This window comes from Sphingopyxis sp., from assembly GCF_036261875.1.
Classification (GTDB): domain Bacteria; phylum Pseudomonadota; class Alphaproteobacteria; order Sphingomonadales; family Sphingomonadaceae; genus Sphingopyxis.
In genome coordinates, this window is record NZ_DATAJZ010000013.1 from 1 (window position 1) to 115,343 (window position 115,343).

General features: G+C 67.1%; 98 protein-coding genes, 1 tRNA gene and 1 pseudogene (1 of these 100 running past the window's edge). 43 read left to right on the forward strand and 57 right to left on the reverse strand.

Going from position 1 to position 115,343, the window contains the following annotated elements; genetic code table 11:
* Positions 1–286 precede the first annotated feature (286 nt).
* Positions 287–1,606 (forward strand): NupC/NupG family nucleoside CNT transporter, encoded by a 1,320-nt coding sequence (locus VHO04_RS06965; protein WP_329627642.1) that lies wholly within the window; start codon positions 287–289, stop codon positions 1,604–1,606.
* Here VHO04_RS06965 and VHO04_RS06970 read toward each other — a convergent pair.
* The 8 genes from VHO04_RS06970 to gluQRS all read right to left on the reverse strand — a co-directional run bounded on the left by VHO04_RS06970 (position 1,601) and on the right by gluQRS (position 8,614).
* Positions 1,601–2,743 carry an epoxide hydrolase family protein gene (locus tag VHO04_RS06970; protein WP_329627643.1) on the reverse strand — a complete coding sequence of 381 codons (1,143 nt, stop codon included), beginning with the start codon at positions 2,741–2,743 and terminating at the stop codon, positions 1,601–1,603. The two genes, VHO04_RS06965 and VHO04_RS06970, sit on opposite strands and share 6 nt — an antisense overlap.
* A gap of 14 nt (positions 2,744–2,757) precedes the next feature.
* Entirely contained in the window at positions 2,758–3,246 is a 489-nt protein-coding gene (locus VHO04_RS06975; protein WP_329627644.1) for a hypothetical protein, read from the reverse strand.
* Between the two features lie 93 nt (positions 3,247–3,339).
* A complete protein-coding gene (locus VHO04_RS06980) occupies positions 3,340–4,206 on the reverse strand; it encodes a 3-hydroxyacyl-CoA dehydrogenase NAD-binding domain-containing protein (protein ID WP_329627645.1) in 867 nt (288 codons plus the stop codon).
* 69 nt (positions 4,207–4,275) lie between these two features.
* A complete protein-coding gene (gene egtD, locus VHO04_RS06985) occupies positions 4,276–5,262 on the reverse strand; it encodes an L-histidine N(alpha)-methyltransferase (RefSeq protein WP_329627646.1) in 987 nt (328 codons plus the stop codon).
* Between the two features lie 2 nt (positions 5,263–5,264).
* Positions 5,265–6,569, reverse strand: coding sequence for an ergothioneine biosynthesis protein EgtB (egtB, locus tag VHO04_RS06990; protein ID WP_329627647.1), 1,305 nt, complete (start codon positions 6,567–6,569; stop codon positions 5,265–5,267).
* Positions 6,570–6,797: 228 nt separating this feature from the next.
* Positions 6,798–7,379: a cob(I)yrinic acid a,c-diamide adenosyltransferase gene (locus VHO04_RS06995; protein WP_329627648.1), complete on the reverse strand. Its 582-nt coding sequence runs from the start codon at positions 7,377–7,379 to the stop codon at positions 6,798–6,800.
* Positions 7,380–7,515: 136 nt separating this feature from the next.
* Positions 7,516–7,740, reverse strand: a complete 225-nt coding sequence (locus tag VHO04_RS07000) for an HIG1 domain-containing protein (protein ID WP_297664209.1) — start codon at positions 7,738–7,740, stop codon at positions 7,516–7,518.
* Between the two features lie 10 nt (positions 7,741–7,750).
* On the reverse strand, positions 7,751–8,614 hold the full coding sequence (gene gluQRS, locus VHO04_RS07005) for a tRNA glutamyl-Q(34) synthetase GluQRS (protein ID WP_329627649.1): 864 nt from the start codon (positions 8,612–8,614) through the stop codon (positions 7,751–7,753).
* A 170-nt stretch (positions 8,615–8,784) separates the two neighbouring features.
* Between gluQRS and VHO04_RS07010 the strand changes: the two genes are divergently transcribed.
* Positions 8,785–9,351, forward strand: coding sequence for an HNH endonuclease (locus VHO04_RS07010; RefSeq protein ID WP_257545671.1), 567 nt, complete (start codon positions 8,785–8,787; stop codon positions 9,349–9,351).
* 150 nt (positions 9,352–9,501) lie between these two features.
* Here the strand turns inward: VHO04_RS07010 and VHO04_RS07015 are convergent, their stop codons facing one another.
* Together VHO04_RS07015 and purD are read right to left on the reverse strand one after the other, a co-directional pair.
* The gene (locus VHO04_RS07015; protein ID WP_329627650.1) at positions 9,502–10,122 is read right to left on the reverse strand and encodes a hypothetical protein; all 621 of its coding nucleotides are present in this window, start codon (positions 10,120–10,122) and stop codon (positions 9,502–9,504) included.
* A gap of 63 nt (positions 10,123–10,185) precedes the next feature.
* On the reverse strand, positions 10,186–11,463 hold the full coding sequence (purD, locus tag VHO04_RS07020) for a phosphoribosylamine--glycine ligase (RefSeq protein WP_329627651.1): 1,278 nt from the start codon (positions 11,461–11,463) through the stop codon (positions 10,186–10,188).
* Here purD and xseA point away from each other — a divergent pair.
* The 4 genes from xseA (at position 11,462) to VHO04_RS07040 (ending at position 17,720) form a co-directional block, all read left to right on the forward strand.
* Positions 11,462–12,865: an exodeoxyribonuclease VII large subunit gene (xseA, locus tag VHO04_RS07025; RefSeq protein ID WP_329627652.1), complete on the forward strand. Its 1,404-nt coding sequence runs from the start codon at positions 11,462–11,464 to the stop codon at positions 12,863–12,865. The genes purD and xseA overlap by 2 nt on opposite strands.
* A gap of 373 nt (positions 12,866–13,238) precedes the next feature.
* A complete protein-coding gene (locus tag VHO04_RS07030) occupies positions 13,239–13,445 on the forward strand; it encodes a DUF2093 domain-containing protein (protein ID WP_105998869.1) in 207 nt (68 codons plus the stop codon).
* Positions 13,442–14,377: a M23 family metallopeptidase gene (locus tag VHO04_RS07035; RefSeq protein WP_329627653.1), complete on the forward strand. Its 936-nt coding sequence runs from the start codon at positions 13,442–13,444 to the stop codon at positions 14,375–14,377. Before VHO04_RS07030 ends, VHO04_RS07035 begins: the two co-directional genes overlap by 4 nt.
* Before the next feature lie 271 nt (positions 14,378–14,648).
* Positions 14,649–17,720 (forward strand): TonB-dependent receptor domain-containing protein, encoded by a 3,072-nt coding sequence (locus tag VHO04_RS07040; RefSeq protein WP_329627654.1) that lies wholly within the window; start codon positions 14,649–14,651, stop codon positions 17,718–17,720.
* 627 nt (positions 17,721–18,347) lie between these two features.
* On the opposite strand, the gene VHO04_RS07045 is transcribed toward VHO04_RS07040, so the two are convergent.
* Complete coding sequence (locus VHO04_RS07045) at positions 18,348–19,355, reverse strand: hypothetical protein (RefSeq protein WP_329627655.1); 1,008 nt, start codon at positions 19,353–19,355, stop codon at positions 18,348–18,350.
* Positions 19,356–19,417: 62 nt separating this feature from the next.
* Here VHO04_RS07045 and VHO04_RS07050 point away from each other — a divergent pair, with 62 nt between their 5' ends.
* Positions 19,418–20,602, forward strand: coding sequence for an aspartyl/asparaginyl beta-hydroxylase domain-containing protein (locus tag VHO04_RS07050; protein ID WP_329627656.1), 1,185 nt, complete (start codon positions 19,418–19,420; stop codon positions 20,600–20,602).
* Between the two features lie 118 nt (positions 20,603–20,720).
* Positions 20,721–21,056: a hypothetical protein gene (locus tag VHO04_RS07055; protein ID WP_329627657.1), complete on the forward strand. Its 336-nt coding sequence runs from the start codon at positions 20,721–20,723 to the stop codon at positions 21,054–21,056.
* 63 nt (positions 21,057–21,119) lie between these two features.
* Here the strand turns inward: VHO04_RS07055 and clpB are convergent, their stop codons facing one another.
* The gene (gene clpB, locus VHO04_RS07060; protein WP_329627658.1) at positions 21,120–23,699 is read right to left on the reverse strand and encodes an ATP-dependent chaperone ClpB; all 2,580 of its coding nucleotides are present in this window, start codon (positions 23,697–23,699) and stop codon (positions 21,120–21,122) included.
* 495 nt (positions 23,700–24,194) lie between these two features.
* On the opposite strand from clpB, the gene VHO04_RS07065 reads away from it, so the two are divergent.
* The 4 genes from VHO04_RS07065 to VHO04_RS07080 all read left to right on the forward strand — a co-directional run bounded on the left by VHO04_RS07065 (position 24,195) and on the right by VHO04_RS07080 (position 31,239).
* Positions 24,195–26,351 (forward strand): acylase, encoded by a 2,157-nt coding sequence (locus VHO04_RS07065; RefSeq protein ID WP_329627659.1) that lies wholly within the window; start codon positions 24,195–24,197, stop codon positions 26,349–26,351.
* A gap of 99 nt (positions 26,352–26,450) precedes the next feature.
* Positions 26,451–29,333, forward strand: a complete 2,883-nt coding sequence (locus VHO04_RS07070) for a pitrilysin family protein (protein ID WP_329627660.1) — start codon at positions 26,451–26,453, stop codon at positions 29,331–29,333.
* Positions 29,334–29,357: 24 nt separating this feature from the next.
* Entirely contained in the window at positions 29,358–29,660 is a 303-nt protein-coding gene (locus tag VHO04_RS07075; protein WP_257545602.1) for a hypothetical protein, read from the forward strand.
* A gap of 367 nt (positions 29,661–30,027) precedes the next feature.
* A complete protein-coding gene (locus VHO04_RS07080; RefSeq protein ID WP_257545600.1) occupies positions 30,028–31,239 on the forward strand; it encodes a multidrug effflux MFS transporter in 1,212 nt (403 codons plus the stop codon).
* A gap of 428 nt (positions 31,240–31,667) precedes the next feature.
* On the opposite strand, the gene VHO04_RS07085 is transcribed toward VHO04_RS07080, so the two are convergent.
* The 5 genes from VHO04_RS07085 to VHO04_RS07105 all read right to left on the reverse strand — a co-directional run bounded on the left by VHO04_RS07085 (position 31,668) and on the right by VHO04_RS07105 (position 42,491).
* A complete protein-coding gene (locus VHO04_RS07085) occupies positions 31,668–33,299 on the reverse strand; it encodes an amino acid permease (protein WP_329627661.1) in 1,632 nt (543 codons plus the stop codon).
* A gap of 102 nt (positions 33,300–33,401) precedes the next feature.
* Positions 33,402–35,531, reverse strand: a complete 2,130-nt coding sequence (pbpC, locus tag VHO04_RS07090) for a penicillin-binding protein 1C (protein WP_329627662.1) — start codon at positions 35,529–35,531, stop codon at positions 33,402–33,404.
* Positions 35,532–35,676: 145 nt separating this feature from the next.
* Complete coding sequence (locus VHO04_RS07095; RefSeq protein WP_329627663.1) at positions 35,677–41,514, reverse strand: alpha-2-macroglobulin family protein; 5,838 nt, start codon at positions 41,512–41,514, stop codon at positions 35,677–35,679.
* Positions 41,515–41,771: 257 nt separating this feature from the next.
* Entirely contained in the window at positions 41,772–42,149 is a 378-nt protein-coding gene (locus VHO04_RS07100) for a histidine triad nucleotide-binding protein (protein ID WP_329627664.1), read from the reverse strand.
* A gap of 9 nt (positions 42,150–42,158) precedes the next feature.
* On the reverse strand, positions 42,159–42,491 hold the full coding sequence (locus VHO04_RS07105; protein WP_329627665.1) for a phosphoribosyl-ATP diphosphatase: 333 nt from the start codon (positions 42,489–42,491) through the stop codon (positions 42,159–42,161).
* A gap of 238 nt (positions 42,492–42,729) precedes the next feature.
* Between VHO04_RS07105 and ung the strand changes: the two genes are divergently transcribed.
* The 3 genes from ung to VHO04_RS07120 are packed head-to-tail and all read left to right on the forward strand — an operon-like array spanning position 42,730 to position 44,653.
* Entirely contained in the window at positions 42,730–43,443 is a 714-nt protein-coding gene (gene ung / locus VHO04_RS07110) for a uracil-DNA glycosylase (RefSeq protein WP_329627666.1), read from the forward strand.
* Positions 43,440–44,198, forward strand: coding sequence for a sulfite exporter TauE/SafE family protein (locus VHO04_RS07115; RefSeq protein ID WP_329627667.1), 759 nt, complete (start codon positions 43,440–43,442; stop codon positions 44,196–44,198). The genes ung and VHO04_RS07115 overlap by 4 nt, the downstream gene beginning before the upstream one ends.
* A complete protein-coding gene (locus VHO04_RS07120; protein WP_329627668.1) occupies positions 44,195–44,653 on the forward strand; it encodes a YaiI/YqxD family protein in 459 nt (152 codons plus the stop codon). The genes VHO04_RS07115 and VHO04_RS07120 overlap by 4 nt, the downstream gene beginning before the upstream one ends.
* A 454-nt stretch (positions 44,654–45,107) precedes the next feature.
* On the opposite strand, the gene VHO04_RS07125 is transcribed toward VHO04_RS07120, so the two are convergent.
* The 4 genes from VHO04_RS07125 to secB form a co-directional block, all read right to left on the reverse strand.
* Positions 45,108–45,794 (reverse strand): DUF4136 domain-containing protein, encoded by a 687-nt coding sequence (locus VHO04_RS07125; protein ID WP_329627669.1) that lies wholly within the window; start codon positions 45,792–45,794, stop codon positions 45,108–45,110.
* A gap of 169 nt (positions 45,795–45,963) precedes the next feature.
* Entirely contained in the window at positions 45,964–46,971 is a 1,008-nt protein-coding gene (gene trpS, locus VHO04_RS07130; RefSeq protein ID WP_329627670.1) for a tryptophan--tRNA ligase, read from the reverse strand.
* Positions 46,972–46,974: 3 nt separating this feature from the next.
* Positions 46,975–48,570: a murein biosynthesis integral membrane protein MurJ gene (gene murJ, locus VHO04_RS07135; RefSeq protein WP_329627671.1), complete on the reverse strand. Its 1,596-nt coding sequence runs from the start codon at positions 48,568–48,570 to the stop codon at positions 46,975–46,977.
* Positions 48,571–48,726: 156 nt separating this feature from the next.
* Entirely contained in the window at positions 48,727–49,236 is a 510-nt protein-coding gene (gene secB, locus VHO04_RS07140) for a protein-export chaperone SecB (RefSeq protein ID WP_257549104.1), read from the reverse strand.
* Between the two features lie 250 nt (positions 49,237–49,486).
* Here secB and VHO04_RS07145 point away from each other — a divergent pair, with 250 nt between their 5' ends.
* From VHO04_RS07145 to VHO04_RS07155, 3 genes are read left to right on the forward strand one after another with little or no spacing between them, the layout of a single operon-like run.
* Entirely contained in the window at positions 49,487–50,161 is a 675-nt protein-coding gene (locus tag VHO04_RS07145; RefSeq protein WP_329627672.1) for a Tim44/TimA family putative adaptor protein, read from the forward strand.
* A gap of 5 nt (positions 50,162–50,166) precedes the next feature.
* Entirely contained in the window at positions 50,167–51,495 is a 1,329-nt protein-coding gene (locus VHO04_RS07150) for a murein transglycosylase A (RefSeq protein WP_329627673.1), read from the forward strand.
* Between the two features lie 7 nt (positions 51,496–51,502).
* Positions 51,503–52,075: a Smr/MutS family protein gene (locus tag VHO04_RS07155; protein WP_329627674.1), complete on the forward strand. Its 573-nt coding sequence runs from the start codon at positions 51,503–51,505 to the stop codon at positions 52,073–52,075.
* A 214-nt stretch (positions 52,076–52,289) separates the two neighbouring features.
* Here VHO04_RS07155 and dapE read toward each other — a convergent pair whose 3' ends face one another.
* Positions 52,290–53,426, reverse strand: coding sequence for a succinyl-diaminopimelate desuccinylase (dapE, locus tag VHO04_RS07160; protein WP_329627675.1), 1,137 nt, complete (start codon positions 53,424–53,426; stop codon positions 52,290–52,292).
* Positions 53,427–53,521: 95 nt separating this feature from the next.
* Here dapE and VHO04_RS07165 point away from each other — a divergent pair, with 95 nt between their 5' ends.
* Positions 53,522–53,989: a cupin domain-containing protein gene (locus VHO04_RS07165; protein WP_329627676.1), complete on the forward strand. Its 468-nt coding sequence runs from the start codon at positions 53,522–53,524 to the stop codon at positions 53,987–53,989.
* 193 nt (positions 53,990–54,182) lie between these two features.
* Here VHO04_RS07165 and VHO04_RS07170 read toward each other — a convergent pair whose 3' ends face one another.
* From VHO04_RS07170 to VHO04_RS07285, 24 genes and pseudogenes are all read right to left on the reverse strand, one after another.
* Entirely contained in the window at positions 54,183–54,854 is a 672-nt protein-coding gene (locus VHO04_RS07170; RefSeq protein WP_329627677.1) for a glutathione S-transferase family protein, read from the reverse strand.
* A 174-nt stretch (positions 54,855–55,028) separates the two neighbouring features.
* Entirely contained in the window at positions 55,029–55,679 is a 651-nt protein-coding gene (gene yihA / locus VHO04_RS07175; protein ID WP_329627678.1) for a ribosome biogenesis GTP-binding protein YihA/YsxC, read from the reverse strand.
* Between the two features lie 106 nt (positions 55,680–55,785).
* On the reverse strand, positions 55,786–57,525 hold the full coding sequence (gene yidC / locus VHO04_RS07180) for a membrane protein insertase YidC (RefSeq protein ID WP_329627679.1): 1,740 nt from the start codon (positions 57,523–57,525) through the stop codon (positions 55,786–55,788).
* A 44-nt stretch (positions 57,526–57,569) separates the two neighbouring features.
* Positions 57,570–57,782 (reverse strand): membrane protein insertion efficiency factor YidD, encoded by a 213-nt coding sequence (gene yidD, locus VHO04_RS07185; protein WP_067180668.1) that lies wholly within the window; start codon positions 57,780–57,782, stop codon positions 57,570–57,572.
* A gap of 111 nt (positions 57,783–57,893) precedes the next feature.
* Complete coding sequence (rnpA, locus tag VHO04_RS07190; protein WP_329627680.1) at positions 57,894–58,232, reverse strand: ribonuclease P protein component; 339 nt, start codon at positions 58,230–58,232, stop codon at positions 57,894–57,896.
* Between the two features lie 41 nt (positions 58,233–58,273).
* A complete protein-coding gene (gene rpmH / locus VHO04_RS07195; protein WP_054586364.1) occupies positions 58,274–58,408 on the reverse strand; it encodes a 50S ribosomal protein L34 in 135 nt (44 codons plus the stop codon).
* Between the two features lie 101 nt (positions 58,409–58,509).
* The gene (locus VHO04_RS07200) at positions 58,510–58,821 is read right to left on the reverse strand and encodes a PGPGW domain-containing protein (RefSeq protein WP_329627681.1); all 312 of its coding nucleotides are present in this window, start codon (positions 58,819–58,821) and stop codon (positions 58,510–58,512) included.
* Between the two features lie 75 nt (positions 58,822–58,896).
* A complete protein-coding gene (locus VHO04_RS07205) occupies positions 58,897–59,682 on the reverse strand; it encodes an alpha/beta hydrolase (RefSeq protein ID WP_329627682.1) in 786 nt (261 codons plus the stop codon).
* Between the two features lie 181 nt (positions 59,683–59,863).
* Positions 59,864–60,325: an SRPBCC domain-containing protein gene (locus VHO04_RS07210; protein WP_329627683.1), complete on the reverse strand. Its 462-nt coding sequence runs from the start codon at positions 60,323–60,325 to the stop codon at positions 59,864–59,866.
* Between the two features lie 17 nt (positions 60,326–60,342).
* Complete coding sequence (locus VHO04_RS07215; protein ID WP_329627684.1) at positions 60,343–61,023, reverse strand: glutathione S-transferase family protein; 681 nt, start codon at positions 61,021–61,023, stop codon at positions 60,343–60,345.
* The gene (locus tag VHO04_RS07220; RefSeq protein WP_329627685.1) at positions 60,999–61,445 is read right to left on the reverse strand and encodes a hypothetical protein; all 447 of its coding nucleotides are present in this window, start codon (positions 61,443–61,445) and stop codon (positions 60,999–61,001) included. The genes VHO04_RS07215 and VHO04_RS07220 overlap by 25 nt, the downstream gene beginning before the upstream one ends.
* Positions 61,432–61,956: a VOC family protein gene (locus VHO04_RS07225; RefSeq protein WP_329627686.1), complete on the reverse strand. Its 525-nt coding sequence runs from the start codon at positions 61,954–61,956 to the stop codon at positions 61,432–61,434. Before VHO04_RS07225 ends, VHO04_RS07220 begins: the two co-directional genes overlap by 14 nt.
* Positions 61,956–62,369, reverse strand: a complete 414-nt coding sequence (locus tag VHO04_RS07230) for a VOC family protein (RefSeq protein ID WP_329627687.1) — start codon at positions 62,367–62,369, stop codon at positions 61,956–61,958. The genes VHO04_RS07225 and VHO04_RS07230 overlap by 1 nt, the downstream gene beginning before the upstream one ends.
* Positions 62,370–62,394: 25 nt before the next feature.
* The gene (locus VHO04_RS07235; RefSeq protein WP_329627688.1) at positions 62,395–63,105 is read right to left on the reverse strand and encodes a DUF899 family protein; all 711 of its coding nucleotides are present in this window, start codon (positions 63,103–63,105) and stop codon (positions 62,395–62,397) included.
* Between the two features lie 37 nt (positions 63,106–63,142).
* Positions 63,143–63,937 carry a VOC family protein gene (locus tag VHO04_RS07240; RefSeq protein WP_329627689.1) on the reverse strand — a complete coding sequence of 265 codons (795 nt, stop codon included), beginning with the start codon at positions 63,935–63,937 and terminating at the stop codon, positions 63,143–63,145.
* Positions 63,934–64,659, reverse strand: a complete 726-nt coding sequence (locus VHO04_RS07245) for a DUF899 family protein (RefSeq protein WP_329627690.1) — start codon at positions 64,657–64,659, stop codon at positions 63,934–63,936. Before VHO04_RS07245 ends, VHO04_RS07240 begins: the two co-directional genes overlap by 4 nt.
* Positions 64,660–64,811: 152 nt before the next feature.
* Positions 64,812–65,165, reverse strand: a complete 354-nt coding sequence (locus VHO04_RS07250) for a DUF1428 domain-containing protein (RefSeq protein WP_329627769.1) — start codon at positions 65,163–65,165, stop codon at positions 64,812–64,814.
* Positions 65,166–65,198: 33 nt separating this feature from the next.
* Positions 65,199–65,531, reverse strand: a pseudogene (locus VHO04_RS07255) (DUF1428 domain-containing protein); the annotation flags it as partial.
* Positions 65,532–65,562: 31 nt separating this feature from the next.
* Entirely contained in the window at positions 65,563–66,237 is a 675-nt protein-coding gene (locus VHO04_RS07260; RefSeq protein ID WP_329627691.1) for a glutathione S-transferase family protein, read from the reverse strand.
* Between the two features lie 21 nt (positions 66,238–66,258).
* Positions 66,259–66,921 carry a glutathione S-transferase family protein gene (locus VHO04_RS07265; RefSeq protein WP_329627692.1) on the reverse strand — a complete coding sequence of 221 codons (663 nt, stop codon included), beginning with the start codon at positions 66,919–66,921 and terminating at the stop codon, positions 66,259–66,261.
* 123 nt (positions 66,922–67,044) lie between these two features.
* Positions 67,045–67,476 carry a DoxX family protein gene (locus tag VHO04_RS07270; protein WP_329627693.1) on the reverse strand — a complete coding sequence of 144 codons (432 nt, stop codon included), beginning with the start codon at positions 67,474–67,476 and terminating at the stop codon, positions 67,045–67,047.
* A 25-nt stretch (positions 67,477–67,501) separates the two neighbouring features.
* Positions 67,502–67,936, reverse strand: coding sequence for a VOC family protein (locus VHO04_RS07275; protein WP_329627694.1), 435 nt, complete (start codon positions 67,934–67,936; stop codon positions 67,502–67,504).
* A gap of 29 nt (positions 67,937–67,965) precedes the next feature.
* Positions 67,966–68,406, reverse strand: a complete 441-nt coding sequence (locus VHO04_RS07280) for a VOC family protein (RefSeq protein ID WP_329627695.1) — start codon at positions 68,404–68,406, stop codon at positions 67,966–67,968.
* Between the two features lie 37 nt (positions 68,407–68,443).
* Positions 68,444–69,076 (reverse strand): TetR/AcrR family transcriptional regulator, encoded by a 633-nt coding sequence (locus VHO04_RS07285; RefSeq protein ID WP_329627696.1) that lies wholly within the window; start codon positions 69,074–69,076, stop codon positions 68,444–68,446.
* A gap of 125 nt (positions 69,077–69,201) precedes the next feature.
* Between VHO04_RS07285 and VHO04_RS07290 the strand changes: the two genes are divergently transcribed.
* The 5 genes from VHO04_RS07290 to VHO04_RS07310 all read left to right on the forward strand — a co-directional run bounded on the left by VHO04_RS07290 (position 69,202) and on the right by VHO04_RS07310 (position 74,302).
* Complete coding sequence (locus tag VHO04_RS07290) at positions 69,202–70,710, forward strand: YifB family Mg chelatase-like AAA ATPase (RefSeq protein WP_329627697.1); 1,509 nt, start codon at positions 69,202–69,204, stop codon at positions 70,708–70,710.
* Positions 70,711–70,720: 10 nt separating this feature from the next.
* On the forward strand, positions 70,721–71,338 hold the full coding sequence (locus tag VHO04_RS07295) for an alpha/beta fold hydrolase (protein WP_329627698.1): 618 nt from the start codon (positions 70,721–70,723) through the stop codon (positions 71,336–71,338).
* A 73-nt stretch (positions 71,339–71,411) separates the two neighbouring features.
* On the forward strand, positions 71,412–71,852 hold the full coding sequence (locus VHO04_RS07300) for a GFA family protein (protein ID WP_329627699.1): 441 nt from the start codon (positions 71,412–71,414) through the stop codon (positions 71,850–71,852).
* Between the two features lie 246 nt (positions 71,853–72,098).
* Positions 72,099–73,862, forward strand: a complete 1,764-nt coding sequence (locus VHO04_RS07305; protein WP_329627700.1) for a GGDEF domain-containing protein — start codon at positions 72,099–72,101, stop codon at positions 73,860–73,862.
* A 68-nt stretch (positions 73,863–73,930) separates the two neighbouring features.
* Positions 73,931–74,302, forward strand: a complete 372-nt coding sequence (locus VHO04_RS07310) for an STAS/SEC14 domain-containing protein (protein WP_329627701.1) — start codon at positions 73,931–73,933, stop codon at positions 74,300–74,302.
* 13 nt (positions 74,303–74,315) lie between these two features.
* Here VHO04_RS07310 and VHO04_RS07315 read toward each other — a convergent pair whose 3' ends face one another.
* Positions 74,316–74,711 carry a bactofilin family protein gene (locus tag VHO04_RS07315; protein ID WP_297662543.1) on the reverse strand — a complete coding sequence of 132 codons (396 nt, stop codon included), beginning with the start codon at positions 74,709–74,711 and terminating at the stop codon, positions 74,316–74,318.
* Between the two features lies 1 nt (position 74,712).
* Positions 74,713–75,927 carry a M23 family metallopeptidase gene (locus VHO04_RS07320; RefSeq protein ID WP_329627702.1) on the reverse strand — a complete coding sequence of 405 codons (1,215 nt, stop codon included), beginning with the start codon at positions 75,925–75,927 and terminating at the stop codon, positions 74,713–74,715.
* Positions 75,928–76,250: 323 nt separating this feature from the next.
* Here VHO04_RS07320 and VHO04_RS07325 point away from each other — a divergent pair, with 323 nt between their 5' ends.
* On the forward strand, positions 76,251–77,663 hold the full coding sequence (locus VHO04_RS07325; RefSeq protein WP_414713092.1) for a methyltransferase family protein: 1,413 nt from the start codon (positions 76,251–76,253) through the stop codon (positions 77,661–77,663).
* A gap of 42 nt (positions 77,664–77,705) precedes the next feature.
* Here VHO04_RS07325 and VHO04_RS07330 read toward each other — a convergent pair whose 3' ends face one another.
* Complete coding sequence (locus VHO04_RS07330; RefSeq protein WP_329627704.1) at positions 77,706–79,079, reverse strand: glutamate--cysteine ligase; 1,374 nt, start codon at positions 79,077–79,079, stop codon at positions 77,706–77,708.
* 49 nt (positions 79,080–79,128) lie between these two features.
* Positions 79,129–79,887, reverse strand: a complete 759-nt coding sequence (locus VHO04_RS07335) for a 16S rRNA (uracil(1498)-N(3))-methyltransferase (protein ID WP_329627705.1) — start codon at positions 79,885–79,887, stop codon at positions 79,129–79,131.
* A gap of 383 nt (positions 79,888–80,270) precedes the next feature.
* Here VHO04_RS07335 and VHO04_RS07340 point away from each other — a divergent pair, with 383 nt between their 5' ends.
* The 4 genes from VHO04_RS07340 (at position 80,271) to ubiA (ending at position 84,642) form a co-directional block, all read left to right on the forward strand.
* Complete coding sequence (locus VHO04_RS07340) at positions 80,271–80,942, forward strand: TadE/TadG family type IV pilus assembly protein (protein WP_329627706.1); 672 nt, start codon at positions 80,271–80,273, stop codon at positions 80,940–80,942.
* Positions 80,915–81,610, forward strand: a complete 696-nt coding sequence (locus VHO04_RS07345) for a TadE/TadG family type IV pilus assembly protein (RefSeq protein ID WP_329627707.1) — start codon at positions 80,915–80,917, stop codon at positions 81,608–81,610. Before VHO04_RS07340 ends, VHO04_RS07345 begins: the two co-directional genes overlap by 28 nt.
* An 11-nt stretch (positions 81,611–81,621) precedes the next feature.
* Positions 81,622–83,604: a pilus assembly protein TadG-related protein gene (locus VHO04_RS07350; RefSeq protein WP_329627708.1), complete on the forward strand. Its 1,983-nt coding sequence runs from the start codon at positions 81,622–81,624 to the stop codon at positions 83,602–83,604.
* 126 nt (positions 83,605–83,730) lie between these two features.
* Positions 83,731–84,642, forward strand: a complete 912-nt coding sequence (gene ubiA / locus VHO04_RS07355; RefSeq protein ID WP_329627709.1) for a 4-hydroxybenzoate octaprenyltransferase — start codon at positions 83,731–83,733, stop codon at positions 84,640–84,642.
* A 124-nt stretch (positions 84,643–84,766) separates the two neighbouring features.
* Here the strand turns inward: ubiA and smc are convergent, their stop codons facing one another.
* The 4 genes from smc to VHO04_RS07375 all read right to left on the reverse strand — a co-directional run bounded on the left by smc (position 84,767) and on the right by VHO04_RS07375 (position 90,583).
* Positions 84,767–88,210: a chromosome segregation protein SMC gene (smc, locus tag VHO04_RS07360; protein WP_329627710.1), complete on the reverse strand. Its 3,444-nt coding sequence runs from the start codon at positions 88,208–88,210 to the stop codon at positions 84,767–84,769.
* 290 nt (positions 88,211–88,500) lie between these two features.
* Positions 88,501–89,247, reverse strand: coding sequence for a thioredoxin domain-containing protein (locus VHO04_RS07365; RefSeq protein ID WP_329627711.1), 747 nt, complete (start codon positions 89,245–89,247; stop codon positions 88,501–88,503).
* Between the two features lie 48 nt (positions 89,248–89,295).
* Positions 89,296–90,015, reverse strand: coding sequence for a thioredoxin domain-containing protein (locus tag VHO04_RS07370; RefSeq protein ID WP_329627712.1), 720 nt, complete (start codon positions 90,013–90,015; stop codon positions 89,296–89,298).
* Between the two features lie 10 nt (positions 90,016–90,025).
* A complete protein-coding gene (locus VHO04_RS07375) occupies positions 90,026–90,583 on the reverse strand; it encodes a DUF721 domain-containing protein (RefSeq protein ID WP_329627713.1) in 558 nt (185 codons plus the stop codon).
* A 26-nt stretch (positions 90,584–90,609) separates the two neighbouring features.
* Here VHO04_RS07375 and VHO04_RS07380 point away from each other — a divergent pair, with 26 nt between their 5' ends.
* The 4 genes from VHO04_RS07380 to VHO04_RS07395 are packed head-to-tail and all read left to right on the forward strand — an operon-like array spanning position 90,610 to position 94,008.
* Complete coding sequence (locus tag VHO04_RS07380) at positions 90,610–91,629, forward strand: A/G-specific adenine glycosylase (RefSeq protein WP_329627714.1); 1,020 nt, start codon at positions 90,610–90,612, stop codon at positions 91,627–91,629.
* Positions 91,626–92,912 carry a serine hydrolase domain-containing protein gene (locus VHO04_RS07385; RefSeq protein WP_329627715.1) on the forward strand — a complete coding sequence of 429 codons (1,287 nt, stop codon included), beginning with the start codon at positions 91,626–91,628 and terminating at the stop codon, positions 92,910–92,912. Before VHO04_RS07380 ends, VHO04_RS07385 begins: the two co-directional genes overlap by 4 nt.
* Entirely contained in the window at positions 92,912–93,781 is an 870-nt protein-coding gene (nudC, locus tag VHO04_RS07390) for an NAD(+) diphosphatase (RefSeq protein WP_329627716.1), read from the forward strand. Before VHO04_RS07385 ends, nudC begins: the two co-directional genes overlap by 1 nt.
* Positions 93,782–93,828: 47 nt before the next feature.
* The gene (locus VHO04_RS07395; protein ID WP_329627717.1) at positions 93,829–94,008 is read left to right on the forward strand and encodes a hypothetical protein; all 180 of its coding nucleotides are present in this window, start codon (positions 93,829–93,831) and stop codon (positions 94,006–94,008) included.
* Positions 94,009–94,024: 16 nt separating this feature from the next.
* On the opposite strand, the gene VHO04_RS07400 is transcribed toward VHO04_RS07395, so the two are convergent.
* The 3 genes from VHO04_RS07400 to VHO04_RS07410 form a co-directional block, all read right to left on the reverse strand.
* Positions 94,025–94,417 (reverse strand): DUF2497 domain-containing protein, encoded by a 393-nt coding sequence (locus VHO04_RS07400; RefSeq protein WP_329627718.1) that lies wholly within the window; start codon positions 94,415–94,417, stop codon positions 94,025–94,027.
* Between the two features lie 157 nt (positions 94,418–94,574).
* Positions 94,575–96,068: a TolC family outer membrane protein gene (locus VHO04_RS07405; protein WP_329627719.1), complete on the reverse strand. Its 1,494-nt coding sequence runs from the start codon at positions 96,066–96,068 to the stop codon at positions 94,575–94,577.
* A gap of 48 nt (positions 96,069–96,116) precedes the next feature.
* Entirely contained in the window at positions 96,117–96,779 is a 663-nt protein-coding gene (locus VHO04_RS07410; RefSeq protein WP_329627720.1) for a protein-L-isoaspartate O-methyltransferase, read from the reverse strand.
* Between the two features lie 243 nt (positions 96,780–97,022).
* Between VHO04_RS07410 and VHO04_RS07415 the strand changes: the two genes are divergently transcribed.
* The 10 genes from VHO04_RS07415 to VHO04_RS07460 form a co-directional block, all read left to right on the forward strand.
* Positions 97,023–97,096 (forward strand) — tRNA-Cys (locus VHO04_RS07415).
* A 223-nt stretch (positions 97,097–97,319) separates the two neighbouring features.
* Positions 97,320–98,648, forward strand: a complete 1,329-nt coding sequence (locus VHO04_RS07420; RefSeq protein ID WP_329627721.1) for an alpha/beta fold hydrolase — start codon at positions 97,320–97,322, stop codon at positions 98,646–98,648.
* A gap of 167 nt (positions 98,649–98,815) precedes the next feature.
* A complete protein-coding gene (locus tag VHO04_RS07425) occupies positions 98,816–99,922 on the forward strand; it encodes a helix-turn-helix transcriptional regulator (protein WP_329627722.1) in 1,107 nt (368 codons plus the stop codon).
* Positions 99,923–100,100: 178 nt separating this feature from the next.
* Positions 100,101–106,577 (forward strand): autotransporter domain-containing protein, encoded by a 6,477-nt coding sequence (locus VHO04_RS07430; protein WP_329627723.1) that lies wholly within the window; start codon positions 100,101–100,103, stop codon positions 106,575–106,577.
* 519 nt (positions 106,578–107,096) lie between these two features.
* Positions 107,097–110,108, forward strand: a complete 3,012-nt coding sequence (locus VHO04_RS07435; protein WP_414713090.1) for a TonB-dependent receptor — start codon at positions 107,097–107,099, stop codon at positions 110,106–110,108.
* A gap of 152 nt (positions 110,109–110,260) precedes the next feature.
* Positions 110,261–110,980: a SapC family protein gene (locus VHO04_RS07440; RefSeq protein ID WP_329627724.1), complete on the forward strand. Its 720-nt coding sequence runs from the start codon at positions 110,261–110,263 to the stop codon at positions 110,978–110,980.
* On the forward strand, positions 110,973–112,001 hold the full coding sequence (locus VHO04_RS07445; RefSeq protein WP_329627725.1) for a cupin-like domain-containing protein: 1,029 nt from the start codon (positions 110,973–110,975) through the stop codon (positions 111,999–112,001). The genes VHO04_RS07440 and VHO04_RS07445 overlap by 8 nt, the downstream gene beginning before the upstream one ends.
* Positions 111,998–113,497, forward strand: coding sequence for a tryptophan halogenase family protein (locus tag VHO04_RS07450; RefSeq protein WP_329627726.1), 1,500 nt, complete (start codon positions 111,998–112,000; stop codon positions 113,495–113,497). The genes VHO04_RS07445 and VHO04_RS07450 overlap by 4 nt, the downstream gene beginning before the upstream one ends.
* Before the next feature lie 94 nt (positions 113,498–113,591).
* Complete coding sequence (locus tag VHO04_RS07455) at positions 113,592–114,644, forward strand: LacI family DNA-binding transcriptional regulator (protein ID WP_329627727.1); 1,053 nt, start codon at positions 113,592–113,594, stop codon at positions 114,642–114,644.
* On the forward strand, positions 114,637–115,343 hold the 5' portion of the coding sequence (locus tag VHO04_RS07460) for an MFS transporter (protein ID WP_329627728.1). 505 nt of this gene lie beyond the right edge of the window; the window shows 707 of its 1,212 coding nt (coding positions 1–707); its start codon is at positions 114,637–114,639; the stop codon falls past the right edge of the window. The genes VHO04_RS07455 and VHO04_RS07460 overlap by 8 nt, the downstream gene beginning before the upstream one ends.

Here is a 115,343-nt window from a genome sequence, read left to right on the forward strand (position 1 = left end):
CACGGGGAGGGGGACCACCGAAGGTGGTGGAGGGGCAGGTGCGTCATGGCGCGCCTTTTCTGGATCGAAGCGTAAACCGAGGGTGCCCCTCCACCATGCTTCGCATGGTCCCCCTCCCCGTGCCGGGGAGGATATCTTGTCCGCTTGCGGTCGAAAACGGCCGTTCCCAATCTTCGCCTTTCCTGGCGCCATCCCGAACCGGCACCGCGCCATGCCGCACACTCTTGCCCCGCCGCCAAAGCCCGCTAGACAGGACGCAACAATCTTGCGGGGGACGCATTTTTTCATGGAACGCCTGATCGGTCTGCTCGGCATCGTCGCATTGCTTGCGATCGCCCTGCTCTTTTCCTCCAATCGCCGCTGGATCCGCCTCCGCGTCGTCATTCCCGCCTTCCTGCTGCAAGCCGGTTTCGCGCTGCTCGTGCTCGGCACCCCCTGGGGGCGCAGCATCATCCAGGCGATGTCGGGCGGTGTCTCCAACCTGCTCGGCTATGCCAAGGCGGGGACCGATTTCATCTTCGGCCCGCTCGCCGGGCCCGAGATGGGCGGGCACAGCTTCGCGATCGCGGCGCTGCCCGTGATCATCTTCTTCGCCTCGATGATCTCGATCCTCTATTATCTCGGCATCATGCAACTCGTGATCAAATGGGTCGGCGGCGCGATCCAGAAGATCACCGGCATCACCAAGGTCGAAAGCCTGGGCGCCGCGGCGAACATCTTCGTCGGGCAGAGCGAAAGCCCGCTCGTCATCCGCCCTTATCTCGCCAGCCTGACACCGTCGCAGCTCTTCACCGTGATGACCGTCGGCATGGCGGGGGTCGCGGGGACGATCCTCGGCGCCTATGCCAGCATGATCGGCGAGCAATTGCTGCCCTATCTGCTCGCCGCCAGCTTCATGTCGGCGCCCGGCGGCATATTGATGGCAAAGATCATGATGCCCGACGATCCCAAGGGTCTGGGCATCGAACCCGTGATCATGCCCGAAGCGAGCCACGACGAGGAAAAGCCCGCGAACATCATCATGGCGGCAGCACAAGGAGCGCAGACCGGCGTCCGGCTGGCGGTCGCGGTCGGCGCGATGGTGCTCGCCTTCGTCGCGCTCGTCGCGCTCGCCAACGGGCTGCTCGCCGGGATCGGCGGCTGGTTCGGATACCCCGACCTGTCGTTTCAGGCGATCATCGGCACGATCTTTCGCCCCGTGATGTGGCTGATGGGGGTGCCGTGGGATGAAAGCGGCGCGGTCGGCGGATTGTTCGGCACCAAGATCGTGCTCAACGAATTCGTCGCCTTCATCGACCTCGGCAAGATGCAGGCGGGCCTGTCGCCCGCGTCGATCGCGATCGCGACCTTTGCCCTCTGCGGCTTCGCCAATTTCAGCTCGATCGCGATCCAGATGGCGGTGACGGGCGGCCTCGCGCCGGGCCAGCGGCCGATGATCGCGAAGCTGGGCCTGAAGGCGCTGCTCGCGGGCAGCCTGTCGAACCTGATGTCGGCGGCACTCGCGGGACTGATGCTGGGCATCGCGCCGCCTGCCGCGCCGCCGCCAGCCACCGCGGCGGCGGCTATCGCGGCTCCGGCCCCGGCCGCCCCTGCAAAGCCACTATAGCGCCATTTTCGCCAGCGCCGTCCGCACCTCTTCCACGAACAGATCAGGCTGCTCCCAGGCGGCGAAATGACCGCCGCGGGGCAGTTCGTTCCAATGGACGATATTTTTGTAGCGCCGGTCGGCCCAGCGGCGCGACAGGCGCATGATTTCGTTCGGGAACAGGCTGCATCCGGTCGGGACGTGGATTTCGCCCGCCGCGAAGCTGCGGAAGCTGTGCCAATAGAGCCGCGCCGACGACGCCGCGCTGTTGGTCAGCCAATATAGGCTGACATCGTCGAGCATCGCGTCGCGCGACAATGATTTTTCGGGGTGCCCGCCGATCGACTGCCCGCCGGGCTCGTGTCCGCAATCGGTCCAGCCGTGGAATTTCTCGACGATCCAGCACATCTGCCCGACCGGCGAATCGGCAAGGCCGTAACCGAGGGTCTGCGGCCTCGTCGCCTGCTGCGTCGAATAGCCGCTGTCCTTCGCCTGATACCATTGGAAGCGGACGAGGCAGGCTTTTTCGGCGTCGGTCAGGTCGTCCATCAGATCGGGTGGCGGCGCGCCGACGACCATATTGACGTGGATGCCCGCGCAATGGTCGGCGTGATTCATGCCGATCGCACAGGTCACCGCGCTGCCCCAGTCGCCGCCCTGCGCGAAATAGCGCGGATAGCCGAGCGCGCGCATCAGCGCGTCCCACGCCGCCGCGATATGCTCGACGTTCCATTTGGCCTCGCTCGGCTTGCCCGAAAAGCCGTAGCCCGGCAGCGACGGGATCACGAGATGATAGTCGGCCGACAGCGGCTCGATCACGTCGAGGAATTCGAGCACCGACCCCGGCCAGCCGTGGGTCAGCACGAGCGGCCGCGCCGCGGGATTGGCGGAGCGGACGTGCAGGAAATGGATGTCGAGCCCGTCGATCGTCGCGAGATAATTGGGCAGCGCATTGAGGCGCGCCTCGACCTTGCGCCAGTCGTAACCCTGTTGCCAGTAAGCCGCGAGTTCCTGCGCATAAGCGAGTGGGACGCCCTGATCCCAGTCGCCGACTGTCTCCTTCTCCGGCCAGCGCGTGTTCGCGATCCGCGCCGCAAGGTCGTCGAGCGCCGCCTGCGGCACGTCGATGGTGAAGGGACGAATGTCGGCGACCTGCATGAATCTCTCCCCGCTCAGGGCCGCGCCGGGGCCTTGCAGCCGCGTTCGAGCCCGACGCCCTTCAAAAAGCCGCGCCGCACCGTTCCGGCATAGACCGCCTCGGCATAGCGGCGGCGTTCGGCATTGGCGCCGGTGACTTCGCCGATCAGCCCGCGCAAGGGAATGACCGACCCCGCGACGCTGCCCGCGACGCGGCCGGCGGTTTCCTCGCGCTTCTGCGCCCGGCTCTTGTCGACCGTCTCGTTGACGTCGGGGCCGAGCACGGCGTCGAGTTCGGTGATCTCGCGGATGATGGCCGCGCATTTGCCAAGCCCGGCGAGCGAATAGGGCGCATCCTGGATCGCCTGCAGCTTGGGCGGCACTTCCTTGCCGTCGAAGGGTTCGGTGACGCTGTTCGCGGTGTCCTTCACCGTCGAATCCCTGGGCGCGCCTTCCTGGGCATGGAGCGGCGCAAGCGCCGCAAGAGCGAGAAGGGACAGGCTGGCGGTAAAACTGCGAAACATGGCGAATCTCCCGTTGCGCCCCTCGCGTTATGCCATGGTGTGCAAGGAGACGGCACGCGTCCAGCCCAAATCGCGCGGCGCCGCGATTTCGCCTTAGCGCGTCGGCACCGGTTCGGGGCCGGTCCAGTCGTAGAAGCCGCGCCCCGCCTTCTTGCCGACCCAGCCCGCCTCGACATATTGGACGAGCAGCGGGGCGGGGCGGAATTTCGGGTCGCCGGTCCCCGATTGCAGCACGCGGATGATCTCGAGACAGGTGTCGAGGCCGATGAAGTCGGCGAGGGTGATCGGCCCCATCGGATGGTTGAGGCCGAGGCGGCAGCCGGTGTCGATGTCCTGCATCGTCGCGACGCCCTCGCCGAGCGCGAAGATCGCTTCGTTGATCAGCGGCATCAGCACGCGGTTGACGATGAAGCCCGGCGCGTCGTTGGCATGGACGATCTCCTTGCCGAGACCGCGGCCATAGGCCTCGACCGCCGCGAGCGTTGCGTCGCTGGTGGCGAGGCCGCGGATCAGCTCGATCAGGCCCATCACCGGCACCGGGTTGAAGAAATGAACGCCGATGAAGCGCGTCGGATCGGGCGCCGCCTGTGCGAGGCGGGTGATCGGGATCGAGCTGGTGTTGCTGGCGAGGATCGCGGTGTCCGAAAGATGCTGGCCGACGCTGGCGAAGATCGCGCGCTTGATCTCCTCGCGCTCGGTCGCGGCCTCGACGACGAGGTCGGCGGGGGCGAAAGCGGCATGGTCGGCGACCGGCGTGATGCGGCCGAGCAACGCGTCGGCGTCGGCCTCGGTCATCTTTTCCTTCGCCACCAGCCGGCCGAGCGCCTTGGCGATGCCGGCCTTGCCCGCTTCGGCGCGGGCGATGTCGATATCGGCGAGCAGCACGTCGTGACCGGCACCTGCCGACACCTGCGCGATGCCTGCGCCCATTTGCCCTGCCCCGATGACGCCGACGATCATATTCTGCCCTTTCGCTGGAAACCGTGGCGTTCCCCTACGACCTCGCCGCGCCCGGTCAAGAGGCGCGCGTCAGGGCGCGGAGCGGAACTCGGTCGCTTCGGCCAGGATCAGCGCGAAGGCGGGGTCGATATCGTCCCAGGTCCGCACCGGGGTCCAGCCGCCCGCGCGGAGCAGCAGGTTCGCGTCGCGCGGCCCATATTTATGGCTGTTCTCGCTGTGGATCGTTTCGCCCTTCGCCATCGCATAGGTGCGTCCGTCGACGATGAACTCCATATCGCACGCGGCGACGAGATGCATTTCGATCCGCGCGTGCACATCGTTCCAGCTCGCCCGATGCATGAAATTATCAACCGGGATCGTTCCGTCCAGCTCGCGATTGATGCGTTCGAGCAGGTTGATGTTGAACGCAGCGGTGACTCCCGCAGGATCGTCATAGGCCCGTTCGAGCGTCGCGACATCCTTGATCCGGTCGATTCCGATCAAGAGCAGCGAGCCGTCGCCGAGCGTGGTGCGCCAGCCGCGCAAGAGGTCGATCGCGGTGCGTGCGACCATGTTGCCGATCGTCGAGCCGGGAAAAAAGCCGAGCTTGGGCAGCGCCGCGATCTCGCGCGGCAAATCGACCTTGTGGGTGAAATCGGCCTCGACCGGATAGACCGGAAGCCCCGGAAAGCGCGCCGCGAGCGCTGTCGCGCTGTCGCGCAGGAAATCGCCCGAAATGTCGACGGGGACATAGGCCGCGGGCCCGATCGCCTGAAGCAGCAAGGGCGTCTTGGTCGAGCTGCCCGAGCCGAGTTCGACGACCGCGCGGCCCGGCCCGATCGCGGCCGCCATGTCGGCGGCGTGGCGCGTCAGCAGATCGGTCTCGCTGCGCGTCGGATAATATTCGGGCAGCGCGGTGATATCCTCGAACAGCGCCGAACCGGTCGCATCGTAGAACCAGCGCGCGGGAATCGCCTTCTGCCGCTGCGACAGCCCGGCATGGACGTCGGCGCGGAAAGCGGGGTCGACGCCGCTGTCGTCGGCGGAAATCTGCCGAAGTTGACGCACGATACCCATGATCAGAGGTCTTTCGCGAGCCGAACGCCGGTGAATTGCCAGCGCTGGTGAGGATAGAAGAAATTGCGGTAGCTGGCGCGCATATGGCCGCGCGGCGTCGCGCAACTGCCGCCGCGCAGCACGAACTGCCCGCTCATGAACTTGCCATTATATTCGCCGACCGCGCCCGGGGCAGCGCGGAAGCCGGGATAGGGGCGATAGGCGCTGCCGGTCCATTCCCACACGCTGCCGAACATCTGTTGCAAGCCTGTGTCGGCGGACGCGGCCGCGGGCTGCACCGGACCGGCCGCGTCGAACTGCTGGCCGCGCCGCGGGTCGCAGGCGGCCGCCGCCGCCTCCCACTCCTGTTCGGTCGGCAGGCGCGCGCCGGCCCAGGCCGCGAAGGCGTCGGCCTCGTAGAGGCTGATATGGGTCACCGGTGCCGCCGGGTCGATCGCCTGCCAGCCGGAGAGGGTGAAATAATGCCCCTCGCGCCAATAAGCGGGCGCTTCGACATCCTCCGCCTGCACCCACGCCCAGCCGTCGCTGAGCCACAGCGACGGGGTATGATAGCCGCCGTCGGCGACGAATTCCTGCCATTCGCCGTTCGTCACCGGGCGGCTGGCGAGCGCGTGTGGGGTCAGCAGCGCCGAAAAGCGCGGGCGTTCGCAGTCGAAGGCGAAGCCGTCGCCGTCGTGGCCGACCGTCACCACGCCTTCCGCGCCGCGGACCCACTGGAGCGCGCCCGCGCTTTTGGCTGCGGGCATGAGAGGCGCAGAAAAGTGCGCAACTTCACTCGCGATTGCGGTTTCGCGCGGCCACATGGCCGGGCCGAGCGGATTCTGGGCGAAGAGATGCTTGATATCGGTGAGCAGCAATTCCTGATGTTGCTGCTCATGATGAATGCCGAGCTCGACCAGCGCGAGCGCGGCCGGGGGCAGATCGGGAAGCGCGCTCTGCACCGCGGCGTCGACATGCGCGCGCCAGATGCAGACCTCGTCCAGCGACGGCCGCGTCAGCAGGCCGCGGCGCGGGCGCGCATGGCGCGGCCCCTCGGCCTCATAATAGCTGTTGAAGAGATAAGCGTAGCGATCGTCGAACGCGCGATAGCCGGGCAGATGATCGCGCAGTACGAACGTCTCGAAGAACCAGCTCGTGTGCGCGAGGTGCCATTTCGCGGGCGAGGCGTCGGGCATCGACTGCGCGCTCGCATCGGCATCGGAGAGCGGCGCCACGAGGTCGAGCGACAGCCGCCGGGTCGCGGCGAAGCGCCGGGCCAGGTCATCGAGCGGGTCGATATGGGTCGATGCGTCGGTGCGGCTGGCCATGATGAGACAATCCCCCGGAAGGTGATTCGGTTTCGCTGCGGGGGCGAATATGGTTACGGCACGGAGGAATGTCTAGAACATTTAGGGAACGAAGTGGAGTGCTCAAACGCGCCATACCTCCCCGTCACCCCGGACTTGATCCGGGGTCCCGCTTGTCACCGTCATCGAGCGGGACCCCGGATCAAGTCCGGGGTGACGAAGAAAGTAAAGGACGCCCTTACGCTTCGGTCAGCGCGTCGCGCCAGGTTTCCAGAGAATGTCGCCGCCCGCGGCGGCGTTGATGTGCCGCGTCAGCACGAAGAGATGGTCCGACAGGCGGTTGAGATAGGCGAGCGCCAGCGGGTTGAGGTCGCGCTCCGCGCCGGCGGCGACCGCGGCGCGTTCGGCGCGGCGGGTCACCGCGCGGGCGAGGTGGAGCCGCGCGGCGGCTTCGGTGCCGCCGGGGAGAATGAAGCTGCGAAGCGATTCGAGCGCCGCGTTCATGCCGTCGATCTCTTCCTCCAGCCGCGCGATCTGGCCGGGGACGATGCGCAGCGCCATGTCGTGCGGGCCGAAGCCGCGTTCGCCGTCGGGCGGCGTCGCAAGGTCGGCGCCGAGGTCGAACAATTCGTTCTGGATGCGCGATAGCATCGCCGCTTCGTCGCTCGCCGGGGCGAGCGCTGCGGCGGCGAGGCCGATCGCGCTGTTCGCTTCGTCGACGTCGCCGACCGCCGCCATCAGCGGTGCCGACTTGGCGATGCGCGAGCCGTCGACGAGGCCGGTGGTGCCGCCGTCGCCGGTGCGGGTGTAGATCTTGTTGAGTTTGACCATGTCGGACAGTCCGGAAGTTTAGACGATCATCCCACTCCGTTCGCATCGAGCGAAGTCGAGATGCCCCTCGGGCCGGCGCAAGGTCGATGGGTGTCTCGACTTCGCTCGACACGAACGGGAAAAGGAAGCGCCTCGATCAGCTGCCGGCAGCGGTCACGCCGATGATGATGAGCAGGATGATGGTGATCGCCTGCCACTTCACGCGGGCCATCATCATCCGGTTCTGCATCACCTGATTTTCGTGGATCGTGCCGTCGAGCGCGGCCTGATGCCCCTTGGCAAAATAGATGAGCCCGCGCGCAAGCGAGAAGAGGACGAGGCCGGCCGCCACGACGACCGCAAGGACGAGCAAAATCTGCATGAGATCCTATTTAGGGAGTTTGCAGCGAATATCCAGCGGGAAGCCGATCGCGAACCAAATTGGCCGCGAGTGCAGGTCCATCGACCCCGGCCTCGCGCAATGCGGCGAGCGAGGCGGCAGCGTCGCGCTTCGCGAGCCGCCGTCCGTCGGGGCCGCAGACGAGGGCGTGATGGCGATAGACGGGGGTCGCGAGGCCCAGCAGCGCCTGGAGCAGACGGTGGACGTCGGTCGAGGCGATCAGGTCGGCGCCGCGGATCACATGCGTCACCCCCATCGCGGCGTCGTCGATCGTGCTCGCGAGATGATAGCTGGCGGGGGCGTCCTTGCGCGCGAGGACGACATCGCCGTGCGCGACCGGATCGGCGGCGCGCATCCCCTGTCCCGCCTCTTCCCAGTCGAGGTCGCCCGCGAGCGCGGCGGCGCGCGCCATGTCGAGCCGCCAGCAATGCGGATCATCGGTGAGGCGGCGCTCGCGCTCGGCCGCCGGCAAGTGGCGGCAGGTGCCGGGATAAACGGCGCCGCCCGAAGCATTGGGCGGCCCATGCGGCGCGGCGAGGCTTTGGGCGATGTCGGCGCGGGTGCAGAAACAGGGATAGACGAGGCCGCGCGCGCGCAAATGATCGAGCGCCGCGGCATAGTCGCCGAGATGGCGCGACTGGCGCACCGGATCGCCGTCCCAGTCGAGCCCCAGCCATGCGAGGTCGGCGAGCGCGGCGACGACATGTTCCTCGCGCGAGCGGCTGCCGTCGATATCGTCGATGCGGATATGGAAATGCCCGCCCGCCTCGCGCGCCGCAGCGTGGGCGAGCGCCGCGCTATAGGCGTGGCCGAGGTGCAGTTCCCCCGTCGGACTGGGCGCGAAACGGGTCAGCATGGGCGGACAGGCGAATCCATATGCTGTGCCGTGCTCGCGCTACTCATTCCATATCTTGCGGCAGATGCCCCCTTGACGTCAGAATCATATGCGTGATGTAATGACGCTGTCACTTGGGAACGGCAGTGGCGCGCCATCCCGCGCAGCAAAGGGGGCAGCGTCGTAAAGCCATGTTCCATCCCGATCTCGCCCGGCATCCCGATTCATGTCCCGCGCTGGTGCTCAACGCCGATTATACGCCGCTCAGCTACTATCCCTTGAGCCTGTGGCCGTGGCAGACTGCGGTCAAGGCGGTTTTCCTCGACCGCGTCACCATCGTCGAGAATTACGAGCGCGAAATCCATTCGCCGACGCGGACGATGCCGATCCCCAGCGTGATCGCGCTCCGCCAATATGTGAAGCCGTCGCAGCACCCGGCCTTCACCCGCTTCAACCTGTTCCTGCGCGACCGTTTCGCGTGCCAATATTGCGGGTCGGGCAAGGACCTGACCTTTGACCATGTCGTGCCGCGCCGGCTCGGCGGGCGGACGACGTGGGAGAATGTCGCGACCGCCTGCGCGCCGTGCAACCTCAAAAAGGGCGGGCGCACGCCGCAACAGGCGCATATGCCGCTCTATCGCCAGCCGTGGCGGCCGACGAGTTGGCAGCTTCAGGACAATGGCCGCGCCTTTCCGCCGAACTATCTGCACGAAAGCTGGATCGACTGGCTTTACTGGGATGTCGAACTGGAAGGCTGACGCCAACCCGGGCGTCGCGGGTGCGGCGATCGAGCCGGCCGTATCGGTGCCTAGAGTGCTGGTTTTGATTGAATCAAAACCAGCACGCTAGATTCTTGTTTTACCGTGTTTTCCGAGTCGCCAGGTGATTCCACCTGACTTGAAAACACTCTAAAGCTCTCCGCCAAGGGCGCCATATTTCGCTTCGAAGCCGGCCTTGTCGCTGCGGGCGAGATAGGCGGCCTGATCGACGATATTGTCACGCGCGATGCGGCCCTGGAAAGCGCCGAGCTGCGGATCGATCGCCGCGATGTCGGCCTCGGTCCAGTCGGCGATCTGCTGGAAGCTGGTGACGCCGAGGCCGTTCAGGAGACCGGCGAGCTTGGGGCCGATGCCTTTCAGGAGCTGGAGATTGTCGGTCTTCGCCGCGGGAGTTGGTGCAAGCGCGGGAGGTGGCGCTTCAGCGGCCGGTTCCGGCGCGAGTTCGGCAGGGACGGTGGGCTTTTCGGGACTCTCCGCTGCCGGTGCGGCGGGCGGGGCTTCGGCGGCGGGCGCCGGTGCAGGCGGCCGTGTGGCTGGCGCAGGCGCCGGTTCCTTCGGCTTGAAGCGCGCGGGTTCGGCGGCGACGATCTCGGGCTTTACCGCTTCGAGCGGCTTCTTCGGTTCGGCGGGCGGCGCGACGGGGGGCGCGATCTCCTCGGGCCGGTTGCGGCCGAACAGCCACCACAGAAGCACGACCGCGACGACGAGGCCGACGACCGCGATAATCCAATTTTCCTGAAGCCATGCCATGACGCTCTCCCTGATTTCGCATCAGCTTATTCGTGGGTTTTGTCGGCGTCTACCCAAACGGTTCTACTCCGCTTCGCGCGCGACCTCTCGCCAGCCGATGTCGCGGCGGCAGAAGCCGCTGGGGAAGTCGAGCTTGTCGACCGCGGCATAGGCGCGCGCCTGCGCCTCGGCGACGCTCTTGCCCGTCGCGGTGACGTTGAGGACGCGGCCGCCCGCCGCGACCAGCGTGCGGTCGTCGCGCGCGGTGCCGGCGTGGAAGACGCGCACGCCGCCCGCCTCGGCGTCGGCGATACGGCGGATCGCGCCGCCCTTTTCGGGGGTGCCGGGATAGCCCTTGGCCGCCATCACGACGGTCAGCGCATAGTCGTGCGAAAAGACCGGCGGTTCTGCATCGGCGAGCGCGCCGGTCGCGGCGGCGTGGAGCAGCGCGGCGAAATCGCCCTTGAGGCGCATCATCAGCACCTGGCATTCGGGGTCGCCGAAGCGGCAATTATATTCGATCAGCTTCGGCCCCCGATCGGTGAGCATCAGCCCGGCGAAGAGGACGCCGACATAGGGCGTGCCCTCGGCGGCGAGCGCCGCCACGGTCGGGCGGACGATGCGGTCCATCACCTCTGCCTCGAGCGCGGCGGTCAGCACCGGCGCCGGGCTGTAGGCGCCCATGCCGCCGGTGTTGGGGCCGGTGTCGCCGTCGCCGATGCGCTTGTGGTCCTGCGCGCTGCCGAAGGCGAGGACGTTCGTGCCGTCGGAGAGCGCGAAGAAGCTCGCTTCCTCGCCGGTCATATACTCCTCGATCACCACCTCGGCGCCCGCGCCGCCGAAGGCGCCCGCGAACATCTCCTCGACCGCCGCTTCGGCGTCTTCGCGCGTTTCGGCGATGATCACGCCCTTGCCCGCGGCGAGGCCGTCGGCCTTGATGACGACGGGGATCGAAAAGCCGTCGAGCAGCGCGAGCGCCTCCTCGGCGGAGGTCGCGCGGGCATAGGCGGCGGTCGGGATGCCGGCGCGCGCGCAGAGATCTTTCGTGAAGCCCTTCGACCCTTCGAGCCGCGCGGCGGCGGCGCCCGGCCCGAAGACCGGCACGCCGATTTCGCGCAGGCGGTCGGCGAGCCCGGCGACGAGCGGCGCCTCGGGCCCGACGACGACGAAATCGATCGCATGGGCGCGGACGAAGCCGATCAGGCCGTCCAGATCGTCGGCGGGAATCGGCACGCACTCGGCGTGGAGTTCGATCCCCGGGTTGCCCGGGGCGGCATAGAGCTTGGCGCAGCTTGGCGATTGTGCCAGTTGCCAGCTCAGCGCATGTTCGCGGCCCCCCGACCCGATGAGCAGGATATTCATGGCAGTCCCTTTTCCCGATATGGCGTCCGGCGACGAGAGTGAAGCGCGGCTGTTAGCCGAGGCGGCACCCGGCGACAATGCGCCAGCCTTGTCTGTCAGCCAATTATCGGCGGCGATCAAGCGAACGGTCGAAGATGGCTTTTCGCGGGTTCGCGTGCGCGGCGAGCTGTCGGGCGCGAAGCGCGCGGCGTCGGGGCATTTCTATGCGGCACTCAAGGACGATAATGCCCTGATCGACATGGTGATGTGGAAGGGGCAGGCGGGCCGCCTCGCCTTCCGGCCCGAGGACGGGATCGAAGTGATCGCGACCGGGAAGCTCACCACCTATCCGGGGCGCTCCAAATATCAGCTCGTCGTCGACAGTCTGGAGGTCGCGGGCGAGGGCGCGCTGATGCTGCTCTTCGAGAAATTGAAGGCGCGGCTCGGCGGCGAAGGCCTGTTCGACCGCGAGCGCAAGCAGCCGTTGCCGCGCCTGCCGCGGATCATCGGCGTCGTCACCTCGCCGACCGGGGCGGTGATCCGCGACATTCTCCACCGCCTCGCCGATCGCTTTCCGACGCATGTGATCGTCTGGCCGGTGCTGGTGCAGGGCGAAGGCGCGGCGGCGCAGGTCGCCAGGGCGGTGCGCGGCTTCGACGCGCTTGCGCCCGGCGGGCCGGTGCCGCGTCCTGATCTGGTCATCGTCGCGCGCGGCGGCGGGTCGATCGAGGATCTGTGGGCGTTCAACGAGGAAGTGGTGGTGCGCGCGATCGCCGATTGCCGCATTCCGACGATCAGCGCGGTGGGGCACGAGACTGACGTCACGCTCGCCGACTATGTCGCCGACGTGCGCGCGCCGACCCCGACCGCCGCCGCCGAGCTGGCGGTGCCGGTGCGCGCCGAACTGGCCGCCGAACTCGCGGCGCGCGGCGGGCGGATGATCGGTGCGGCGGGCCGTCACACGGCGCTGGCGCGCGAGCGGCTGGTCGCGCTGGCGCGGCACCTGCCGAAGCGCGAGGCGCTCTATGCACCGCAGCGCCAGCGGCTCGACGACGCGCAGGGCCGGATCGACCGCGCGCAGCGGCACGGGCTCGCGGTGATCGCCGAACGGCTGGCGTCGCGGTCGGGGGCGCTGCGGCCGTCGCTGCTCGAACGGCGGCTCGACCGCGACCGCGCGCGGCTGGAGGGGCTGGAGCGGCTGTTCGCCTCGCTCGACCCGCGTGCGCTCTTGTCGCGCGGCTATGCGATGGTGCGCGATGCCGGGGGGGCGATCGTGACGAGCGCGGCCAAGGCGCGCGCCGCGGGGCATCTGCGGCTGATATTCGCCGACGGTGATGTGCCCACCGCGGTGACCGACGGCACGGCGCCCAAGCCGACGCGCAAGCCCCCGGCGTCCGGCAAGGGACAGGGCGAGCTTTTCTGACGGATTCGCGTGCGCTTCCGCTACGAGCCCATGGACAGGCTTGTTTCAGCATCCATGGCCTGACCTGTCCTTCGGGTGCGGCGTTTTTTATTTCGCACGAAGACGCAAAGACACGAAGAGGAAGGTTCGGGCCGACAGGCCCTATACTATATTGACGACGCGACTGGCCGCTCCGGTGAAAGAGGAAACCGCTTCGCGGCAAATGCGACATCTTCGTGTCTTTGCGTCTTCGTGCGAAATAAGCTGGCGCCATCTTCGCCCGCCGGCGCTGGGCTATGGATGCAGAAATGAGGTCGGCGGAGACGGCTTTGACGGGCGCGCTGCGAAGCTGTTATAGCCATCGGCAACGACCTTTCTCCCATTGGATACCATCATGCTGATCGCCAGCCGCAACCGCCTCGCCCGCCTCCACTATGGCCCCAACGGCTTTCGCGTGCTGTCGCCGGGCGACCATGTGCTGTGCGCGGTGACCGGGGTGCCGATCGGGCTCGACGAGCTTCGCTATTGGTCGGTCGCGCGGCAGGAGCCCTATGCGACCGCCGCGCTTTCGGTGCAGGCCGCGCTCGACAGCAAGGCATGACGCATTCGATGCGGGCGCCGCACCTGCTCGCCGCGCTGGCGCTGCTGACGGTTGCGGCCGGATGCGTGCCGGCTTCGGACGCGCCGGCGAAGCCCGCGCCGTCACCCGTGCCTTCGCCCTTCACCGACCCCGGGCCGCCGTTGCCGCCGCCGGCCGCGCCGCCGGTGCGCGCCGATTTCCTGCTGCATGGGGTCCCCGAGCAGGGTGCGGTGATGCTGGGACAGGCGCCGGGCGGGACGCGGACGCTGACGCTCGACGGCCAGCCGGTGCCGCTGGCGGGCGACGAGAGCTTCCTGATCGCCTTCGACCGCGACGCCGGCCCTTCGGCGCTGCTCGTCGCGACGCTCGCGTCGGGGCAGCGGGTCGAGCGGGTGCTGACGGTCGCCGCCGGAAGCTGGCGGATCGAGCATATCAATGCACCTTATAGAGGCGGCGCGTCGAGCGACGCCGAGTTCGCGCGGCGGCGGCCAGCCGAGCTCGCCCAGATTGCCGCGGCGCGCGCGACGCCGGTCGAATCGGACGGCTGGCGGCAGAGATTCCGCTGGCCGGTGACCGGGCGCTTCTCGGGCTTCTTCGGCTCGCAGCGCGTCTATCAGGGCAAGCCCGGCAGCTATCATAGCGGCACCGATGTCGCGGTGCCCGCGGGAACGCCTTTCTTCGCGCCCGCCGACGGGGTGGTGACGCTCGCGGCGGCGGCGCCCTTCACGCTCGAGGGCAATCTGCTGATCGTCGACCACGGCATGGGGCTGTCGAGCGCTTTCCTCCATTGCCAGCGGCTCGACGTGAAGGTCGGCGACCGGGTGACGCAGGGCCAGCAACTCGGACTCGTCGGACGGACGGGGCGAGCGACGGGACCGCATCTTCATTGGGGACTCAAGTGGCGCGACGCGCGGCTCGACCCCGGCAAGCTGGCGGGACCGATGGGCGGCTGACGCCGCGCCGCCCGTCTCGCCGGATAATTTCATCGGATATTATATTTCAGGATCGGTCCGGCCCGGACACCTTCTGTGTCGTCGCGATTCCGGTCTGTTGCAAATACGTCACAATCCGGCCTGAAACGCCCGCGAGCGGGGCAAATTTCCTTTACTCTACATGAATGAAAGACCATCCCGCACGCTATCGGGGTGTTTCGTGCGTGTGCCGGGGAAGGCGCGTGCGTGGGGGCCCGGGTATATTAATCCATCAGTAGCAAGGGACTGCACTGTGAAGAAAACCCAATATTCGAAGCTGAAATTGGGCGCCGCACCGCTGGTGCTGGGCGTCGCCCTGATTTCTGCCCCTGCCTATGCGCAGGATGCGGCCGATGAAGGCGCGACCGCCAACACGTCGGAGATCGTCGTCACCGGCTCGCTGATCCGCAACCCCAACCTCGAACAGTCCACGCCGGTCAACGTCACGACCTCGGACGTGATCGAGCTCAAGCAGTCGAACGTCGCTGAAGAAGTGCTGCGCGAAATGCCCGGCGTGGTCGCGAACATCGGTTCGGCGGTCAACAACGGCAACGGCGGCGCTTCCTACGTCGACCTTCGCGGTCTCGGTTCGACCCGCAACATCGTGCTGCTGAACGGCAACCGTGTCGCGCCTTCGGACGTCAACGGCCGCGTCGACCTCAACAACATCCCGCTCGCGCTGATCGAGCGCGTCGACGCGCTGACCGGCGCGGCGGTGACCACCTATGGCGCCGACGCGATCACCGGTGTCGTCAACTTCATCACCAAGCGCGACTTCGCTGGCCTCGAGGTTCAGGCTTCGGAGCAGCTCACCGAGCATGGTGACGGCAACGTCTTCCGCGTCGATGCCACCATCGGCGCCAACTTCGACGATGGCCGCGGCAATGCCGTGCTGAGCATCGGCTATCAGCAGGCCGATCCGGTCTACCAGGGCCAGCGTTCCTACTCGCTCGACACGCTCGACAGCTATTCGAACACCTATCAGGGTTCGGGCACGGGCGTTCCGTCGCGCTTCTCGGGCACGCGTCCGCTCGACGCCAACGGCATGCCGATCACGGACCCCGACGTCAGCAACAACGGTACGTTCCAGATCGACCCGGCCACCGGCACGGCGGTCCCGACCTTCGCGACCTACAATTTCAACCCGTTCAACATCTATCAGACGCCATTCGAGCGCTTCAACATTTACGGCCAGGCCAATTACGAGATTTCGGACGCGGTGGAGATCTACACGCGCGGCATGTTCTCGAAGAACACCGTGTCGACGATCATCGCTCCGTCGGGTTCGTTCGGCAACAGCGTGACGATCAACCTGAACAACCCGTTCCTGCCGGAAAATCTGCGGAACCAGTTCTGCGGCTTCAACACGACGCAGGCCGACGGGATCTACACTCCGCTCTACACTCCGGCGGAATGCGCCGCGGCCGCTGCCGCTCCTGGGCGGACCAATGCCGACGGGACGACGAACACGGACTATCGTGAAGTTACCGTCGCGCTGAATCGTCGTACGCCGGAAGTGGGGCCGCGCATCAGCGACTATCAGACGACCTTCTTCGATTATCGTCTGGGCCTGCGCGGCGGCATCACCGACTCGATCGACTGGAGCGTCGAGGGCGCCTATGGCGAATCCGAAAATATCCAGACGATCAAGGGCTACACGCTGCAGTCGCGGTTCCGCGAGGCGTCGCTGTCGGATGACGGCGTGACCTGCCAGAGCGGCAATTCGGACTGTGTGCCCGTCGATCTCTTCGGCCCCGAAGGCTCGATCACGCCGGCGATGGCGAAATATCTCCAGGCAAACAGCACCTCGACCAACCGCACCTCGCTGGCGCAGGCTCGGGCCATCATCTCGGGCGACCTCGGCTTTTCCTCGCCGGGCGCGACGCAGCCGATCGGTTTCGCCATCGGTGGCGAATATCGCAAGTATAAGGCGCAGCAGTCGTCCGATCTGCTGGCGAAGACGGCAGGTGAACTCGGCGGCGCCGGTGGCGCGGCTCCGGACATCGACGGCGGCTATGACGTCTACGAAGCCTATGCCGAAGTCGTTGCGCCGCTGATCGAGGACAAGCCCTTCTTCGAGAGCCTGACCGTCGAGGCCGGCATCCGCTATTCGGATTACAGCATCCAGGGCGCCGGTGGTTACAACACCACGACCTGGAAGGCTGGCGGTAGCTGGGCTCCGGGCGCGGGCGTCAAGTTCCGCGGTAACTACAGCCGTGCGGTTCGCGCGCCGAACATCGGCGAGCTGTTCACGCCGGCGACGGTTGGCCTGACCAATCTCGGCATCGACCCCTGCGCGGGCGCGGCGCCGACGACCAATGCTGACCTGCGTGCGGTTTGTATCGCGCAGGGCGCTCCGGCCGGCACGATCGGGACCATCACCAACCCGAGCGCGGCGCAGGCCAACATCACCGCGGGCGGCAACCTGAACCTGCAGCCCGAAAAGGCCGATACCTGGACGCTCGGTGTGGTCTTCCAGCCCGACTTCCTGCCGCGCTTCAACCTGTCGCTCGACTATTACAACATCAAGGTCAACGACGTGCTTGGCACGCCGCTGCCGGGCGACATCATCGGTGCCTGCTTCAACGGCCTGTCGGCGGCGAGTGCGACCGATCCGGCTTGTACGTCGATCCGTCGTAACCCGATCACCGGCGGTCTCGACGGCGATGCATCGACCACGCCTGGTCTGTTCGGTCTGACGAACAACCTGGGCCGGTTGTACACCGACGGCTTCGACCTGCTGATGAACTGGAACACCGACCTCGGCTTCGCCAATCTGAGCTGGTCGTTCGTCGGCAACTGGACGCGTCATTCGAAGTTCAACGCGAACGTGGCCGATCCCGACTCGCTGAACCGCGAATGCGTCGGCTACTACAGCGTGAACTGCTCGTTCACGGGTTCGATCCAGCCCGAGTTCCAGTTCTCGAACCGCTTCACGCTCGGCTTCGACAAGGTCGATCTGTCGCTGCTGTGGCGTTGGCAGGACGGCGTGTCGTTCGAACCTGCGCAGTTGCAGGCCGATATCGACGCGGCTCTGGGTGCCCCCGCCGATTGCCCCGATCCGACGGGCACCGATCCGGGCGGTTGCGTCGTCGATCCGCAGTTCCGCCACATCAAGGCGAAGAACTATTTCGACCTGACCGCGCGCTTCAACGTGAGCGAGAATCTGACCTTCACCGCGACGGTCCAGAACATGCTCAACCAGAAGCCGCCGATCGTCGGCAACACGATCGGTTCGACCACCTACAACAGCGGCAACACCTTCCCGTCGACCTACGACGCGCTGGGCCGCCGTTATGCGATCTCGGCGAAGCTGAAGTTCTAATCCTTCACGCTTCGGCAGGAATTGGGGGCGGGCAGCAATGTCCGCCCCTTTTTCTATGGGGATGACGAGGCCGACCTAACGACTGCTTTGGGCTGGGAAGGGGGGATAAAAACTGTCGCTCATCTGCCGCCTATAAACTTTCGTCATTCCAGACTTGATCCGGCGCTGAGAGAATGGATCCCGGATCAAGTCCGGGATGACGATGCAGGATAGGTCCGCCTCCGGTCGAAATCTGGTATGTTGAGAAATTCGCGCAGAGGCGCGGAGATCGCAGAGGCGGACGTTTCGCACAGCGAGTTTCGCGCGGGCCCGACAGGTTCGGATTTTTTGTTTCGCACAAAGACACAAAGCCACGAAGATGTCGCGATTGCCGCGAAGCGGCTTCTTTCTTTTGCGCAGCGCGAAATCGCAATGATGGATCAAAAGACGGTCTTGCGACCGCGAACTGGCTTCTTCGTGGCTTTGTGTCTTTGTGCGAAACAAATCTGACCGACATTCGCGATATGGAACTCACGTCTCCGCGTCTTCCGTGCGAACCTCTCTTCTTTTCGGGCATTCAGCCTGACGGTCCCGACCGGTCCGCAAGCGACCGAAGGGGTGGGAACGGGAACGCCAAGCCGCGGGCGTTCAGGCCGTGTGCAGTGCCCCCGGCAGCGTCAGCGGAATATTCGCCTGCTCGGCGACGGCGGCGGCCCAGGTGACGACCTGATCGATCTCCTCACCATAGGCCGTCTCGGCGGCGGCCAGATCGCGTTGCCGTTCGCCGGGCGCGAAGGCCGCGCCCGATTTGCTGTTGCGGCCGATCGCGGGATGGCCGGCAAGCGCGGTGCGGTCGCCGGCAAGGCCGAAATGGTCCATGGCGGCGGCGATTGCCGCTGCGGGGGCATCGGTAAGCCGGTCGCTGGCGAGCGTCGCGATCCGGCTGGGCATCGCCTGGGCCAGCGCCGCGAAATCCTGCTGCTGCGCCAGCCATCCGACCGCGGCCACCTGCAAATCCGACTGGCGGAAATAATCGCGCGGCTCGAAGCCGAGCTTCACGAAGCCGTCGGCCAGATAATTTTCCAGCAGTTCGCGGCACCACAGGCGGCACCACATGCCCTTGCGCGCGACCGACAGCAGGAAGTCGCGAAGCGGCGCATGAAGCAGGATCGCGCGAGCGTGCGGACGCAGCATCAACGCCCCGCGCGCGAGCGGATTGAAGACGTTCGACGGCTTGACGATCACCGCTTCGCCGGAAAGGAAGCTGCGCCCCAGCATCGCCAGCGCCTCGTCCATGACGCGGCCATGTTCGCGCGGGTCGGCGCCGCGGCGGCGCCAGCCGACCATGTCGTTCAGCAGCACCGGTTCGGACAGGCTGGTCGCGACCCCCGGCTGGTCGAACGCCTGCGCGAGCATCGTCGAGGCGCAATAGGCCGAATGAAAGAGAAAATGGATCGGCGCCTGGGCCGTGCCGATCGCGTCCCGGCAATCGGTTCGGCGCAAAATGACAGGCGCAGCCTCGGTGCCGAGGTGCTGATCGGTCAGGAAGGGAACCGCGCCGCGCGCCGCGCGTGCGACCCGGCGGAAATGGAAGGCATCGTGGCCGGGATCATAGCGATGCGCGAGCCATTCGGCGTCTGCGACGATGGCGGTCACGGAAGGCGCGGCTTGCATTGATCGACCTTGCCGATTGTCCCTGCCGATGGCAAGCATCGGCCATGACCAGCCCGTCGCCGCCGCCCGCCGCCGCCGCCGCCAATCGCCTCGGTATTGCCGCCCTGCAGGCTGGGGATGCGGCGGCTGCGTCGCGGCATTTCGCAGCGGCCGTCGCGGACGATCCCCATTCGGGCGCGCTGCAGCGCAATCTCGCATCGGCCTGGCGGGCGCTGGGCGACGATGCGCGCGAGCTTGCCGCACTCGATGCGGCCCTCGCGATCGACCAGCGCGACCTGATGGCCTGGCTTCGCAAGGCCGAACGGCATGAAGCGCGCGATGAAAAGGGGGCTGCGCTCGCGGCATGGAGCGCGGCGGTCAGCCTGGGCGCCCAGCTCCAGCCCGTGCCCGAGCCGCTTGCGCCCTTGCTCGCGCACGGGTCGGCGTTCATCGCGGGCGCGACGGGGGCGATGTTCGATGCCGCGACCGCCGCCATCGCGCCGATGCGCGATGGTCTGTCGGAGACCGAGATCCGGCGCGGCGATGCTTTCGTTGCCGCTGCGCTCGGCCGCCGCCGCATTTATCAGAATCAGTGCGCGGGCGTGCAATATCCGTTTCTGCCCGCCGACGAGTTTTTCGACCGGGGCCATTTCCCCTGGCTGACGGCGATCGAGGCGCAGAGCGATGCGATCCGGGCCGAGCTGACCGCCTTGCTCGACGATCCGGGCGAAGCGCTCCGCCCCTATGTCCGCATGGATGCCGGAACGCCCGATTCCCTCTGGTCGTCGCTCGACAATAAGCTCGATTGGGGGGCTTGCTTCCTGTGGGAATATGGCGAACCCAACCAGCCGGTCCTCGACCGCTGCCCGGTGACGGCGGCCGCGCTTGCCGCGATTCCGGGCGAGCCTATTCCCGGCCGAACGCCGAGCGCCTTTTTCTCGATGCTTCGTCCGCATACGCGCATCCCTCCGCATACCGGGGTCACCAACACCCGCGCCATCGTCCACCTGCCGTTGATCGTTCCGCCGGGCTGCGGCTTTCGGGTCGGCGGCGAAACGAGGGTCTGGGAGGAAGGGCGCGCCTTCGTGTTCGACGACACGATCGAGCATGAAGCGTGGAACGACAGCGACGCGCTTCGCGCCGTGCTGATCTTCGACGTCTGGAACCCGCATCTTTCGAACGGCGAGCGCGAGCTTTTGCGCCGCTATTTCGCGGCGGCCGACGCGTCGGGGTTCGCGATTCCGCGTTGAGCGGGGCCCGTTCGGTTCGCGCCTGTCACCGGGCGAAATTCAGCTTTGCGAAAGCCCCCGCCGCCCATATGATATCACCCAGAGGCTGCGGGTTTATGCCCGTGGTAGGAGGATTTGCATGACCAAGATTTTGCCCGCGATCATCGCCGTGGCCCTGCTGGCTGCGCCTGCCGCGTTCGCGGCGGAACCCGTCGCGCCGGATGACCGTGCGCCGCCGGCCAAGACGCCCTCGCTGATGACGCCGACCGAGATCAAGGCGTATAACGAGGGACTGGCGATGACCCATCCCTATTATATCAAGTGCCGCAAGACGCTCGAGATCGGCTCGCTGGTGAAGAAGAACCGCGTCTGCCACACCAACGCGGAATGGAAGGTGGTGCTCGAGAAAGGCGCGACCGACGCCCGCGAAACGGCCGAGGCGATGCAGAGCAAGGCGGGCAACACCAGCAACTGATCGCGATCCGGCCGGATCGAGTGAAAATGGGCGGCGTTTCCGCCGCCCTTTTTGCGCGTCTGTTTATGCCGGCGTCAGCGTCAACGCGCCGTCGCCTTCGTCGACCCGGATCGTCGATCCGTCCTTGACCTCGCCCTTCAGGATCAGGTCGGCGAGCGGGTCCTGCAGATATTTCTGCACCGCGCGCTTGAGCGGCCGCGCGCCATAGACGGGATCATAGCCGACGCGGCCGAGCCACGCGCGCGCGGCGTCGGTGAGGTCGAGCGTCACCTTGCGGTCGGCGAGCAGCTTCTGGACGCGCGCCACCTGGATATCGACGATGCCGCCCATATGCTGCTGCGCGAGGCGGTGGAAAAGCACGATCTCGTCGAGCCGGTTCAGGAACTCTGGCCGGAAATGCGCGCGCACGACCTCCATGACGGCGGGTTCGGCCTGTTCGACCGGCGCGTCGTCGGGAAGCGCGGCGATCGCCTGGCTGCCGAGGTTCGAGGTCAGGATGATCAGCGTGTTGGTGAAGTCGACCGTGCGGCCCTGCCCGTCGGTCAGCCGCCCGTCGTCGAGCACCTGGAGCAGGATGTTGAACACGTCGCCATGCGCTTTCTCGACCTCGTCGAAGAGGACGACCTGATAGGGCCGGCGGCGCACCGCTTCGGTGAGCACGCCGCCTTCCTCATAGCCGACATAGCCCGGAGGCGCGCCGATCAGCCGCGACACGGCGTGCTTCTCCATGAACTCCGACATGTCGATGCGGACCATCGCATTGTCGTCGTCGAACAGGAAGCGCGCGAGCGCTTTGGTGAGTTCGGTCTTGCCGACGCCCGTCGGGCCGAGGAAGAGGAACGAACCCAAGGGCCGGTTTGGATCCTGTAGCCCGGCGCGCGCGCGGCGGACCGCGGTCGAGACGGCGCGTACCGCTTCGTCCTGGCCGATGACGCGCTGGCCCAGCGTATCTTCCATGCCGAGCAGTTTCTCACGCTCGCCCTCCATCATCCGGTCGACCGGGATGCCGGTCCAGCGGCTGACCACGGCGGCGATGTCGTCGGCGGTGACCTCCTCGCGCAGCATCGCATTGCCCGAAGCGGCCTCAGCCTCCTCGAGCTGCTTTTCGAGGCTCGGGATGGTGCCGTAGCTGAGCTCGCCCGCCTTGCCGAGGTCGCCTGCGCGCTGCGCCTGGTCGAGCTGGCTGCGCGCGGCGTCGAGCTGTTCCTTGATCTTCGCCTCGGCGTGGATCTTGTCCTTTTCGGCCTGCCACTTCTGCGTGAGCTCGCTCGACTGCTGTTCGAGGTTCGCGAGCTCGGCACGCAGCTTGTCGAGCCGGTCCTTCGATGCGGCGTCGGTCTCCTTGGTCAGCGCCGCTTCCTCGATCTTCATCTGGATGATGCGGCGGTCGAGATTCTCGATCTCTTCGGGCTTCGATTCGACCTCCATGCGGATGCGGCTCGCGGCCTCGTCCATCAGGTCGATCGCCTTGTCGGGCAGGAAGCGGTCGGAGATGTAGCGGTTCGACAGCGTTGCGGCGGCGACGATCGCGCCGTCGGTGATCCTGACGCCGTGGTGCAGCTCATATTTCTCCTTGAGCCCGCGCAGGATCGAGATCGAATCCTCGACGGTCGGTTCGCCGACGAAGACGGGCTGGAAGCGCCGCTGGAGCGCGGGGTCCTTTTCGACATATTTGCGATATTCGTCGAGCGTCGTCGCGCCGATGCAGTGGAGTTCGCCGCGCGCGAGCGCGGGCTTGAGCAGGTTCGAGGCGTCCATCGCGCCGTCGCCCTTGCCCGCGCCGACCAGCGTGTGCATCTCGTCGATGAAGAGGATGATTTCGCCCTCGGCCGATTTCACTTCGTCGAGCACGCCCTTCAGCCGCTCCTCGAACTCGCCGCGATATTTGGCGCCCGCGATCAGCGCGCCCATGTCGAGCGCGAGCAGGCGGCGGTCCTTGAGGCTGTCGGGCACGTCGCCATTGGCGATTCGGAGGGCAAGGCCCTCGGCGATCGCGGTCTTGCCGACGCCGGGTTCGCCGATGAGGACCGGGTTGTTCTTGGTGCGGCGCGCGAGGATCTGCACGGTGCGGCGGATTTCCTCGTCGCGGCCGATGACCGGGTCGAGCTTGCCTTCGCGCGCGACTTCGGTGAGGTCGCGGGCATATTTGTTGAGCGCTTCGAAACTATCCTCGGCGCCCGCCGTATCGGCGGTGCGGCCACGGCGCAGTTCGTTGATGACATTATTCAGCGCGTCGGCCTTTAGCCCCGCATCGGCGAAGGCCTTGCCGACCGGGGTGTTCGTCGCCAGCACCATCGCGAGCAGCAGCCGTTCGACGGTGACGAAACCGTCGCCGGCCTTCTCGGCGAGCTGTTCGGCCTGGTCGAGCAGGCGCACCGCATCATTGTCGAGGCCGGGCGTCGCCTGCGCGCCCGATCCCGACACCGCGGGAACCTTGGCGAGCAGCGCGTCGATGGCCGAGGTGGCGCGCGCGGCATCGCCGCCAGCGCGCTGGATCAGCCCCGCGGCCATGCCTTCCTTGTCCTCGAGCAGCGCTTTCGCGATATGCTCGGGGCTGATCCGCTGATGGTTCATGCGGATCGCAATCGTCTGCGCCGACTGGAGGAATCCCTTGGCGCGGTCGGTAAATTTTTCGAGGTTCATGTAAGTAAGCCCCTTTCTCGCCGTCAGAGATAGTGTTGCCGTTTTGCAACACAAGGGTGTGGTTGGAGATTCACGCGGAGGTGCTGATGCGGTTTATACAGCCTCCTCTCCAATGCTGAACCCTTCGACAGGCTCAGGACAGGCTTGTTTCAGCCATGACCTGTGCTTTCGTCAGGCGCTGCGCTTTTTGTTTCGCACGAAGACACAAAGCCACGAAGATGTCTCGCTTGCCGCAAAGCGGCTTCCTCTCTCGACATCGCGGTAGGACGCGCCGTTACAAAGAATATGAGGCCTGTCGGCCCAAGCCGTCTTCTTCGTGGCTTTGTGTCTTTGTGCGAAACATAGCTGGCGCGGCTCTATCAGACGAGCGCCGGGCCATGGATGCTGAAACTAGGTCCGCATGACGAAGGTGGAGCAACGGCTTGCCATCGCACCATTCGCCCGCCACACATCGCAGCCGACAACAGGGCAGCCGAAGACAGGAAGGAAGACGATATGCTGCGACGGGCTTTGCTGGGACTGGTCCTGTTGCTCGCGGCGGTGCTGGCCGGGCTTGCGGTGTGGGAGCCGCTGACCGCCGAGGCGCCCGCCGCGCCCGCTTTCAAGCCGACCGACGTGCAGATCGCGCGCGACAAATTCGGGGTGCCGCATATCTTTGGGCGCACCGACGCCGACGTTGCCTATGGCGTCGCTTACGCTCATGCCGAGGATGATTTTTCGACCTTGCAGGAAGTGCTGGCGATGACGCGCGGGCGCGCGGGGGCGATGCTCGGCGCGGACGGCGCGAAGGTCGATTATGCCGAAGCGCTGCTCGGCGTTCGCGCGACGACCGCGCGCGACTGGCCGCAGCTTCCCGAGGATGTGCGAAAACTCTTCACCGCCTATGCCGCGGGGCTCAACCATTATGCCGACAAGCATCCGGACGAAGTGCGATTGTCGGGGCTGTTCCCGGTGGCCGGGGAGGACGTCGTCGCGGGCTTCGTGCTGCGCTCGCCCTTCTTCTTCGGGCTTGATTCGGTGCTCGGCGGGCTGACCGAGGACAAGGTGCTGGGGCGTGAGGGCGGGCCATCGCTCGACGCCAAAGGCAAGCTGGTGCCGCGCGAGCTGACCCCGGTCGGGCGCGATCCCGAAGCGAACGGGTCGAACGGTTTCGCGGTCGCGCCGTCGCGTTCGACCGACGGCGCGACGCGGCTCGTCTCCAACTCGCATCAGCCGTGGACCGGCGGCGTCGCGTGGTACGAGTTGGTCGTGCATTCGGGCGAGGGATGGGATTTCGCGGGCGCGAATTTCCCCGGCTCGCCGTATCCTTTCCTCGGCCACAATAAATATCTCGGCTGGACCAACACGGTGAACCGACCCGACCTGATCGACATCTACAAGCTGGTGCTCGACGAGAGCGGCAAGAACTACCGTTTTGACGGCAAATGGCGGCCGCTCGAAGAAAAGCGCATCTGGCTGCGCGTCAAATATGGGCCGTTCGTGATCCCGGTGCCGCGCACCATCTATCGCTCGGTGCAGGGGCCGGTGATCGTGAACGCCAAGGGTGCCTTCGCGATCCGCTATGCCGGGATGGATCAGGCGAAGATGGTCACCCAATATTATCGGCTCAACAAGGCGCGCAATTTCGCCGAATGGCGCGCGGCGATGGCCGGGCAGGGGGTGCCCGCGACGAATTTCATCTATGCCGATGCCAAGGGCAATATCGGGATGTTCTACAACGCGATGTTTCCCGACCGGCCCGCGGGCTTCAACTGGCGCGGCGTCCTGCCGGGCGATACCTCGGCCGATGTGTGGACGAAGACGCTGCCGTTCGACCGCGTGCCGGCGCTGGTCAATCCGCGCTCGGGCTATGTGATGAACGCGAACAACACGCCATGGGTCGCGGCGGGGCCGGGCGACGAGCTCGACCCGGCGGCCTTTTCGCCGCTGCTCGGCATCGAGGACGACATGACCAACCGCGCGACGCGGCTGATCGCGCTGTTCGAGGCGTCGGGACAGATCGACGAGGCGCGGCTGAAGGCGATCAAATACGACACCGCCTATGCGAAGACCGGCTATGCCAAGGCGTGGATCGACCGGCTGCTCGCGCTCGATACCAAGGGCGACCCGGCGCTGGCCGAGGCGCAGGATCTGCTGCGCAAATGGGACTGGACTCTCGACGGCAAGGGCAAGGGCGATGCGCTCGCGCTGATGGTGCTGCGCCCGGCGAACGGCAGCCATTATCAGCGCAAGGCCGACCCCGACCCGCGCCAGGTGCTGAGCGAGACGGTCGCGCACCTGCAGGAGCATTTCGCGGGGCTCGACCCCAAGCTCGGCACCGTGCTGCGGCTGCGTCACGGCGAGGGCGCCCACCGCGTCGACCTGCCGCTCGACGGCGGCAATGACACGGTGCGCGCTTCGACCCTGTGGGATGTCGAGCCCGACGGGCGGCTCAAGGTGCGCCACGGCGACAGCTTCATCATGTTCGTGACCTGGGACAAGGCGGGGCAGGTGCATTCGGAATCGATCCAGCCCTTCGGCGCCGCGACGACGCGGCCCGACAGCCCGCATTACAACGATCAGGCGCCTCTGTTCGTCGCGCACCGGTTGAAGCCGGTGTTGTTCGATCCGGCGGCGCTGAGGGCCAGCGGAGCGCGCTTCTATCGGCCTTGAATGCGGCGGAGGACTGTCCTAAACCGCTGATACAGTGCCGTTCGGCACGGGTCGTTAGCAAGCCGTCCGCGCCTGCGCTCGCCATCCGAGAGGAAGTTCATGCCCCGTTTTCATCGATTCGCCATCGCCCTTGCCCTGTCGACCTCGCTCGTCGCCGCCGGTCCGGCGCTCGCCAAGGCAAAGGAGGCGAAGCCCGCCCCGATCGCCGAACTCGTGAAGGCGGTCGACATCCCCTATCAGAGCTTCACGCTCGACAACGGCCTGCGCGTCATCGTCCACGAGGATCACAAGGCGCCGGTCGTCGCGGTGTCGGTCTGGTACCGCGTCGGGTCGAAGAACGAGCCCGCGGGCAAGACGGGCTTCGCGCACCTGTTCGAACATCTGATGTTCAACGGGTCCGAAAATGCGCCCGGCGATTTCTTCGAGCCGCTGCAACAGGTCGGCGCGACCGATTTCAACGGCACGACCAACGTCGACCGCACCAATTATTTCGAGACGGTGCCGACCGGCGCGCTCGACCGCGCGCTGTTCCTCGAAAGCGATCGCATGGGGCATCTGCTCGGCGGCATCACGCAGGAGAAGCTCGATAACCAGCGCGGCGTCGTCCAGAATGAAAAGCGCCAGGGCGACAATAATCCCTATGGGCTGCTGCGCTACGAGATTTTCGAGAATCTGTTCCCCAAGGGCCATCCCTATCATCACAGCACGATCGGTTCGATGACCGACCTCAATACGGCGAGCCTCGCCGACGTGAAGAAGTGGTTCACCGACAATTACGGCCCGAACAACGCCGTTCTCGTGCTCGCCGGCGATGTCGACCTGGCGACCGCCAAGGCGAAGGTGACCGAATGGTTCGGCGACATTCCGCGCGGGCCGCAGGTGAAGGCGCCTGAAACCTCGGTCCCGACGCTGCCCGCGCCGCTCGCGAAAGAGGTCAAGGACCTGATCCCGACCACGCGCATCTATCGCATGTGGGCGATCCCGGGGCTCAACGACGCCGACGCGGTGGCGCTGCAGATGGCGACCACGGTGCTCGGCGGGCTGTCCTCGTCGCGGCTCGACAATGCGATGGTGCGCAAGGACCCGGTCGCGGTCAGCGTCGCCGCGGGCACGCAGACGCTGGAGGATGCGGGATTCCTGATCGTCCAGGCCGATGTGAAGCCGGGGGTCGATCCGAAGGTCGTCGCCGACAAGCTCGATGCCCAGATCGCGGACTTTCTCGCGACCGGCCCGACCGCCGACGAATTGCAGCGCGCGGCGGCGAGCTATCTCGGCGGCACGATCGCGGGGCTCGAATCGGTCGGGGGCTTCGGCGGCAAGGCGGTGACGCTGGCCGAGGGCGCGCTCTATTCGAACGATCCCGCCTATTACAAGACCGAGCTCGACCGGCTCGCCAAGGCGACGCCCGAGCAGGTGAAGGCGGTCGCGAACAAATGGATGTCGCGCCCGGTCTTTTCGCTGACCTACACGCCGGGCGAGCGCACCGAGGGCGGTGAGAACCGCGGCGGCGCGGTGACCGATGCGAAGGCTATCGGCGTCGCGCCCGACCGGTACTGGAACGCGGCGCTCGGCGATGTCGGCCCCGACAGCAGCGCCGTGGGCGCGACCTCGATCGCCGACCGGTCGCAGATGCCGGCGGTCGCCGATCTGAAGGCGCTCGATTTCCCGGCGATCGAGCGGGCGAAGCTCAAGAACGGCATCGAAGTCGTCTTCGCGCGTCGCACGACGGTGCCGACGGTGCAGGTCGCGGTCAGCTTCGACGCGGGATATGCTGCCGATCCGCACGATGCGCTCGGCACTCAGTCGCTGATGCTCAGCCTGATGGACGAGGGCACGACGAGCAAGGATTCGATCGCCTTCGCCGAAGCCAAGGAGCGCCTCGGCGCGCAGATCGACGGGTCGGCGAGCGCCGATGATACGGTGTTCAGCCTGTTCGCGCTGAAGCCGAATCTGACGCCGTCGCTCGGCCTGCTCGCCGATTATATCCGCAACCCCGCCTTCGACGCGAAGGAACTCGAGCGCGTGCGCGCGCAGCAGCTCAACCGGCTGAAGGCCGAACTCAACAACCCCAATGCGATCGCCGGCCGCGTGCTGATGCCCGCGCTCTATGGCGCCGATCATCCCTATGGCATCCCGCCGTCGGGCCTGGGCGACGCGGCGGCGGTGACCGCGGCGACGCGCGATCAACTCGCGGCGTTCCACGACGCATGGGTCCGCCCCGACAATGCGCGCATCTTCGTCGTCGGCGACACGACGCTGAAGGAGATCACCAAGGCGCTCGATGCCGCCTTTGGCGACTGGAAGGCGCCCGCCGGCGCCAAGCCCGAAAAGCATTTCGAGATCGCGATCCCGAAGCCGCAGCCGCGCATCCTGCTCGTCGACCGGCCGAAATCGCCGCAGTCGGTGATCCTCGCCGGCAAGGTGCTGGACGCGAAGGGCGGCGACAAGCTGGAGGTGTTGCGGTCGGCGAACGACATCTTCGGCGGCGACTTCCTGTCGCGTTTCAACATGGACCTGCGCGAGACCAAGGGCTGGTCCTATGGCGTGCGCTCGCGCATCACCTCCGACCAGGACCGGGTGAGCTGGATCGTCTCGGCGCCGGTGCAGGCCGACCGCACCGGCGATTCGATCAAGGCGTTCCAGACGGATCTTACGGAATTCCTCGGCGACAAGGGCGTCACCAAGGAAGAGCTGGAGCGGACGGTGAACGGCAGCGTCCGCGAACTGCCGGGCAGCTTCGAAACGTCGGGCGACGTCCTCGGTGGGATGCGCCAGATCGTGAAATTCGGCCGCCCCGACAATTATTACGAGACGCTGCCCGCGACCTATGAGGCGATGACGACCGCCGAGGTCGATGCCGCGGCGCGGAAGGCGCTCAGCACAGGCGATCTCGTCTATGTCGTGGTCGGCGACGCTGCGGTGGTGAAACCGCAGCTTGACGGACTGGGCCTGCCGGTGGAAATAGCGAAACCCGCTAACTAACATTGGTTTCAGTAGGAGAGGTTTATGTCTGGAGTCGACGGCAATTATGATTGCGTCACCAAGTCGCCGATGGGCGACCAGAAATCGGTCTTCACGGTGAAGAGCGACGGCGACAGCTTCACCGGCCAGAACGCTGGGGCGATGGGGTCGCTTGACGTCGAGAATGGCAAGGTCGACGGCAATAAGCTGACCTGGACCATGAACATGAAGGTGCCGATGCCGATGACGCTGGAGGCCGAAGCGACGATCGACGGCGACACGCTGACCGGCACGATCAAGGCCGGCCCGTTCGGCTCGATGGCGATGACCGGCACGCGCCAGGCCTGATTTTATCAGGGTTAGGAATGGAAAGGGCCGCTCCCGGTTGGGGGCGGCCCTTTTTCGTGGGCGCATGTCGCGCGGGTTTCGCTGACGGTTGGGGGGGGGGCGGACATTGCCCAACCACTCTCGTCACCCCGGACTTGATCCGGGATCCATTCATCCGGCGCTGAGAGAATGGATCCCGGATCAAGTCCGGGATGACGATGAAGAATAGGTCGCCTTCCGGTCAAAACCTGCCGGTCGCTATCGTGAAAACACCCTATCCCTCTCGCTTGCATAGCTTTTCGCCCCTCGGGGGCTATCCAAAGCGGGCGTGGTGGCGCATAGGGCCGCCACAATGCACAAAATGACCGAATCCCCCCAGCGGTCCCGCATGCCCGGCGGCCGCGAAATGGTGTTCATGATGGCGATGGTCATGGCGCTGAACGCGCTCGCCATCGATTCGATGCTGCCCGCGTTGCCCGCGATCGGCGACGGGCTGGGGGTCACGGTCGCCAACGACCGGCAATATGTCATCTCGACCTATCTCTTCGGCATCGGCGCCGGGTCGCTCTTCTATGGTCCGCTCTCCGACCGCTTCGGGCGCAAGGGCGTGCTGGTGCCGGCGCTGTTCGCCTATGTCGCTTTCTCGATCGGCTGCGGGCTGGCGACGAGCTTTCCGATGCTGCTCGCGCTGCGCTTCGGGCACGGGCTGATCAGCGCCGCGCTCGGCGTGATCGTCGTCGCGGTGATCCGCGACCTGTTCTCGGGCGACGCGATGGCGAAGCGGCTGTCGATGATCTTCCTCGTCTTCATGATCGTCCCCGCGATCGCGCCCACCATGGGCGCGGGGATCACCGCCTTCGCGAACTGGCGCGCGATCTTCATCGTCCTCGCGGTGATGGGCTGCGTCATGCTGCTATGGCTGCGCCGCCTGCCCGAGACACTGGCGCGCGAGGACATCCGCCCGCTCGACGCGCGGACGATGATCGCGGGCTGGGCGACGGTGACGCGGCATCGCCGCGCCGCGGGCTATATGATCGCCTCGGCGATGATGCAGGGCGCGCTCTACGGCTATCTCAACAGCAGCGAGCAGATCATCGCCGAGGTGTTCGGGGCGCAAAGCTGGTTCCCGCTGGTCTTTGCCTGCGTCGCGGCGGGGATCGCGATCGCCAATTTCTCGAACGCTGCGATCGTCGAGCGTTTCGGCGCGCGGCGCGTGTCGCAGAGCGCGACCTTTGCCTTCATGGCGACGTCGATCGCGCAGATCGCCGTTGCGATGAGCGGCGCCGAGACCTTGTGGATGTTCACCTTGCTGATGATGGTCAACGTCGGGCTGATCGGCTTCATCGGCAGCAATTTCGGCTCGATCGCGATGGAGGATTTCGGCCATATGGCCGGGGTCGCCTCCTCCTATCAGAGCTTTTGCAAGACCTTGCTCGCCGCCGCGATGGGCGCGGCGATCGGCCAGCTCTATGACGGATCGACGTTGCCGCTCGCCTACGCCTTTCTGATTTCGGGAGTGGTCGGGCTGGCGCTGGTCTTCTGGGCCGAGCGCGGCAAGCTGTTCACCCGCCCCGGCACCGCGCCGCGCACGCCCTATTGAGGACACGGACTCCGGTTCGACTCTTGTTCACCCTGAACCCTTCGACAGGCCTGTTTCAGGGGCCATGGTCTGGTGTTGTCCTTCAACGCCGCGCTTTTTAGTTTCGCACAAAGCCACAAAGCCACGAAGAAGAAGGCTCGGGCCGACAGGCCCGTTCCTCCCTCCACGGCGCGGCTGGTCGCGCGGTCGCAAAGGAAAACCGCTTCGCGGCTGGCGCGACATCTTCGTGGCTTTGTGGCTTTGTGCGAAAAACAACTGGCGCCGCGCCAGCCGGAAAAGGCCGGGCCATGGACCTGAAACAAGCCGGTCCCGAGCCTTCCGCATGACGAAGCTTGAGATCGCATCTCGTTCACGATCGCAAATCCGATAACCCGCCAAAAGAAAGGGGGCCGAAGCCCCCTTTCCCCCCTTTTTGATGGTCCCGGCCGTCAGTCGAACGACGGCGTCGGGGGCACTGCCGGCGGCGGCGCGTCGGAGTCGAGTTCGTGCACCTCCACGAGCCCGCGGCCGACGTGGCTGCGCGAGCGGCTGTAGCCGAAATAGATGAGCAGGCCGATGGCGCCCCAGATCGGCAGCACCAGCTTCGCGGTCAGCGGCAACGACAGATAGAGCACGACGCAGCCGAGGATCGCCAGCGGCGCGACGACGAAGACCAGCGGCGTGCGGAACGGCCGATGGCGATGCGGGTCGGTGCGGCGCAGCACCATCACCGAAATCGCGACCATGAAGAAGGCGAACAAGGTGCCCGCGTTCGAATAGTCGGCGAGCTTGCCGACCGGCAGCACCGCCGCCGCGAAGGCGGCGCAGACGCCGGTGACGACGGTGACTACGTGCGGGGTGCGATATTTGCTGTGCACCGAGGCCAGCTTTTCGGGCAGCAGGCCGTCGCGCGCCATGGTGAAGAAGATGCGGGTCTGGCCGAACATCATCATCAGCACGACCGACGGCAGCGCGAGCACGGCGGCAAGGCCGACGAGCCGGCCGACGAACGGCCAGTCGATCGCTTCGAGGACATGGACCAGCGCTTCCTTCGAGCAGACGAGCGGCTCGACGAACCCGCCGGCGACCAGCGTCGCGCAGCGGCCGGCGAGTTCCGGCGAACCCGGCGACAATATCTGGCCGGTGGCGTTGGCGACCGGCTGCGCGCCGATCGCGCCGATCGCCCCCGATGCGACGAGCAGATAGAAGATGGTGCAGATTACCAGCGAGCCGATCAGACCGATCGGGACGTTGCGCTGCGGATTCTTGGTTTCCTCGGCGGCGGTCGAAACGGCGTCGAAGCCGACATAGGCGAAGAAGATCGAGGCCGCGGCGCCAAGCACGCCGAGCCCCGAGGAACTGAGCGGATTGCCGATTCCGGTCGGCATGAACGGGTTGAAATTGTCCGAATTGAGGACCGGCAGCGTCAACGCGATGAAGGCGGTCAGCGCGGCGATCTTGATCAGCACGAGGACGGCGTTGACGCGCGCGCTTTCGGTCGTGCCGATCACCAGCAGCCAGGTCACGAAGCCGATCACGATGATCGCGGGAACGTTGATCCAGCCGCCGACCGCGAGCGCCTTGTCGAGATCCTCGCTGGGCGCGGCGCCGATCGCGAGCTGCATATGCGCCATCAGCGCATCGGCGTTGCTGATCGCCGCGGGTATGTGCCATCCTAGCGAATTCAACAGCCCGACCGCGTGGTTGGACCAGCCGACAGCGACCGCGCTCGCACCCACCGCATATTCGAGGATCAGCGCCCAGCCGACCATCCAGGCGAGGATTTCGCCGACCACGGCATAGCTGTAGGTATAGGCGGAGCCCGAAACGGGCACCATCGACGCCAATTCGGAATAGCAGAGCGCCGCGACCGCGCAGACGAAGCCCGCGACGACGAAGCTCAACAGCATCGCTGGGCCCGCCTTTTGCGCGGCTTCGGACGTCAGCACGAAGATGCCGGTGCCGATGACGGCGCCGATGCCGAGCATGGTGAGCTGGAAGGCGCCGAGCGTGCGATGGAGCCCCTTTTTCTCGGCTGTAGCCAGGATGGCGTCGAGCGGTTTGACGCGGCCAAATATCATCAAATATCCCCTTTGGGGCGCCCGAACGGCCCCCTCTCCTGGCGGCGCAGACTAACCGCTCCGCGCGTCAGCGCAACTTAATTTCACGCGCGTTACAGCGGTTCACCGCACCGTGAATCGCACCCGGTCGATCATCCGCCCGCCGGGATCGACGAGCGCGAGCATATGGATGCCGGGGCGCGGCAGGATCTGCGGACCCGCATCGGCGTCGCCGAGCGGTTTCTTGTCGAGGATCAGGCGAAAACCCGTCACGTCGCCGCTGACCAGCACCGCGAGGCTCTGGCGGTCGATCGGGATATCGGGGTCGAGCGCATAGACGCTGCCGCTGACCGGGCTGGTGATGCGCGGGCGGCGTGCGGCCTGCGGCGCGGCGGCGATTTCGCTCTGTGCGGTGCCGCGGAGGAAATATTCGCGGCGCGGCGGCTCGCGGGTGCCGGGAAGCGCGACCTGCCGCGCCTCGACGCCCTCGGGCATCTTCGGCGGCTTGCCGGGGCTGCCGGCGTGGAGCGTCATCATCACGTCGCGCCACACCGGCGCGGCGCCCGAGGTGCCCGAGACGGCGCGCATCGAATCGCCCTCGAGATTCCCCACCCAGACCGCGACGGTGTAGCGATCGGACCAGCCGACGCACCAATTGTCGCGCATCCCTTTCGAGGTGCCCGTCTTGGCCGCGGCCCAGAAGGGGAGGCGGAGCGCGCTGTCGGCGCCGAAGGCGTCGGCGCGGGCCGAGGCGTCGGCGAGGATGTCGCCGACGATGAAGGCGGCGCCGGGGTTGACGATCTGGCGCGGCGCTTCGGCTGTCTCGCCCATGCGATAATGCACCGGCGACCAGCGGCCCTGGTTGGCGAGGGTGCGGAAGGCATTGGCCTGTTCGACGAGGCTGACCTCGGCTGAGCCGAGCGCGAGGCTGAAACCATAATATTCGCCGTCCTCGACCAGGCCGTGATAGCCGAGCGTCCAGAGGCGGTCGCGGAAGAGCTGGACGTCGTCGATGACGAGCGTGCGCACCGCGGGGACGTTGAGCGAACTGGCGAGCGCGTGGCGGACGCTGACCGGGCCCTGGAAATTATGGTCGTAATTCTTGGGCACATAGAGGCCTGAGGCGGTGTCGAGCTGAACCGGGCTGTCGTCGAGGATCGAGGCGGCGGTGAGCCAGCCATGCTCGATCACCTGCGCATAGAGGTGCGGTTTCAGCGTCGAGCCCGCCTGCCGTCGCGCATTGGCGCCGTCGACCTGCGCGGCGGTCGATTTGAGGCCCACGCCGCCAACATAGGCGAGGACGTCGCCGGTCGCGTTGTCGAGCACGACGACGGCGCCGTCGCGCACGCGGTCCGAGCCGAGGCCCGCAAGCTGGCGACGCAGCGCGATGATCGCGGCGGTCTGGATGCGGCGGTCGATGGTGGTCGTGACGCGCTTGCCGGGCTTGTCGAGCAGGCGCGTCGCGAGGTGCGGCGCGAGCGCGGGGTCGAAGCGCGCCGCCTGCTCGCCCGAGACGAGCGTCGCGGCGGCGGCATCGATGGCCGAGCAATCGGCAGCTTTCGCAATCCGGCAGGCGCGGCGGCCTAGCACATCGGCCTTCGCGCCGGGATTGGGGAGGAGGCCTGCGAACAGCGCGGCGTCGGTGCGGTTCATCTCGGCGGGTTTCTTGCCGAACAGGCTCTGCGCGCCGGCGCCGATCCCCTGCGCTTCGCCGCGCAAGGGCAAGAGGTTGAAATAGGCCTCGAGCACCTGCGCATGCGTCCAGTTCGACGCCAATTCCTGTGCCGCGCGCATCTGGCGGATCTTGGCGAACCAGCCGCGCTGGCCCGGCTGCGCGAGGTCGGGCGCGAGGAAGGCGGCGAGCTGCATCGGCAGCGTCGAGGCGCCGCGCGAGCGACCGCCGGTCCAGCGGGTGCGGATCGCGCTGGCGATCGCAAGCCAGTCGACCCCGCCGTGCGACCAGAAACGATGATCTTCGGCCGCGACGACGGTGTCGCGCACGACGGGGCTGATGTCTTTCAGCGGCACCCAGGCGAGGCGGCGGCGCTCGAAATTGACGCGCTCGCTGTCGAGCAGGCGGCCGTCGCGGTCGTAGAGCCACGCCTCGCTGGGTTTCCAGTCGGCGCGGACCGCGGCGTAATCGGGCATCGCGGGCGGGCGGGTGAGGAGATGCGCGGCGGTGACGAGGACGAGCGCGGCGAGGGCGGTCCACGCCAGCACGTCGAACCAGCGGCGGTTGCGGATTGTCGTCATCGATCGCTCTAGCCGATGAGACGCTGCGGCACCCTCTCCATTCCCGTTCGCATCGAGCGAAGTCGAGATGCCCATCGGTCGTGCACGCCTTTGGGGTGTCTCGACTTCGCTCGACACGAACGGAGAAAGAGAGGGCGGATAGCCATCACCGCGCCGCCGCTGCCACCGTCACCGGCGCATTGGGCCACTGGCCGCGGATCGCGGGCGAGTACATCGCCTCGACGCGCGTCGGGGGCAGGGTGAAGCGGCCCGAGCCGTTCAACCGCACGACATATTCGACCGCGTGGGTGCCCGCGGGCATCCAGCCGTAATAGCCGCGCCAGCTATCCTTGCCGCGCTCGACATAGCTTGGTTGCCAGTTCGATCCGCTTGCCTGCTCGGCCAGCATTTCCGACTGGCCGCCGAGGTTGCCGACGATCGTCGCGCCCGGCGGGATCGGGTCGTTGACGATGACCCAGGTGCGGCCCGCGGCGGCGGTGACTTCGATCCGCACCTTGATCACGTCGCCGCGCGTCAGGTGGGCCGGGTCGGCCGCCTTGACGATGCTGACCAAGCGCTTGATGCGATAGCCCGCGTTGAGGGGTTCCTTGAGCGGCACCGCTGCCTTCACGCTGACCGTCGCCCATGGGGCGCCGCTGCCTTCGTGGCTGAGGCTCATCGTCGCCGCGGTGAGCGCGACGCGCAGCGGCGAGGGCGTTTCGGCCGGGAGCGGCCAGCTTTGCGAGGCGGTGGCGCCCGCGAGGCTGATGTTGGTGACGCCGGTGATCGCACTCGCCGGATAAAGTTCGGCGAAGCGGCGGACGGTGACCGCGCCCCACGCATTGGCCGGGGTGGTGTCCCAATGGCCCTTGCGCTGGCGCTGCGCGACGCCGACCATCAGCTTGCCGGCGTCATCCTCCCAGCCCTTGCGGCCGAGCACGGCTTCGAGCGCCTTGATCGCCATTTCGTCGCCGCTGGTCATCATCCACCACGGCGCCTTGGCATCGTCGACGAGGTCGAGGCGCGTGCCTTCGTAGACGAGGCGCTTGCGCAGCTCGGCCTCGGCCGCGGTGCGCAGCGCGACGGCGTTGCGGACGCCGGGGGTGCGCTCGATCGCGACGAGCCAGTCGGCGAGGGTGCCGGTCGCCATATCGACCGGCACCATGTCGATCGCCGCGACGAGCTGCGGGCTCGCCGCATTGTTGCGCGCAAGCGCCGCGAGCGCCGCGATGCGGACCGGGCGGATGTCGTAGGGACCGTATCCCTTGCGGGTCAGCCGTCCCTCGATCACCGCCTGCAGCGCCTTGACCATCTTCGCCTTGGGCGCCTCGGGGATCGCGAAGCCGTTCGCCGCGGTGATCGCGAGGACATAGGCGGTGAGCTCGGGCGAGCCCTCCATCCGGTCGTTCGGCCAGTAACGGAGCAGCCCGTCGTCATCGAGATAGGTCGGCATCGCCCCGACGAGCGCCTGCCATCGCCCGACATCGCCAAGCGCGACGGCGCGCGAGGTCGACTGCTCGAAGCAGTTATAGGGATAGATCGCCATATAGTCGCGCACCCCGGCCAGCGGCGGCGCGAGCGTACCCGCGAGCGCGACGTCGACATAGCCGCCGGGCAGCGCGCCCGCCGGGATGGCGATCGGCAGCGTGGCGTTGGGGCCGACGCGGAACAGGCTCGCGGCCCAAGTCTCGACCGGCACGGCGGGCTCGACGCTCTGGTCGAAGGTCAGGCGGTCGCGCGCCTTGCCGTCCTTCGACGCCGCGTCGACGGTCCACTGGATCGGGCCGGTGGCCTCGGGCGCGATCATCTGCCAGCTGATCGGCACCGCGCCGCCCGCCGGGATCGTCACGGTGAGCGGCGGCGCGGTCGCGACCGCGGGCGACAGCGTTGCCGTCGCGGTCACCGTCATCTCCTTGTCGGTGCCGTTGCGGAGCGTGAAGCGCGCGTCATAGGCGTCGCCGGTGCGGACGAGATCGGGGAGGCTCGCGAAGACGCCGAGATCCTGCACGGTGCGCACGCTCGTCTCGCCGGTCCCGAAATATTGCGATCCGTCGGTTGCGATCGCGACGAGGCGGAAGGCGGAGAGATTGTCGCTGAGCGGGACGTCGACCGTCGCGCGACCCTTGGAGTCGAGCGGGACGCGGCCTTGCCACAGCAGCACAGGCTTGAAATCCTCGCGCGTCAGGCCCGAAAGGTCGCCGCCGCCCCCGCCGCCGGGTTCGAGCGCCTTGCGGCCGTAATGCCGCTTGCCGACGACCTGCATCTGCGCGGTCGAGGTGAGGACGTCGAGCGTGCGCTCGCCCATCATCGCGTCGATCAGCTTCCAGCTTTCGTTGGGCGCGAGCTGAAGCAGCGCCTCATCGACCGCGACGAAGGCGACGTCGGCGTTTGCCGGGGCCTTGCCGCCGGGGGTCTTGACCTCGATGCCGACTTTGGCGGTCTCGCGGATCGCATATTTCTCCCTGTCGGCCTTGACCTTGACGCCGAGCTGATGGCCTTCCCAGCCGACCTTGATCCGCGCGATGCCGAGACGGTAGCTCGGCTTGGCGAGGTCGACGAGCGCGGTCGGGGGCGCCCCTTCGCTGTTCTCGATCTGGAAGCCGACTGCGCGCTTCATCTTGCGGAACCAGCTTTCCTCGCCGGTCACGCGGCCGCGCACCGCCATCACCGAGACATAGACGTCGGGGGCGTAAGTGGCGGGCAGCTTGACCTTGACGACCGGGTCGGTGCCCTTCAGCGGCACGACGAAGCTGGAGAGCACGCCCTCGCGCTCGATGGTGACGAGCGCGGTCGCTTCGCGGAAGGGCATACGGACCTGGAAGCTCGCGATGTCGCCTGCCTTGTAGCGCGGCTGTTCGGGGATGACGTCCATGCGGTCGCCATTGTCGCCGCCGAACCACCAGTCGTTGTCGCCCGCGAGCCAGACCGAGCGCACCGCGCGCGCCTCGTTGCCGTCCTCGTCCTGCGTGGTCGCGACGACGGTCACCTCGCCCGATACGCCGGGCGCCATCGCGCAGCTTGCGCGGCCGAGCTTGTCGGTCGTCGCGCTGCACGTCGTCGCGAGCCGGGTCGTGCGCATCTGATTGTCATAGGCGTAGAAACCGCCGATCAGGCGCCGCCGCGCGGTGATGATCTCGCGGTTGTAGAGCGCGACCTGGACGCGCTGGCCGCTGATCGGCTTGCCGTTCAGATCGAGCGCGACGAATTTGAGGCGCAGGTCGTTGTCGCGCATCAGCCAGCCGTCGGTCTTGAGCCCGAGACGGACCGCGGAAGGGTAAAGGGTGATGCGGCGGCTGGAAGTCAAAGTCTCGCCGTTCGCATCTTCATAATCCATTTCGACCGCCATCTGGGTCGGCTCGACGATCGGCTGGTCGACGACGATATGGGTCGTCGCGGTGCCGTCGGCGCCGAGAGTGAGCGGCACCGAGCGCGCGAGCGGCATGTCGGCCTCGGGCTCCTCGCCGCTGTCGTCGAGCTGGATCACGCCTTCCTTGACCGGCTGGCCGTCGAAATCCCAGTCGCGATAATCTTGCGGAGCGGTCCATGCGGCGCGGAAGGTCGAGCGGAGCTCGACCGGCAGGTTCGGCGCCGGGCCACCCGACAGATAGCCGACGAACAGCGAAAGCGGCACCTGCGCCGGGCGGACGAGCGATTCCTTCGGGCCGGTGACGGTCGCCTTCATCGTCGGCAGGCGATATTCGTCGACGCGCACCGACTGGTTCGACCAGATGTTCTTGTCCTTGCCGTCCTTGTCTTTCGTGACGAACACCAACTCATAGTCGCCCATGGGGGCCGAGGCGGGGACGTTCCATGTCGTCTCGCCGCTGCCGCCCGCGTCGATGCTGAACGGCATTTCGAACTCGGTGTCCGATCCACGGTGGACGAGGCGGAGCTTGCCCGCCATCGGCTGGGGCGTCGTGAAGCCGGTGCCGACGGGACGGCGCAGGATATGCTTCATATGGACCGTCTCGCCCGCCTTGACGAGCGCGCGGTCGAACAGCGTGTGGAGGATGTCGGTGCGCTCCGACCAACCGTAAGGAAGGTCGAAGTCATAGGGGCGGATGCCGTCGCCCCAGTCGGTCAGCGTGAAGCTGAAATCGTCGCCCGAGCGCGCGCTGACCATCAGCGCATGGCCCTCGCTGTTCGCGGGGTCGGGGTCGTCCTCGCAGCTCGCATAGGTCTCGGGCTGCGGCAGGCCGCTGGGGAAGGCGAGGCGGCCGGCCTTGTCGGCGGTGCCGCGCGCGAGCAGGCGGCCGGTGCAGCTGTCGGTGACGCGGACCTCGGCGCCCGCGACGGGAAGCCCGGTGTCGAGCGACGTCACCCAGGCGAGCGAGCTTTCGCGGCCCCATTTGAAATGCACCGCCATATTGGTGACGAGCGCGGCGGTCGCGACATAGCGCGTCGCCTTGCGGCCGAGCAATTTGGCGCCGAGTTCGGGGCTGGCGATCTCAACGACGTGGAAGCCCTTTTCGGCGAGCGGAATGCCGACGACCTCGAATTCCTTGCCGCCGGCGGGCGGGGCAAGCGTCAGATTGCGGCGTTCGCCGCCGGCGGGGGCATCCTCGAACACCGATTTCGTGCCGGTGTAGTTGACGGTGACGTCCTTGCCACTGCGGTCCTTTTCCTCGCGATAGTCGGTGTCGTCGGCATCGGCGACGCGCTTCAGCCAGCGCGCGATCGCGGCATCGTCGTCGCCGACGCGGAGCGCGGTCGCGGGCATCTTGAGGTTCGCCTGCACCAGCGACGCCTCGACCCCGCGCACGGTGACGGGCAGGACGCCGCCCTCCGACGCTTCGAGAATGCCGAATTCGGCGGCGAATTTGACGATCGGCGGGGCGCTGTCGATGTGGAATTTCAGCGGGAAGTTCGACTGGTTCTGCAAGCGGCGGCCGCTCTGGTCGCTGATGTCTGCGGGGAGGATCAGCGTCGCGTCGACATTCTGCGGCAGCGGGCCGTCGAAATGGACGCGTTCGAGGAAGGCGTCGTTCTTGTCGTCGTCGTCGATCTTCGCGGCGATGGTCTTGCCGTCGGCGGTGCGCAGCGTCGCCGCGAGCGCGACATCGCGCGCGACCGGCGCGGCGAAGCTGAGGTTGACGGGTTTCAGCGGGTTGCAGCCCGCCTGCGGATTGACGCGGCTGCACGACATTTTCGCGGTGAAGGCCGGGCGGACGTCATAGTCGAAACGCTGGTCGCGGCCCGCGGTGCGGCCCGGCACCCCGGCCTGCGAAATGCGCGCGTCCCAGACGAGCGCCATCTCGCGTCCGGGGGGCAGCGGGCGGCGGCACTTGACCGGGACGACGCGCGCCAGCGCCGCATCGCGGTCGGCGCCCGCGGCGGGCAGGCGCAGCGGCAGGCCGGCGTCCTGGGTGAAGCTTTGCGCCGACCATTGGTCGCCGATGCCGTCGAGGATCGTCGCGGCGGTTTCGGGTTTCAGCACATCGACGGGAATCTTCTCGCCGATGCCGTCGACCGCGCAATAGGCGAAGCGGCCGACCGAGGCGCGGTCGGCGGCGACGTTGGTGGCGACGAGGAAGACCTGCTCCTCCTCGATGTCGCCATAGCCATTGCCCGCGAGCACCGCGCGCGCCGAGGGGCCGCCGGTGTCGATCTCGAACCGGCTGTTGCCGACGACGTTCACGCCGCGCGCGGTGGTGAGGCCGTCGCGCAAGTCGACGTGGCAGCTCATGCCGCCGGGGAGCGATTTTTCGAATTCGAGCACCCAGGTGCGCGTGTCGACCCAGCGGCCGTCGGCGGGCACCTTGCAGTCGTGGGTCGCGGGGGCCTTGGCGCGGGGATCGCCGAGCGGCACCATGTCCTCCGAAAAGCGCAGCGTGAAGCGGCTGATCGTGCCGTCGCCGGTGCCCGCTGAGCCGGGAGTCGCGAGCGTGACTTGCGGGACGGTGTCGCCGCCGGCCGCGACAAGCGCGGCAGCGAGCGGAATCATCAGCGCGAGTCGCGCCTTGCCGGCAAAAGCCTTCGCCAGCGCCTGCCATCCCGTTGCCATTGCGTCGTCTCCCCGGTGAGCCCAGACCTATCCTGCTGGAAACAGGGACCTCTGTCCACCCGTCGCCGCACGGTGCACACGGTTAACCGCAACCGGCGAAAAGGCTGTGACGGGGATCATAGACAGATCGGGAATCATCTTGCGGCGCTATATCCACCTCATCACCCCGGACTTGATCCGGGGTCCCGCTCAGCGACGGTGAAAGCGGGACCCCGGATCAAGTCCGGGGTGACGAAAGAGGGGATGTTACCGTCAGCTTATTTGACGAGCATCGGTCCCAGCGGCTGCCCCGCGAAGATATGGACATGAAGGTGGGGGACTTCCTGGTGGCTGTCGGGGCCGACGTTGGCGAGCAGGCGATAGCCCGGCACGACGAGGCCCTGGTCGCGCGCGACCTTGCCGACCGCGCGGACGAAGCCCGCGATCTCGGCATCGCTGCCGCGCTCCGAAAAATCGTCCCAGCTCACATAGGGGCCTTTGGGGATCACGAGGATATGCAGCGGCGCCTGCGGATTGATGTCGTGGAAGGCGAGGGCATAGTCGTCCTCATAGACGGTCTTCGACGGCAGCTCGCCGCGCAGGATGCGTGCGAAGATGTTGCTATCGTCATAGGGAAGCGTCGCGTCGATCGGCATGGGTGGCTCCTATTGGGTGCGGCTGGCTTTTTCGGCGTGGCCCGAGGTGCCGTGGCGGCGGGCGAGTTCGGCGGCGACGGTGTCCCAGCCGAGGCCGCGCTCGGCGAGCAGCACGGTGAGGTGAAAGACGAGGTCGGCCGCCTCGCCGGTCAGCGCGGCATCGTCCTCGGTCAGCGCGGCGATGATCGTCTCGGTCGCTTCCTCGCCGAGCTTCTGCGCGATCTTGCCGCGGCCTTTCGCGGCGAGGCTAGCGACATAGGAGGTCGCGCCGTCACCTGCGGCGAGGCGGTCGTTCACCACCGCTTCGAGTGCGGTCAGCGTTTCGCCGATGTCACCTGCCATCACCTGTCCTTTCATGGAGCATTGCCCTGAATCCCCCATCTTCCCGTTCGTGTCGAGCGAAGTCGAGACACCCATCGACCTTGCGCTACGCCGATGGGTGTCTCGACTTCGCTCGACACGAACGGAAGGGAGACGATGTCGATTTGACCCATGGCGTCACGATTCCCGGCCTAGCGGCGGGAAAGGCGCTGGACAAGATGGCTGGACAAGGGTGGGCGGCTCCGGTCAAAGGGCGCGCATGGCCGAGGTCAAATTGCATCCCGACTGGCTCGCGCACATCGGCGGCGAGTTCGAGCAGCCCTATATGGCGGCGCTCAAGACCTTCCTTGCCGGCGAGCGCGCGAAAGGAAAGGCGATCTATCCGCGCCCGCGCGACTGGTTCGCGGCGCTCGACGCGACGCCGCCGCAGGACGTGCGCGTCGTCATATTGGGGCAGGACCCCTATCACGGGCCGGGGCAGGCGCACGGGCTCTGCTTCTCGGTCCAGCCGGGGGTGCGGACGCCGCCGAGCCTCGTCAACATCTACAAGGAGATGCAGAGCGACCTCGGCATCCCGCCCGCGCGGCACGGGTTTTTGAAGCATTGGGCCGAACAGGGCGTGCTGCTGCTCAACAATTGCCTGACGGTCGAGGCGGGAATGGCGGCGTCGCATCAGGGCAAGGGGTGGGAGAAATTCACCGACGCCGCGGTCGCGGCGGTCGCGGCCGATCCCGCGCCCAAGGTCTTCATCCTGTGGGGCAGCCATGCGCAGCGCAAGGCGGCGAACGTGCCGGGACTGGGACCGGGCAGCCCGCATCTGATCCTGCGCGCGCCGCACCCCTCGCCACTGTCGGCGCATAACGGTTTTTTCGGATCGAAGCCGTTCAGCCAGGCGAATGCCTTTCTGGAGGCGCATGGCCGCGGGACGATCGACTGGCGATTGCCTGAGACGCCCGACATCGCCGCGGCATGAGCCTGCTGTCCGACCCGCTGACGCTGGCGGTGCTGATCGTCGCGGTGATCCTGCTCGGCATGGCGAAGGGCGGGCTCGCCGGGGTCGGTTCGCTCGCGACGCCGCTCGCCGCGTTGGTGCTGCCGCCCGCGACCGCCGCGGCGCTGCTGCTGCCGGTCCTGATCGTGCAGGACGTGATCAGCGTCTGGTCGTTCCGCCATACATGGGACGGCTGGATCATCGGCTGGATGCTTCCCGGCGCCGCGATCGGCGTCGCGGCGGGATGGTTTTATGCCGAGCGCGTGGACGAGGCGCAGTTGATGGCGGCGCTCGGCGCGATTACGCTGGCGTTCGGCCTTTATCGCCTGTGGGTCGAGCGTGGCGGGCGCGTCGTCGCCGCCTCGACCTCGCCGGGGTGGGTCGGCACGATCTTCGGCGGCGTCATGGGCTTCACCAGCCAGATCGCGCACGCGGGCGGGCCGCCGTTCCAGATGTGGGTGACGCCGCGCAAGCTGCCGCATCTGAGCTTCATCGGGACGAGCGCGATCCTGTTCGGACTTGTCAACTGGATGAAGGTGCCCGCCTATCTCGCGCTCGGCGCCTTTCCGCATGAGGTGGTGGTCGCGGCGCTGCTGCTGATGCCGCTGGCGATCGTTTCGACCCTGATCACGGTGCGCTGGCTGAAGCGGATGGACCCGGCGCGTTTCTATGTCATCGTCTATGTCCTGATGGTGCTGCTCGGCGCCAAGCTGCTCTGGGACGGGGTGCGCGGATGAACGTCGCGATTCTGGTCGATGCCGATGCCTGTCCGGTGAAGGACGAGGTCTATCGCGTCGCGTGGCGGCACGCGGTGCCGGTGAAGATCGTCAGCAACAGCCGGCTGCGCGTTCCCGATCATCCCTTGATCGAGCGTATTCTGGTGTCGGACGGCTTCGACGCCGCCGACGACTGGATCGCCGAGGCGGCGAATGCGCACAGCGTCGTGGTCACGGCCGACATATTGCTCGCCGACCGCGCGCTGAAGGCGGGCGCGACGGTGCTCGCGCCGACGGGCAAGCCCTTCACCGCGGCGTCGATCGGCCCCGCGATCGCGACGCGCGCGATCATGGCCGATTTGCGCGCGGGGATGAGCGACGGAATCGGCGGGCCGCCGCCCTTTTCCAAGGCCGACCGGTCGCAATTCCTGCAGGCGCTCGATGCGGCGCTGGTGCGGCTGAAGCGCGAGGCCTGAAAATATCGCGCCAGTGACACGGATCACGGCGCCACGGGTAGCGGCGGCTTAGGGAAGGTGTCGAAGACGAACCGTTCCGCGCCGGCCCACCACGCCAGTGCGGAGCCAGCCCTCCCGCCTGACGCGACCCCGGCGGGAGGGCACTAATTGCGGGTGTTGGCGACACGTCGGTTTTGGGGTGGGGAGGGGGCGCAGCCTCCTCTCCCCTTGAGGGAGAGGATAGCGCAGCTTGCTCCCTTGGGAGCTAGCGAAGCTTGGAGAGGGGGCGACGCCAGCGGACGCAAAACCCCCTCTCAACTTCGGCTAGGCAGCAAGCTACCAAGCCTTCGTATCTCTCCCTCAAGGGGAGAGAGTAGGATCCTTACCTATGCCCGCTTTCGCCCGAAAGCCGCCATCGCCTCCCAAAAAAAGACCCGCCCTCTTTCGAAGGGCGGGTCCTGCGTTGGACGTCGGATCAGCCCTTTTCGGGCGGCGCCACGGTGATGCGGACGCGTTCGCCCGAATTGCCGGGGAAGCCGGTGAACATCGCCTCGACGAGGTTCGGGACCAGCGCCTGCAGATTATTGTCGCGCGACTGCGCCTCGGCATGGCCCTCGAACAGGCGATAGCCGTCGGAAGCGCGGCTGATCTGCAGATTGAGGCCGCTCGTATAGACGGTGTAGCTCGACACGTCGTTATAGCCCCAGCCGGGACCGAAGCCGCCCCACAGGAAGGGATCGCGCCAGCCGTAGACATAACGGCGCCCGCGCGGCCCGCGGACGATCACCGGGCGGTAATAGGAGGGGCCGAAACCGCCGTACCAGGGATCGCCGAAGCCAGGCGACGACACGACGCGCTCACGCCCCTTGTCGACGCCATAGTCCATGCGGACGACCATGTCGGGATGCTCGCCATTGGCGGCGGGGCGATAGCCGTAGCGGGTGAGTTCGCCCGCGACGAGATTGGCATATTGGCCGAACTCGATGCCGCCCTGCAGCGCAGGGTTGCTCGCCTCGATCGCGAAGCTCTGGCCCTGCGGCGCCGGAAGCTGCGTCTGGAAGCGCGCGACATCGGCTTTGAAGGGGGTCGCGCAGCCGGCCAGCGCCAGCGCCGCGCCCGCGATGGCGGCCAGACCGAGCCGCCGGGAAATCATCTTGCTCATGCTCTTGCTCCGTGATTCGGACGGGCGCGCATAATGCGCCGTTTATAACATGACTACGCCGATGCGACTTAACCTTGGTTGAACTCGCTTCGCCGCACGACGGCACCTCGCCCCAATATGGGGAAGCGCCGCCGATAAACAAGAATTTCCTTTGGCAAAAGCGGCTTGCTTAGCGGCAGAGCCCCAGCGCGGCATAAGCGGCATCGAGCGTCGGCTTCGCGAGGACGCGCGCCTTTTCCGCGCCCTTCTCGAGAATGGCGTCGAGCGCCGCGGTGTCGTCCTTCAGCGCGACGAAGCGCGCGTTGATCGGACCGAGCGTTTCGATCAGCAGCGCGCCGAGCGCGGGCTTGAACGCGCCGAACCCCTGCCCCGCATGGTCGCGCAGCACCGCATCGACGCTGGTGTCGGCGAGCGCGGCATAGATGCCGACGAGATTGCGCGCCTCGGGGCGGCTCTCCAGCCCGGCGGCCTCGGACGGCAGCACTTCGGGATCGGTCTTCGCCTTCTTGACCTTCTGCATCATCGTGTCGGCGTCGTCGGTCAGGTTGATGCGGCTCATGTCCGACGGATCGGACTTGGACATTTTCGCCGTGCCGTCGCGCAGGCTCATGATCCGCGCCATACCGGCCGGGATGATCGGTTCGGGCAGCGTAAAGACCGGCTTGTCCTCGCTGGCATAGTCGTTGTTGAACTTCTGCGCGACGTCGCGCGCGAGTTCGAGATGCTGCTTCTGGTCCTCGCCCACCGGGACGTGCGTCGTCTGATAGAGCAGCACGTCGGCTGCCTGCAGCACCGGGTAAGTGTAGAGTGCCGCCGAGGCGCTTTCGCGATTCTTGCCCGACTTGTCCTTGAACTGCGTCATCCGGTTGAGCCAGCCGAGCCGCGCGGTGCCGTTGAGGAGCCATTGCAGTTCGGCGTGCGCGGGGACGCGCGCCTGATTGAAGAGCAGCGAGCGGTCGGTGTCGATCCCGCAGGCGACGAGCGCGGCGGTCATCGCGCGGGTGTTGGCGGTCAGCTCGGCCGGAACGTGCGGCATCGAAATCGCGTGGAGGTCGGCGAGGAAATAGAGCTTGTCGCCCTCCATCTCGTCCTGCATCCGCACCCAGTTGCGGATCGCGCCCAGATAATTGCCGAGGTGCAAATTTCCGGTGGGCTGGATGCCCGATAGCGTCCGCATGTCTTACTCCTGAACTTTTGCCGCACCGTTGCGGCGGCGCCGCGTCAGCATGGCGAGCAGATCCTTGTCAAGCGCGCCGGTGACGAAGGCCGCGGCAAAGAAGACCGCGCCTCCCGCGCCGCACAGCGCGGCGAGCGCGCCGACGCGCTGCACGACATTGCCGCCGTACCAAGGCTGCATCAGCGGCATCATCCACCACAGCAGCGCTGCCATCGCGGCGACCGCGACGAGCTGGCGCGCGATCCGTCCCGCGAGCTTCGCGGTGAAATGAAACCAGCCGCGGCGGTGCAATATGCCATAGAGCAGCAGGCAGTTGAGGCTCGCCGAGACCGCGGTCGCGCCCGCGAGCCCGACGATCCCGAAGCGTTCGACGACATAGAGGTTGATCGCGATATTGACGATCAGCGACGCGAGCGCCGTCCACACCGGGGTCCGCGTATCCTCGCGCGCGAAGAAGCCGGGGTTCAAGATCTTGACGATGACATAGGCGGGCAGCCCCGCGACGAGCGCGACGACGATATGCGCCATCGTCGCGCCGTCGGCGCCGGTGAACTTGCCGCCGACGAAGAAGGCGGTGACGAAGGCGGGCGCGCAGATGGCGAGCGCGGCGGCGGCGGGCAGCGTCAGCAGCGTCGCCATCTCGAACGCGTTGGCCTGCAGCCGCTGCGCCTCGGCGGCGTCGCCGCCGTGGATATGGCGCGACAGCATCGGCAGGATCGCGGTGCCGAGCGCGATGCCGACGATGCCGAGCGGAAGCTGGTTCAGCCGGTCGGCGAGCTTGAGCAGAGTCAGCGATCCCTGCGGCAGCGAGGTCGCGAAGAAGGTGTCGACGAACTGGCTGACCTGATAGATGCCGGCGCCGAAGGTCGCGGGCAGGATCAGCATCCCCAGCCGTTTCACCTCGGGGGTGAATTTGGGGAAGCGGAAGCGCAAGGCCAGTCCGGCCCGGCGCACCGACCACCAGAGATAGGCGAGCTGGGCGATTCCGGCGAGGCTGACCGAAACGGCGAGCGCTTCGGCGACGATCCGGTCGTCGCCGCCGGGCCCGCGCAGCCACCAGCCGGTGATGATGCCGCCGATCAGCAGGATGTTGAGCAGCACCGGCGCGAACGCCCCGGGTGCGAAGCGCGAGCGCGCGTTGAGCAGCCCCGACAGCATCGCGACGAGGCTGATCAGCGCGAGATAGGGGAAGGTCACCCGGCTCAGGAACACCGCGAAGTCGAACTTGCCCGGCACGTTCTGGAAATCGCGCGCGAGAATCCAGACGATCCCCGGCATCGCGATCATCATCACCGCCGAAAAGGCGAGCAGGACCCAGAGGAAGACCGAGAGCACGTCGTCGGCGAATCGCGCCGCGGCTTCCTCATCCCCTTCGCCATGCAGCGCGCGGCTGTACATCGGCACGAAGGCGACCGAGAAGGCGCCCTCTGCGAACAGGCGGCGGAAGGTGTTGGGCAGGGTGAAGGCGAGCTGGAAAGCGTCGGCCGCGAGCCCGGCGCCGAGCACGCGGGCGAGCAGCATGTCGCGCACGAAACCGAACAGGCGGCTGACCATCGTCAGCCCGCCGATCGTCCCGACGCTCTTGACGAGGCTGGTCATCTCTTAAGCGCCTCCCCTTTAGGAGAGGGGTGGGGGCCAGCGGCGTAGCGCGAGGCTCGAAGACCCCACTCGCGGCGACCAGGCAGCAAGCTGCCAAGTCTCGCTGCCCTCCCCTGAGGAGGAGGGGATTGAAGCATGATCGCCCGAATGATCAGATCAGGCCTGGCCGACCGGCGCCATCTCGCCAACGTCGCCCTGCGCTTGCGCCTGCTGCATGAACAGACCGTGGAAATCGATCGGTTCGAGGAGCAGCGGCGGGAAGCCGCCGTCGCGGACGACGTCGGCGACGACACGGCGCGCGAAGGGGAAGAGGATGCGCGGCGCTTCGGCGAGGAAGAAGGGCTGAAGCTGGTCGTCGGGGACGTTGCGGACCCCGAACAGCCCGGCATATTTCAGGTCGACGACGAACATCGTGCCCTCGTCGGACTTCGAGCTGATGTCGATCTTCAGCGATACTTCATAGAGATTCTCGCCGACATTGTCGGCGCCGATGTTGAACTGGACGTCGATCTGTGGCGCCGATTGCCACTGGTAGGCGGCGGGGGCGTTCGGATTCTCGAACGACAGGTCCTTCACATATTGCGAGATCAGGCCGATCGCGGGCGCGGTGTCTTCGCCATTCGCCTGCGGGGCGGGATTGATGTCGGTGCCGGTCTCGTCAGCCATGATCGTAACGCTTTCGTTGGAAATACAAGGACAGGGTCCGCCCGGGGACGGCCCAGAGACGGAAGGTTGCGGCGGCGCTTAGCAGCGGCGGCGGAACAGCACAATGGGCGCCGCGCGCCGCCCGGGACGCCCGGAATCGTTGACCATCGTTGACCCGCCGCGCCGCCGGGGCCATGGTGGTTTGAAACATGGCCATGGATCGCCTATATATCGGCCGGATAGACTTTCCCGTAATAATCGGATTCTGCCTGTGACTGCTTTTTCGATCGTCCTGCTCGCCATGATCGCTGCCTTTCTGGGTATGCGGCTCTATTCGGTGCTCGGCAAGCGGACCGGGCACGAGCAGGAACCCGTTCTGCCGCGGCGTGACGAACGCGCGGCGGCCTCGCCCGCTCCGGTTCGCCTCGACGAGGGCGAGGCGCCCGCGGCGCTTCCCGCCGCCGGTGCCAGCGGTGCCGGGCTCGTCTATGAACCCGCGGCCGAGGCCGGCCTTCGCCAGTTGCTCGCCGCCGACCGCCATTTCGACGCCGGCCGCTTCATGGAGGGCGCCGAGGCGGCGTATCGCATGATCCTGGAGGCCTTCTGGGCGGGCGACCGCGAGACGCTGCGCGACCTCTGCGACGACGACAGCTACGAAGGTTTCGTCGAAGCGATCGAGGCGCGCGACGCGCGCGGCGAAAAGCTCGACAACCGCCTGGTCGGCATCGATTCGGCGAAGATCACCGCGGTCGAGCTCAGCCGCCGCGAGGCGCGGATCACGGTGCGCTATCAGGCCGACATCAGCGCGGTGACCCGCGATGCCGAGGGCAAGATGATCGCGGGCTCGATGAGCGACGCGGCGCAGGCCGACGATCTCTGGACCTTCCGCCGCCAGATCGGCAGCAGCGATCCCAACTGGTTGCTCGACGAAGTCGAAGCCGCCTGACCTCCATGCGGGGGGTCGCGACGGCGGGCGCGCCGCGGGCTCGGGCTTGCGGATTCGCGATTTTTGCCATCCTGCCGTTATTGTCGGGCTGTGCCTCGGTAATTCCCGAGGCGGGAAGCCGTCCTGTCACGACCCGACCTGCGCCGGCCCCCACGCCGTCGTCGGGCACGCCCTCCTATACGCCGCGCCCATCGGCGCCCACGAGCGCGGCGGCGAAGCCGATTCCGGCGACCCCCAATCCGCCGCTGCCGGCGCCCGCGCCGCCCGCCACCGCGACCACCGCCGCCGAGGCCGGGGTCCTTGCCGGTCCCGAGTATAACGAACTCGGCGTCGCGGCCGACCAAGCGACCGCCGCGCTCAAGGCGTTCCGGCTGAGCTGCCCGTCGTTGCTCCGCCGCACCGATGCGAGCGGCCTCACCCGGAACGGCGAATGGGCCGAAAGCTGCAGCGCTGCGCCGGGCTGGGCCGATCGCGACGCGAGCAATTTCTTCAGCCGTTATTTCGGGACGGTGCAGGTCGGCGCGGGCACGGCGTTCGTCACCGGATATTACGAGCCCGAGATCGCGGCTTCGCGCGACAAGCGCCCGGGCTATGACGTCCCCATTTATCGCCGGCCCGCCGATTTGGTCGACGTCGACCTCCGGCTGTTCTCGAAGGAATTGCAGGGCAAGAAGATCCGCGGCCGCGTCGACGGCAGCAATTTCGTGCCCTATTACGACCGCGCGACGATCGAGAGCGGCGCGCTCGCGGGGCGCGGACTCGAAATCGCCTGGGCGGCCGACGCGGCCGAATTCTTCTTTCTTCAGGTGCAGGGCTCGGGACGGCTTCGCCTGCCCGACGGCAGCGTCATGCGTATCGGCTATGACACGCAGAACGGCCGCGATTATGTCGGCATCGGCAAGCTGCTGCTCGATCGCGGCGAACTTCAGCCGGGGCAGGCGTCGATGCAGGGCATCCTCGACTATCTGCGCGCCGACCCCGTGCGCGGCGCGGCGGTGATGAACGAAAATCCGAGCTGGGTCTTCTTCCGCGAACTGACCGGCCCCGGTCCGCTCGGCGCGCTGGGCGTTCCCGTCACCGGCCGCGCGAGCGTCGCCGCCGATCCCAAATATGTGCCGCTCGGCGCGCCGGTCTTCCTCTCGCTCGACCGCGCCGAGCCGAACGGCCTCTGGATCGCGCAGGACACCGGCGGCGCGATCAAGGGTGCGAACCGCTTCGACAGCTTCTGGGGCGCAGGCGAGGCCGCGCGCGCCATCGCCGGCGGCATGGCGGCGCGCGGCTCGGCGCTGCTGCTGCTGCCGCGCGCAAGCGTCGCGCGGCTCACGGCGCGCTGAGGCCCACGTGCCGCGGCGACTCGATCCCGACGAAGCCGCGCTGTGGAAGAAGGTCGCGGCAACCGTCGCTCCGCTGGCGAAGCGACCGGCGCCGCTCGACCCCAAGGCGCCGCCGACGATCAAGCCGCCCAAGACGGTCGTGCGCGCGGCCGCACCTGCCGCCGCGCCGCGTCCTTCGTCACCGCTGCCGCCGCCGCGCCGGACCTGGGCGAGCAGCACGCTCGACGGTCATTGGGACCGGCGGCTGCGCAAGGGACTCGTGCGCCCTGACATGAGCATCGATCTTCACGGCCATACGCTGGCGTCGGCGCAGGCGCTGCTCGACGAGGCGATCGGCCGCGCGCTGCTGCGCGGTGCGCGGGTGCTGCTGGTGGTCGCGGGACGGCTGCGGCCGGGCGCCGACCGCCTGCCGCAGATGCATGGCGACCCCCGCCCGCGCGGCGCGATCCGCGCCTCGCTGCCCGACTGGCTGTCGATATCGCCCCATGCCGACCGGATCGTCGCGCTGCGCCCGGCGCATATCAGTCATGGCGGCGGCGGCGCGGTCTATGTCATCCTGCGCCGGGCGCGCGAGGAATAATCTCACGCAAAGGCGCAAAGGCGCGAAGAAGAAAGACTCACACAAAGACACAAAGAGGTTGCGCTAACCATAGGCAGCGGTTTGTCGCCGCAGGCCACAATAAAGAAGGCGCTTCGCGCAATCCCAATAACAACGGCACTTGCATGGGCTGCCCTCTTTGTGTCTTTGTGTGAGATATCTCCCTTTCTTCTTCGCGCCTTTGCGTGAGATAAATTCAATCGAGCAACGCGCGCATCAATATTCCGCGATAGATGGCGGTCAGCTTGTGCAGGTCGTCGACCGCGACCGCCTCGTCGAGCTTGTGCATCGTCGCATTGGGCAGCCCGAACTCGACCACCGGGCAGAGCGCGTGGAGGAAACGCGCGTCGGAGGTGCCGCCGGTCGTCGACAATTCGGGGCGAAGGTCGGTTTCGGCGTGGATCGCCTCGGCGACCAGCTCCGACAGGTCGCCCGGCGGGGTGAGGAAGGCTTCGCCTGAAATCTTGCCGAGCACCTTCGCTTCGGGCTCGACGTCACGCGCCAGCCGCTCGACCATCGCGACGAGGTCGGCGCCGCGATGCTGGTCGCTGAAGCGGATCGACAGCCGCGCGCGCGCCGAGGCGGGGATGACGTTGGTCGCGCCGTTGCCGACCTCGATATCGGTGAATTCGATGTTCGACGGCTGGAACCAGTCGGTCCCGGCGTCGAGGCTGACCGCGTCGATCGCGGCCAATATCTTCACCAGCTTGGGGATCGGATTGTCGGCAAGGTGCGGATAGGCGACGTGGCCCTGCGTCCCCGGCACGTCGATCCAGATGTTGACCGACCCGCGCCGTCCGATCTTCACCATGTCGCCGAGCCTGTTCGCCGACGTTGGTTCGCCGACGAGGATCATGTCGGGCTTCACCCCGCGCGCGTCCATATGCTCCATGAGCGCGCGGGTGCCGAAGATCGCGGGGCCTTCCTCGTCGCCGGTGACGATCAGGCTGATCGTTCCCGCTTCGGGCGGCGTCGCGGCGGCGGCCGCGACGAAAGCGGCGATCGCGCCCTTCATGTCGACCGCGCCGCGGCCGTAGAGCAGCTCGCCGCGAACCTCGGGCGCGAAGGCGTCGCTCGTCCAGCCGACGCCCGGCGGCACGACGTCGAGATGCCCGGCAAAGCCGAAATGCACTGGCCCCTTGCCCATCCGCACCGCGAGCAAGTTCTCGACCGGCCCGTCGGGCTCGATCCCGTCGATGAAGCGCTCGACCGTGAAGCCGAGCGGGATCAGCGCCGCCTCCAGCACGTCGAACACGGCGCCGGTGGCGGGCGAGATGCTCGGCGCGGCGATCAGCGCCTGAGCGAGGGCGACGGGGTCGACAGCATGGGTCATGCCGCTCCCTTACCCCGTCGCGCGCGCTCAAGTCGAGGCTTTGCATCGCGGCGATAGTGTGCGAAACAAAGGAAGAACAAAGAAGGGATTGCCCGATGCCCAAGCTCGACCTCGACGCCATTCCGCAGACCAACGCCACCGGCTATCCCGCGCCCTATGACGCGCCCGTGCAGGGGCGCTGGTATCGCCGCCTCGCGCCGCCCGCGGGCCTCGGCGATTTCGCGGCGAGCCACGTCGTGCTGAAACCCGGCGCCTGGTCGTCGCAGCGCCACTGGCACGACGGCGAGGACGAGATGCTGGTGATGATCGCGGGCGAAGCGGTGCTGATCGAGGATGACGGGCGCTGGCCGATGCGCCCCGGCGATATCGCGGTGTGGCCGAAGGGGAGCACCAACGGCCATCATCTGGTCAACGAATCGGATGCCGACTGCGTGTTCGTGGCGCTGGGCGGCGGCAAGAAATACGACACCGGCGGCGGCTATTCGGACATCGACATGCTGTTCACGCCCGACGGCTATTTTCACAAGGACGGCACGCCTTATCCGACGACGCGGCTTCCGTAGGCCGGTGCGAGGATGTGGCGGCTTTGGAGCGGAAGTCTTTCGCCGCGCCATCCCACTTCCGTCATCCCGGGCCTGACCCGGGATCCCGCTTCTTTGAAGGCACCGGCCCGCTTCTCCAAATAGCGGGACCCCGGATCAAGTCCGGGGTGACGATGCTGCTCAGTCCGCAACCGGTCTGCCGCCGCCGTCCGGCTCAACCCTCGGCCGGGCCCTCGAACGCTTCGATCACCCACTCCTCGGCCTGCGCGCCGCCGATCCATTCCTGCATGTGCGGGTGGCTGACCACCGCCTGGCAATAGGGAATGGCGAAGCGGGGGAGCGGGATCGAGTAGGTGATGAAGCGGGTGACGACGGGCGCGAACATCATGTCGGCCGCCGACCAGTCGCCGAACAGATAATCGCCCTCGCCGCCGAAGCGCGCGCGCGCCTCGGCCCAGATCTGCATGATGCGGATGACGTCGGCCTGGACATCGGGCGCGAGCTCGGCGGCGGGATAGATGCGGCGGATGTTCATGCTGCAATCGCGGCGGAGCGCGGCGAAGCTCGAATGCATTTCGGCCGCCATCGAGCGCGCCATCGCCCGCGCCGCCATATCCTCGGGCCAATAGCCGCGGGTGCCGCCGGTCTTTTCGTTGAGATAGTCGACGATCGCCAGGCTGTCCCAGACGACGGTGTCGGCGCCGTCCCACAGGATCGGCACCTTGCCGCCCGACGGCGCGAACTCGTCGCCCTCGCGGCGGTTCGACCAGTCCTCGTCATAGAGCGGGACGGCGACTTCCTCGAAGGGCAGGGCGCTGTGCCGGGCCGCGAGCCAGCCGCGCAGGCTCCAGCTCGAATAGGCCTTGTTGCCGATGAACAGTTTCATGCGCTCTCCGGTTTTCCCTCCCGCTTGCGGGAGGGGCGAGGGGAGGGCCTGTTTCGGCCCGGAATCCCCTTAACATGCCCTCCCAGTCGCGGGTTGGCCAGCCCCCGGCTGGCCAAGAATGTGCTGCGGGCACATTCGACCCGCAACTCCCCTCCCGCAAGCGGGAGGGGGGAATTACGACTCAACCGCCTCCAGCACCGCGGCGCGCAGCTCGGCGATTCCGAGGCCTTTTTCGCTGCTCGTCGCGATCACCTCGGGGTGCGCGGCGGGGTGCTTGCGCGCCTCGGCCTCGGTCGCGGCCTGGACGGCGGCGAGGTCGCTTGCCTTGATCTTGTCGGCCTTGGTGAGCACGAGGCGATAGCTGACCGCCGCGGTGTCGAGCATTTCGAGCACCTCGCGGTCGACGTCCTTGATGCCGTGGCGGCCGTCGATCAGCACCAGCGTGCGCTTGAGCACCTGCCGGCCGCGCAGATAGTCGTTCACCAGGAAGCGCCATTTCTTGACGACGTCCTTCGGCGCCTTGGCGAAGCCATAGCCGGGCATGTCGACGAGCCGGAACACCAGGGGCGCGCCGACGTCGAAATAGTTGAGCTCCTGCGTCCGCCCCGGCGTGACCGAGGTGCGCGCGAGCCCGTTCCGGTTCGTCAGCGCGTTGAGCAGCGACGATTTGCCGACGTTCGAACGGCCCGCGAAGGCGATCTCGGGCACTGAAGGCGCGGGCAGGTGCTGGAGCGCGGGGGCCGATTTCAGGAAGACGATCGGGCCCGCGAACAGCTTGCGCGCGCGTTCGGGGAGCGTGGGGTCGGTTTCGAGCGATTCAGTCATGGCGCGTGCCCCTGCGAAGGCAGGGGCCCATCTCCTGTTGTCTAAGTCCGAAGCCACCGGAGATGGGCCCCCGCCTTCGCGGGGACACACGCCGATGACGACGGCTCTATTTTACCGGCGCCGCGCGAAGCTGCGGGAACTTGCGGTACATGAACTGCTGCTGCGCGATCGACAGGCAGTTGTTCGTGATCCAGTAGAGCAGCAGGCCCGCCGCGAAGGGCGCCATGATGAACATGAACAGCCACGGCATGATCTTGAACACCTGCTGCTGCACCGGGTCGGTCGCCTGCGGATTGAGGCGGAACTGCAGGAACATGGTGACGCCGAGGATCAGCGCGAGCGGCCCGAGGGCGAGCAGCGACGGCGGCGTGAAGTTCAGGAGGCCGAACAGGTTGAGGAAATGCGCCGGGTCGGGCGCCGACAAATCCCTGATCCACAGCGCGAAGGGCTGGTGGCGCATTTCGATCGTCAGCATCAGCACCTTGTAGAGCGCATAAAAGATCGGAATCTGGAGGACGATCGGCAGGCAACCCGCGAGCGGATTGATCTTCTCGTCCTTGTAGAGCTTCATGAGCTCCTGTTGCTGGCGCTGCTTGTCGTCCTTGTAGCGTTCCTGCAGCGCCTTCATCTTGGGCTGGACGAGGCGCATCTGCGCCATCGAATGGAACTGGCGCTGCGCGACCGGGAACATCAGCGCGCGGATGATCACCGTCAGCAGCATGATCGCGACGCCGAAATTGCCGACCTGCTGGAACAGCCAGTCGAGCAGCTTGAAGATCGGCTTTTCGAAGAATTCGAACCAGCCCCAGTCGATCGCGTTCGACAGGCGCGGGATGCCCGCGTCCTGATAGGCCGACAGGGTGCTGACCTCCTTCGCGCCGGCGAAGATGCGGCTGGTCGTCGTGACCTGCTTGCCCGGCGCGACCGCCGCGAAGGGGCGCGCGAAGAGCGTCTGGTACGTGTCCGCCGCAGGCGCGGTGATCGACGCGGTGACGCGCTCGTCCTTAGCCGGGATGACGGCGGCGAGCCAATATTTGTCGGTGAAGCCAAGCCAGCCCGCCGCGCCATATTTGAACGCTTCGCCCTTATCGAGGTGCTTGTAGTCGACGTCGAACACCGACTTGCCGTCGAGGTAGCCGGTCGGGCCGATGTGATTCGTCCAACTGCTCTGCTCGTGCGGGTCGGTCGGCTTGCCGAGGCGGTCGATCAGCGCGAAGCTGCTCGCGTTGACCGGCGCGGCGCCGGTGTTGGCGATCGTCTGCTTCGCGGTGATCAGATAATCGGCATCGATGCTGTAATCGATGCGAAAGCTCTGGCCGGTGCCGTTCGCCCAGCTCAGCGTCACCGGAGTCGTCGGAGTGAGCTTCGCGCTGCTCGCGGTCCAGACGGTTGCGGGGCCCGGAACCTCGACGCCCTGCTGCGCGGCCCAGCCGACGCTCGCATAATAAGCGGCCTTGGTGTTGCCGGGGGCGAAGAGCCGGACGGGGGGCGAATCCTTCTTGATCGTCTGGCGATATTTGGTGAGCGTGATGTCGTCGATGCGTGCGCCGACAAGATTGATCGAGCCCGACAGCGCCGGGGTTTCGATCGCGATGCGATTGCCCGCGGCGAGCGCGGTTTCGAGCGGCACGACCGTCGGGGTGGCCGGGGCGGCGGCGTGCGGTGCCGCCGGGGTGCCGGGTTGCGCGGGCGCCGCCGGGGTCGCTGCCCCGTCCGCGCCTGCGACGGTTTTCATCACATCGGGCTTCGGCGGGGTGGGCAAGAATTTCTGCGAGACGAAGTTCCAGCCGAGCAGGATGGCCGCCGACAGCAAGATTGCCGTGATCCAGTTACGCTTGTCGTCCACGCTGTTCGGTCTCTCTTCGTCTCAAAATGTCGGGAAAGGACGCCTTACGGCACCGGGTCGTAACCATGGCCCCCCCAAGGGTGGCAGCGCAATAGCCGCTTTGTCGCCAGCCAGCCACCCTTGATCGCACCATGGCGTTTCAGCGCGATGATCGCATATTCGCTGCACGACGGCGCGTAGCGGCATGTCGGCGGCAATATCCGCGACGGGCCGAGTTGCCAGCCGCGCGCGATCAGGATGAGCAGGCGGGCGATCATACGAAAGTCGCGCAAAACAGCGCAACTTCACTCGCAATGCGCATGTTCGACACGAGCGGGAACGGGCTCATGCCAAAATCCTATGCCAGTGAAGCAATGTAGGACAGCCGGTCATTTCGCGAGCTTCTTCGCCGCGCGCTTCAGCGCCGATTCGAGATGGCCGGCCAGTTCGGCAAAGGCGATGGCGTTCCCGCCCGGTCGGCCGATCAGCACATGATCGGCGCCAGCGATTCCCGATTCGGGCAGCGCGGCGCGCGCCAGCTCGCGGAAGCGCCGCTTCATCCGGTTGCGGGTGACGGCGCCTCCGACCTTTTTGCTGACGGTAAAGCCGATGCCCGGCACAGCGTCATCGTCGCCGCGCGGGCGGACGAGCAGGACGAAGCCGGGCATGGGAAAGCGAAGGCCGCGGTTCGCGGCCAGAAATTCGCTGCGTTTGGAAAGTGTTCGCACCAGCCCAGATCCTTCCAGGCTCGGCGGCGAAGCGTCGGCGCTTAGGCCGACAGCTTCTTGCGGCCCTGCGCGCGGCGGTTGGCCAGAACCTTGCGGCCGCCGACGGTCGCCTTGCGGGCGCGGAAGCCGTGACGGCGCTTGCGCACGAGGCGGCTCGGTTGATAGGTGCGCTTCATCGCGGTTTTCCCTAGATCTCGTCAAATGCTGCAACAGAAAAGGGCCGCCAAGCGTGGGCGGCCACTGTCGGGGGCGCGGATAAGCGGGATTCGGGACAAAGTCAATCGTCATCGAGGATATCCCCGATCCGGTCGCGGGCGCGGCGGCGGGCGGCGCTGACGCGGCGCATCACCCGGTCGGTCCAGTCGCCGTAGCGCGGATGGCGCCGCTTGAAGCGGACATAGCGGCGTTTCGCCCAGGCGCTGTTCTGCAAGGCCAGCATCAGCCCGAGCGGGGACAGGATGATGAAGCCGGGGCCGGGCAGCGGGGCGATGATTACCCCGGCGACGATCAGCAGCACCCCGGCGCAGAACAGCATGGTGCGGACCTGCGCGTTCGATCGCAATCGCTGGTAGAGGCTGCGCCCTGTCATGGCAGGCGATGTGGGAAAGGCCGGGGTGAGTTGCAACCCTAAAACACGTCGCCTTTCGCAGGGGAATGGCGACGATCAGTTCAGCGTCACGAAGCGGGCCATGTCGGCGCGGGTCAGATAGCGGACATTGTCGAACGGCGTCGCGTTGGTGAGCGCGTAGAAGGCGCGGGCCTTCGCATCGTCCATGCCCATTTCGCGGTAATAGCCCAGATATTCGGCGTGGACCGGATCGTCGGCGGGATAGTCGTTCGCTTCGCGGCCGGTTTCGTCGGCCCAGCTATGGACGCCGAATTCGGCGTCGGGCGCGGCGCGGCGGACGGCGCCCGCGAGCCAGAGCTCGACCGCGCCCGACCGCACCGAGCCGCCGCTCGGAACGATCGTTTCGAGCCCGGCGCGGCGGACCGCGCGGGCGAGGATCAGATTGGCCTCCTCGTCGAGGCTGCCGGGGCAGTCGATCATCTCGAGCCGCTTGAGGCCGGGAAAGGCCGCGAGCATCGCCGCGAACTGGCGCGGGGTCGCCGAGGTGACGTCGCCCGCCATGCGGACCGTCGTGCCGTCGACGACCGCGAAGGGACCGAAGCGGGCCTTCGCCTGGCCGAGCGTCGCGAGGGTGGCCGAGGGGGCGTAGCGTCGCGTCGCGCCGAGATCGGCGTCTTCGGCGAGCCCCTCGTCGGCGAGCAGTGCGGCGCTTTCGTCGATGACGTCGCCATCGTCCGCGTCGGCGCTGTCGTCGCCCGTGTCATAAGTCCACGTCACCGTGGTGGTGACCACGACCTGCTGGGCGCTGGCCGGGGCGAACGCCAACAGCGCCACGAAAGCTGCGATGATAAGGGTACGGACGAGGGCGGCCGGTGAAACCATGGGCCCGCCTTCGCGCGCGCGCGGTTTCCAAAGGACGAAGCGGCAGCGTCAGTGCGGCGTTAACCGCGATATGGGACGGCGTTTATAATATCCTCGCCATCCCGGCGAAGGCCGGGATCTCACCGGAGCGTTATTCCGATAGGGCGAGATCCCGGCCTTCGCCGGGATGACGGATGGGCATTCAATCGGCCTCGCAGAGCGCCTTCAACTGCTCGGCCACCGCGCTCCAGCCGGGGGTGAAGCCCATCTCCTCGTGGCTTTTCACCGCCTCGTCGGTCCAGTGGCGCGCCCAGCCGGTGAAGCGGGTGCCGCCCGCTTCGGGCTCGATCTCCCAGCCGCCGATCATGAAGGGACCGGCGGGGGTGAGGCGGCCGCTCGCGTCGCGGACGACCGCGTCGGTGGTGACGAATCGCCGGCCCGGCACGACTTCGAGGAACATCCCGTCACTGGGCATCGTCTCGCCCTCGGGCCCGTGCATCGTCATCGCGCAGCGGCCGCCGGTACGAAGGTCGATCGCGTCGAGCGTGACGGTCCAGGGCTTCGGGCACCACCATTCGGCTATGCGGTCGGTCATCACCTGCCACACCTTGCCCGGCGGCGCGGCGATGAAGGTCGATACCGAGAGTTCGCGGGGTTCGCTCATGGCTTCTTCTCCTGGGGTCAGTCGCGGTCGGGGGCGCCGAGCGGGAAATAGGCGCGGTAGGGGCGCGCGTCCTCGACGCAGCGGGCGACCGACGGATGCGCGAGCAGGCGGGCGCGATAGGCGCTCAAATTCGCGTGGGTTTCGGCGATCGGATGAACCCAGTCGGCGTAGAAGAGCGACGGGGCCGCGGCGCAATCGGCGAGGCTGAAGCCGCCCGGCGCCGCCCAGCCGCCCGCCGCCAGTTCCCTGTCGAGCCAGCCGTAGATGGTCTCGAGCTTTGCCTTTGCCTGCTCGACGATCATCGGCAGGTGATTTTCGGGGCCGCGCAGCGCGTCGTTCACCACCTCCTGCATCGGGGTCATGACATGATTGTCGAAGACGCGGTCGAGCAGGCGGACCTGCAGCGCCGCCTCGAAATCCTGCGGGATCAGCCGCGGTTCGGGCGCCAGATGGTCGAGATATTCGATGATGATCGACGCCTCGAACCACACGCGGCCGTCGTCGCCGACGAGCAGCGGGAACTTGCCGATCGGCCAGTGCGATTTGAGTTCCTCGCCATGCTGCGGCCATTCGGCCTCGAGGATGCGATAGTCGAAGGCGATGTCCTTTTCATAGAGCGCGATCAGCGCCTTCCAGGTGTAGCTCGAAAAGGGGTGACCATAGAGGATCGGCATCAGGCGGCCTTTCGCGTCAGCCATGCCAGCGGCAGGCCGATGAAGAAGATATGGGGAAAGAGCGCGACCGCGCCCTTGACGAGGTCGGCGGGCGGGAAGGGCGCGCCGAAGCGGAGCGGCAGGACGAGCGCATTCATCACCAGATAGAGGATGACGCCATAGAGGGTGCCGGTGAGCCACCATGGTTCGCGCAGCGCCGGGGCGCGGCGGACGGCTGCGAACCAGAAGGCGACCATCGCGCCCATGATCGCATAATGGGTGCCAAGCCCCGCGAGCGCGCCGCCGAGGCCCCAGCCGGCGGCGCCGTCGCCGAACGGCCCTTTGGCGACGCCGCGCAGCATCGTGCCGGGATCGCTCCCCGCCAGCACGCTCCACACCGAGGCATAGAGGATGTCGAGCGTGCCGCAGAGCGCCCAGGCGAAGAGCAGGGGGTTACGCCGGGTCAACGGCTTCGCCCCTCACCGCGGCCTCGATCGCCGCGATGTCGATCTTCTTCATCGTCATCATCGCGTCGAAGGCGCGCTTCGCGACCGCGGGGTCGCCGCCCATCGTTGCGTCGGTCAGGGCGCGCGGGGTGATCTGCCAGTTGAGGCCCCATTTGTCCTTGCACCAGCCGCAGGCGCTTTCCTGCCCGCCGTTACCGACGATCGCGTTCCAGTAACGGTCGGTTTCCTCCTGCGTGTCGGTGTGAACCTGGAAGGAAAAGGCCTCGCTGTGCGGAAAAATCGGTCCGCCGTTGAGGCCGACGCAGGGAATGCCGAGGACGGTGAAGTCGACCGTCAGCGCATCGCCCTGCTTGCCGCCGGGAAAGTCGCCCGGCGCGCGGTGGACGGCCCCGACCCGGCTGCCCGGAAAGGTCGCGGCATAGAAATTGGCGGCTTCCTCGGCATCCTTGTCGTACCAGAGGCAAAGGCTGACCGGCTGGGCTGTGGGTTGTGTCGTGGGCTGGTTGGGCATCATTTCTCTCCTTTGACGGGGGTTCCGATCGACCATGTATGGCCGAACGGGTCGGTGACCTGTGCGTAGCGGTCGCCCCAGAACATATCCTCGGGCGGCATGCGCGGGGTCGCCCCGGCCGCGATCGCGCGGTTGTACCAGGCGTCGGTATCATCGACCTGCAGATGCAGCGTGACGCCCGACGGCGGCACCATCGCGCCGCCGGTATATTCGGGAAAATCGTCGTGCATCATCAGCGACGCGCCGTTGACGATCAGGTGCGCGTGCATCAGCCGCACGCCGTCGTCGGCGAGCATGCGCGCCTGTTCGGTCGCGCCGAACGCCTTTCCATAAAAGTCGATGGCCTCGGCGCCGCGCTTGTCGGGAATCGCCAGATGCGGGGTCAGGCCGGTTGTCGGTCCCTGGTTTTCCATGATGCTTCTCCTCTTCCTTTATAGTTCAGTCGTCGTAGCGCAGGCTGGGATACCAGTCTGTGCCGCGCCCCTCGGGGGTCAGGTCGAGCAGGTTCCACAGCGAATTGGGATCGGGGGCGCCGTGCGGGTCCTGCCCCGGATCGGCGATTTCCGGTCCGCCCTCGACGCTCCAGAAATGGCGGATCTTTCCGTCCCGGCGCGTGAAGACGCTATAGCCTGCCGTGTCCTCGTCGGGCGTCTCGCCGATATAGTCCTGCCAGAAATCGCCGGTCGGGTCCGAATAGAGCTTGAGGTGATTCCAACCCTGTTCGCGCGCGAAGGCGGCGATACGGGGATAGGGCGAGCGCGCGACGATCGCGAAGCCAAGGCGCCGTTCGAGATGCGGAACCTCCGGGTCCCAATTCGCGACCGTCGCGGTGCACATCGGGCACGCCTGCTTGCGTTCGAGGCCGTACATCATGCCATAGACGAACAGCGTGTCATGGCCGCCGAACAGATCGGCGAAGCCGACCTCGCCCGCCGCGCCGATGAAGCGATAGTCCCGCGTCACCTCGCCGCCGGGCGGAAGCGCGCGCCGCTGCGCCGCGACGGCCGCGAGGTGGCGGCGCAACTTGATCTCCTCGACCAGCAGCGCGTCGCGCGCGGCGCGATAGTCGGCGCTCTCGTTCGGCAGCAGCCGGCGTTTGCTGTTTCGCACCAGCTCTTCGGCGGGGACCAGTTTGCGGTCATCGGTCATGTCGCTTTCCTTTCCTGCCCCCGATTGCCTCGTTCGCCTATTGGCGCGGGCCGACGAGTCCAAAGGCAGCGCCCTGTGGATCGACGCCGTTCATCGCGAACTCGCCGCCGGGAATCTCCATCGGCTCGCTGGTGATGGTGCCGCCGTTCGCGGTCACCGCGGCATGGGCGCGGCCGATGTCGTCGACGCCGATATAGAAGCTCCACATCGGGGCGGGCATGCCGGGCATCAGCGGCATCACGGCGCCGATGCCGACCTCGCCGCGCTGGAGGAAGCGATAGGCGCCCATGTCGCCCATATCCATCGCGCCGTCCTGCCCCCAGCCGAAATGCCGGGTGTAGAAGGCGATGGCGGCGTCGGGATCGCTCGTCGACAGCTCGTTCCAGCGGATGCGCTGCGGCTGGTCGACCGAGAAGACGTCGCTCTCCATTTCCTCCATGCCGGGGGGCGGAACCGGGTCCATGATATAGAAGGCGGCGCCTTGCGGGTCGGACACCATCGCGATGCGCCCGACGGGCAGGTCGGTGGCGGGCATATGCACCGCGCCGCCGTCGGCCTTGATCGCGGCGATCGCGGCATCGACGTCGGGGGTGTGGATATAGCCGAGCCACGCCGGCTGCGCCCCGCCCGCGAGCATGTCGGCATTCAGCGCGAGGATGCCGCCGGCATTGCCGCCGTCGCTGCGGCCGATCATGCGATAATCGACGTCGCCCGCGGCGGGATCGCGTGTCGCGGCGATCGTCCAGCCGACGACGGCGCCATAGAAGCGCGCGGCGCCCGCCGGGTCGGGGGTCATCAGTTCGTACCAGATGAAGTTGGCGGCGTCGGTCATCGCTTGGTTCCTTCCACGGTCGGGAAATAGTCCCCGCGGCCCGCGGGGGTCATGTCGAGCAGGCCCCACAGCGAATCGACGAGATCGCCGGCGCGGTGGTGCTGGCCGGGGTCCGACGGTGCGAACGCCATTTCGCTGCCCCAGTGATGGCGGACGGTATCGCCGTCCTTGCAGAAGACGTTGAAGATCGTCTCGTCCCACTCCTCGCCATCGTCCAGATTGCGCTCGGCGCGCATCGCGGGGGGAAATTTGCGCGTGTCGCCGAAATAATCGGCCGAATAGCGGGTGGTGACGTCCGACAGGAACGTCAGATGATGCCAGCCGCGCAGCCGCGCCCATTCGACGAGCCGCGCGATCGGCGATTTGGCGACGATATAGAGCGGCGCGCGGTCGTCGATATAGCGCGCGCCGCCGTCGACCGAATCGAGCATGTGCGTGCAGCCGGGGCAGGGAACATCGCGGTCGGGACCAAACATGAAGCTGTAGAGGATGATGCTTGGCCTTTCGCCGAACAGTTCGGACAGCGTCACCGTCTCGGGGCGCTGGTGCGCACCGATGCGCTCGAAGACATAATCCTCGGCGATCTCGCCGCCGGGGGGCAGGGCGCGGCGCTGCGCGGCGACCACCTCGATCCGGCGGCGGAGCGCGATCTCTTCGTCCAGAAGCGCGTTGCGCGCGGCACGATAGGCGGCGCTTTCGTTGGGATAGGCGATATGGTCCATGGTTTTTTCTCCTGATCCTCCCTGCCGCGCAGCGGTGGGGAGGGGGACCGCCGCGAAGCGGTGGTGGAGGGGTCGCGACGTCGCGCCAGTGCCCCTCCGTCAGCCCTTGCGGGCTGCCACCTCCCCATGGCTTCGCCACAGGGAGGATTAGTTCACGCCTCGACGATCGGCGCGAAGCCGCCGTAGATCATGCGCTTGCCGTCGAAGGTCTGGTCGTTCGGATCATGCTGCATCCGCTCGTCCTTCATCACCTTGTCCCAGCCGGCCATGCGCGTGTCCTTGTCGGGCCATTCGACCCAACTGAAGACGACGGTTTCGCCGTCCTGCCGGTGCGCGGCGCGGTGGTAATCGGTCACCTTGCCGTCGGGGACGTCGTCGCCCCACGCTTCGACGACGCGCGTCGCGCCATGGTCGCGGAAGACTTCGGAGGCCTTGGCGGCCATCGCGCGATAAGCGTCCTTGTTGCCGTCGGGGACGGGGACGAGATAGCCGTCGACATAGCCCATGGTGCCCGCAGCCCGGTCGTCGATCATCGAATCGAAACCCGCGAAGATCATCCGCATTCCGTCGAAGGGCATGTTCGCGCCCATCGCCTCCATGCGCGGATCGCTCATTATCTTCTCGTTCGCGGCGTCGCGGGTCGCCTTGTCGGGATATTCGAACCAGCTGAAGACGACGGTTTCGTCGGGCTTCGCCTGCACCGCGCTCTTGAAATCGTTGACCTTGCCGTCGGGGACGTCGTCGCCCCAGGTCTCGACCATCCGGGCTGCGCCATACTCCTTGAACAGCGGGGCCGCGTCGGCGGCGTGCTTGCGATAAGCTTCCTTGTTGGCGGTCGGCACCGCGAGCACGAATCCTTCTACATAGGTCATCTTGTCTCTCCTCGGGGGCAGGCGTTCGGGATCAGGCGGCGGGCGGTCCCGCTTCTTCGCTGAAGGCGGCAAGCTGCGCGGCAAGCGCGCGCTGGAAGGCGGGGCGGGCGAGGCAGCGGTCCAAATAGGCCTGCAGCCGCGGCTGCTCGGCGACCAGGCCGGCCTCGACGGCTTCGCGGAGCACGGTCGCCATTGCGATGTCGGCGACGGTGAAGTCGCCCGCCAGATAGGGTTTGTCGCCGATGGCGTCGTTCAGACGGCCGAGCCGGCCCTGAATGAACTCGATCAGGCTTGGGCGGCGGAGCTTCGCCCATTCCTCGTCCTTCGCGAACAGGTCGACATTGCCGAGCTCGAACAGCATCGGCTCGACGCTGTTATAGGCAGCGAACAGCCAGGCGAACGTGTTGGCGCGTTGCTGCGGGTCGCGGGGCAGCAGCCGCGCGTCCTTTTCGGCGAGGTGGAGCAGGATCGCGCCGCTTTCGAACAGGCGGACGCCGCCGTCGTCGAGCACCGGCACCTGACCCCATGGCTGGAACAGGAAATGGTCGGCGGGGCGGTTGATCGCGCTGATCAGATGCTCGGCATAGTCGAGCCCGATCTCCTCGCACGCCCAGCGCGGGCGGAGATCGCGGACGAAGCCGCGCGCGAAATCGGGCACCCAGTCGAAAGCGGTGATTTCGAGGCGGCTGTCGGGGTTCACGGGCATGGCTCTCTCCTCAAAAGGGGTTCAGGCGGGCAGCGGTTCACCGACCGCGCAGTCGGCGAGATGCGCCGCCATCGCGCTTTGAAAGGCCGGGCGCGATGTGCCGCGCGCGACATAGGCGGTCAGATTGGGGTGCGGGGCGATCAACGGCGGAGGGGCATTGCGCAGCACGTCGATCATCACGATGTCGCCGATCGAAAAATCAGCTTCCAGCCAATTGCGATCCCCGAGCGCTTGCGACAAGCGGGCCAGCCGCTGTTCGGCAAAGGGTTTCGCCGCTTCGATCGCGCCCGCCTGCCAGTCGGTGCCCTGTCCCTTGACGGTCAGCACGACGAGGGTCTGGATCATCGGTTCGACGCTGTTGAGCGCGGCGATCATCCAACTGATCGCGCGCCCGCGCCCTTTTGCGTCGCGCGGCAGCAGGCGCGCGTCGGCCTCGCCGATGTGGATCAGGATCGACCCCGTTTCGAACAGGATCAGGTCATCCTCCTTATAGACCGGAACCTGTCCGAACGGCTGATCGGCGAGATAGGCCGGTGCCTTGTCCTCGAAAATGCCGCCGATTAGCCGTGTGTTGTAGCGCTGCCCGATTTCGTCGAGCGCCCAGCGGATACGAATGTCCTTGATGCGGCCAAAAGCGAAGTCGGGAACCGATCGGTAGGCGGTGATCTCTGGCACGGCAGACATGGTTCGTTCCTCTTCTCTTTATCTTCTTTTCGTCATCCCGGCGAAGGCCGGGATCTCATCTTTGCGTCCGTCCGCTCTGTCGAGATTCCGGCCTTCGCCGGAATGACGATGAAATGAGTTTCGCTATTGGATTGCTCCCTTCGACAGCGGAATCAGCGCGCGGACGCGGGGATCGCGCAGCCAGAGGCCGCCCCACAGCATCAGGCCGAGGTAGACGCCGAACAATATGTGGCTGAACAGCGGGCTGTGGATGCGGACATGCGTGGCGACCGCGCCGCCGAGATAGGCGGTGATCAGGATCGCGCCGAGAATGGCGGTGCGCGGCCAGATGTAAAGCAAAGTCGGGATCAGCAGCAGCGTGCCGAGCAGAGTCATCGTCGGCACGTCGAGCGGCCATCCGAGCCCCGGCGGGCTGTATCGGATCGCGGTTTCGGGCGACACGAGCTTGAGCCCGGCGTCGAAGAGGAGGAAAAGGATCACAAGACCGCTCAGGATGCGGCCTGCGATCAACGGGCCCTTGGCGGGACCGCTCTCGCTGGAGATGGGGTCGGTCATCTCTTCCTCCTCTCCCATACTCTTGTCAGGCGGCCGCTTCGGCGGGCTCGCCGGCCGGGATCGCCGTCGGGTCCATCCACATCACTTCCCAGATATGGCCGTCGGGATCCTCGAAACTGCGGCCGTACATAAAGCCATAATCCTGCGTCGGGGTCGGATCGGCCTTGCCGCCCGCGGCGACCGCCTTGTCGACCTGTCCGTCGACCGCGTCGCGGCTGTCGGCCGAGACGCAGAGCAGCACCTGCGCAGCCTGATGCGCGTCGGGGATCGTCTTCGACGTGAAGGTCGCCCATTTGGCGTGTGTCAGCAGCATGACGTGGATCGACCCTTCGGCGACGACCATGCAGGCGGCGGTGTCGTCGGTGAAGGCGGGGTTGTTGGTCGCGCCGACCGCTTCGTAAAAAGCTTTCGACTTTTCGAGGTCGGTGACGGGCAGGTTCACGAAAATCATCTGGGGCATCGTTTCTCTCCTGGGGGTATATGTTGTTGTCAGGCGGCGGTTTCGGGGATCGGCGCCTCGCCATTGGCGACCGCGGGGTCCATCCAGAACGGGCCCCAGACGTGACCGTCGGGGTCGAGAATGTCGCGGCCGTACATGAAGCCGTGATCCTGCGCCGGATTGATGTCGGCGGTGCCGCCGGCTTTGGCGGCGGCCTCTGCCATCGCATCGACCGCTTCCTTGCTGCCGAGCGCCAGCGCGAGCGACACCTCGCTCGACCCGCGGTCGGCGATCGGGCGGTCGGTGAAGCTCTTCCATTTGTCGTGGGTCAGGATCATCACGAAGATCGTCTCCGACCACACCATCGCGACGGCGATGTCGTCGGTGAAGCGCGGTTCGTTGGTGAAGCCGATCGCTTCGTAAAAGGCCATCGACCGGGCGAGGTCGGCGACCGGAAGGTTTACGAAGATCATCTTGGGGGTGTCGGACATGGGAAACTCCTCTCGCTTCCTGATAGTGTCGGCTTGATCAGGTCCGCCCGAAGATCATGCGGACATAACGTGTCAGATGGGCGACGCTTTCCCTGGCAATCGCCGGATCGTTCGTCGTTTTCGCCAGAACGAAGCCGCCTTGCAGCACCGACTGGATATGGCGCGCGAGGTCGAGCGCGGTCATGCCGTCGGGGGCGCCATAGGCGTCCATCGCCGCCTCGATGTCGGGCGCCAGCGCCTCGCAATAGGCGGCGATGCTCGCCTCGCAGGCGAGGCGGATCGATTCGCTCGTCGCATAGGCGTCCTGCACCATCGTGCCGATGAAGCAGGTGAAGCCGTCGACCGGACCGTGAAGCAGCGAAAAGCGGAAATCGATGTGGCCGAGCAGGCGGTCGAGCGGATCTTCGAGCTTCGTATGCGGCAGCATGTCGAACATCGGCCGCGCGCGCTCGGTCCACGCCTCGGCGGCGGCGACCGCGAGCGCTTCCTTCGATTCGAAATGATGGAAGAAGGCGCCCTTGGTGACCCCGGCGGCGGCGCAGATCTGATCGACCGTGGTCGCAGCATAGCCCTGCCGCCGCACTTCCTGATGCGCGGCGGCAATCAGCTTGGCGCGCGCGCTGCCACGCGGGGTGCGGGCGGGAGGACTGGAGGAGTGAGTCGCTGTCATGCGAATCTACATACCGACTGGTTGGTATGTTGTCAAATCATCTGCGATGACGAAACCAAGACGGTGCTAAAAGGACTCGACCTTCATGCGCCTCGGCTTAAAAGCATAAAGAACAAAGGGGGATCATGGTCGCGATCGTTTCAACCGCCGCCTATCTCGGCATCGAAGCGCGCGGGGTCGAGGTGCAGTGCCAGATCACGCCTGGCCTGCCGCGCTTCGTCGTCGTCGGTCTGCCCGACAAGGCGGTCGGCGAAAGCCGCGAGCGGGTGCGCGCCGCGATCGCCGCGATCGGGCTCGCGCTGCCGCCTAAGGTGATCACGGTCAACCTGTCGCCCGCCGACCTGCCCAAGGAAGGCTCGCACTACGACCTGCCGATCGCGCTTGCGCTGCTCGGCGCGATGGGGGTGATCGACCCCGAAACGCTCGCCTCCTATGTCGTCGTCGGCGAGCTCGGCCTCGACGGGCGCGTCGCGCCGTCGCCCGGCGTGCTGCTCGCCGCGATCCACGCGGGCAGCGTCCAGCGCGGGCTGATCTGTCCGGCCGCTCAGGGATCGGAGGCGGCGTGGGCGGGGCATGTCGAGGTGATCGGCGCGCCCGACCTGCTGGCGCTGCTCGGCCATTTCAAGGGCCACGCGATCCTGCCGCCGCCGTCGCCGGGCGAGGTCGAGGCGCCGGTGCGCACGGCGGACCTCGCGCAGGTGAAAGGGCAGGAGGCCGCGAAGCGCGCGCTCGAAATCGCCGCGGCGGGCGCGCATAATCTGCTGATGTCGGGCCCGCCGGGCTCGGGCAAGTCGCTGATGGCGGCGTGTATGCCGGGCATATTGCCCGATCTGACGCCCGCCGAAGCGCTGGAGGTATCGATGATCGCGTCGGTCGCAGGCGGGCTCGAGGGCGGGCGGCTCGTTCGCGCGCGGCCGTTCCGGGCGCCCCATCATTCGGCATCGATGCCCGCGCTCGTCGGCGGCGGGCTGCGCGTGCGGCCCGGTGAGGTCAGCCTCGCGCATCTCGGCGTCTTGTTCCTCGACGAGCTTCCCGAATTTCAGCGCGGGGTGCTCGACAGCCTGCGCCAGCCGCTCGAAACCGGCGAGGTCAGCGTCGCGCGCGCCAACGCGCATGTCACCTTTCCGGCGCGGGTGCAGCTCGTCGCGGCGATGAACCCGTGCCGCTGCGGCCATCTCGACGACCCGGCGCTCGCGTGCAGCCGCGCCCCGCGCTGCGCCGCCGACTATCAGGCGAAATTGTCGGGGCCGTTGCTCGACCGCATCGACCTGCATGTCGAGGTGGAGGCGGTGAGCGCCGCCGACCTCGTCCTGCCGCCGCCCGCCGAAGGCAGCGCCGAGGTCGCGGCGCGCGTCGCGGCGGCGCGCAGGGTCCAGACCGAACGCTATGCCGGGCACAAGGCGCGCACCAATGCCGAGATCGACGGCGAGTTGATGGAGGCGGTCGCGACCCCCGACGAGCCGGGGCGGCAATTGCTGGCGCAGGCCGCCGCGGCGATGCGGCTCTCGGCGCGGGGCTATACGCGGATGCTGCGCGTCGCGCGCACCATCGCCGACCTTGCGGGGGCGGAGGCGGTCGGGCGCATCCATATCGCCGAGGCGCTGAGCTATCGGCGGCAGGCGCCGCGGAATTGAAGGGAGAGCGATGATGAAGACGCTTTTCCTGCCGGGAGCGGCGGGCAGCGCACAATTTTGGAAGCCTGCCGCCGCCTGTGCGGGATTGGACGGAGTGTTTTTCGGATGGCCGGGCCTCGGCGACGAGCCGCATCGTCCCGACGTGAACGGGATCGGCGATCTCGTCTCGCTGGTGCTGGACCGGATGGAGGAACCCGTGAACATCGTCGCGCAGTCGATGGGAGGCGTCGTCGCGATGCAGGCCGTGCTTGCCCGACCGGAGAAAATCCATCGGCTTGTGCTGGCGGTCACGTCGGGCGGCGTGCCGATGAGCGATCTGGGCGGCATCGACTGGCGCGCCAATTATCGCCGGCGCTTCCCCTATGCGGCGCGCTGGAGCGCCGACCCCGTTCCCGATCTGTCGGACCGGTTGCCATCGGTCGCGGTGCCAACGCTGTTGCTCTGGGGCGACAGCGATCCGATCAGCCCTGTAGCGGTCGGCGAGCGCTTGCAGGCACTGCTGCCCCAATCGACGCTGCACGTTATTCCCGGCGCTGATCATGATCTTGCTATCGACCATGCAGCGCGTGTCGGCCTGCTCATCAAGGACCATCTGTCGACTGGGACGGTGAGGGCGGAAAGCCCGTAATTCGAATAACGGCAATTGAATGCTGGCCTCGCTATTCTTGCGGGAGCCGGGTGCAAATGAGGAGAAGGCGAAGATGTCGAAACCGATCAAGGGATCGTGCCTTTGCGGGACGGTGTCGTTCGCGATCGAGGGCAAGATCGGTCCGGTCGGACAATGCCATTGCTCGAAATGCCGGAAGGTGTCGGGGACCGACGGCAATGCCGTCTTCTATACGTCGGTGCATAGCTTCCGCTGGCTGAGCGGCGAGGCGAATATCGCCAGCTTCCGGGTGCCGGAAAGCGATGGCTGGACGTCCAGCTTCTGCCGGACATGCGGAAGCCCCACGCCGCATACGGACCCTGAGGAGAAAATCTATTTCGTGCCCGCGGGCCTGCTCGACGACGATCCGGGATTTAGGGGCTATGCCGCGCATATCTTCGTCGGATCGAAGGCGCCGTGGGTCTGTATCACCGACGACGCGCCGCAATATGTCGAGGGCTTCGGGTCGCCGATGGTGGAGCGGGAGCGTGCGTGAGCGCGGAGCATTCGCCCCGTCCTTTCGTCCTTCCCGCGAAAGCGGGAATCCAGCTTCCTTCTTTATCACCTCTTCGCGCCTTTGCGCCTTTGCGTGAGATTTTCAAAAGACTCACGCAAAGGCGCAAAGGCGCGAAGAAGAAAAAGCTGGATTCCCGCTTTCGCGGGAATGACGAGGGTTCGGTGTTAGGGCGGGGTGCTTCTCCGCGGTAAAGATTTCCCAAGATATTGGTGCGATAGGGGGCGCATGACTGCCGGGGGAGCTCTTCTGACGAACGTGTGCGGCCGGCTCGCGCTCGGCTTCGCGGTACTCGTCGCCCTACTGCTGGGCGGTCCGGCGCAGGCCGAGACGCTGACGATCGATCGCCAGCTCTGCCATGCGCAAAGCGGCGTGAGCGCTCCCGACGCCGGCCTCGCCGCCCTCCGCTTTTCCTGCACTGGCACCCCCGCCGGCTATCATGCCGCGAGCCTGTGGCTGCGAACCGATCCGGCGCGGTTTCCGATCGCGCGCAGCGACCTGGCGCTGCTGGTCCACCAGTCGCGTTTCGATCGGCTGGCGGTCGCTTTCACCTATGCCGACGGTGGGGTCCGCTGGCAGGAGGTGCGGCAGGGCGACTATGGATCGCACTGGCGTGCCGGCGGGCAGATCGTGTTCGAAGCGCCCGAGCGCGGCGTACCGCTGACCGGGGTGACGCTGCGCTTCGACCGGCTCGCGAGCCTTGGCCTGCTGCACGCGCGGCTGATCCCGAAAACCGATGCCGTCGTCCAGTCGACGGGGATGGCGGTCGCGGTCGGCGCCGCGCTGACCTTGCTGCTCGTCAGCGCGATCTACAGCCTGTCGCTCGCGGTGGCGGTGCGCCGCCAATATCTGGCTTGGCAGGCGGGCTGGTCGGCGGTCATGCTGCTCTGGGGCGCGGTCTGGTCGCAGGCGCATCTCGGCCTGTTTCCGGGGCTTGCGGGCACGGTGTCGGCGCAGCTCGGAACCTTTCTCGCCTGCCTCGCGATCGCCATCGCGACCGCGAGCGCGGTGCTGGCGGTCGCGCCCGAGCTCGTGTCGCGGCGCCTGCGCGCCGCCGCGCTGCTGCTTGGCGGCTTCCTCGGCCTCGTCGGCGTGCCGCTGGCGCTGATCCGCAGCGAGAAGCTGACCCTATGGGGCGACATGCTGGCGCTGGTCATTCTCGCCGACCTGCTCGCGGTTGCCGCCTATCTGGGGCTGGCGTGGCGCCGCGGCTCGGTGGAGGCGCGCGACTTCCTCGCCGCCTGGTGCCTGCCGATGGCGGTGCTCGCCTTTGTCCATATCGTCGATGTCGACGACGGGCTGTGGGGCGGCGGGTCGAAGATCATGGTGCTGCTCGCCGCGACGTGGCAGGCGCTGTGGCTTTCGGCCTCGGCGACGCGGCGGCTCGCGCTGCTGCGGGTCGAGCGCGACCGCGCCCGTGCGGCCGAGGCCTTTGCCCAGCAACTGGCGGCGCGCGACCCGCTGACCGGGCTGCTCAACCGGCGCGGCTTCATCGACAGCGTGACGCCGCTGCTCGACCGCGCCCATGCCGACGATCTGGCGGCGGCGCTGCTCGTCGTCGACATCGACCGCTTCAAGGCGATCAACGATGTCCACGGTCACGACATCGGCGATGCGGTATTGTGCGAGGTCGCGCGCCGGATCGAGCGATGGGAAGGGCCGATGTGCACCGTCGCGCGGCTGGGCGGCGAAGAGTTCGGCCTGCTCAGCGTCGGGATGGAGGGGCTGGTCCTCGCGCGCTTCGCCGAAAGCGTGCGGCGCGGCATCGCCGCCTGCGACCATAGCGCGGTGATCGGCGAGGGGACGGTGACCGCCAGCATCGGCGTCGCCGAGGTGCGACCCGCGAGCGATTTCCAGAAACTCTACCGGCTGGCCGACGAAGCGCTCTACGACGCCAAGCGCGCCGGGCGCGACTGCGTCGTCGTGCAGCGCTATTTCACCGACGTCGCGGGTGCGGCCGGGGGTGGCGAGGCGGCGATGCTGTCGAGCTGAGGCTCCCCGCCCGGCGGCCGGGAACGATGCGCGCTGCCCCGCGTATCGCAGGACGCAGGAGAAACGCCATGCTCGACTTTATCGACAGTGCCGACGACGTGATCGCCGTCCGGGTTGCGGACCGGATCGGCGGCGATGAACTTGACACGATCATGGACCGTCTCGACGGCGCGATGGCGCGGTACGACAAGGTGCATGTCTTCGTCGAGACGCGATCGATCGACGGGATCGAGATCGCGGGGCTTGGCGCCTATATGGCGCGGGCGATGCCGCTGCTCGGCAAGCTCGACCGTTTCGGGCGGGTCGCGGCGGTTGCCGAGCAGGCGTGGATCCGCGCCGTCACCAGGATCGAAAGCGCGGTCCTGCCGCACATCAGCTATCGCGTCTTCGAGCCCGAGGACCGCGACGCGGCCTTCGCTTGGGTTACCGGCGGCGCGTAAGCGCCGGGCCGGGTCAGAGGCCGACCGACTTGTTCTCGACCACTTCGAGCGGCGGCGGGGCCTTTGCGGCACCGGCGCCGGCACGGCGGTGGCTGAGCTTGCCTTCGACCTTGCCGCCGTTCTCGATCGTGATGTTTTCGTAGAAGACGTCGCCGGTGATCCGCGCGCTGGCGTGGACGATCAGCGTCTTGGCCTCGATCGATCCGTCGACGAGCCCCGCGAGCTTCGCGGTCTCGGCGATGACCGCGCCCTTGATCTCGCTCGCCTCGCCCTGGACGAGGTTCGCGCATTTGAGGTCGCCCTCGATCTTGCCGTCGACGTGCAGATCGACGCTGGCGGCGACATTGCCGGTGATCGCGACGTCCGACCCGATGATCGAGAAGGTGGTATGGCGCGCGCCGGTCGCCATCTTAGCGGGCACCGCGGCCGGCGGGGGCGGCGGAAGCGAGGGCGCCGACTCGCTGTCGGGCGTCGGCTTTGACTTCAAGAACATCGGCTTTGGCCTCCAGGAAGCGGCGCGGATTGACCGCGACGCCGTTCAGACGGACTTCGAAATGCAGATGGCTGCCGGTCGAGCGGCCGGTCGAGCCCATCTTGGCGATCTGCTGGCCCGCGGCGACCTGCGCGCCGACCTGCGTCGTGAAGCCTGACAGATGGGCGTAGCGGGTCAGGATGCCCTGGCCGTGGTCGACCTCGACGACATTGCCGTATCCCGACCTCTGTCCGACGAAGGTGACGCGGCCGGGCGCGGCGGCGAGGATCGGGGTGCCGAGCGGGCCGGGGAAATCGAGCCCCGAATGCATCGCGCCCGCGCCGGTGAACGGATCGCTGCGATAGCCATAGCTCGACGAGAGCATCAGCACATGCGCGGGCTGGCCCGAGGGAATCGCGACCAGCGTGCGTTCGAGCACTTCCATGCGGAACAGCGCGCCTTCGAGCGCCGCGAAGCTCTTGCCGAGCGCGCTGGCCTGACCGGTGCGGCCGCGGAAGGGAATGAAGGGACCGCCGCGCCCGGCCGCGGCGTTGCGGACGAGGCCGGCCGGATCGAGCCCGAGCTGCGCGACCGCGACCTCGGCCTTGGCGGCGCGCGCCTTGACCGCCGCGAGCAGATGCGCCGAAAAGGCTTCCTGGCGCGCTTCGAGGCGAGCGAGCGCCTGCGCCTCGGGGGGCAGGCGCGGGTCGATGGCGCTGGTTTCGAGCGGTTTGTCGGCGGTTTCACCGGCTGTCGCCCCGGTCTTGGCGTCGGCGGGCAGCGGCTCGTCGCCGAAATAATCCTTCTTCCACTCCTCAAGCTGGCCCTGCCGCTCGTCGAGGTCGGCGGCGATCTCGGCGACGCGGTCGCGGTATTTGGCGATGCGCGCTTCGCCCGCGGCGGCGGCGGCCTGCTTGGCGGCGACCTCGGCGCGCTCGCCCGAGGTGAGTATCTGGTTGACGAACACCGCCAGCGTCACCCCCGCCCAGGCGAAGAGGACGAGCCCGGCGATCAGCGCGACGCGCTTTTGCCAGACCGCGCTGATGCGCAGGAAACGCACATGGCCGTGCGTGCGAATGAAGATTTCATGGTCCTGGAACAGCGCCGAAAAGCGCTGGCGCCAATGGCGCAGACCCGTCGATTGCGAAGACAAGCTACGACCCCGTCTTGTTGTTTTTGTGGAGCCCTCCGCCCCGACTTGGCGGCGCGTGTAACAGGGTGCGGGGGTGGGAGCGAATCTTTGGGAGGCGAGTCGCGCCGAATCGAAACCGACTCGCGGTGAACGGTGTCAGGGGCACGAAACGCTGCCATTTTGGCGGGAAATGGCGCCGCGAATCGGCTGTTTTACATGGGCGCGACAGTGCAGGAGATCCGTCATTGCTTCGTCGCTGCGCTCCTCGCAATGACCCAAAGCGATGCCGCAATATTATTGACGGCTTGCTTACCATTTCCGCCTAAGGGGGGCCTGTGAATCCTATGCCCGATATCGTGTCGCCCGAAGGGGCGCGGTCTGTCGAAGCCGTCGGCTCATCGCAGGCGAAGCGGCCGCGTTCGGCGGTCAGCGCCGGGGTAGGGATCGTCGGTCTGATCGGTCTCTTCACCTATCTGCTCGCCGCGCGTCACGCGCCCGCCATCGCAGGCTGGCTGGGGATCGACTGGGGGCAGCGCGGGCCGATGAACGGGCCCAATTCGGCGATCGCCAGCGTTCTCGCCTGTGGCATCCCGATGGTGCTGTGGTCGGTCTTCATCGACAAGGTGCACCGCAATCCGTCGACGGGAATCGACTGGTCGCTGCGCCGTCCGTGGCGCGAGACGATCGACATCAGCCTGACCAAGCTCGCCGGCCTGTGGGCGACCTGGGCGCTGATCGCGGGCTTCTATCTCACCATGCGCTATTATTGGGAAGGCAGCTACGCCTTCTCGATGGACCTGCTCGAACGCGTTGCGCCGTGGCTGTTGCTCGTCTCGATCCCCTATATGCTCTGGCTCGACCGCCGCATGGTCGAGCCGCGCGACGGCTGCTACCAGTTCGGCCGCTGGCTGACGGCGCCCAAGAATCGAAATGGCGGAAGGCCGGTCGACGGCCGCGCGATCGCGCATCATTTCCGCGCCTGGGCGGTGAAGGGCTTCTTCACCGCTTTCATGCTGTCGATCGTGCCGGGCAATTTCGCGGCGCTCGTCTCGGTGTCGATGAACGAAGTTCTCGCCAATCCCTATATGACGAGCCTGTGGACGATCAATCTGCTCTATCTCGTCGACGTCCATATCGCGACCGTGGGCTATATATTGACGATGAAGCCGCTCGATTCGCACATCCGCACCGCGAATCCCTATTTCATGAGCTGGATCGCGGCGCTCGTCTGCTATCCGCCCTTCATCCTGATGAGCGGCGGCCCGCTCGACTATCAGGTGAACGGCGCCGACTGGGGCTATTGGCTGCAGGGCCACGACCATCTGATGATGCTGTGGGGCGCGGTGCTGGTCGCGCTGGTCGCGGTCTATGCCTGGGCGACGATGGCGTTCGGCATCCGCTTCTCCAACCTCACGCATCGCGGCGTGCTCACCCACGGCCCTTACCGGCTGACGCGCCACCCCGCCTATGTGTCGAAGAATCTGAGCTGGTGGGTCGGCTCGATGCCCTTCCTCGTCACTGCGGGCGGTTGGACCGAGGGGCTGCGCAACACGTTGCTGCTCGCGGCGGTCAGCGGCATCTATTACTGGCGCGCCAAGACGGAGGAGAAGCATCTCCTCGCCGATCCCGCCTATGTCGCTTACTGGAACTGGGCGCAGGGGAATGCGCTGGTGCCGCGGCTGTTCGCGAAGCTGAGCGGGCGCGACCGGCCGTTGATCCGGCTCGAACCCGATCCGCGCGTGGGGCCGGTGGCGTGATCCTCTTCTCCCCTCCCGCCTGCGGGAGGGAGAGATGCGCGTTCAGAAACTCAACTCACCATAGATCTTCGACAGATCGTGGCCCCACGGCCCCTCGTAGCGGTCGAGCAGGTCGTGCGCGGGGGATTTGCCGCTCGCGGCGATGCGGCGCAGCGGTTCGAGGAAGCCGACTTCGTTATCGCCCATCGAATTGACCTCGCCGCGCGCCGCGAGGCCCGCCGCGGCAATGTCGAGGACGCGATGCGCGAGGTCGCCTACGGTGCCGCCGCCGGGTGCCGGTGCGCAGAGCCCGTCGCGCGGCACCGCGTCGCGCAGCGCCTGCTGCTCGGCGATGCTCCAGCCCTTGACGAGATCCCAGGCGGCGTCGAGCGCGCCCTGGTCGTAGAGCAGGCCCACCCACAGCGCGGGAAGCGCGCAGATGCGGTTCCACGGGCCGCCGTCGGCGCCGCGCATTTCGAGGAAGCTCTTGAGCCGCACCTCCGGGAAAGCGGTCGAGAGATGGTCGGTCCAGTCGGACATCCGCGGCAGCTCGCCGGGAAGCGCGGGAAGCTCGCCCTTCAGGAAGGTGCGGAAGCTCTGTCCCGCGGCGTCGATATATTTTCCATCGCGAAAGACGAAATACATCGGCACGTCGAGCATATAATCGACATAGCGGTCGTAGCCGAAGCCGTCCTCGAACACGAAGGGCAGCATTCCGGTGCGCGCCGGGTCGGTGTCGGTCCAGATGTGGCTGCGGTACGACATATAGCCGTTCGGTCTGCCGTCGGTGAAGGGCGAGGCGGCGAACAGCGCGGTGGCGAGCGGCTGCAACGCCAGGCTGACGCGGAATTTCTGCACCATGTCGGCCTCGCTCGCATAGTCGAGGTTGGTCTGGATCGTGCAGGTCCTGAGCATCATGTCGAGCCCCATCGTGCCGACGCGCGGCATATGGTCGAGCATGATCTTGTAGCGCCCCTTGGGCATCCGCGGCAGCTCGTCGCGGCTCTTGTCGGGCCACATGCCGAGCCCGAGGAAGCCGAGGCCGAGCTCGGCGCCGATTTCCTTGACCTGTTTCAGGTGGCGGCCGGTCTCGGCGCAGGTCTGATGCAGATTTTCGAGCGGCGCCCCCGACAGTTCGAGCTGCCCCGCGGGTTCGAGGCTGATCGCGCCGTCGCTGCCCGACAGCGCGATGACATTCCCGCCCTCATAGACCGGTTCCCAGCCGAAGCGGGTGAGCGCCATCAGCAGGTCGCGGATGCCGCCGGGTTCGTCATAGGAGGGCGCGCGGTGATCGGCGGTGCGATAGACGAATTTCTCGTGCTCGGTGCCGATGCGCCAGCGCTCGCGGGGCTTTTCGCCCTTGGCCATGGGGGCCGCGAGCTGGTCGCGGCTTTCGATGATGGGATCGTTTTGATCTGAAACCGTCCGCGTGCTCATGGCCGAGCATTTAGGGAGCGCCGCGCCGTCTGACCAGAGGGTGATTGCATCAGCCTTGCAGAGTGTTCGCGGCCCAGTCGCCATGCAGGCCCATCCACAGTCCGACCGCAGTGATCGCGGCGGTTTCGGCGCGCAGGATGCGCGGCCCGAGCGACATGCGGCGCACGGCGGGAACGGCGAGCAGCGCCGCGCGCTCGCGGTCGGTGAAGCCGCCTTCGGGGCCGGTGAGGATCGCGGCGGGCGCGGGGGCGTCGAGGCCGGCCAGCGGCGCGCCGCCTTCCTCGTCGGCGAACAGCAGCGCGCGGCCGGCGGGCCAGTCCTTCAGCAGATGCGGCAGCTTTACCGGCTCGGCGAGTTCGGGGAGCGCGGTGCGGCCGCATTGCTCGCACGCCTCGACGATCTGCGCCTCGATCCGCTCGCGCTTGACCCGCTCGACGATCGTCCGCTCGGTGATCACCGGCTGCAGCCGCGCGATGCCGAGTTCGGTCGCTTTCTCGATGATCCAGTCGAGCCGCGCTTTTTTGACCGGCGCGAAGCAGAGCCAGAGGTCGGGCACCGCCTCGCGCTCGCGTGTCCGGCGCTCGATCCGCACCGTCAGCGATTTTTTGCCCGCGTCGGCGACGACGCCGAGCCACTCGCCGCTGCGATCGTCGAAGAGCAGCAGCGGATCGCCGGACTTCAGTCGCATGACGTTGAGCAGGTAATGCGCCGCCGCCCCCTCGATGACCGGAGCGGCGTCGGGGCCGAGCGGGAGGTCGGTGAACAGGCGGGGCGTGCTGGCGGGTGGCCAGGCGGGGATCGCGGGCATGGCCCGGCGATAGCAGACCGCCCGCCGCTGCGCACCTGTTGGCGTACGGCGGCCCGTCTGTCCCGATTCGGGTCATAAGTTCCGAAACCGGACCCGCACCCCGAAGGCGTTTAGCGATTTGGTAAGCAGTTTCCCCCTAGTGCGAGGATAGCAGTCGCGCATCTGGGTGGGTGGCGCCTCTGGCTAGAGGGGTTTTAGGCCATGCGAGGGACCATTTTCGGCCGTCTCAGGACGGTGACCTCAAATCATCTTCGTCGCGATCGGTGCGGCAAGCCGCTGCGCCATCCGAAGGAGCGGGGTCTGACCGGCCGATCTGCCTCGCAAGCCTTGTCTGACCGAATCTGAACGCGAACCGTGGACACTAGCCGCAAGGAGGGGGCAATATGGCGATCTTGTGCAAAACCATTCATGCCCTGAGGGCGGTTGGAACATTTGGCAGGACGCTGCGGAAAAACCGCAAGGGTACGGCCGTCCTGGAGTTCGCCCTGATCGGACCCGCGTTCATCGCGCTCCTACTGGCGATCCTGTACACCATGCTGATCTATCTGGCGCAGCAAATGCTGGAGACCGCAGCCGAGAGCTCGGGGCGTCTGCTGCTGACCGGCATCGCGCAAACGACCACGCAGGCCAACGGAACCGTCGGCATGTCGGCGAGCGACTTCAAGAATGCCATCTGCAACGGCGCCTCCGGCACCAATGCCAGCGGCCAGGCCGTCACCATTCCTCCGCTGTTGCCGCCGATGCTGTCCTGCTCCCGGCTGACGGTGAATGTTTCCGTCGCGACCAGTTACAACGTGGCCAGCACCTCCGCGCCGACCTTCACCTATGACAGCAACGGCATTCTGGTTTCGACGGGTTCGGGCTATAATTACCAGTCGAACGGCAGCGGCAAGAACCGCATCATCGTCCTCCAGCTCATCTATCTGTGGCCGACGGGCAAGGGGCCGCTGGGGCTGAACCTGATCAACGAGCCCAACGCCAATCGCAAGCTGGTGGCGACGTCGGTTTTCACGACCGAGGATTATTCATGCAACGCATCGCAAACCTCATGCTGAGGCGTTTCGCACGGAATGCGCGCGGCGCGGTCATCGTGGAATTCGCTTTCGCGCTGCCGGTGCTCATCCTGCTGTACACGGGCGGAGTCTATCTGTCGGACATGGTTTCCTGCAAGCGCAAGGTGACCGTCGCGACCCGTTCGCTGGTCGACCTCGTCAGCCGGACCATGTCCCCCGCGATCATCTATAACGACCCGAAAAGCGCCAACGCGAAATCGCAACTCAGCGCCAGTGCCGTCATCTTGGCACCCTATAAGCTCGACAAGGCGAACGAGCAGATTTCGCTGATTCGGGTCTGCGACGCCACCCATGCCTATGTCGTCTGGACGCAGGCCCAGACGCAGAATGTCGACGGCAGCGTCGTCACGGCCGCGACCTCCAGTCACTCGGCCGGCACGCTTCCCGAAAACAAGACGCAGTCGGTCGCCAACATCGTCGAGATTCCGAGCGAGATGGTCACCTCCGCGATGATCCCGGCTTCGCCGGACGGCTCGAACATATGCGGAAATCTCGCTCCGGGCACCAGCACCAAGACCCAGGTCGGAACGGCCGGCGGTTGGCTGTTCATGGGCAAGATCAGCTACAGCTACACGCCGTTCATCAGCTTCCTCCCGCTCGCGAACACGACGCTGACCGACACGATCTACATGGTTCCCCGTCTCTACTAGGTGGATATATTATGACCAGGATATTCCCCTCGCGCAGACCCGCGGCCGCCTTGGCCCGCTTCCTTGCCCGTCTGAAGGGCGATCAGAAGGGCGGGGTCTATCTGATATTGGGGTTTGCGCTCATTCCGCTGACCTTCATCGTCGGCTTCGGGGTCGACTACGCCCGCGCCATGAGCCTTCAGACCCGGCTGAACGCTGCGGCCGATGCGGCTGCGCTGGCGGCGGTTGCGCCCTCGATGATCCTCGAGTCGAACAGCGTATCGACGGCGGCCGCGACGAAGATGTTCAATTCGCAGGCGGCCGAGCTCAGCGGTTATCGCGATCTGCAGATGACCCCGGTCATCACCGACGGCACGTCCGGGAGCAGCGGCGCGCTGGGCTATCTCCGCCAGGCGACCGTCAGCTATTCGGCCAAGTCGATCAACATGTTCGCCGGCCTGTTGGGGGCCGACACCTTGACGGTGAGCGGAACCGCCTCGGCCAGCGCCGCGCAGCCGCCCAACGTCGATTTCTATCTGGCGATGGATAATTCGCCCTCGATGCTGCTGCCCGCCACGTCGGATGGCGTCAGCAAGATCATCGAGGCGACCAAATCGTCCGCGAAGCCCAACGGCTGCGCCTTTGCGTGCCATATGCAGATGTCGCATAGCGACGGCATCTATATCAAGGACGCGCAAAGTCGCGACGTGCTGCTCTCGACCGGATATTATACGTCGGGTTCGGGAAAACAGAATGTCTGGTATCGCTGGGATGCGACCGCCAAGGCACTCTACGACAGCTCCGGCAATCCCATGAACACGGCGACGACAACGGTCAGCGGCCCGAACACCACGACGACGACTGCAGGCCCCACGACCGAGACCACGACGTCCGGCAAAGGCAGTAATAAAGTCACGACAACGACGACGACCACCACGCGGACGGATACGGAGCGGACGGTGACGACAGCCGTCGTCGTCACCTATTCGATCGTCGACAACACGAACGGGCCCGTGACCATTAAGAAAACGACCGTCTCCACTCCTACCACGAAGGAGAAAAAGACCGTCACGACGACCGTGGTGACCAAGGTCGGAAACAATAATCCAACGACCAAGACCACAACGTCCGGCCCGGCGGAGAGCGAGAGCACAGGCACGGCTTCCTCGAGCAATGAAACCTACGACACCGGCTTTTGGGCCGACGGCTATTGGCTCACCCACAATTATGGGTCGATTTATTCCAGCGGCCCGTCGAGCATCGTCCTGCGCAAGGACGAGGTCGTTTCGGCGGCATCGCAGCTCATCCCCTTCGCTGCCAACCAGGCGGCCCAATATCATGTCACCTACCGGGCGCAGATGTTCTCGTTCGACTGGGCGCGATCGAGCAACAGCACGCCCGTCAAGGAGCTGAACAGCCTGACGAACGTCAGTTCGTACAGCAGCGGCTTTTCGGCCGCCTCCGTCTTCCCGCTCGATGATTATTGGTGGAAGAACTCCATGCCCAGCAGCAGCACCAATAATGATGACAAGGCGACGGACGTGGCGGGTATGCTCACGGCGATGAACGACATCATCCCCAACGCGGGAACCGGCGCGCCCGGAGCGGTGCCGCAGAAGATCCTGTTCATCATCACCGATGGGATGCTCGACCAACCGAGCGGGGGCGGCCGCTATTTCGGGCCGATGGCGACGAGCGACATCGCCAAATGCACGACGATCAAGGCCAGGGGAATCAAGATTGCGGTCCTTTATACGCAATATCTGCCCGAGACGCTTGTCGGCGACAGCTGGTCCCAGGATAATATCGCCAAATTCCTGCCCGCTCCTCCGTCGCCCTATTCGAAAGGAAAAGCCGGGGATTCCGATCAGGTCCTCACTGCGCTCCAGAAATGCGCGTCGGTCGGTACCAACGGCCTGCCGCTGGTGCAGACCGTGACGGCCGACGATAATATCACCACGGCGCTCCAGCAACTCTTCTCCACGGCGCTTCAGACCGCCAGGCTGGTGCAATAAGGCTGAAAAGGAACGAGCACCGCCGCAATGCCGCGCGCATTGCGGCGGGCGCTGCCGACCCGAACCGCGCGGGGCGCCGATAGGCATTTATCCCGCGCGTGACTGCTGCTATCGCCCGCGGCACCGATGACCGCCGCGACGCATCCTCCCGACAGCCAGCATCAGGGCTTCCTCGGCCTGCTGCCCGCGCCGCTGCGCCCCTATGCGCTGCTCGCGCGCTTCGACCGGCCGATCGGCTGGTGGCTGCTCTATTGGCCGTGCGCCTGGGGGCTCGCGCTCGCGGGCGGAGTGCGGAGCCACTGGCCGTTGTTCCTGTGGATGCTGCTCGGCGCGATCGTCATGCGCGGCGCGGGATGCGTCTATAACGACATCGTCGACCGCGACCTCGACGCGAAGGTTGCGCGCACCGCCGCGCGCCCGGTCGCGAGCGGCGCGGTGTCGGTGCGAGGCGCCTTGCTGTGGACCGCGTTGCTGTCGCTCGTCGGGCTGATTGTGCTGCTGCAACTGCCGCTGCCCGCGCGGATCGTCGCGGTCGCGAGCCTGGTCCTCGTCGCCGCCTATCCTTTCATGAAGCGGATCACCTGGTGGCCGCAGGCGTGGCTCGGGCTGGTGTTCAGTTGGGGCGCGCTCGTCGGCTGGATCGCGGTCGGCGGCGGCGACGGTTTCGCGCTGCCTTTGCTCTATGCCGGCTGCATCGCCTGGGTGATCGGCTACGACACCATCTATGCGCTGCAGGACATCGAGGACGACGCTCTGGTCGGCGTCAAGTCGAGCGCGCGCGCGCTGGGGCGCCATGTGAAGGGCGGGGTCGGCCTTTGCTATGGCTTCGCGCTCGCGGGGTGGGCGGGGGCGCTGTGGAGCGTGCGGCCCGATCCGTTGGTGTTCGTGGCGCTGGTGCCCGCGGCGCTGCACCTGACCGGGCAAGTGGTGACGCTCGATCCCGCGAACGGCGCCGATGCGCTGGCGAAATTCCGCAGCAACCGCTTCGCCGGGCTGCTGGTGTTCGCGGCGATGCTGGTGGTGGGCAGCGCGCCCTGAACTTCGTTCCTATCCGTTCGTGTCGAGCGAAGTCGAGACACCCATCGACATAGCGCTCTCCCGATGGGTGTCTCGACTTCGCTCGACACGAACGGGCATGGGGGGCGGCATCTGATATCCTGCCCTATTCCGCCGCCAGCAACTCTTCCGCCCCGCCGAGGTCGACCGATACCAGGCGGCTGACGCCCTTCTCGACCATCGTCACCCCGAACAGGCGGTGCATCCGCGCCATCGTCACCGCATTGTGGGTGACGATCAGATAGCGGGTGTTGGTCTCGCGGCTCATGCGGTCGAGCAGGTCGCAGAAACGCTCGATATTCGCGTCGTCGAGCGGCGCGTCGACCTCGTCGAGGACGCAGATCGGCGCGGGGTTGGTGAGGAAGAGGCCGAAGATCAGCGCGACCGCGGTCAGCGCTTGCTCGCCGCCCGACAGCAGGGTCAGCGTGCCGAGCCTTTTGCCCGGCGGCTGCGCCATGATCTCAAGCCCCGCCTCGAGCGGATCGTCCGAATCGACGAGTTCGAGATGCGCTTGGCCGCCATTGAAGAGCGTCGTGAACAGGCGCTGGAAATGCTCGTTGACGGTCTCGAACGCCGCGAGCAGGCGGACGCGGCCTTCTCGGTTGAGGTTGCCGATCGAGCCGCGCAGCCGGTTCACCGCCTGCGTCAACTCCTCGATCTCGGCGGCGCTCTTCTCGCGCTCGATGTCGAGTTCGGCGAGCTCGTCGGCGGCGACGAGATTGACCGGGCCGAGCCGCTCGCGCTCGGCGATCAGCCGGTCGTGCTGCGCCGATTCGGCGCTCGCGTCGCCGACGCTGGCGCTTTCGAACCCGGCCTTTTGCGGCAGCAGCGGCGGCGGGCATTCGAAGCGCTCGCCCGACAGGCGGCCCATCTCGATGCGGCGCAGCTCGGCGTTTTCGGAGCGCGCGGCGGCCCCGGCGCGAGTCTCGCGCGCGGCGGCGACGCGCTCGCGGATCGCGGTGAGCGCCGCCTCGGCTTCGCGGAGCGCGGCCTCGGCCTCGCGTTCCTGCGCCTCGGCCGCCGCGACCTGTTCGCGCAGACCGGCCTGCCGCGTCTCGGCGTCGGCGCGGTCGGCGGCGAGCTTGTCGGGAAGCCCGGCGAGCTTCGCGGCCTCGGCGGCGAGCGCTTCGGCGCGCTTGTCCATGTCGGTGACGCGCCGCGCCGCCTCGCCCGCGCGCGCCTTCCAGCTCTTGATCTCGGCGCCGACGACCGCCTGACGTTCGCTCAGCGCCGCGAGCGTGCGGTCGTGCGCGGCGAGCGCGCCCTGCGCGTCGTTCGCCCCGGCGCGGGCGCGGTCGGTCGCGCCTTCCTCGGCGTCGAGCGCGGCGCGCGCCAGCGCTTCGTCGGGGAGCGCGGCGAGTGCGGCTTCCTGCGCGGCGAGGGCTTCGGCGGTCTCTTTTGCGGCGGCGGCGATTTCGGCGAGGCGGCGACCCAACAGCGCGGCGGCGTCGCGGTGGCGATCGAGCGCGGCCTCCGCCTGATCGGCGGCGCGCAGCGCGGCGCGGCGCGCTTCGTCGGCCTGCGCGAGCCCTTTGCGCGCGGCGGTGGCGGCTTCGGTGAGTTCGGCGGCTTTCGCCGCAGCGGCATCGCGGCGGTCCGCCAGTTCCTGCACGCCGAGTTCGACTTGCGGGCGCTGTGCGGCGAGTTCATCGAGCCGGTTCTGGCGTTGCAGCCGCTCGGTCGCGGTCGCGCCGTCGCCGCGCGTCACGAAGCCGTCCCAGCGGCGCATCACCCCGTCCAGCGTGACGAGGCGCTGACCGGCCGCGAGCGGCTGGCCGCCGTCGGTTTCGGCCACCGCGACCTGCGCGAGACGGCGCGCGAGCGCGGCGGGCGCCTGCACATAGTCGGCGAGCGATTCGGTGCCGGCGGGCAGCGGCGGGTCGTCCGTGTGCCGGTCGGCGCCGCTCCAGGCGCGCGCGGCGTCCGGGTCGGTGCCGGCGTCGAGATCGTCGCCAAGCGCGGCGGCGAGCGCGGCTTCGTAGCCGGGAGTCACGCGCAGCCGGTCGAGGATGCGGTCGTCGCCGCTGCGCGCGGCGGCGAGCGCGCGTTCGAGTGTCGCGGCTTCGCCGTCGAGCGCGGCGAGCGCGGCGCGCGCTTCGGCGAGCCCGGCTTCGGCGGCGGCGAGGTCGGCGGCAGTGGCTTCGCGGTCGGCCTCGGCCTCCTGCAAGGCGGTTTCGGCGGCGGCGATCGCGGCTTCGGCCACCTCGGCCGCCTGCGCGCTTTCGGCGCGGGCCGTAGCGAGCGCGTCGCTGTCGCCGAGCGCGGTGATGTCGGCATCGACGCGCGCTTTCTCCTGCTCGACGCGGCGGACCGCGGCTGCGGCACTGTCGCGCGCCGAGACCGCGATGCGGCGGTCGGCCGCTTCGCTCGCCGCGCGCGCGCGCGCCTGCGCCAGCGCGACCTCGGCATCGCGAAGATGCGCCTGCGCAGCTTGATGCGCTTCGACGAGCGTGGCCCGGCTCGTGCCGTGCGCGGCGATGTCCTGCGCAAGCTGCTTCGCCTCGGCATCGAGCGCGGTGAGCGCGGCGTGCGCTTCGCGCGCGAGTTCGCCCTCGCGCGCGCGGTCGTCGGCAAGGCGTTGCTGCTGCGCCGCCAGATCATCGAGCCGCTGGCGCGCCGCGCGTTCCTCGCCCTGCAGGCGGACGAGGGTCGCGGTCGCCTCGGCGAGCGCGTCGCGCTGCGTCTGCGCCTCGGCGCGCGCGGCGCCGACTCGGGTCGCGACTTCGACCTGCGCCGCCGAGACGGTTTCGAGTTCGGCCTGCGCCGCCTTCACCGCGGCTTCGGCGGCGTCGGCGTCGCGGCGCGCCTGATCGGCGGCGGCCGCGGCATCGCGCCAGCGCGCATAGATCAGCCGTCCTTCGGCGACGCGGATGTCTTCGGACAGCTTTCGGTATTTTTCGGCGGCGCGGGCTTGCCGTCGCAGCGCGTTCGCGCGCACCTCCATGTCGGCGACGATTTCGGAGAGGCGGGTGAGATTGGTTTCGGTCGCGCGCAGCTTTTGCTCAGCGTCCTTGCGGCGAACGTGGAGGCCCGCGATTCCGGCGGCTTCCTCCAGCATCGCGCGGCGGTCGGTCGGCTTGGCGGCGATGACGTTGGCGATCTTGCCCTGGCTGACGAGGGCGGGGCTGTGCGCGCCGGTCGCGGCGTCGGCGAAGATCAGCGCCACGTCCTTCGCGCGCACGTCGCGGCCGTTGGCGCGATAGGCCGATCCCGCGCCGCGTTCGATGCGGCGGATGATTTCGAGCTCGTCGCCTTCGCTGGCGTCGGAGAGGCCGGCGACGACCCCGCCCTCAGTATCGCAATGGATTGCGACCTCGGCGAAATCGCGCGGCGGGCGCTGCGAGGTGCCCGCGAAGATGACGTCCTCCATCCCGCCGCCGCGCATCGACTTCGGCGAGGATTCGCCCATCACCCAGCGGATCGCTTCGAGCAGGTTCGACTTGCCGCAGCCGTTGGGGCCGACGACGCCGGTCAGGCCGGGTTCGATCCGGAGTTCGGTGGGTTCGACGAAGCTTTTGAAACCGGTCAGGCGCAGGCGCTTTATCTGCACGGGCGATCCCCGTGCAGTCGGTCGAATCGGAGCTGTTGCAACCTGTGCGTCACATTTCCCCCTGACGCCGTCATGGCGCGAGCGGGGGGGAGTCGCAAGGGCTTAAGCCCTGAAGATATTGCCCTGCATCGTCATTGCGAGGAGCCGTAGGCGACGCGGCAACCTCCAGCCATCGGCCTCGCGCAGGGCCGATGGCTGGAGATTGCTTCGCTTCGCTCGCAATGACGAAAGAAGGAGGCAGCGGGATTCCCGCCCTCCCCACCGTTTCGCGGCGGGGAGGATCAGGGGTATCAGCGTGCGCCCATCGTGCGCAGATGATCGCGCAGCGGGCCCCAGGCGGCGACACCTTCGAGGACCTGGCCGTTGACGACGAAGGTCGGGGTGCCCTGGATCTGATATTTCTCGGAAGCGGCGTTGGTGCCCTGTTCGAGCTTCGAGATATTGTCGACGTTGGACAGGCAGGCGTTGATCTGCTCGCCGGTCACGCCGCGCGACTGGAAGAAAGTGTCGAGCTTCAGCGCCTTGGCAAAGGCGGGGAAGCGCTGCGCGGGGGGCAGCTTCATCGCGGCGTCGGCGGCGGCTTCATTGCCCTTCACGCCCGCGAACAATTCCTCCTGCGACGCGAAGACATTGTCCTGCAGCGGGAAATAACGATCGACCGGCGCGCAGCGGATGATCGCGGCGGCGGTGGCGTCGAGCGGGTCGCGGATGAAATTATGGACCTCCAGGCTGACGCGGCCGGTGTCGATGAAGTCGCGCCGCAGTTCCTCGTGGCTTTCGGTCGAGAAGGCCGCGCAGTGCGAGCAGGTGATCGACGCGAATTCGATGACCTTGATCGGCGCGTCGGGGTTGCCCATCACATAGCCGCCGTCGGCATTCTTGCTGACCGTCTGCGACCAGCTCTTGCCCGCGGGCGCGGCGACCTTGGCGATGACGTCCTGCTGCTTGGTCTGGTCGGTCTTGCTTTCGCCGCAGGCGCTGAGCGCGAGCGCGCCGAGCGAAGCGAGGAGGAGGATGCGCAGCTTGGGCTGGATCATGGTCGGGCTTTCCTTGGGCATGGAGAAGGGAGTGACAGGAGCGGGCTTTTACGAGCCCTTGAGCGCGGCGTCGAGTTTCGTTTTCAACACCGGCCAGGCGGTGGTCTCGGCATCGCGGCCGTTGACGAAGAAGGTCGGCGTGCCGCGGACATGATCCCCCGACAGCCCGATATTGGTCATGCCGGTCACTTCGGCCTGCGCGACTTCGCTGTCGAGGCACGCGTTCACCTGCGCCGCCGAATAGCCGCGCTTCTGCATCAGCGCGGCGAGGCCGGTGTCGGCCGCGATCTTGCGCGCGCGCTCGCTCGGCTCGCCCTGCGACCAGCTCGCTCTCTGCGCGTCGCTCATCTTGATCACCTTGTTCAGCCACACCGGCTGCGCGGCGAAGATCGCTTCGTGATTGCCCGCGAAGGCGCTCGCCGGGCCGCAGCGTGCGAGCAGCGCGGCGGTCAGGTCGACGGGGTCGCGGACGAGATTGCGATATTCAAAGAGGACGAGCCCCTTGTCGATATATTGCGCCTTGAGCGGCGCCGAGCCGAGCTTCGCGAAATCGGCGCAATGGCTGCACGTATAGCTGAAATATTCGACCAGCTTTATCTTCGCCTTGGGGTTGCCGACGACATAGGCGCCGATCGAGTTGACGCTGACGGTCGCCGACCAGCGTGCCGGTTTCGCGGGTGTGGCTGCGACGAACAGGGTGAGCGCGGCCGCCGTCAGGGCGGCGGTCGCGGTGCGGCGGGCGAGGGGCGTGGCACGAAATTTCGACATGGCGAAACCTTCAACTGATCTTGGGGATGTTCGGCGTTCCCGCAAGCCCCGCCGCCATGCGTTCGAGCACGGTGCGCAGTTCCGGGTCGCCGATGTCGCGCAGACTGTCCCCCAGCTCGGCGGGTACGGGTTTCAGCATTGCCGGTGGCTGAACGGGGGCGGCGGGAGTGACCTGGCCGTGCGTCATACGTACGGTGGCGATCGCGGCATAGCCGAAGAAGCGGTTGACCGACGCGATGATGTCGGGCGCGACATGCTGGAGCATCGGGGCGTGCGCGCCGCTGATCGTCAGGTGCAGTGTGCCCCCCGCCTTCTGCCCGGCGGGAAAGCGGATCATCGCGGGCTGGGTGACGTCGGCGAGCCGGTCGCCGACGATCTCGCGCCAGCGGCTGACCACCGACGACTGGATGAAACCGAATTTGCGGAACGCGGTGCGGCCGATTTCGGGAACGAGATCGGCGATCGAGCGCGCCTCGCCGCCGCGCGGACGCTCATAGGGACGCGCTTCGGGCTTTTTCTTCGCCTTCCGCTTGGCGCCGTCGCCGTCGTTGCTCCCCGCTTTCGCCATCGCCGCCGCCATGCCATAGGCGAGGGGTGAGCGTCCAGAGCATCGATAGTTTCGCCGGCCGCCTGCTCGGCTGGTACGACCGCGCGGCGCGCGATCTGCCGTGGCGCATCCCGCCGGGCAGCGATGCGGTTCCCGACCCCTATCGCGTCTGGATGGCCGAGATCATGCTCCAGCAGACGACGGTCGCGGCGGTCGCAGGCTATTTCATGCGCTTCGTTCGGCGCTGGCCGACGGTGGCCGATCTCGCGGCGGCCGACGACGCCGACGTCATGGCGGCGTGGGCGGGGCTCGGCTATTATGCCCGCGCGCGCAACCTGCTCGCCTGCGCGCGGACGGTGGTCGCCGGGCATGGCGGGCGCTTTCCCGATACCGAGGAGGGGCTGCGCGCCTTGCCCGGTGTCGGCGATTATACCGCGGCGGCAGTCGCGGCGATCGCGTTCGGCCGGCCCTCGGTCGTCGTCGACGCCAATATCGAGCGGGTGATCGCGCGGCACCGGCTGATCGAAACGCCGCTGCCCGCCGCGAAGCGGGCGATCCGCGCCGCGCTGGCGCCGCTCGTTCCGCGGGGCCGCCCCGGCGATTTCGCGCAAGGCTTGATGGATCTCGGGGCGACCATCTGCACCCCACGCGCGCCTGCGTGCGGCATCTGCCCGGTGAGGACCGACTGCCGCGCGCGCGGGCGCGCCGATATCGAAAAGCTGCCGGTCAAGCCGCCGAAGAAGGCGAAGCCGCAGCGCTATGGCGTCGCCTGGTGGATCGAGCGCGATGATGCGATCTGGCTGGTGCGCCGCCCCGGCAAGGGGATGCTCGGCGGGATGCGTGCGCTGCCCGGCGGCGAGTGGACCGACGAGGCGCCGCCCGAGTCCGGCCTCGTCCACGTCGATCATGGCTTTACCCATTTCGCCCTGCGGCTGACCCTTATTGCCCGCGAAAGCGAGCTTGCCGCAGGGGAAGGCGAATGGTGGCCGCTTTCGGCGCTTGACGCGGCGGGATTGCCGACGCTCTATCGAAAACTGACCGACAGGATGCGGGAGAGGATTGCATGAACATGATGGTTTCGCGCCGCGCGATGCTCGGCGGACTCGCGCTCGGCGGCGCGGGGATGATGCTGCCGCGCGCGGCCTTTGCGTGGAAGGCCGACGGTGCGGCGCTCTATCCCGCGACCGATGCCTTCATCGAGGGCTTCGTCGATCGCCGCGAACTCGCGGGCACGCTCGCCGCGATCGGCAAGGCGCAGGGGGCGCTCGACGTTTTCGGCGCGGGGACGCAGGCGATAGATTCGGCGAAACCGGTCGATGGCGACACGATCTGGCGGCTCTATTCGATGACCAAGCCGATCACCGGCATGGCGGCGATGATCCTGGTCGAGGAAGGCAGGCTGAAGCTCGACCAGCCGATCGCCGACATATTGCCCGCCTTCGCGACGATGAAGGTGCAGAACACCCCCGACGGATCGCTGACCGATGTGCGTGACGCGAAGACGCTGATCACCGTGCGCCACCTGCTCACCCACACCGCGGGGCTCGGCTATGGTATTATCCAGAAGGGACCGCTGCGCGACGCATATAACCAAGCCGGCATCCTCGGCGGGCAGGTCAGCCGCCTGCCGATCCCCGGCATGCCGACATCGGCGTCGGCGCCGAGCCTTGCCGAATTCGCCGACCGGCTCGCCAGGCTGCCGCTCGTCTATGAACCCGGCACCCAGTGGAGCTATTCGGTCGGGCTCGATCTGATGGGCCGCGTGATCGAGGTCGTGTCGGGACAGCCCTTCGACGCTTTCCTGAAGGCGCGCATCTTCGATCCGCTCGGCATGACCAGCACGGGCTTTCAGGTCGCGGCGGCCGATGTCGGGCGCTTTTCGACCAATTATGCGCCGCTCGGCGGCGCGCTGCTGCCGATCGATCCGGCGACGAGCTCGATCTATCTCGACAAGCCGCCGATTCCCTATGGCGGCGGCGGTCTCGTCGCGAGCGCGCGCGATTATGACCGCTTTCTCGCGATGCTGCTGGGGGAGGGCGAGACGGGCGGCGTCCGCATCCTGAAACCCGAAACCGCGCAGCTCGCGATGTCGAACCTGCTGCCCGAAGGGGCGACGACGAAGAACAGCTTCGTCGAGGGCGAGGGTTTCGGCGCCGGCGGGCGCGTGTCGCTCGCTTCGTCGCCGACCGGCGAAGGCGTCTATGGCTGGGGCGGTGCGGCGGGGACGATCGGCTTCGTCGACCGCACGCGCGGCTACCGCGTCGGCGGCTATGCGCAATATATGCCCGCCGAGGCGCTGCCCTTCCAGCGCGACTTCGGCAAGGCCTTCTACAAGGATGTGATGGCCTGATGCCGCTGCCACTGGGGTTCACGGGCGCGCGGCTCGACCGCGCCGATCCGCTTCGCACCGATGCCGAGGCGTTCGCGGCGGCGACGCGCGACCCGCGCGCGACCTGTCTCGCGATGGACGGGATCGACCCGGTGCCGGGCGAGCGCGGCGGGCTGATCTGGGAGCCGCTCGATCCGGCCGACGAGCGGCCGCTGCTGCTGCTCGGGATCGACGATGCCGGGGCGCCGCGCTTCGTGCGCGGTCCCGCGCCGGGGGCGCGGATCGACGCGCGCTCGCGCACCGTGATGCGGCTGCTGCCCCTGCTATCGCCCGAGGAGGCGGCGCTCTATGGTGGCGCGCGCAGCCTCGTCGACTGGCACGCACGGCATCGCTTTTGCGCGGTGTGCGGACAGGAGACGGAGGTTTTCCGCGGCGGCTGGGGACGCAATTGCGGATCGTGCCGCGCCGAACATTTCCCGCGCGTCGATCCGGTGGTGATCATGCTCGCCGAATATGAGGGGCGGGTGCTCGTCGGGCGCCAGCCGGGCTTTCCGCCGGGCTTTTTTTCGGCGCTCGCGGGCTTCGTCGAGCCTGGCGAATCGCTCGAGGAAGCGGTCGCGCGCGAATTGTTCGAGGAGGCGGGCATTCAGGTTTCGGACGTCAGCTATGTGGCGAGCCAACCCTGGCCCTTCCCCTCGTCGCTGATGATCGGCTGCCGCGCGGTCGCGCGCGACCCCGCGCTGACGCTCGACACGACCGAGATCGAAGCGGCGATATGGGTCGACCGCGCCGAAGTGCGCGCGGCGCTCGCGGGCGAGATGGGCGCGAGCTTCATGGCGCCGCCGCCGCTGGCGATCGCGCGCTATCTGCTGGAGGATTGGGCGAGTTGACGAAGAAGAGAAAGCACATCCTATTTGAGAGGATTGGCTTTGGCTATATGCCGGTCAATCTGACAGGTTGGCTACTTTTCGCCCTATATCTAAGCTTTGCGCTGCCGTTTCTGATCATTCCACAGATCATCTTTCCGCACAGCGGAATCGTCTCCGGATATCAGCTCGTGGCATTTCTTCTTCTTTGGTGGCTCGGCCTTCGCTTCGCCAAACGGCACAGCGAGTAGGGACGCGATTCGAGCCCTAGAATTTCTTCCCGGTAATCCGGCTGATTTCCTTCGCCACCATCGCCTCGACCATCGCGGGGAGATTGGCGTCGAGCCAGTCCTTGAGCATCGGGCGAAGCGCTTCCAGCACGACCTCTTCCATCGTGCGGCCCCCCGCGGGAGCGGATGCCGTGGGCGCAGCCGGCGAGACCGCGGCGTTCAGCGCTTCGAGCGACTGGCGCGCGGCGTGCGCGCTCGCCGCCGACACCAGTTCCTCTTCGGTGGGTTTTGTGGGGGTCGGGATCGCCGCCACCGCCTCTTCAGCCTCGTCCGCCTCTTCGTCGTGAAGGTCGAGCACGTCTTCGCCGCCGCGCTGGATGCGCGCGCCCGGTGCCTCGTCGCGGGCAATCACCCGCCGAATCGACGACAAGATATCTTCCATAGACGGCTCTCGCGACAGATCGCCCATATTTGCTCCCTTACCCCACGAATCCGGGCCCCACGCCATCGTGGGTTGCCCTTCAAGGGCGGTTAACCATCATCCTACCGGCGGGAAGCGGCTTTTGCCAAGCTTATTGTGCCGAAATCTATTGGGGGAGCGTTGTGTCGATCGACGGCGGAACGCTCGCGTTGGCGGCGGGAACGGCCTTGGTATCGGTCGCGACCTGCTGCGGCTTCGGATCGTCGGCCCAGTCCCAGATCTGGCCCTTGACGCGGCGGTAATTCGCCTCGGGGTCGTAGAGCGCGCCGCCCTCGATCCCCAGATCGCGCGCTTCGGCCTTGCCCATCGCGGCGAGGACCGAAAAAGCGGCGACATAGGAGTTGCGGCGCGCCGAGACGAGCTGGACCTCGGCGTTCAGATATTCCTGTTCGGCGTTCAATATGTCGAGGATCGAGCGGGTGCCGACGCTGTTTTCGGCGCGCACGCCCTCCAGCGACAGGCCGTTGGCGCCGACCGCCTGCTCGGTCGCCGCGATGATCCGCTCGTTCGCCTGCCACGCGGCATAGGCGCCGCGCGTCTGGGCGATCACGTCGCGTTCGACCGCGACATAATTCTCGATCGCCTGGCTGCTGCGCGACTGCGCCTGGCGGACCTGCGCCGAACGGCGGCCGCCGGTGAAGATCGGCAGCGTGACCTGAACGCCCGCCGCGGCGCTCGACGTTTCCTGCAGGACGCTGACGCCTTCGACGCCGCTGTTCAGCGAGCCGAGATAATTATTGTAGCCGCCGTTCAGGATCGCGGAAACCTTGGGCGCGCGCGTCGCCTTGGCGGTGCCGATATCGGCGTCGCTCGCTTTGAGCAGCTGGTTCGCCGAATCGATGTCGGGGTTGTTGTTCAGCGCGATCGCGACCGCGTCCTCCGCGCTCGCCGGCAGGTTGGGCAGCGCCGGCGGCGGCTGCAGGTCGACCGGCGCATCGCCGACGAGCTTGATATAGGTTTCGCGGCTGCGGATCAGGTTCGATTCGGCGGTGCGCAGATCGCCTTCAGCGAGCGCGAGCCGCGCCTGCGACTGGGCGACGTCGGTGCGCGTCAGATCGCCGATCTCGAACCGATCGCTCGTCGCCTGCAAATTGGTCTTGAGAACCGCGACATTCTTTTGATTGAGCTGGACGATCGCGATGTCGCGGATGACGTCCATATAGGCGCCGACGACCTGCGAGAAGATGCTTGCCTCGGTCGCGCGGAGGTCGGCCTGCCCCGCCTCGACGCGATATTTGGCGGCCTTCACCGCGTTGCGGACGGCGCCGCCCTGGTACAGCGGCACCGTCAACTGTCCGCCGGCTGTCAGCGAGCGCCCGGGGGAGTTGAAACTGTTGCCCGGAACGATGACATTTTCGTCATAGCTCGCCTGCACCCCGATGTCGGGGAGTCCATAGCTTTTCTGGATCGGCACATTCTCGTCGTTCGCGCGCTGGCCCGCGCGCGCGCCGGTCAGCGTCGGGTTGTTCTCATAAGCCTTGGCGAGCGCGCCCTGCAGCGTTTCGGCGTGCGCCGGCGCAGCCAGGGCCAGCGCCCCCAGCGCCAGTCCGGCAAGCCAGCGGGCGCGGCGGCCGGTCTCGATATAGGTCTTATCGTGCATTGGGATGTTCAGCCTGAAACGGGGAGGAAGAGGGGACGTCGGAGCCCTTCAGAATCGGAAACCCTTCGGCGCCGCAAAGCCGGGAAGCGGTGCCACGTCCATGTCGGCGAACGAACGGGGCGCCACCGCGCCGCCGATCTTCACGCCCTGGACGAGGCGCGTCACGCTGCCATCGCGTTGCGCGGCGACGATTCGTCCGCCCTCGGCGAGCTGCGCGGCGAGCGCATCGGGCAAGACCTCGATCGCGCCGTCGATGATGATACGGTCGAAGGGCGCGGCCTTCGGCGCACCGGCGGCGAGCGGGTCTTCGGTCCAGTGGATGGTCGCGCCCGGCGTCGCGGCGCGGGCGGCGGCGAGCAGATCGGCCGCTTCCTCGACCGCGTGAACCTCGGCGCCGAGCCGGGCAAGCAGCGCGGCGGTATAGCCGGTGGCGGCGCCGATCAGCAGCACGCGCTGGCCGGCACGGATGTCGGCGGCGACGAGCAGCCGGCCGGTGACGAGCGGCGGGTTGAGCGCGCGGCCGCCGCCGAGATCGATCGCGCGGTCCATATAGGCGACGCCGGCAAGCGCCGCGGGCACGTGCGCCTCGCGCGCCACCGCGCCCATCGCGCCGATCACCGCGGGGTCGATGACGTCGTTCGTCCTAAGCTGGCTGTCGATCATCGCGGCGCGCATGTCGGCCGCCCCCATCTCGCTCAATTTCGTCGCCATCATCCGATTTCCGATTCTCTGGACCCAAAGCGTTGCGCGCAGACCTAGCCCATGCCATGCTGTATTGCAATAGTAATACAGCCCTGCCGCCAACCTGCGCCGCGCAATAGCTGGCAACGGGGGAGCCGCCAAGCCCCGCATTGCTGCGGATCGATGCCAATCGCCGGCAATCGCCCAATAATCGCATTGCCAGTGCGAAGCGAAATCGCTAGGGGCGCTCTCTCCACGCAAATCTGCGCCTGAGGCCCGATGGCGGAGTGGTGACGCAGCGGACTGCAAATCCGTATACGCCGGTTCGATTCCGGCTCGGGCCTCCAACCATATTCCCGTCAGACAGCAAAGTTTCGCCTTCGGGCCGCATCCGACCTTCATGCGGGGATGGCATATGGGCTTTCCGGTCCGGCGCGGCGGCTTTCGCGGCTTGTTTTCCAGCCGGGAATCGTGTGGACTGAAGATCGGGCAAAGCGGGGCGCCGATCATCCGATGACCACTTTCTTGTGCGATGCAGCCGGTCGCCATGATCACGCGTCGCGTGGCGATGTGGCTCGGATATTCGCGCTGTCCGATCGCCAGTCGGAGCTTCTGTGGCACCTGGTCGAAACCGGCGGCCTGCGCGAGGCGGCGGGCGCGATGGGGTGCTCCTACGTATCGGCGCGCAATATGCTCGCGGAGATCAAGACGAAGTTCGGGCTCGATACGATTCCCATGCTGGTGGGACAGACGCTCGCGATGAGCGACGATCGGGGCGTCGGCGCCGCCTTTCATGACCTGTTCGGGTTGACCGACCGGCAATTCGCGATCGCGCGCGCGATCGCCGTCCGCAAGAGCCGCGCGGAGATCGGCGAGGCCCTGGGGCTGTCGGACGCCGTCGTCGATGCCGAGATGAAGAATATCCACCTGATCCTCGGCGCGAGCAATGCGGCGGAAATCGTGCGTCTGGTCTCGGCCGCCCTGTCGCACGGACAGGTCGATGCCGAACCCGAAGTGTCGATCCTGGGCGGCCATGTTCTTCCCGGTGCGTCGATCCTGGTCGATGGTCGCACGGTCGCCTATTCGGATTATGGGCCCGCGGGCGGGCGGGCGGTCCTCATCCTGCACAGCACGATCACCGCCCGGGCGCCGCCGACCCGCCTCGTGCGGGCGCTGTGGCGGCAGGGGTTTCGCACGCTGGCGATCGATCGCCCCGGATTCGGCGATAGCGACGCGGCGCGCGATCCGTCGCCGCCCTATCGCACGGCGTCGGACGATGTCGCGGCGCTGTGCCGGACGCTCGGCATCGAGAGGATCGACCTGATCGCGCGGGGCAGCGGGCAGGCAGCCGTGAGCCTGGCGCACCACCACCCCGATCTCGTCGATCGCGCGATCCTCGTCAATCCGACGCCCGCCATCGCGCACACGCCGCACGATCGCGGCCCGCTCGGCATCGTCAAGCGGCGCTTTGCTGCAAATCCGGCCCTCATCGAACTGACGATCCGCACGCTCGCCCGTTTCGGGACCGCGACGCGGCTGCGCGACGGCATGATCCGCTCGTTCCGCGACAGCGCCCCCGATCTCGCGCTCGCCGAAAGCGATCCGCAGTTCATCGCCGATTATCTGCGCGCGACGCGCGATTTCGGGCGCGGGCGCATTCGCGGCTATGTCGAGGAGCAGCGCGCCTGGGCGACGGGGTTCGACGTTGCGCCGCTGCCCGGCAAGGATCGGTGGCGCATCATCCAGGCGGCGGACTATGTGCTCCACGCGCCCGAAGCGGCGATCGGCTATTGGCGCGCCCGCTTGCCCGATACGCCGTTGCAGCGGATCGAAGGCGCCGGCCAGATGCTGGCCTATTCCCATCCCAACCATGTCGTCGATGCGCTTGGTCCGGCGTGATTTTTTGAAACGACCATACATTCCGGGATGGACGCCTTTGCGCCGCGGACGATAGCATGAGCGCCTGTCACGGATCCGCCGGGGGGCGGATCGGACGGGGCAATGCCATTGCGACGCGCGCGGATTGACCACCCGCCGCGGTCGCGCGGACGGGGGTAGAAAAGCGGATGCGGCAGCGACATCCATATGATTGGGACGATCTCTTTCTCGATGCGGCGCTCGATCCCGGCAAATGGCTCGGCGCGCTCGACACGATGGCGAGCCGCACGGGTTCCTCCCGCGGGCAGCTGATCGGCGTCGGCGCGGGGCGGGATATCCCCTTCAACATGGTGACCAGCTTCACGCCCGCCATGATCCGAAAGCCCGAAAGCCATGACTGGTACAGCGAAACGGCCAATTTTCGCGTCGCGGCCTCGAACCGCCAGGTCGCCCGCGGACATTATGATCCGATCCTGCACGAAGATCATTATGACGAGGTAATCCCGAGCCTCGCGTCGCGCGACTATATCGAATGGTGCGAGGAAATCGGCATTCCCTTCGGCTGCCAGACCAATTTGGTCGTCGACGATTTCGGGATCGTCGGGCTGTCGACGCTGCGCAGCCGGCGAGACGGGCGGACCACTCCGGTCCAGCGCAGAATCTTTGCCGAGGCTGCCGTCGCAGCTCGGCGCGCGGTGCGGTTGCAGGAGAAGCTGGAGGGGCATCAGGCGCACTTATTTGCGGGCGCCTTCGACGCGATCGCCATCAACGCCTTCATCATCGACGCGCGCGGCCATCTGCTCGCCCAGACCGTCGCGGCGGAGGCTCTGTTGCAGTCCGGCGCGGTGCGGCGCGTGGGTTCGTCGATCGACGCCGACGGTGCGCCGCATACGCTGCGCGCTCTGATCCAGGGGCTTTTGGCGGACGGCGGCGCGCCGCATGTCCGCACGATGCTAGCGGCGACCGATGACGCGGAACCGCTGATGATCGAAGGTTTTCGGTTGCCCGAGCGCGAATGGTCGCTCGGCAAGCTCCCCCACGCCATTCTGGTCGTCAACGCCCCGAAGCGCGATCGCGCGGGCGTGACCGCCTATCTGTCGGCGATCTATCGGCTGAGCCTGGCGGAAGCCGATATCGCGCTGCGGCTGTTCGAGGGGAAGACGCGGGCGCAAATCAGCGAGGAACGCGGCGTCACGGGCGAGACGCTGCGCGGCCAGATCAAGCAGATCTATCAAAAATGCGGCGTCAATGGGGAGGCGGCGCTGATGCGCCGGCTGGCACCATTTTTTGCATGAGGACCCCCCGCCGGGGGATGACGCCAAGACGGCGGATAAAATACGGCTGTTGTTAAGCGGTTAATAAGCCGTCGATCACGGGGGTCGTGACGAACATTGCGGACAAAGGGAGGCCGGAGCGCGGTGCGCTTGCGGAGACCCTTTCGCTCGGACTTCAGAACCAGGGGGAAACCACATCATGTCGAATATCTCAAAATCGCGCCTGCTCGCGACGAGCGCGATCGCCGGGCTCTCGATCCTGCAGCTCACGCCCGCCGCGCAGGCGCAGGGCAGCTTTGGCATCCACAACGACCAACCCGACCCGCTGGAAATCTCCGTCGGCGAGGGTGAGGAGATCGTCGGCGACGATATCGGCATCTATGCCGACAATGGCCCGGTCATCGTCGACAATGCCGGGACGGTCCGTGGCAACGGCGCCAGCAACGGACCAGGCATCGACAGCCGGCCGAGCGGCGGCATCGTGATCGCGCAGCCGGGGTCGGAAATCACCAACAGCGGCGAGATCAGCGGCGCCGCGAACGGCATCGCGACCTCCTATTTCTTCAGCGAGGACGAAAATGACGAGGAACTGCCGCCCGAAGCACGCGCCGCCGACACGGTGGTCGTCAACACCGGGCTGATCAGCGGCGAAGGCGGCTCGGGCGTCTCGCTGGTCGGTGGCGGCAGCGTCACCAACGACGGGACGATCCGCGGCCTCGACGGCTTCCCCGGCAGCGGCGTCCCCGGGGTCGGCGTCGCGATCTCCGAATTTCCGGGCGCGATCGCCGAGGGCGTCGACGGCATCGGCACGATCGTCAACAATGGCGAAGGCGTGATCGAGGGGCAGACCTTCGGCGCGGTGCTTTCGGGCGGCGGAACGATCGAGAATCACGGCGCGATCCGCGCCACGGGCCAGTATAATCCGACGATTCCCGGTGCCCAGACCCCCATCGGCATCATCTTGGGAGCCACGCCCGAGCAGGAAGGGCGCAGCGCGACGCTGACCAACGGGGGGCTCGTCCAGGGCTTCCTCGGTGTCGTCGCGGCGGGATCGCTCGATACCGTCACGATCGAAAATGGCGGCATCATCAACGGGCAGGCGTTCGGTATATTGGGTTCGTCGGCCGGCGCGCTGGCGATCGACAATGCGGAGGACGGCCAGATCCTCGCCGGCGGCAACGCGATCAACGTCGGCACGAGCACGCTGGCGCTGTCCAACGCCGGCCTGGTCCAGAGCCAAAGCCAGAACGGCGTCAATATCCAGAGCGCCGATGCGGTGATCGAGAACAGCGGCACGATCCGGGGCGGCGTGTCGGGCATTGCCACCAGCGTGTTCCAGGGCAGCCCGGGGGTCTTCGAGGCGCTGGCGGCTAACACCAGCGTCACCAACAGCGGCACGATCATCGGTGCAGGCGGCGCGGCGGTCGCGCTGACCGGCGGCGGATCGGTAGTCAACAGCGGCACCATCCAGGGTAGCAACGGCGCCACCGGAACGGCGGGGATCGGTGTCTCGATCAGCGAATTCGAGGGCGCGGTCGCCGAGGGCATCACGGGAATCGGGTCGATCGTCAACGACGAGGACGGCGTCATCGAGGGGCAGACCTTCGGTGCCGTGCTGTCGGGCGGCGGAACGATCACGAACAGCGGCACGATCCGCAGCACCGGCGTGTATAATCCCGCCACCGCTGTCACCCCCATCGGGATCGTGATGGGCGCGACCCCCGAACAGGAAGGTCGCAGCGCGACGCTCGATAACGATGGCGTGGTGACAGGCTTCCTCGGCATCGTCGCCGGGGGCTCGCTCGATACCGCGACGATCAACAACAGCGGCATCATCAACGGCAACGCGCTCGGCATCGTCGGCCAGTCGACCGGCGACCTGATCGTCAACAATCTGGAAGACGCCGAAATCGCCTCGGGCGGCGTCGCCATCACGGCCAACACCAGCCGGCTTGTCGTCGAAAACGATGGTATGATCCGCGGCGATTCGCAGACCGGGATCAATATCCTCACTCCCGACGCGGTGATCACCAACCGCGGCACGATCCTGGGCGGCCAGTTCGGCATCACTACCGGCGCCTTTCAGGCCAGCCCCGGGGTGTTCGAGGGCCGGGCGACGGGCACCAGCGTCGTCAACGAGGGCACGATCATCGGGGAGGGCGACGATGGCATCCGCCTGATCGGCGGCGGCAGCGTCACCAACAGCGGCACGATTTATGGCCAGATCGCAGACTATGCCGACGGCATTTCGATGTTCGCCCAGACCGACCAGGCCAACGAGGATTACAGCGCGCTCGTCACCAACGAGGAAGGCGGTGAAATCGCGGCGCATCGCTTTGGCGTCATCCTCTCGGGCGGCGGCGAGGTCGTCAACGCCGGGTCGATCCGGGGCGGCAACGGGGGCGTCTATATCCAGGGGACCGCGCTCAACTCCGACCCGAGCGAGGACCGCAGCGGGCTGACCGCCAGCGTCGTCAATTCGGGGACGATCCGGGGCACCGGCGACCTCGGCGGCAGCGGCGGGGACGGCTATGGCGTCGGCTTCGGCAGCGACATGTCGACCGCCACGCTGGAAAACAGCGGCACGATCGTCAGCGACTTCGGCGCCGCCGTGTCGCAGGGCTCGCGCGCCGACGTGACGGTCACCAATGCCGAGGGCGGGACGATTACCGGTGCGACCTCGGGCATCTATTCCTTCGCGACCGGCACGCTCGCAGTGAACAATGCGGGCACCATTCGCGGCGAGGGCACCTATGACGGCTTCGCCGCGGCGCCCGACGCCGGCATCACGATCACGACCGCCGCGTCGAGCGTGACCAACAGCGGCACCATCTCGGGCGTCGGCGCAGGCATCACCACCGCCTACCAATATGATGAGGAGATCGGCGAGCTCGTCGGTCTCGCCATCGGCACCGAGATCGAAAACAGCGGGACGATCGCCGGCGAATCGAACGACGGCGTCCGCCTGATCGGCGGCGGCAGCGTCACCAACAGCGGCATGATCACCGGAACGGGCGGCGCGCTCGCCGACGGCATTTCGATGTATGGCTATGCCGACCAGACGAGCGAGGGGTATGGCGCCCTTGTCACCAATGCCGATGGCGGATCGATCACGGGTGACCGCTTCGGCATCATCCTGTCGGGCGGCGGGGACGTCAGCAACGCGGGCGCGATCGAAGGCATCGAGGGCGGACTCTTCATCCAGGGTACCGCGCTCGATAGCGGCAACCGGAGCGGGCTGACCGCGCGTGTCGTCAACTCGGGGTCGATAACCGGCACCCGCGCCGACGGGATCAACGGCTATGGCCTTGGTTTCGGCAGCGACCTCGCAACCGCGACGCTCGACAACAGCGGAACGATCAGCAGCGAGGCCGGTGCGGGCGTGTTCCACGGCACGCTCGGGGACGTCACGATCACCAATGCCGAAGGCGCTACGATCGAGGGCTGCACCCACGGCGTCTATGCCGGCGGCGATGGGTCGCTTGCGCTCGACAATGCGGGCATGATCCGCGGCAACGGCGCTTATGAGGGGCCCGATGCCCCCGCCGACGCCGGTGTCTTGGTCCAGTCGGCGGGAGCCACGATCACCAACAGCGGCACCATCTCGGGCGCTGGCTACGGGATCGTCACCCAGCTTTATTATAATGACGAAACCGGCCAGACCGAGATTCGCGCGGTCAATACCAGCGTGACCAACAGCGGCACGATCCGCGGCGATGCCAATGATGCTGTCCGCCTCTTCGGGGGCGGATCAGTCATCAACAGCGGCACGATCAAGGGTGTCGCAGGCAGCCAGACCGACGGGATCACGATTCAGGCGTTCGGCGGGCAGGACACCAGCGGCAGCACGATGCTCGGCAGCATCGAAAACCAGGACGGCGGCACGATTTCGGGCGTACGATATGGCGTATTGGCGGTCAGCGGCGCATCGGTCACCAACGCCGGGACGATCTTGGGTGGACTCACCGGCGTCGTGATCGGCAAGCAGGCGACCGCCGGTAAGACGGGGGCGCTCGTCAACAGCGGCACGATCAACGGCGGCGTCGAGATCGATGTCGACAGCGCGACCGCCGCGAACAGCGGAACGATCATCAGCGAGACGGGCGTCGCACTGACGTCGCTCGGCAAGATCGACCTTGTGAACAGCGGGACGCTGAGCGGCGGTGACGGCGTTGCGGCAACGCTCAGCGCCTTCGACGACAGCGTCACACTCAAGACCGGCAGCGCCATCGCCGGCGTCGTCGATGCGGGCGCGGGCACCGACAGGCTGGTCCTCGACGGCGACATTCTGGAGCTCACCGAAGCGCAGCAGCTCACCGCCGCGACGGGGTTCGAGGAATTGCAGGTCGCGGCGGGCTATTGGTCGACATCGGGCGTGGTCGGCGAATTCGGCCAGGTCGCGATCGACGAAGGTGCGGCGCTTCAGGTCAATGAGGTGACGGTCGGCGGCGAAGCCGATTCGCCGATCCTGACCGCGTCGGTCGTCACCAACGGCCTCCTCGTGCTGAACTTCGGCGACGACGAGACCGTGTCCAACCTCGACGAACTGACGATCAGCGGCAGCGGCAGGCTGCAGCTCATCGGCGACGCGGTGTTCACCGTCGACACCGATACGGTGGGCCACACCGGCGGCACCATCGTCTCGAACGGCGGCCTTGTCCTGACCGGTCTGCTTCAGGGCGATGTCCTCACCGAAGGCGACGGCTATTTCGAACTCGGCGCCGGCGGCACCGAGGGCAGCTTCGAGGGCAATATCGTCAACGACGGCCGCTTCGTCTTCAACCGTTCGGACGATTACGACTTCCTGGGCGCCTTCTCGGGCAGCGGCACGCTCGACAAGCGCGGCGCCGGCACGCTGACCTTCATGGGCGACTATGCCTTCCAGGGCGTCACCAATATCTTCGGCGGCGCGGTGCGCATCGGCGGCATCATCGACCCCGAAACCGAGTTCAACCTCGGCGAAGGCGGCGCGCTCGACATCACCGGCCAGGATCAGACGATCGGCGGCCTGGCGGGCGCTGGCGATGCCCAGGTCGTCCTCGGTGACAACCAGCTTACCGTCGATCAGAGCACGAACAGCGAGTTCGCGGGTGCGATCTCGGGCAGTGGCGGCTTCGTCAAGACGGGCGACGGCACGCTGAACCTGTCGGGCGCCAGCGATTATAGCGGCCCGACCACGGTCGACGGCGGCAAGCTCGCGGTCAACGGTTCGATCGTCTCCGACGTCACGGTGAACGCGGGCGGCGCGCTTGGCGGCAACGGCAGCGTCGGGACGACGACGATCAACGACGGCGGTGCGCTGACCCCGGGCAATTCGATCGGCCGCCTGACCGTCGCGGGCGACCTGACCTTCGCCGCGGGCTCGGTCTATGAGGTCGAGGTCAATGCCGCGGGTCAGGGCGACCGGGTCGATGCGACCGGCACCGTCACGATCGACAGCGGCGCGAGCGTCGCGGTGCTCGCCGAGGACGGCGACTACAACGGCCGCACCGACTATGTGATCGTCACCGGCGCGGGCGGCGTCGACGGCAGCTTCGGTTCGGTGACGAGCGACCTCGCCTTCCTCGATCCGCTGCTGCGCTACAGCGCGACGGCGGTGACCCTGTCGCTCTATCGCAACGACGTCGATTTCGCCGACGTCGCGATCGGCTTCAACCAGGCGGGCGTCGCCGCCGCGGTGCAGTCGCGCGGCATCGACGATCCGCTGTTCGAGGCGGTCGTGAACCAGAATGCGGCGGGCGCGCAGGCGGCGTTCGGCGATCTGTCGGGCGAAATCCTCGCGAGCACGATCAGCGGGCTCACCGATGACAGCCGCCACTTGCGCAATGCGCTCTACGGGCTGACGGGGCCGGAGGAAGCGAGCCTGTTCGTCTGGGGTTCGGCCTTCGGCGGCTGGGGCGATTTCGACGCCAAGGCGGGCCGCTTCGCGATGGACACCGATCACAAGGGCTTCGTGACCGGTATCGGCTATGGCGGCAAGGGCTTCGCCGCGGCGCTGTCGGCAGGGATCGGCAATTCTGACTTCCGCTTCGGCGGCCGCAGCGACCGGGCCAAGGCCGACAGCAAATATCTGGCCGCGCACCTGACCTATGGCACCGGCGCGGGCTTCCGCGGCGCGGCCGGGCTCGCCTATGGCTGGCACGATGTCGACACGGTGCGCACGATCGGCTTCACGCCGCTTGCCCAGACGCTCGAATCGAACCGCGATGCGAACACGCTGCAACTGTTCGCCGAGGCCGGATACGACGTGAAGACGGGTAGCCTCGCGCTCACCCCCTTCGCCCGGATCGCGCATGTCCGCACCAAGAGCGACGCCTTTGTCGAGACGGGCGGCAATGCCGCGCTCGCGCTCGCCAAGGCCGAGCAGGAAACGACCTTCCTCAGCCTCGGCGCCCGGGCGCGTCTCAACGCCGACCAGCCGGGCTTCCAGCCCTATCTGTCGGCGGCGTGGAACCGTGCGTCGGGTGATCGCGGCGCTTCGGCCCTCGCCGGCTTCGCGACCGGCGGCGGCAGCTTCGCGCTGCTCGGCACGCTGATCCCGAAGACCTCGGCCGAGGTCGAGGCGGGCTTTGATTACAGCGCGGGCAATCTGCGGATCGGCGCCGCCTACAGCGGCACGCTCGCGTCGGATCGCAGCACGCACGGTGTGCGGATAACCGCGCGGATCGCCTTCTGACCACACTACCCCGGTTGGACGGAGGACATGCGGTTAGGGGCCGGAGCATGGTCAATCGCTCCGGCCCCATCCGATGAAGACGATATCCCGATGCTCGCTGCGACCCTGAGCGGACGGATAGGCCTCCGGCACTTAACGTGCCGGAGGCCTGAAAGGGCCCGCCTGCTGGTGGGCCCTTTCCATTGCAGCGCTCCGCAAGCCGGATTCGGCCGGTGCACCCGCTCCGCCGATTGCGCATTGCATTCGTAATCGCAAACGCCGCGCGGCGGCTGTTCTACGCGACAGACGGTTGCGGGCGTGCCCTTCGCGCCGCCTGGAAAAATCATTTGGATTCAAAGCCCTTTTGATCGATTATCGGCTGTGCCGATGCGTCTTTTCCGCTTGTGAAACGATCGCTCCGCCTCGACGCCTCCGCCATGGCGGAATGCGTCGGCGCGTTGACAAAGGGAACGTTATCATTTAGGTGAACGTTCACATGAAAACGCCGTCATCAGAGCGGCTCAATCGGGAGGGTTCAGGATGCAGGCTTCGCACAGGCATTGGCTCGCCAGGCTTCTGGTCGGTACGTCGGCGCTGTCGCTGATGGGCGCGGCGCAGACCGCGATGGCGCAGGAGGGGCCGGCGGACACTGGCGGCGGCGACGAGATCGTCGTGACCGGCATCCGCGCCAGCCTCGAATCGGCGGCCGCGATCAAGCGCGACGCGCAGGGCGTCGTCGACGCGATCTCGTCCGAAGACATCGGCAAATTCCCCGACACCAACCTCGCCGAATCGCTCCAGCGCATCACCGGCGTGTCGATCGACCGCTCGAACGGCGAAGGCTCGACCGTCACCGTTCGCGGCTTCGGCCCCGAATTCAACCTGGTGACGCTGAACGGCCGCCAGATGCCGACCGCGATCATCGGCGACGGCGGCAGCGCGCCCTCGTCGCGCTCGTTCGACTTCGCCAACTTGGCGTCCGAAGGCATCGCCGCGGTCGAGGTCTACAAGAGCGGCCGCGCGACGGTCGAATCGGGCGGCATCGGCTCGACGATCAACATCCGCACCCCGCGCCCGCTCGACAAGCCGGGGATGCACGGCAGCCTCTCGGTCAAGGGGGTCTATGATTCGTCGCGCAACGAAGGCCATCCGATCACGCCCGAAATCTCGGGCATCTTCAGCACGACGTTCGCCGACGACAGGATCGGCATCCTGATCACCGGCTCCTATCAGAAGCGCAAGTCGAGCACGAACCAGGCCAATGTCGGCTGGCGCGACGGCTATCTCGGGTCCGATGAGAATATGTGGGGCGGACTGGCCTTCCCCGGCGATCCGCGCTTCGCCAACATCACCAACCGCCCGGGGCCGGACGACGTCTATCAGGTGCCGCAGAATGGCTCCTACGACCTCAACGACATCGACCGCGAGCGCATCAACGGGCAGGCGGTGCTGCAATTCCGCCCCGTCGACGGGCTGACCGCGACGCTCGATTACACCTATTCGCGCAACACGGTGCAGACGCGGAACAGCAATGTCGGCATCTGGTTCAACCATGAGGATACGACGAGCGCGTGGACCGACGGCCCCGTCGCGGGCCCGATCTTCTATTCCGAACATTTCGCGGCGCCAGGCGCGCCGCCGAGCGAGACGACGCTCAACAGCGGCAAGGATCTGTCCTACAGCGGCGCGCTCAGCGACAACCGCGCCGAAAACCGCTCGCTGGGCTTCAACCTGACCTGGCAGGGCGACGACGGCGTGACGATCGACTTCGACGCGCATCATTCGACCGCGACGGTGAAGCCGGTCAACCGTTTCGGGTCGAGCATGTCGGTGGGCAACGCGATCTTCGGCATCCAGAACCAGATGATCAATTTCGAGAACGACCTGCCGATCCTGTCCTACGAAATGTATCCGGGGATCGATCCGCTGAACGCGGCGCTGATCCAGCCGACGGGCAATGCGTTCCGCGCCGCCTATTTCCGCGACGAGATCAACCAGGTGCAATTGCACGGCCGCTATGATCATGAGGGCGGCTTTCTCGACAGCATCGATTTCGGCGTATCCTATGTCGAGAATCATGTGCGGTCCGCCTTCGGCACGATCCAGAACGATACCTGGGGCGGTGCGGGGCCCGCATCGGACATTCCCGACGACATCTTCACGCTCCAGACGCTGCCCGACAAATTCCCCGGGCTCGCGCAGCCGGGGATGATCCAGAGCTTCTATTCGTTCGATTTCGAACGGATGGCCGACCTGATCGAGAGCCTCTACGGCACCTGCAGCCAACCGCTGACCGGTGCGCAGGCGATTCCCGGCACCTGCATCGCGGCGTATAACACCGACCGGCGCATCACCGAAAAGACGCTGGCGCCCTATGTGCAGGTCGCGACCAAATTCGATCTGTTCGACAATCCCGCGCATTTCGTCGCCGGACTGCGTTACGAAAGCACCGATATTTCGTCGGCAGCACTGGTGCCGGTCCCCGTCGATACGCGCTGGGTGGGCGAGAATGAATTCAACATCGTCCTGTCGGGCGACAGCGACTTCACGCGCTTCAAGGGCTCGTATGAAAACTGGCTGCCGGCGTTCGACCTCGACGTTTCGCCGCTGCAGGACGTCAAGCTGCGCGCGTCGTACAGCCACACGATCACGCGCGCCGACTATGCCAATATGCAGGGCGGGCGCACGCTCGACACGCTCTTCCGCGTCGGCGGCGGCACGGGGGCGCAGGGCAATCCGGGGCTCGTCCCCTATAAATCGAAGAATATCGACCTGTCCGCCGAATGGTATTACGCGCCCGGCAGCTATGTGTCGGTCGGCTGGTTCCACAAGGATGTCAGCAACTTCATCTCGACCACCCGCGTCGATACCCCGGCCTTCGGGCTGACCACCCCGGTGAACGGGCCGCGCTGGAACGCTGCGGTTGCGGCGATCGGGCAGGGGGCGACGGTGTCGCAGATCCGCCAATATATCTTCGAACATTATCCCGATACGGTGACGATCACCGGCGGCGGGCCGGGCACCTATGTCGGCGTCATCAACAGCGCGCCCGGCGATCCGCTGCTCAATTTCCAGATCACGCAGCCGATCAACAGCGATCAGACCGCGTCGCTGAACGGCTGGGAGTTCGCGCTCCAGCACAGCTTCTGGGATACAGGCTTCGGCGTTCTGCTGAACTACACGATCGTCAACGGCGATGCCGTCTACGACAATAGGCAGCCGGCATCGGTGCCGCAGTTCGCGCTCACGGGCCTTTCCGACAGCGCCAACGCGGTCGCCTATTACGACAAGGGCGGCCTGCAGGCGCGCGTCGCGTGGAACTGGCGCGACAAGTTCCTGCAATCGACGGGGCCGAACCCGACCTATGTCGAGGCCTATTGGCAGATTGACGCCAGCGCGAGCTATGAATTCATCCCCGGCTTCACCGCCTTCGTCGAGGCGATCAACCTGACCGGGGAGGGGCGGCGCGCGCATATGCGAAGCAGCAATAATGTGACCTTCGTGTCGCCGGGCTTCGCTCGCTACGCGGCCGGTATCCGGTTCAACTTCTAACCTCCAGGCGCGGCAACCCCTCCCTGCCGCCAACCGGCGAGAGAGTCGCGCCTTCGGGGCGCGGCTCTTTTGCGTGACGGGCGGGGGCGGGTGGCGTAGGAACGTTCCCAATGGCGAAAACCGCCGCTGCCGAACGGGAGACAAAGGATCGGATGACCAGCCACGCCCCCCTCGACAACCAAAGCCACCGCGACCTTCGCGTCCGCGCCGACGCGGGGGCGGAGCTGGGCGACGGGGTGATGGCGACACTGATCGTGCCGTCCGAATTCCGCCGCGTGCAGGCCGATTTTCCGATCCTCTTCCGGCGCGAGGCGGGGCAGGAGCGCTTTTTCGCGGTCGCGTTGCTGGGGTTCGAGACGGGCGAGAATCTCTTTCTCGACGGCGCGCGCTGGGACGGGGGGTATCGCCCGCTATCGCTGGCGATCCAGCCTTTCCTGATCGGCCGGCCGGCGAACGGCGAGGGGCCGGGACAGGTGCATGTCGACCTCGCGCACCCGCGTATCGCGCAAGGCGACGATGGCGTGCGGCTGTTCGATGCGAACGGCCTCGCGACGCCCTTCCTCGAAGACATCGCCGGAAAGCTCGGCGAACTCAACGACGGCTATCGCGAGAGCGGCGCCTTTTTCGACGCGCTCGCCGAGCATGACCTGCTCGAACCTTTCACCTTCGAGGTCACGCTGGACGACGGGTCGCTCCATTCGCTTGTCGGCTTTCACATCATCGACGAGGCGCGGCTGCGCGCGCTCGATGCCGATGTGCTTGGCGCGCTGCACGCGGCGGGGCATCTGATGCCGGTCTTCATGGCGCTCGCCTCGCTGTCGCAGCTCGCGGAACTCGCGCGGCGCAAGAACAGCAGGCGGCGCGATGGCTGAGCGAGACGCCCCGATCGACACCCGCGCCGCGCGCGTGCCCGAGCGCGAATGGCGGGACGCGGGGCTGGATGCGCTGCTGGACGGCGCGCGCGAACCCTTCGTGCTGCGCGGGCTCGTCGCCGACTGGCCGCTCGTCGCTGCGGGCCGGACCTCGGCGGAGGCGGCGCGGCGTCATCTGCTCGATCATGCCCGCGACCGCGCGTTCAAGGTCTCGATCGGCCCGCCGGGGCACGACGGGCGATTGTTCTACGACGCCGACATGGCGATGAATTTCCGCACCGGCACGGGAAAGCTTGCCGACATCTTCGCGGGGCTGGCGAAGGGCGAGGAACTGGGCGACATCCGCACCGTCTATCTCGCCTCGATCGACATTCCGACGCATTTCGACGGGCTCGACACCGCGAACCCGATCGATCTCGGCGCGCGCGATCCGCTCAAGAGCATCTGGATCGGGACACGGACGCGGATCGCCGCGCACAACGACTATCCCGACAATCTCGCCTGCTGTGCGGCGGGGCGGCGGCGCTTCACGCTGTTTCCGCCCGACCAGTTCGGTAACCTCTATCTGGGGCCGATCGACAATACCCCCGCCGGCCGCACCGTCAGCATGGTCGATTTCGCCGCGCCCGATCTTGCCGCTTATCCGCGTTTCGCGGAGGCGATGGCGCACGCGCAGACGGCAGAGCTCGAGCCCGGCGACGCGATCTTCATCCCCTCGATGTGGTGGCACCATGTCGAGGCGCTCGCCGACTTCAACATATTGGTCAATTACTGGTGGCGCCGCACTCCGGCGTGGTTCGGCCAGCCGCAGGAAGCGCTCAACCATGCGATCCTCGCGATCCGCGACATGGCGCCCGCGGACAAGGCGATCTGGCGCGACCTGTTCGACCATTATGTGTTCCGGAACGATGGCCAGGCGACCGACCATATTCCTCCACCCGCACGCGGCATTCTCGCTCCTCTCACTTCGGAGAGTGCGGGGCGGTTGCGCGCCTTTCTACTAAGGACGTTGAGCAGATGACCGAGGGCAAGCAGCTTCGCCGTATCGTGATCGCCGGGGGCGGGACCGCGGGCTGGATGATGGCGGCGGCGATCGCGCGGACGATGGGGGCGACGATCGACCTGACGCTCGTCGAATCGGAGGCGATCGGCACCATCGGGGTCGGCGAATCGACGATCCCGCCGCTCGTCAATTTCAACCGCATCCTCGGCATTCCGGAGCCCGATTTCATGCGCGCGGCGCAGGCGACCTTCAAGCTCGGCATATTGTTCGACAATTGGAAACAGGACGGGGACAGCTATTTCCACAGCTTCGGCCTCAGCGGCAAGGATCACTGGTCGGCGGGCTTCCAGCATTTCTGGCTGCGCGCGCGGGCCGCGGGCTATCCGCACAGCTATGATGATTATTGCCTCGAACTCGTCGCCGGGCTGCAGGGCAAGTTCGCGCATCTGCCCGAAGAGCGGATGAACTATGCCTATCATGTCGACGCGACGCTCTATGGCCGCTTCCTGCGGGGGCTCGCCGAGGCTGACGGCGCAAAGCGCATAGAGGGTAAGATTCAGTCGGTCGAACTCGACGGCGAGACCGGCAATATTGCCGCGCTGCTGCTCGACGGCGAGCGGCGCGTCGAGGGCGACATGTTCGTCGACTGCACCGGCTTTCGCGGCCTGCTGATCGACGGCGCGCTTCACGCGGGGTTCGAGGATTGGGGCCATTGGCTGCCCAACGACAGCGCGGTCGCGCTCCAGTCAAAGCACCAGGGACCGCCGATGCCCTATACGCGCGCGATCGCGCACGATGCCGGCTGGCAATGGCGCATTCCGCTCCAGCACCGGATGGGCGCGGGGATCGTCTATTCGAGCCGTTACCTGTCGCGCAACGCGGCGCTCGACCGCCTGCTGTCGTCGCTCGGCGAGCCGCTGGTCGAGCCGATCGACATCAAATTCCGCGGCGGGGCGCGGCGCCGGCAATGGGTTCGCAACTGCGTCGCGGTCGGGCTCGCGGGCGGCTTCGTCGAGCCGCTCGAGGCGACGACGGTCCACCTGATCCAGCGCGCGATCCTGCGCTTCATCCGCCTGATGCCCAACGGCCGCGTGAGCGAGCGCGACGCGATCGAGTTCAACGAGCAGCAGCGCCGCGACATCGAGCAAATCCGCGACTTCGTGATCCTGCACTATAAGGCGACCGAGCGCCGCGACAGCCCCTTCTGGCGCCATGTCGCCGCGATGCCGATCCCCGACAGCCTGCAGCAGAAGATCGAGCTGTTCCGCGAAACCGGCCGGGTGTTCCGCAAGAATGAGGAATTGTTCGGCGAGAATAGCTGGGTTCAGGTGATGATGGGGCAGGGGATCGAGCCGCAAAGCTGGCACCCGATCGCCGAGAAATTATCGCCCGACGAACTCGACCGCTTCATGGCGGGTTTGCGCGAAAGCGCCGCGCGCACCGCCGCGACCTTGCCCGACCATCACGCCTATGTCGCGCGCTATTGCGGCGCGCGGGAGCCGCAAGCGGCGTGAAAAAGATGGAAAACGCGTATCTTGCCGTCTGGCCATGCGCCCGCCGCGGCCCTATCAGGGCCGGGACCGAGGTGGTGGGGAACGGAACGTACTGATGGGGCGCCGGCGGCAATCGGTGACGATCAAGCATGTGGCGGCCGATGCGGGGGTGTCGCTGCAGACGGTCAGCCGCGTCATCAACAACGAGCCCAATGTGCGCCCCGAAATGAAGGAGCGCGTGCAGGCGTCGATCGACAAATTGGGCTATGTCCCGTCGATCGCGGCGCAGCGGATGAGCGGGTCGCGATCCTATCTGATCCTCGCGATCAACGACCGCGAACGCACGATCGCCGACTGGAAGGCGCGGCAGGGCACCGACTGGGTTGACCAGATGCTGTTCGGCGGGATGCTGAAATGCGCCGAATATGGCTATCGGATGATTTTCGAGCTGGTCGATACGCACACCGACCATGTCGAGCGCGAATTGCGCGCGACGATCGCGGCGCTTCAGCCCGACGGAGTGATATTGACCCCGCCGCACTCGGACAATCCGCTGATCGTGAACCTGCTCCATGCGCAGAAGATTCCCTTCGCGCGCATCGGGTCGCACGGCGGCGAGGCGGGGATCGCGCTGACGATGGACGACGAAGGATCGGCGGCGCTTGCGACGCGGCACCTGATCGGGCTCGGCCACCGGCGCATCGGCTTCATTTCGGGGTCGGTCGAATATGACCTCAGCCACTGGCGCATCGACGGCTGGAAGGCGGAGATGGCGGCGGCGGGGCTGCCGGTCGACGGGCTGCTCGCCGAGGGCGATTTCAGCTATGCCTCGGGCGAGGCGGCGGCGCGGCGCCTGCTCGAAGGCGCGGCCCCACCGAGCGCGATCATCGCGAGCAACGACCAGATGTCGCTCGCGACGCTGGAGGTCGCGCGCGAACGCGGGCTCGACGTGCCGCGCGACCTGTCGCTGGTCAGCTTCGACAACACGCCGATCGTCCATTTCGCCCAGCCGCCGCTGACCGCGGTCGACCAGCCGGTGGCGGCGACGGTCGCGCGCGCGGTCGAACTGATCATCGCGGTGCAGCGCGGCGAGAAATTGCCCGACGCGCCGACGGTGGTCAGCGGTGGCCTGATCGAGCGCGGCTCGACGGCGCCTCCCATTGGCTGACCCATTGGCCGACGGCGCCGCGCCGCCGCGCCGCCAGTCGGTGCGTTTCCTGCTGCTCTATGCGCTTGCGGCCGCGGGCGGCGCGATCGCTTATGTGCCGTTCCTGACTCTGCTGCTCCCTGCGCGCATGGCCGAACTCGCGGGCGCCGACGATGTGCGCTGGCTCGGCTATCTGACCTTCTTCGGCGCGCTTGCGGCCAGCGCGGGCGGGCTGCTCTTCGGCTGGCTCAGCGATCGCACGCAAAGCCGCCGTCCGTGGGTGCTGGCGGGGCTGGTCCTCACCATCGCGCTGCTGCTCGCGGTGCCGCACGCGCAGGATATGGCGACTCTGCTCGCCTTGCTGCTCGCGTGGCAACTTGCGCTCAACATGATCCTCGGGCCGCTGTCGGCCTGGGCGGGCGATGTCGTTCCCGACGCGCAGAAGGGGCTGCTCGGCGGCCTCCTCGCGCTTTCGCCCGCGCTCGGCGCCTGGTCGGGCGCGCTGGTCACGCTGCCGGGGCTCGTATCGATGGAGCAGCGCGTGACGGCGATCGCGCTGCTCGTCGCGGCGGCGATCCTGCCCGCGCTGCTCTTCGGCCGCCCGCGCGCCTTTCCCGAGCTGATGGCGGTCGAGCCCCGTTCCGATATCGCCGACCGCGTCCCCGACGACGCGCGTCCGGCCGTCCGTATGTGGCTGGCGCGGCTGCTGGTCCAGATCGC

What these genes read in the sequence shown, in the direction of transcription:
- secB (WP_257549104.1), bottom strand. Translation starts at nt 49,236, where the DNA reads ATGGCTGACGAGACCGGCACCGACATCAATCCCGCCCCGCAGGCGAAT.
- egtB (WP_329627647.1), bottom strand. Translation starts at nt 6,569, where the DNA reads ATGGCCAGCCGCACCGACGCATCGACCCATATCGACCCGCTCGATGAC.
- VHO04_RS07435 (WP_414713090.1), top strand. Translation starts at nt 107,097, where the DNA reads ATGCAGGCTTCGCACAGGCATTGGCTCGCCAGGCTTCTGGTCGGTACG.
- ung (WP_329627666.1), top strand. Translation starts at nt 42,730, where the DNA reads ATGGCCGAGGTCAAATTGCATCCCGACTGGCTCGCGCACATCGGCGGC.
- yihA (WP_329627678.1), bottom strand. Translation starts at nt 55,679, where the DNA reads ATGACTGAATCGCTCGAAACCGACCCCACGCTCCCCGAACGCGCGCGC.
- VHO04_RS07275 (WP_329627694.1), bottom strand. Translation starts at nt 67,936, where the DNA reads ATGCCCCAGATGATTTTCGTGAACCTGCCCGTCACCGACCTCGAAAAG.
- yidD (WP_067180668.1), bottom strand. Translation starts at nt 57,782, where the DNA reads ATGATCGCCCGCCTGCTCATCCTGATCGCGCGCGGCTGGCAACTCGGC.
- VHO04_RS07455 (WP_329627727.1), top strand. Translation starts at nt 113,592, where the DNA reads ATGGGGCGCCGGCGGCAATCGGTGACGATCAAGCATGTGGCGGCCGAT.
- VHO04_RS07230 (WP_329627687.1), bottom strand. Translation starts at nt 62,369, where the DNA reads ATGGAAAACCAGGGACCGACAACCGGCCTGACCCCGCATCTGGCGATT.
- VHO04_RS07425 (WP_329627722.1), top strand. Translation starts at nt 98,816, where the DNA reads ATGCGGCAGCGACATCCATATGATTGGGACGATCTCTTTCTCGATGCG.
- VHO04_RS07330 (WP_329627704.1), bottom strand. Translation starts at nt 79,079, where the DNA reads ATGAGCACGCGGACGGTTTCAGATCAAAACGATCCCATCATCGAAAGC.
- VHO04_RS07325 (WP_414713092.1), top strand. Translation starts at nt 76,251, where the DNA reads ATGCCCGATATCGTGTCGCCCGAAGGGGCGCGGTCTGTCGAAGCCGTC.
- VHO04_RS07075 (WP_257545602.1), top strand. Translation starts at nt 29,358, where the DNA reads ATGTCTGGAGTCGACGGCAATTATGATTGCGTCACCAAGTCGCCGATG.
- nudC (WP_329627716.1), top strand. Translation starts at nt 92,912, where the DNA reads ATGCCGCTGCCACTGGGGTTCACGGGCGCGCGGCTCGACCGCGCCGAT.
- trpS (WP_329627670.1), bottom strand. Translation starts at nt 46,971, where the DNA reads ATGCGGACGCTATCGGGCATCCAGCCCACCGGAAATTTGCACCTCGGC.
- dapE (WP_329627675.1), bottom strand. Translation starts at nt 53,426, where the DNA reads ATGACCCATGCTGTCGACCCCGTCGCCCTCGCTCAGGCGCTGATCGCC.
- VHO04_RS07225 (WP_329627686.1), bottom strand. Translation starts at nt 61,956, where the DNA reads ATGCCCAACCAGCCCACGACACAACCCACAGCCCAGCCGGTCAGCCTT.
- VHO04_RS07070 (WP_329627660.1), top strand. Translation starts at nt 26,451, where the DNA reads ATGCCCCGTTTTCATCGATTCGCCATCGCCCTTGCCCTGTCGACCTCG.
- VHO04_RS07210 (WP_329627683.1), bottom strand. Translation starts at nt 60,325, where the DNA reads ATGAGCGAACCCCGCGAACTCTCGGTATCGACCTTCATCGCCGCGCCG.
- VHO04_RS07375 (WP_329627713.1), bottom strand. Translation starts at nt 90,583, where the DNA reads ATGGCGAAAGCGGGGAGCAACGACGGCGACGGCGCCAAGCGGAAGGCG.
- VHO04_RS07250 (WP_329627769.1), bottom strand. Translation starts at nt 65,165, where the DNA reads ATGGGCTATGTCGACGGCTATCTCGTCCCCGTCCCCGACGGCAACAAG.
- VHO04_RS07335 (WP_329627705.1), bottom strand. Translation starts at nt 79,887, where the DNA reads ATGCCCGCGATCCCCGCCTGGCCACCCGCCAGCACGCCCCGCCTGTTC.
- VHO04_RS07115 (WP_329627667.1), top strand. Translation starts at nt 43,440, where the DNA reads ATGAGCCTGCTGTCCGACCCGCTGACGCTGGCGGTGCTGATCGTCGCG.
- VHO04_RS07015 (WP_329627650.1), bottom strand. Translation starts at nt 10,122, where the DNA reads ATGGCATGGCTTCAGGAAAATTGGATTATCGCGGTCGTCGGCCTCGTC.
- xseA (WP_329627652.1), top strand. Translation starts at nt 11,462, where the DNA reads ATGGCAGTCCCTTTTCCCGATATGGCGTCCGGCGACGAGAGTGAAGCG.
- VHO04_RS07235 (WP_329627688.1), bottom strand. Translation starts at nt 63,105, where the DNA reads ATGACCGATGACCGCAAACTGGTCCCCGCCGAAGAGCTGGTGCGAAAC.
- VHO04_RS07240 (WP_329627689.1), bottom strand. Translation starts at nt 63,937, where the DNA reads ATGACCGACGCCGCCAACTTCATCTGGTACGAACTGATGACCCCCGAC.
- VHO04_RS07215 (WP_329627684.1), bottom strand. Translation starts at nt 61,023, where the DNA reads ATGGCTGACGCGAAAGGCCGCCTGATGCCGATCCTCTATGGTCACCCC.
- VHO04_RS07265 (WP_329627692.1), bottom strand. Translation starts at nt 66,921, where the DNA reads ATGTCTGCCGTGCCAGAGATCACCGCCTACCGATCGGTTCCCGACTTC.
- VHO04_RS07340 (WP_329627706.1), top strand. Translation starts at nt 80,271, where the DNA reads ATGGCGATCTTGTGCAAAACCATTCATGCCCTGAGGGCGGTTGGAACA.
- VHO04_RS07440 (WP_329627724.1), top strand. Translation starts at nt 110,261, where the DNA reads ATGACCAGCCACGCCCCCCTCGACAACCAAAGCCACCGCGACCTTCGC.
- VHO04_RS06970 (WP_329627643.1), bottom strand. Translation starts at nt 2,743, where the DNA reads ATGCAGGTCGCCGACATTCGTCCCTTCACCATCGACGTGCCGCAGGCG.
- purD (WP_329627651.1), bottom strand. Translation starts at nt 11,463, where the DNA reads ATGAATATCCTGCTCATCGGGTCGGGGGGCCGCGAACATGCGCTGAGC.
- VHO04_RS06995 (WP_329627648.1), bottom strand. Translation starts at nt 7,379, where the DNA reads ATGGTCAAACTCAACAAGATCTACACCCGCACCGGCGACGGCGGCACC.
- VHO04_RS07450 (WP_329627726.1), top strand. Translation starts at nt 111,998, where the DNA reads ATGACCGAGGGCAAGCAGCTTCGCCGTATCGTGATCGCCGGGGGCGGG.
- VHO04_RS07170 (WP_329627677.1), bottom strand. Translation starts at nt 54,854, where the DNA reads ATGAAACTGTTCATCGGCAACAAGGCCTATTCGAGCTGGAGCCTGCGC.
- VHO04_RS07310 (WP_329627701.1), top strand. Translation starts at nt 73,931, where the DNA reads ATGCTCGACTTTATCGACAGTGCCGACGACGTGATCGCCGTCCGGGTT.
- VHO04_RS07365 (WP_329627711.1), bottom strand. Translation starts at nt 89,247, where the DNA reads ATGATCCAGCCCAAGCTGCGCATCCTCCTCCTCGCTTCGCTCGGCGCG.
- VHO04_RS07030 (WP_105998869.1), top strand. Translation starts at nt 13,239, where the DNA reads ATGCTGATCGCCAGCCGCAACCGCCTCGCCCGCCTCCACTATGGCCCC.
- VHO04_RS07405 (WP_329627719.1), bottom strand. Translation starts at nt 96,068, where the DNA reads ATGCACGATAAGACCTATATCGAGACCGGCCGCCGCGCCCGCTGGCTT.
- gluQRS (WP_329627649.1), bottom strand. Translation starts at nt 8,614, where the DNA reads ATGCTGACCCGTTTCGCGCCCAGTCCGACGGGGGAACTGCACCTCGGC.
- VHO04_RS07410 (WP_329627720.1), bottom strand. Translation starts at nt 96,779, where the DNA reads ATGGCGACGAAATTGAGCGAGATGGGGGCGGCCGACATGCGCGCCGCG.
- VHO04_RS07395 (WP_329627717.1), top strand. Translation starts at nt 93,829, where the DNA reads ATGCCGGTCAATCTGACAGGTTGGCTACTTTTCGCCCTATATCTAAGC.
- VHO04_RS07120 (WP_329627668.1), top strand. Translation starts at nt 44,195, where the DNA reads ATGAACGTCGCGATTCTGGTCGATGCCGATGCCTGTCCGGTGAAGGAC.
- VHO04_RS07105 (WP_329627665.1), bottom strand. Translation starts at nt 42,491, where the DNA reads ATGGCAGGTGACATCGGCGAAACGCTGACCGCACTCGAAGCGGTGGTG.
- VHO04_RS07315 (WP_297662543.1), bottom strand. Translation starts at nt 74,711, where the DNA reads ATGGCGACCGGCGCGCGCCATACCACCTTCTCGATCATCGGGTCGGAC.
- VHO04_RS07345 (WP_329627707.1), top strand. Translation starts at nt 80,915, where the DNA reads ATGCAACGCATCGCAAACCTCATGCTGAGGCGTTTCGCACGGAATGCG.
- VHO04_RS06980 (WP_329627645.1), bottom strand. Translation starts at nt 4,206, where the DNA reads ATGATCGTCGGCGTCATCGGGGCAGGGCAAATGGGCGCAGGCATCGCG.
- VHO04_RS07125 (WP_329627669.1), bottom strand. Translation starts at nt 45,794, where the DNA reads ATGAGCAAGATGATTTCCCGGCGGCTCGGTCTGGCCGCCATCGCGGGC.
- rpmH (WP_054586364.1), bottom strand. Translation starts at nt 58,408, where the DNA reads ATGAAGCGCACCTATCAACCGAGCCGCCTCGTGCGCAAGCGCCGTCAC.
- VHO04_RS06975 (WP_329627644.1), bottom strand. Translation starts at nt 3,246, where the DNA reads ATGTTTCGCAGTTTTACCGCCAGCCTGTCCCTTCTCGCTCTTGCGGCG.
- VHO04_RS07290 (WP_329627697.1), top strand. Translation starts at nt 69,202, where the DNA reads ATGGTCGCGATCGTTTCAACCGCCGCCTATCTCGGCATCGAAGCGCGC.
- VHO04_RS07445 (WP_329627725.1), top strand. Translation starts at nt 110,973, where the DNA reads ATGGCTGAGCGAGACGCCCCGATCGACACCCGCGCCGCGCGCGTGCCC.
- VHO04_RS07000 (WP_297664209.1), bottom strand. Translation starts at nt 7,740, where the DNA reads ATGCAGATTTTGCTCGTCCTTGCGGTCGTCGTGGCGGCCGGCCTCGTC.
- VHO04_RS07370 (WP_329627712.1), bottom strand. Translation starts at nt 90,015, where the DNA reads ATGTCGAAATTTCGTGCCACGCCCCTCGCCCGCCGCACCGCGACCGCC.
- VHO04_RS07300 (WP_329627699.1), top strand. Translation starts at nt 71,412, where the DNA reads ATGTCGAAACCGATCAAGGGATCGTGCCTTTGCGGGACGGTGTCGTTC.
- VHO04_RS07165 (WP_329627676.1), top strand. Translation starts at nt 53,522, where the DNA reads ATGCCCAAGCTCGACCTCGACGCCATTCCGCAGACCAACGCCACCGGC.
- VHO04_RS07100 (WP_329627664.1), bottom strand. Translation starts at nt 42,149, where the DNA reads ATGCCGATCGACGCGACGCTTCCCTATGACGATAGCAACATCTTCGCA.
- VHO04_RS07350 (WP_329627708.1), top strand. Translation starts at nt 81,622, where the DNA reads ATGACCAGGATATTCCCCTCGCGCAGACCCGCGGCCGCCTTGGCCCGC.
- ubiA (WP_329627709.1), top strand. Translation starts at nt 83,731, where the DNA reads ATGACCGCCGCGACGCATCCTCCCGACAGCCAGCATCAGGGCTTCCTC.
- VHO04_RS07285 (WP_329627696.1), bottom strand. Translation starts at nt 69,076, where the DNA reads ATGACAGCGACTCACTCCTCCAGTCCTCCCGCCCGCACCCCGCGTGGC.
- clpB (WP_329627658.1), bottom strand. Translation starts at nt 23,699, where the DNA reads ATGAACCTCGAAAAATTTACCGACCGCGCCAAGGGATTCCTCCAGTCG.
- VHO04_RS07065 (WP_329627659.1), top strand. Translation starts at nt 24,195, where the DNA reads ATGCTGCGACGGGCTTTGCTGGGACTGGTCCTGTTGCTCGCGGCGGTG.
- egtD (WP_329627646.1), bottom strand. Translation starts at nt 5,262, where the DNA reads ATGGGTATCGTGCGTCAACTTCGGCAGATTTCCGCCGACGACAGCGGC.
- VHO04_RS07280 (WP_329627695.1), bottom strand. Translation starts at nt 68,406, where the DNA reads ATGTCCGACACCCCCAAGATGATCTTCGTAAACCTTCCGGTCGCCGAC.
- VHO04_RS07430 (WP_329627723.1), top strand. Translation starts at nt 100,101, where the DNA reads ATGTCGAATATCTCAAAATCGCGCCTGCTCGCGACGAGCGCGATCGCC.
- VHO04_RS07080 (WP_257545600.1), top strand. Translation starts at nt 30,028, where the DNA reads ATGCCCGGCGGCCGCGAAATGGTGTTCATGATGGCGATGGTCATGGCG.
- VHO04_RS07245 (WP_329627690.1), bottom strand. Translation starts at nt 64,659, where the DNA reads ATGGACCATATCGCCTATCCCAACGAAAGCGCCGCCTATCGTGCCGCG.
- VHO04_RS07035 (WP_329627653.1), top strand. Translation starts at nt 13,442, where the DNA reads ATGACGCATTCGATGCGGGCGCCGCACCTGCTCGCCGCGCTGGCGCTG.
- VHO04_RS07085 (WP_329627661.1), bottom strand. Translation starts at nt 33,299, where the DNA reads ATGATATTTGGCCGCGTCAAACCGCTCGACGCCATCCTGGCTACAGCC.
- VHO04_RS07150 (WP_329627673.1), top strand. Translation starts at nt 50,167, where the DNA reads ATGCGGGGGGTCGCGACGGCGGGCGCGCCGCGGGCTCGGGCTTGCGGA.
- VHO04_RS07010 (WP_257545671.1), top strand. Translation starts at nt 8,785, where the DNA reads ATGTTCCATCCCGATCTCGCCCGGCATCCCGATTCATGTCCCGCGCTG.
- VHO04_RS06965 (WP_329627642.1), top strand. Translation starts at nt 287, where the DNA reads ATGGAACGCCTGATCGGTCTGCTCGGCATCGTCGCATTGCTTGCGATC.
- VHO04_RS07095 (WP_329627663.1), bottom strand. Translation starts at nt 41,514, where the DNA reads ATGGCAACGGGATGGCAGGCGCTGGCGAAGGCTTTTGCCGGCAAGGCG.
- VHO04_RS07200 (WP_329627681.1), bottom strand. Translation starts at nt 58,821, where the DNA reads ATGACAGGGCGCAGCCTCTACCAGCGATTGCGATCGAACGCGCAGGTC.
- VHO04_RS07260 (WP_329627691.1), bottom strand. Translation starts at nt 66,237, where the DNA reads ATGCCCGTGAACCCCGACAGCCGCCTCGAAATCACCGCTTTCGACTGG.
- VHO04_RS07055 (WP_329627657.1), top strand. Translation starts at nt 20,721, where the DNA reads ATGACCAAGATTTTGCCCGCGATCATCGCCGTGGCCCTGCTGGCTGCG.
- VHO04_RS07305 (WP_329627700.1), top strand. Translation starts at nt 72,099, where the DNA reads ATGACTGCCGGGGGAGCTCTTCTGACGAACGTGTGCGGCCGGCTCGCG.
- murJ (WP_329627671.1), bottom strand. Translation starts at nt 48,570, where the DNA reads ATGACCAGCCTCGTCAAGAGCGTCGGGACGATCGGCGGGCTGACGATG.
- VHO04_RS07295 (WP_329627698.1), top strand. Translation starts at nt 70,721, where the DNA reads ATGATGAAGACGCTTTTCCTGCCGGGAGCGGCGGGCAGCGCACAATTT.
- VHO04_RS07270 (WP_329627693.1), bottom strand. Translation starts at nt 67,476, where the DNA reads ATGACCGACCCCATCTCCAGCGAGAGCGGTCCCGCCAAGGGCCCGTTG.
- VHO04_RS07205 (WP_329627682.1), bottom strand. Translation starts at nt 59,682, where the DNA reads ATGGTTTCACCGGCCGCCCTCGTCCGTACCCTTATCATCGCAGCTTTC.
- VHO04_RS07050 (WP_329627656.1), top strand. Translation starts at nt 19,418, where the DNA reads ATGACCAGCCCGTCGCCGCCGCCCGCCGCCGCCGCCGCCAATCGCCTC.
- pbpC (WP_329627662.1), bottom strand. Translation starts at nt 35,531, where the DNA reads ATGACGACAATCCGCAACCGCCGCTGGTTCGACGTGCTGGCGTGGACC.
- VHO04_RS07385 (WP_329627715.1), top strand. Translation starts at nt 91,626, where the DNA reads ATGAACATGATGGTTTCGCGCCGCGCGATGCTCGGCGGACTCGCGCTC.